The sequence below is a fragment of the Treponema sp. R8-4-B8 genome (assembly GCF_054786175.1).
This window is the reverse complement of sequence record NZ_BDHE01000480.1, coordinates 1-108,019: the sequence shown is the minus strand read 5'-3', so window position 1 is coordinate 108,019 and position 108,019 is coordinate 1. Positions and strand designations below refer to the sequence as shown.

The 108,019-nt window shown below is 41.1% G+C and carries 113 protein-coding genes and 1 pseudogene; 62 read left to right on the top strand and 52 right to left on the bottom strand.

The features are described 5' to 3' along the window. The 6 genes and pseudogenes from ACYVRA_RS10105 to ACYVRA_RS10080 form a co-directional block, all read left to right on the top strand. A pseudogene (locus tag ACYVRA_RS10105) lies at window positions 1-385 on the top strand (hypothetical protein); the annotation flags it as partial. A gap of 244 nt (window positions 386-629) precedes the next feature. Next, window positions 630-1,826, top strand: coding sequence for a serine hydrolase domain-containing protein (locus ACYVRA_RS10100; RefSeq protein WP_461252574.1), 1,197 nt, complete (start codon window positions 630-632; stop codon window positions 1,824-1,826). Window positions 1,827-1,839: 13 nt separating this feature from the next. Then, window positions 1,840-2,658, top strand: coding sequence for an ABC transporter permease (locus ACYVRA_RS10095; RefSeq protein ID WP_461252573.1), 819 nt, complete (start codon window positions 1,840-1,842; stop codon window positions 2,656-2,658). Window positions 2,659-2,707: 49 nt separating this feature from the next. After that, window positions 2,708-3,490 carry an ABC transporter permease gene (locus tag ACYVRA_RS10090; protein WP_461252572.1) on the top strand — a complete coding sequence of 261 codons (783 nt, stop codon included), beginning with the start codon at window positions 2,708-2,710 and terminating at the stop codon, window positions 3,488-3,490. Beyond that, window positions 3,490-4,476 carry an ABC transporter ATP-binding protein gene (locus tag ACYVRA_RS10085; protein ID WP_461252571.1) on the top strand — a complete coding sequence of 329 codons (987 nt, stop codon included), beginning with the start codon at window positions 3,490-3,492 and terminating at the stop codon, window positions 4,474-4,476. Before ACYVRA_RS10090 ends, ACYVRA_RS10085 begins: the two co-directional genes overlap by 1 nt. A gap of 304 nt (window positions 4,477-4,780) precedes the next feature. Further along, a complete protein-coding gene (locus ACYVRA_RS10080) occupies window positions 4,781-5,200 on the top strand; it encodes a response regulator (protein WP_461252570.1) in 420 nt (139 codons plus the stop codon). 9 nt (window positions 5,201-5,209) lie between these two features. Here the strand turns inward: ACYVRA_RS10080 and ACYVRA_RS10075 are convergent, their stop codons facing one another. The 5 genes from ACYVRA_RS10075 to ACYVRA_RS10055 all read right to left on the bottom strand — a co-directional run bounded on the left by ACYVRA_RS10075 (window position 5,210) and on the right by ACYVRA_RS10055 (window position 8,971). Then, window positions 5,210-5,389, bottom strand: coding sequence for a hypothetical protein (locus tag ACYVRA_RS10075; protein ID WP_461252569.1), 180 nt, complete (start codon window positions 5,387-5,389; stop codon window positions 5,210-5,212). Between the two features lie 128 nt (window positions 5,390-5,517). Further along, a complete protein-coding gene (locus ACYVRA_RS10070; RefSeq protein WP_461252568.1) occupies window positions 5,518-6,678 on the bottom strand; it encodes a glycosyltransferase in 1,161 nt (386 codons plus the stop codon). Between the two features lie 42 nt (window positions 6,679-6,720). After that, window positions 6,721-7,497, bottom strand: a complete 777-nt coding sequence (locus ACYVRA_RS10065) for an amino acid ABC transporter ATP-binding protein (RefSeq protein ID WP_461252567.1) — start codon at window positions 7,495-7,497, stop codon at window positions 6,721-6,723. A 7-nt stretch (window positions 7,498-7,504) separates the two neighbouring features. Then, on the bottom strand, window positions 7,505-8,167 hold the full coding sequence (locus tag ACYVRA_RS10060; RefSeq protein WP_461252566.1) for an amino acid ABC transporter permease: 663 nt from the start codon (window positions 8,165-8,167) through the stop codon (window positions 7,505-7,507). 6 nt (window positions 8,168-8,173) lie between these two features. After that, on the bottom strand, window positions 8,174-8,971 hold the full coding sequence (locus ACYVRA_RS10055) for a substrate-binding periplasmic protein (protein ID WP_461252565.1): 798 nt from the start codon (window positions 8,969-8,971) through the stop codon (window positions 8,174-8,176). A 125-nt stretch (window positions 8,972-9,096) separates the two neighbouring features. On the opposite strand from ACYVRA_RS10055, the gene ACYVRA_RS10050 reads away from it, so the two are divergent. Next, window positions 9,097-9,774 carry a flavin reductase gene (locus ACYVRA_RS10050; protein WP_461252564.1) on the top strand — a complete coding sequence of 226 codons (678 nt, stop codon included), beginning with the start codon at window positions 9,097-9,099 and terminating at the stop codon, window positions 9,772-9,774. Window positions 9,775-9,776: 2 nt separating this feature from the next. On the opposite strand, the gene ACYVRA_RS10045 is transcribed toward ACYVRA_RS10050, so the two are convergent. Beyond that, window positions 9,777-10,709 carry a DUF1848 domain-containing protein gene (locus tag ACYVRA_RS10045; protein ID WP_461252563.1) on the bottom strand — a complete coding sequence of 311 codons (933 nt, stop codon included), beginning with the start codon at window positions 10,707-10,709 and terminating at the stop codon, window positions 9,777-9,779. A gap of 170 nt (window positions 10,710-10,879) precedes the next feature. Beyond that, window positions 10,880-11,092 carry a hypothetical protein gene (locus tag ACYVRA_RS10040; protein ID WP_461252562.1) on the bottom strand — a complete coding sequence of 71 codons (213 nt, stop codon included), beginning with the start codon at window positions 11,090-11,092 and terminating at the stop codon, window positions 10,880-10,882. A 394-nt stretch (window positions 11,093-11,486) separates the two neighbouring features. Here ACYVRA_RS10040 and ACYVRA_RS10035 point away from each other — a divergent pair, with 394 nt between their 5' ends. Next, on the top strand, window positions 11,487-12,080 hold the full coding sequence (locus ACYVRA_RS10035; RefSeq protein WP_461252561.1) for a hypothetical protein: 594 nt from the start codon (window positions 11,487-11,489) through the stop codon (window positions 12,078-12,080). A gap of 30 nt (window positions 12,081-12,110) precedes the next feature. Here ACYVRA_RS10035 and ACYVRA_RS10030 read toward each other — a convergent pair whose 3' ends face one another. The 6 genes from ACYVRA_RS10030 to ACYVRA_RS10005 form a co-directional block, all read right to left on the bottom strand. Beyond that, on the bottom strand, window positions 12,111-12,569 hold the full coding sequence (locus ACYVRA_RS10030) for a virulence RhuM family protein (protein WP_461252560.1): 459 nt from the start codon (window positions 12,567-12,569) through the stop codon (window positions 12,111-12,113). Further along, entirely contained in the window at window positions 12,559-13,671 is a 1,113-nt protein-coding gene (locus ACYVRA_RS10025) for a PDDEXK nuclease domain-containing protein (RefSeq protein ID WP_461252559.1), read from the bottom strand. The genes ACYVRA_RS10030 and ACYVRA_RS10025 overlap by 11 nt, the downstream gene beginning before the upstream one ends. Before the next feature lie 180 nt (window positions 13,672-13,851). Continuing rightward, window positions 13,852-14,445, bottom strand: a complete 594-nt coding sequence (locus ACYVRA_RS10020) for a hypothetical protein (protein WP_461252558.1) — start codon at window positions 14,443-14,445, stop codon at window positions 13,852-13,854. Between the two features lies 1 nt (window position 14,446). Beyond that, window positions 14,447-14,602, bottom strand: coding sequence for a hypothetical protein (locus ACYVRA_RS10015; RefSeq protein WP_461252557.1), 156 nt, complete (start codon window positions 14,600-14,602; stop codon window positions 14,447-14,449). Between the two features lie 222 nt (window positions 14,603-14,824). Next, the gene (locus tag ACYVRA_RS10010) at window positions 14,825-15,490 is read right to left on the bottom strand and encodes a lysoplasmalogenase (RefSeq protein ID WP_461252556.1); all 666 of its coding nucleotides are present in this window, start codon (window positions 15,488-15,490) and stop codon (window positions 14,825-14,827) included. 77 nt (window positions 15,491-15,567) lie between these two features. Continuing rightward, on the bottom strand, window positions 15,568-16,287 hold the full coding sequence (locus ACYVRA_RS10005) for a hypothetical protein (RefSeq protein ID WP_461252555.1): 720 nt from the start codon (window positions 16,285-16,287) through the stop codon (window positions 15,568-15,570). Window positions 16,288-16,422: 135 nt separating this feature from the next. Between ACYVRA_RS10005 and ACYVRA_RS10000 the strand changes: the two genes are divergently transcribed. The 6 genes from ACYVRA_RS10000 to ACYVRA_RS09975 are packed head-to-tail and all read left to right on the top strand — an operon-like array spanning window position 16,423 to window position 23,707. Beyond that, on the top strand, window positions 16,423-17,655 hold the full coding sequence (locus tag ACYVRA_RS10000) for a TetR/AcrR family transcriptional regulator (protein WP_461252554.1): 1,233 nt from the start codon (window positions 16,423-16,425) through the stop codon (window positions 17,653-17,655). Continuing rightward, window positions 17,652-17,804, top strand: a complete 153-nt coding sequence (locus ACYVRA_RS09995; protein WP_461252553.1) for a hypothetical protein — start codon at window positions 17,652-17,654, stop codon at window positions 17,802-17,804. The genes ACYVRA_RS10000 and ACYVRA_RS09995 overlap by 4 nt, the downstream gene beginning before the upstream one ends. After that, window positions 17,801-19,255, top strand: a complete 1,455-nt coding sequence (locus tag ACYVRA_RS09990) for a TolC family protein (RefSeq protein ID WP_461252552.1) — start codon at window positions 17,801-17,803, stop codon at window positions 19,253-19,255. The genes ACYVRA_RS09995 and ACYVRA_RS09990 overlap by 4 nt, the downstream gene beginning before the upstream one ends. Then, window positions 19,255-20,208 (top strand): efflux RND transporter periplasmic adaptor subunit, encoded by a 954-nt coding sequence (locus ACYVRA_RS09985; RefSeq protein ID WP_461252551.1) that lies wholly within the window; start codon window positions 19,255-19,257, stop codon window positions 20,206-20,208. Before ACYVRA_RS09990 ends, ACYVRA_RS09985 begins: the two co-directional genes overlap by 1 nt. 2 nt (window positions 20,209-20,210) lie before the next feature. Beyond that, window positions 20,211-23,438: an efflux RND transporter permease subunit gene (locus ACYVRA_RS09980; protein ID WP_461252550.1), complete on the top strand. Its 3,228-nt coding sequence runs from the start codon at window positions 20,211-20,213 to the stop codon at window positions 23,436-23,438. Continuing rightward, window positions 23,435-23,707, top strand: a complete 273-nt coding sequence (locus ACYVRA_RS09975; protein WP_461252549.1) for a PG0541 family transporter-associated protein — start codon at window positions 23,435-23,437, stop codon at window positions 23,705-23,707. The genes ACYVRA_RS09980 and ACYVRA_RS09975 overlap by 4 nt, the downstream gene beginning before the upstream one ends. 173 nt (window positions 23,708-23,880) lie before the next feature. Here ACYVRA_RS09975 and ACYVRA_RS09970 read toward each other — a convergent pair whose 3' ends face one another. Further along, the gene (locus ACYVRA_RS09970) at window positions 23,881-24,117 is read right to left on the bottom strand and encodes a PBECR3 domain-containing polyvalent protein (protein WP_461252548.1); all 237 of its coding nucleotides are present in this window, start codon (window positions 24,115-24,117) and stop codon (window positions 23,881-23,883) included. Window positions 24,118-24,635: 518 nt separating this feature from the next. Between ACYVRA_RS09970 and ACYVRA_RS09965 the strand changes: the two genes are divergently transcribed. After that, window positions 24,636-27,884, top strand: a complete 3,249-nt coding sequence (locus tag ACYVRA_RS09965; RefSeq protein ID WP_461252547.1) for a caspase family protein — start codon at window positions 24,636-24,638, stop codon at window positions 27,882-27,884. A 141-nt stretch (window positions 27,885-28,025) separates the two neighbouring features. On the opposite strand, the gene ACYVRA_RS09960 is transcribed toward ACYVRA_RS09965, so the two are convergent. The 4 genes from ACYVRA_RS09960 to ACYVRA_RS09945 all read right to left on the bottom strand — a co-directional run bounded on the left by ACYVRA_RS09960 (window position 28,026) and on the right by ACYVRA_RS09945 (window position 31,961). Next, window positions 28,026-29,012 (bottom strand): PilZ domain-containing protein, encoded by a 987-nt coding sequence (locus tag ACYVRA_RS09960; RefSeq protein WP_461252546.1) that lies wholly within the window; start codon window positions 29,010-29,012, stop codon window positions 28,026-28,028. A gap of 39 nt (window positions 29,013-29,051) precedes the next feature. Next, window positions 29,052-30,086 carry a peptidylprolyl isomerase gene (locus ACYVRA_RS09955; RefSeq protein ID WP_461252545.1) on the bottom strand — a complete coding sequence of 345 codons (1,035 nt, stop codon included), beginning with the start codon at window positions 30,084-30,086 and terminating at the stop codon, window positions 29,052-29,054. A 44-nt stretch (window positions 30,087-30,130) separates the two neighbouring features. Beyond that, the gene (locus tag ACYVRA_RS09950) at window positions 30,131-31,528 is read right to left on the bottom strand and encodes an MATE family efflux transporter (protein WP_461252544.1); all 1,398 of its coding nucleotides are present in this window, start codon (window positions 31,526-31,528) and stop codon (window positions 30,131-30,133) included. Between the two features lie 124 nt (window positions 31,529-31,652). Next, entirely contained in the window at window positions 31,653-31,961 is a 309-nt protein-coding gene (locus ACYVRA_RS09945; protein ID WP_461252543.1) for an InlB B-repeat-containing protein, read from the bottom strand. Window positions 31,962-32,164: 203 nt separating this feature from the next. Between ACYVRA_RS09945 and ACYVRA_RS09940 the strand changes: the two genes are divergently transcribed. Genes ACYVRA_RS09940 through ACYVRA_RS09925 form a run of 4 tightly spaced genes read left to right on the top strand, consistent with a single transcriptional unit; the run spans window position 32,165 to window position 35,481 of the window. After that, window positions 32,165-32,911: an RsmE family RNA methyltransferase gene (locus ACYVRA_RS09940; RefSeq protein ID WP_461252542.1), complete on the top strand. Its 747-nt coding sequence runs from the start codon at window positions 32,165-32,167 to the stop codon at window positions 32,909-32,911. After that, window positions 32,908-33,708 carry a hypothetical protein gene (locus tag ACYVRA_RS09935; RefSeq protein WP_461252541.1) on the top strand — a complete coding sequence of 267 codons (801 nt, stop codon included), beginning with the start codon at window positions 32,908-32,910 and terminating at the stop codon, window positions 33,706-33,708. Before ACYVRA_RS09940 ends, ACYVRA_RS09935 begins: the two co-directional genes overlap by 4 nt. After that, a complete protein-coding gene (locus ACYVRA_RS09930; protein WP_461252540.1) occupies window positions 33,705-34,874 on the top strand; it encodes a cysteine desulfurase family protein in 1,170 nt (389 codons plus the stop codon). Before ACYVRA_RS09935 ends, ACYVRA_RS09930 begins: the two co-directional genes overlap by 4 nt. A 13-nt stretch (window positions 34,875-34,887) precedes the next feature. Continuing rightward, the gene (locus tag ACYVRA_RS09925; RefSeq protein WP_461252539.1) at window positions 34,888-35,481 is read left to right on the top strand and encodes an iron-sulfur cluster assembly scaffold protein; all 594 of its coding nucleotides are present in this window, start codon (window positions 34,888-34,890) and stop codon (window positions 35,479-35,481) included. A 39-nt stretch (window positions 35,482-35,520) separates the two neighbouring features. Here the strand turns inward: ACYVRA_RS09925 and ACYVRA_RS09920 are convergent, their stop codons facing one another. After that, window positions 35,521-37,056 carry a P83/100 family protein gene (locus tag ACYVRA_RS09920; protein ID WP_461252538.1) on the bottom strand — a complete coding sequence of 512 codons (1,536 nt, stop codon included), beginning with the start codon at window positions 37,054-37,056 and terminating at the stop codon, window positions 35,521-35,523. Between the two features lie 143 nt (window positions 37,057-37,199). Here ACYVRA_RS09920 and ACYVRA_RS09915 point away from each other — a divergent pair, with 143 nt between their 5' ends. Genes ACYVRA_RS09915 through ACYVRA_RS09895 form a run of 5 tightly spaced genes read left to right on the top strand, consistent with a single transcriptional unit; the run spans window position 37,200 to window position 40,946 of the window. Next, complete coding sequence (locus ACYVRA_RS09915; RefSeq protein WP_461252537.1) at window positions 37,200-38,321, top strand: methyltransferase; 1,122 nt, start codon at window positions 37,200-37,202, stop codon at window positions 38,319-38,321. Further along, on the top strand, window positions 38,318-39,061 hold the full coding sequence (locus ACYVRA_RS09910; protein ID WP_461252536.1) for a beta-ketoacyl synthase chain length factor: 744 nt from the start codon (window positions 38,318-38,320) through the stop codon (window positions 39,059-39,061). The genes ACYVRA_RS09915 and ACYVRA_RS09910 overlap by 4 nt, the downstream gene beginning before the upstream one ends. Next, entirely contained in the window at window positions 39,048-39,890 is an 843-nt protein-coding gene (locus ACYVRA_RS09905; RefSeq protein WP_461252535.1) for a lysophospholipid acyltransferase family protein, read from the top strand. Before ACYVRA_RS09910 ends, ACYVRA_RS09905 begins: the two co-directional genes overlap by 14 nt. Beyond that, window positions 39,862-40,647 carry a polysaccharide deacetylase family protein gene (locus tag ACYVRA_RS09900; RefSeq protein ID WP_461252534.1) on the top strand — a complete coding sequence of 262 codons (786 nt, stop codon included), beginning with the start codon at window positions 39,862-39,864 and terminating at the stop codon, window positions 40,645-40,647. The genes ACYVRA_RS09905 and ACYVRA_RS09900 overlap by 29 nt, the downstream gene beginning before the upstream one ends. 50 nt (window positions 40,648-40,697) lie before the next feature. Next, on the top strand, window positions 40,698-40,946 hold the full coding sequence (locus tag ACYVRA_RS09895) for an acyl carrier protein (protein ID WP_461252533.1): 249 nt from the start codon (window positions 40,698-40,700) through the stop codon (window positions 40,944-40,946). A 214-nt stretch (window positions 40,947-41,160) separates the two neighbouring features. On the opposite strand, the gene ACYVRA_RS09890 is transcribed toward ACYVRA_RS09895, so the two are convergent. The 4 genes from ACYVRA_RS09890 to ACYVRA_RS09875 form a co-directional block, all read right to left on the bottom strand. Further along, window positions 41,161-41,517, bottom strand: a complete 357-nt coding sequence (locus ACYVRA_RS09890; protein ID WP_461252532.1) for a hypothetical protein — start codon at window positions 41,515-41,517, stop codon at window positions 41,161-41,163. A gap of 3 nt (window positions 41,518-41,520) precedes the next feature. Continuing rightward, window positions 41,521-42,804, bottom strand: a complete 1,284-nt coding sequence (locus tag ACYVRA_RS09885) for a B12-binding domain-containing radical SAM protein (protein ID WP_461252531.1) — start codon at window positions 42,802-42,804, stop codon at window positions 41,521-41,523. Next, entirely contained in the window at window positions 42,801-44,342 is a 1,542-nt protein-coding gene (locus ACYVRA_RS09880) for an HAL/PAL/TAL family ammonia-lyase (RefSeq protein WP_461252530.1), read from the bottom strand. The genes ACYVRA_RS09885 and ACYVRA_RS09880 overlap by 4 nt, the downstream gene beginning before the upstream one ends. Before the next feature lie 265 nt (window positions 44,343-44,607). Then, window positions 44,608-45,666: a hypothetical protein gene (locus ACYVRA_RS09875; RefSeq protein WP_461252529.1), complete on the bottom strand. Its 1,059-nt coding sequence runs from the start codon at window positions 45,664-45,666 to the stop codon at window positions 44,608-44,610. Between the two features lie 222 nt (window positions 45,667-45,888). Here ACYVRA_RS09875 and ACYVRA_RS09870 point away from each other — a divergent pair, with 222 nt between their 5' ends. After that, complete coding sequence (locus tag ACYVRA_RS09870) at window positions 45,889-46,713, top strand: hypothetical protein (RefSeq protein WP_461252528.1); 825 nt, start codon at window positions 45,889-45,891, stop codon at window positions 46,711-46,713. A gap of 115 nt (window positions 46,714-46,828) precedes the next feature. Here the strand turns inward: ACYVRA_RS09870 and ACYVRA_RS09865 are convergent, their stop codons facing one another. Genes ACYVRA_RS09865 through ACYVRA_RS09845 form a run of 5 tightly spaced genes read right to left on the bottom strand, consistent with a single transcriptional unit; the run spans window position 46,829 to window position 51,010 of the window. Next, window positions 46,829-48,052, bottom strand: coding sequence for a beta-ketoacyl-ACP synthase (locus ACYVRA_RS09865; protein ID WP_461252527.1), 1,224 nt, complete (start codon window positions 48,050-48,052; stop codon window positions 46,829-46,831). Continuing rightward, window positions 48,049-48,777, bottom strand: a complete 729-nt coding sequence (fabG, locus tag ACYVRA_RS09860) for a 3-oxoacyl-ACP reductase FabG (RefSeq protein WP_461252526.1) — start codon at window positions 48,775-48,777, stop codon at window positions 48,049-48,051. Before fabG ends, ACYVRA_RS09865 begins: the two co-directional genes overlap by 4 nt. Further along, on the bottom strand, window positions 48,774-49,238 hold the full coding sequence (locus ACYVRA_RS09855; RefSeq protein ID WP_461252525.1) for a 3-hydroxylacyl-ACP dehydratase: 465 nt from the start codon (window positions 49,236-49,238) through the stop codon (window positions 48,774-48,776). Before ACYVRA_RS09855 ends, fabG begins: the two co-directional genes overlap by 4 nt. 3 nt (window positions 49,239-49,241) lie before the next feature. Then, the gene (locus ACYVRA_RS09850; RefSeq protein WP_461252524.1) at window positions 49,242-50,456 is read right to left on the bottom strand and encodes a beta-ketoacyl synthase N-terminal-like domain-containing protein; all 1,215 of its coding nucleotides are present in this window, start codon (window positions 50,454-50,456) and stop codon (window positions 49,242-49,244) included. Next, window positions 50,453-51,010 (bottom strand): DUF3261 domain-containing protein, encoded by a 558-nt coding sequence (locus ACYVRA_RS09845; RefSeq protein WP_461252523.1) that lies wholly within the window; start codon window positions 51,008-51,010, stop codon window positions 50,453-50,455. The genes ACYVRA_RS09850 and ACYVRA_RS09845 overlap by 4 nt, the downstream gene beginning before the upstream one ends. 23 nt (window positions 51,011-51,033) lie before the next feature. Here ACYVRA_RS09845 and ACYVRA_RS09840 point away from each other — a divergent pair, with 23 nt between their 5' ends. After that, a complete protein-coding gene (locus ACYVRA_RS09840; protein WP_461252522.1) occupies window positions 51,034-51,648 on the top strand; it encodes a 4'-phosphopantetheinyl transferase family protein in 615 nt (204 codons plus the stop codon). A 202-nt stretch (window positions 51,649-51,850) separates the two neighbouring features. Here ACYVRA_RS09840 and ACYVRA_RS09835 read toward each other — a convergent pair whose 3' ends face one another. From ACYVRA_RS09835 to ACYVRA_RS09795, 9 genes are all read right to left on the bottom strand, one after another. Further along, window positions 51,851-54,217, bottom strand: a complete 2,367-nt coding sequence (locus ACYVRA_RS09835; protein ID WP_461252521.1) for an MMPL family transporter — start codon at window positions 54,215-54,217, stop codon at window positions 51,851-51,853. Next, a complete protein-coding gene (locus ACYVRA_RS09830) occupies window positions 54,189-54,842 on the bottom strand; it encodes an outer membrane lipoprotein carrier protein LolA (RefSeq protein WP_461252520.1) in 654 nt (217 codons plus the stop codon). Before ACYVRA_RS09830 ends, ACYVRA_RS09835 begins: the two co-directional genes overlap by 29 nt. After that, window positions 54,842-55,291 (bottom strand): acyl-CoA thioesterase, encoded by a 450-nt coding sequence (locus tag ACYVRA_RS09825; protein WP_461252519.1) that lies wholly within the window; start codon window positions 55,289-55,291, stop codon window positions 54,842-54,844. The genes ACYVRA_RS09830 and ACYVRA_RS09825 overlap by 1 nt, the downstream gene beginning before the upstream one ends. Before the next feature lie 3 nt (window positions 55,292-55,294). Next, window positions 55,295-56,308, bottom strand: coding sequence for a hypothetical protein (locus ACYVRA_RS09820; protein ID WP_461252518.1), 1,014 nt, complete (start codon window positions 56,306-56,308; stop codon window positions 55,295-55,297). 12 nt (window positions 56,309-56,320) lie between these two features. After that, a complete protein-coding gene (locus ACYVRA_RS09815) occupies window positions 56,321-57,067 on the bottom strand; it encodes a glycosyltransferase family 2 protein (RefSeq protein WP_461252517.1) in 747 nt (248 codons plus the stop codon). Beyond that, on the bottom strand, window positions 57,064-59,502 hold the full coding sequence (locus ACYVRA_RS09810) for an AMP-binding protein (RefSeq protein ID WP_461252516.1): 2,439 nt from the start codon (window positions 59,500-59,502) through the stop codon (window positions 57,064-57,066). The genes ACYVRA_RS09815 and ACYVRA_RS09810 overlap by 4 nt, the downstream gene beginning before the upstream one ends. Continuing rightward, entirely contained in the window at window positions 59,502-59,750 is a 249-nt protein-coding gene (locus ACYVRA_RS09805) for an acyl carrier protein (protein ID WP_461252515.1), read from the bottom strand. Before ACYVRA_RS09805 ends, ACYVRA_RS09810 begins: the two co-directional genes overlap by 1 nt. Then, the gene (locus ACYVRA_RS09800; protein ID WP_461252514.1) at window positions 59,747-60,010 is read right to left on the bottom strand and encodes a phosphopantetheine-binding protein; all 264 of its coding nucleotides are present in this window, start codon (window positions 60,008-60,010) and stop codon (window positions 59,747-59,749) included. Before ACYVRA_RS09800 ends, ACYVRA_RS09805 begins: the two co-directional genes overlap by 4 nt. A 102-nt stretch (window positions 60,011-60,112) precedes the next feature. Beyond that, entirely contained in the window at window positions 60,113-62,722 is a 2,610-nt protein-coding gene (locus tag ACYVRA_RS09795; RefSeq protein ID WP_461252513.1) for an ATP-binding protein, read from the bottom strand. Between the two features lie 217 nt (window positions 62,723-62,939). On the opposite strand from ACYVRA_RS09795, the gene ACYVRA_RS09790 reads away from it, so the two are divergent. The 9 genes from ACYVRA_RS09790 (at window position 62,940) to ACYVRA_RS09750 (ending at window position 71,535) form a co-directional block, all read left to right on the top strand. Continuing rightward, window positions 62,940-63,518: an exonuclease domain-containing protein gene (locus ACYVRA_RS09790; RefSeq protein ID WP_461252512.1), complete on the top strand. Its 579-nt coding sequence runs from the start codon at window positions 62,940-62,942 to the stop codon at window positions 63,516-63,518. A gap of 122 nt (window positions 63,519-63,640) precedes the next feature. Next, window positions 63,641-63,850, top strand: a complete 210-nt coding sequence (locus ACYVRA_RS09785) for a hypothetical protein (RefSeq protein WP_461252511.1) — start codon at window positions 63,641-63,643, stop codon at window positions 63,848-63,850. 138 nt (window positions 63,851-63,988) lie between these two features. Continuing rightward, complete coding sequence (locus tag ACYVRA_RS09780) at window positions 63,989-65,692, top strand: ATP-binding protein (RefSeq protein WP_461252510.1); 1,704 nt, start codon at window positions 63,989-63,991, stop codon at window positions 65,690-65,692. Between the two features lie 100 nt (window positions 65,693-65,792). Further along, on the top strand, window positions 65,793-66,317 hold the full coding sequence (locus ACYVRA_RS09775; protein ID WP_461252509.1) for a hypothetical protein: 525 nt from the start codon (window positions 65,793-65,795) through the stop codon (window positions 66,315-66,317). Between the two features lie 370 nt (window positions 66,318-66,687). Then, complete coding sequence (locus ACYVRA_RS09770) at window positions 66,688-67,938, top strand: PDDEXK-like family protein (RefSeq protein WP_461252508.1); 1,251 nt, start codon at window positions 66,688-66,690, stop codon at window positions 67,936-67,938. A 197-nt stretch (window positions 67,939-68,135) separates the two neighbouring features. Next, entirely contained in the window at window positions 68,136-68,630 is a 495-nt protein-coding gene (locus ACYVRA_RS09765) for a hypothetical protein (RefSeq protein WP_461252507.1), read from the top strand. A 146-nt stretch (window positions 68,631-68,776) separates the two neighbouring features. Further along, complete coding sequence (locus ACYVRA_RS09760; RefSeq protein ID WP_461252506.1) at window positions 68,777-69,628, top strand: phosphotransferase; 852 nt, start codon at window positions 68,777-68,779, stop codon at window positions 69,626-69,628. A gap of 206 nt (window positions 69,629-69,834) precedes the next feature. After that, on the top strand, window positions 69,835-70,164 hold the full coding sequence (locus ACYVRA_RS09755) for a hypothetical protein (protein ID WP_461252505.1): 330 nt from the start codon (window positions 69,835-69,837) through the stop codon (window positions 70,162-70,164). A 234-nt stretch (window positions 70,165-70,398) separates the two neighbouring features. After that, window positions 70,399-71,535 (top strand): leucine-rich repeat domain-containing protein, encoded by a 1,137-nt coding sequence (locus ACYVRA_RS09750; protein WP_461252504.1) that lies wholly within the window; start codon window positions 70,399-70,401, stop codon window positions 71,533-71,535. Window positions 71,536-71,668: 133 nt separating this feature from the next. On the opposite strand, the gene ACYVRA_RS09745 is transcribed toward ACYVRA_RS09750, so the two are convergent. After that, window positions 71,669-71,860, bottom strand: coding sequence for a hypothetical protein (locus tag ACYVRA_RS09745; protein ID WP_461252503.1), 192 nt, complete (start codon window positions 71,858-71,860; stop codon window positions 71,669-71,671). Window positions 71,861-72,118: 258 nt separating this feature from the next. On the opposite strand from ACYVRA_RS09745, the gene ACYVRA_RS09740 reads away from it, so the two are divergent. The 10 genes from ACYVRA_RS09740 to ACYVRA_RS09695 all read left to right on the top strand — a co-directional run bounded on the left by ACYVRA_RS09740 (window position 72,119) and on the right by ACYVRA_RS09695 (window position 81,346). Further along, window positions 72,119-72,835, top strand: a complete 717-nt coding sequence (locus ACYVRA_RS09740) for a DUF262 domain-containing protein (RefSeq protein ID WP_461252502.1) — start codon at window positions 72,119-72,121, stop codon at window positions 72,833-72,835. A gap of 463 nt (window positions 72,836-73,298) precedes the next feature. Further along, on the top strand, window positions 73,299-74,219 hold the full coding sequence (locus ACYVRA_RS09735) for a hypothetical protein (protein WP_461252501.1): 921 nt from the start codon (window positions 73,299-73,301) through the stop codon (window positions 74,217-74,219). A 276-nt stretch (window positions 74,220-74,495) separates the two neighbouring features. After that, the gene (locus tag ACYVRA_RS09730) at window positions 74,496-75,005 is read left to right on the top strand and encodes a FliG C-terminal domain-containing protein (protein ID WP_461252500.1); all 510 of its coding nucleotides are present in this window, start codon (window positions 74,496-74,498) and stop codon (window positions 75,003-75,005) included. Continuing rightward, window positions 74,995-75,375 carry a hypothetical protein gene (locus tag ACYVRA_RS09725; protein WP_461252499.1) on the top strand — a complete coding sequence of 127 codons (381 nt, stop codon included), beginning with the start codon at window positions 74,995-74,997 and terminating at the stop codon, window positions 75,373-75,375. The genes ACYVRA_RS09730 and ACYVRA_RS09725 overlap by 11 nt, the downstream gene beginning before the upstream one ends. Window positions 75,376-75,392: 17 nt before the next feature. Further along, window positions 75,393-75,893, top strand: coding sequence for a FliG C-terminal domain-containing protein (locus tag ACYVRA_RS09720; RefSeq protein ID WP_461252498.1), 501 nt, complete (start codon window positions 75,393-75,395; stop codon window positions 75,891-75,893). Then, entirely contained in the window at window positions 75,890-76,279 is a 390-nt protein-coding gene (locus ACYVRA_RS09715; protein ID WP_461252497.1) for a hypothetical protein, read from the top strand. The genes ACYVRA_RS09720 and ACYVRA_RS09715 overlap by 4 nt, the downstream gene beginning before the upstream one ends. Before the next feature lie 79 nt (window positions 76,280-76,358). After that, window positions 76,359-77,348, top strand: a complete 990-nt coding sequence (locus tag ACYVRA_RS09710) for a helix-turn-helix transcriptional regulator (RefSeq protein ID WP_461252496.1) — start codon at window positions 76,359-76,361, stop codon at window positions 77,346-77,348. A gap of 2 nt (window positions 77,349-77,350) precedes the next feature. Further along, complete coding sequence (locus tag ACYVRA_RS09705; protein WP_461252495.1) at window positions 77,351-78,028, top strand: tyrosine-protein phosphatase; 678 nt, start codon at window positions 77,351-77,353, stop codon at window positions 78,026-78,028. A 256-nt stretch (window positions 78,029-78,284) separates the two neighbouring features. After that, a complete protein-coding gene (locus ACYVRA_RS09700; protein WP_461252494.1) occupies window positions 78,285-80,216 on the top strand; it encodes a DUF1538 family protein in 1,932 nt (643 codons plus the stop codon). Between the two features lie 8 nt (window positions 80,217-80,224). Then, a complete protein-coding gene (locus tag ACYVRA_RS09695) occupies window positions 80,225-81,346 on the top strand; it encodes a hypothetical protein (RefSeq protein ID WP_461252493.1) in 1,122 nt (373 codons plus the stop codon). A 103-nt stretch (window positions 81,347-81,449) separates the two neighbouring features. Here the strand turns inward: ACYVRA_RS09695 and ACYVRA_RS09690 are convergent, their stop codons facing one another. From ACYVRA_RS09690 to ACYVRA_RS09665, 6 genes are read right to left on the bottom strand one after another with little or no spacing between them, the layout of a single operon-like run. Next, window positions 81,450-82,364, bottom strand: a complete 915-nt coding sequence (locus ACYVRA_RS09690) for a M48 family metalloprotease (protein ID WP_461252492.1) — start codon at window positions 82,362-82,364, stop codon at window positions 81,450-81,452. A gap of 2 nt (window positions 82,365-82,366) precedes the next feature. Then, window positions 82,367-82,828: a hypothetical protein gene (locus ACYVRA_RS09685; RefSeq protein WP_461252491.1), complete on the bottom strand. Its 462-nt coding sequence runs from the start codon at window positions 82,826-82,828 to the stop codon at window positions 82,367-82,369. An 18-nt stretch (window positions 82,829-82,846) separates the two neighbouring features. Beyond that, entirely contained in the window at window positions 82,847-83,830 is a 984-nt protein-coding gene (locus tag ACYVRA_RS09680; protein ID WP_461252490.1) for a hypothetical protein, read from the bottom strand. 10 nt (window positions 83,831-83,840) lie between these two features. Then, window positions 83,841-84,452, bottom strand: coding sequence for a hypothetical protein (locus ACYVRA_RS09675; protein WP_461252489.1), 612 nt, complete (start codon window positions 84,450-84,452; stop codon window positions 83,841-83,843). Window positions 84,453-84,492: 40 nt separating this feature from the next. After that, window positions 84,493-85,506: a metallophosphoesterase family protein gene (locus tag ACYVRA_RS09670; RefSeq protein WP_461252488.1), complete on the bottom strand. Its 1,014-nt coding sequence runs from the start codon at window positions 85,504-85,506 to the stop codon at window positions 84,493-84,495. Then, window positions 85,500-86,243 carry a hypothetical protein gene (locus ACYVRA_RS09665; RefSeq protein WP_461252487.1) on the bottom strand — a complete coding sequence of 248 codons (744 nt, stop codon included), beginning with the start codon at window positions 86,241-86,243 and terminating at the stop codon, window positions 85,500-85,502. The genes ACYVRA_RS09670 and ACYVRA_RS09665 overlap by 7 nt, the downstream gene beginning before the upstream one ends. Window positions 86,244-86,862: 619 nt before the next feature. On the opposite strand from ACYVRA_RS09665, the gene ACYVRA_RS09660 reads away from it, so the two are divergent. Continuing rightward, on the top strand, window positions 86,863-88,167 hold the full coding sequence (locus ACYVRA_RS09660; protein ID WP_461252486.1) for an ATP-binding protein: 1,305 nt from the start codon (window positions 86,863-86,865) through the stop codon (window positions 88,165-88,167). A 136-nt stretch (window positions 88,168-88,303) separates the two neighbouring features. Here ACYVRA_RS09660 and murA read toward each other — a convergent pair whose 3' ends face one another. Beyond that, the gene (gene murA, locus ACYVRA_RS09655; protein WP_461252485.1) at window positions 88,304-89,581 is read right to left on the bottom strand and encodes a UDP-N-acetylglucosamine 1-carboxyvinyltransferase; all 1,278 of its coding nucleotides are present in this window, start codon (window positions 89,579-89,581) and stop codon (window positions 88,304-88,306) included. A gap of 326 nt (window positions 89,582-89,907) precedes the next feature. On the opposite strand from murA, the gene ACYVRA_RS09650 reads away from it, so the two are divergent. Both ACYVRA_RS09650 and ACYVRA_RS09645 read left to right on the top strand, forming a co-directional pair. Then, window positions 89,908-90,117, top strand: a complete 210-nt coding sequence (locus ACYVRA_RS09650) for a hypothetical protein (RefSeq protein ID WP_461252484.1) — start codon at window positions 89,908-89,910, stop codon at window positions 90,115-90,117. A gap of 125 nt (window positions 90,118-90,242) precedes the next feature. Further along, window positions 90,243-91,037, top strand: coding sequence for a hypothetical protein (locus ACYVRA_RS09645; protein WP_461252483.1), 795 nt, complete (start codon window positions 90,243-90,245; stop codon window positions 91,035-91,037). A gap of 117 nt (window positions 91,038-91,154) precedes the next feature. Here ACYVRA_RS09645 and ACYVRA_RS09640 read toward each other — a convergent pair whose 3' ends face one another. Further along, window positions 91,155-91,442, bottom strand: coding sequence for a helix-turn-helix domain-containing protein (locus ACYVRA_RS09640; RefSeq protein ID WP_461252482.1), 288 nt, complete (start codon window positions 91,440-91,442; stop codon window positions 91,155-91,157). 120 nt (window positions 91,443-91,562) lie between these two features. Here ACYVRA_RS09640 and ACYVRA_RS09635 point away from each other — a divergent pair, with 120 nt between their 5' ends. The 4 genes from ACYVRA_RS09635 (at window position 91,563) to ACYVRA_RS09620 (ending at window position 97,384) form a co-directional block, all read left to right on the top strand. Continuing rightward, window positions 91,563-95,495 (top strand): leucine-rich repeat protein, encoded by a 3,933-nt coding sequence (locus ACYVRA_RS09635; RefSeq protein ID WP_461252481.1) that lies wholly within the window; start codon window positions 91,563-91,565, stop codon window positions 95,493-95,495. Window positions 95,496-95,586: 91 nt separating this feature from the next. Further along, entirely contained in the window at window positions 95,587-96,342 is a 756-nt protein-coding gene (locus tag ACYVRA_RS09630) for a hypothetical protein (protein ID WP_461252480.1), read from the top strand. Between the two features lie 255 nt (window positions 96,343-96,597). Continuing rightward, window positions 96,598-96,858, top strand: a complete 261-nt coding sequence (locus tag ACYVRA_RS09625; RefSeq protein WP_461252479.1) for a hypothetical protein — start codon at window positions 96,598-96,600, stop codon at window positions 96,856-96,858. 4 nt (window positions 96,859-96,862) lie between these two features. Then, on the top strand, window positions 96,863-97,384 hold the full coding sequence (locus ACYVRA_RS09620) for a hypothetical protein (RefSeq protein WP_461252478.1): 522 nt from the start codon (window positions 96,863-96,865) through the stop codon (window positions 97,382-97,384). Between the two features lie 102 nt (window positions 97,385-97,486). Here ACYVRA_RS09620 and ACYVRA_RS09615 read toward each other — a convergent pair whose 3' ends face one another. After that, window positions 97,487-98,020: an O-acetyl-ADP-ribose deacetylase gene (locus tag ACYVRA_RS09615; RefSeq protein WP_461252477.1), complete on the bottom strand. Its 534-nt coding sequence runs from the start codon at window positions 98,018-98,020 to the stop codon at window positions 97,487-97,489. Between the two features lie 229 nt (window positions 98,021-98,249). Here ACYVRA_RS09615 and ACYVRA_RS09610 point away from each other — a divergent pair, with 229 nt between their 5' ends. The 4 genes from ACYVRA_RS09610 (at window position 98,250) to ACYVRA_RS09595 (ending at window position 102,309) form a co-directional block, all read left to right on the top strand. After that, on the top strand, window positions 98,250-99,854 hold the full coding sequence (locus tag ACYVRA_RS09610; RefSeq protein WP_461252476.1) for a mannitol dehydrogenase family protein: 1,605 nt from the start codon (window positions 98,250-98,252) through the stop codon (window positions 99,852-99,854). A gap of 23 nt (window positions 99,855-99,877) precedes the next feature. Next, entirely contained in the window at window positions 99,878-100,342 is a 465-nt protein-coding gene (locus ACYVRA_RS09605) for a hypothetical protein (RefSeq protein ID WP_461252475.1), read from the top strand. Then, a complete protein-coding gene (locus ACYVRA_RS09600) occupies window positions 100,342-101,340 on the top strand; it encodes a DHH family phosphoesterase (RefSeq protein WP_461252474.1) in 999 nt (332 codons plus the stop codon). The genes ACYVRA_RS09605 and ACYVRA_RS09600 overlap by 1 nt, the downstream gene beginning before the upstream one ends. Window positions 101,341-101,442: 102 nt before the next feature. Then, a complete protein-coding gene (locus ACYVRA_RS09595; RefSeq protein WP_461252473.1) occupies window positions 101,443-102,309 on the top strand; it encodes a hypothetical protein in 867 nt (288 codons plus the stop codon). Here the strand turns inward: ACYVRA_RS09595 and ACYVRA_RS09590 are convergent. Beyond that, on the bottom strand, window positions 102,306-103,346 hold the full coding sequence (locus ACYVRA_RS09590) for an aldose epimerase family protein (protein ID WP_461252472.1): 1,041 nt from the start codon (window positions 103,344-103,346) through the stop codon (window positions 102,306-102,308). The genes ACYVRA_RS09595 and ACYVRA_RS09590 overlap by 4 nt on opposite strands. A 67-nt stretch (window positions 103,347-103,413) precedes the next feature. On the opposite strand from ACYVRA_RS09590, the gene ACYVRA_RS09585 reads away from it, so the two are divergent. Beyond that, on the top strand, window positions 103,414-103,920 hold the full coding sequence (locus ACYVRA_RS09585) for a DUF2147 domain-containing protein (RefSeq protein ID WP_461252471.1): 507 nt from the start codon (window positions 103,414-103,416) through the stop codon (window positions 103,918-103,920). 53 nt (window positions 103,921-103,973) lie between these two features. On the opposite strand, the gene ACYVRA_RS09580 is transcribed toward ACYVRA_RS09585, so the two are convergent. The 3 genes from ACYVRA_RS09580 to ACYVRA_RS09570 form a co-directional block, all read right to left on the bottom strand. After that, window positions 103,974-104,624 (bottom strand): ATP-binding protein, encoded by a 651-nt coding sequence (locus ACYVRA_RS09580; protein WP_461252470.1) that lies wholly within the window; start codon window positions 104,622-104,624, stop codon window positions 103,974-103,976. A 212-nt stretch (window positions 104,625-104,836) separates the two neighbouring features. Then, entirely contained in the window at window positions 104,837-104,953 is a 117-nt protein-coding gene (locus ACYVRA_RS09575; protein ID WP_461252469.1) for an AlbA family DNA-binding domain-containing protein, read from the bottom strand. A 180-nt stretch (window positions 104,954-105,133) separates the two neighbouring features. After that, entirely contained in the window at window positions 105,134-105,349 is a 216-nt protein-coding gene (locus tag ACYVRA_RS09570; RefSeq protein WP_461252468.1) for a hypothetical protein, read from the bottom strand. Window positions 105,350-105,857: 508 nt separating this feature from the next. On the opposite strand from ACYVRA_RS09570, the gene ACYVRA_RS09565 reads away from it, so the two are divergent. The 5 genes from ACYVRA_RS09565 to ACYVRA_RS09545 all read left to right on the top strand — a co-directional run bounded on the left by ACYVRA_RS09565 (window position 105,858) and on the right by ACYVRA_RS09545 (window position 107,738). Then, window positions 105,858-106,259, top strand: a complete 402-nt coding sequence (locus ACYVRA_RS09565; protein ID WP_461252467.1) for a hypothetical protein — start codon at window positions 105,858-105,860, stop codon at window positions 106,257-106,259. Beyond that, the gene (locus ACYVRA_RS09560) at window positions 106,228-106,599 is read left to right on the top strand and encodes a DNA methyltransferase (RefSeq protein WP_461252466.1); all 372 of its coding nucleotides are present in this window, start codon (window positions 106,228-106,230) and stop codon (window positions 106,597-106,599) included. The genes ACYVRA_RS09565 and ACYVRA_RS09560 overlap by 32 nt, the downstream gene beginning before the upstream one ends. Beyond that, complete coding sequence (locus ACYVRA_RS09555) at window positions 106,589-106,801, top strand: hypothetical protein (RefSeq protein ID WP_461252465.1); 213 nt, start codon at window positions 106,589-106,591, stop codon at window positions 106,799-106,801. Before ACYVRA_RS09560 ends, ACYVRA_RS09555 begins: the two co-directional genes overlap by 11 nt. Window positions 106,802-107,248: 447 nt before the next feature. Further along, on the top strand, window positions 107,249-107,527 hold the full coding sequence (locus ACYVRA_RS09550; protein ID WP_461252464.1) for a BrnT family toxin: 279 nt from the start codon (window positions 107,249-107,251) through the stop codon (window positions 107,525-107,527). A 1-nt stretch (window position 107,528) separates the two neighbouring features. After that, complete coding sequence (locus ACYVRA_RS09545; protein ID WP_461252463.1) at window positions 107,529-107,738, top strand: CopG family antitoxin; 210 nt, start codon at window positions 107,529-107,531, stop codon at window positions 107,736-107,738. Here the strand turns inward: ACYVRA_RS09545 and ACYVRA_RS09540 are convergent. Beyond that, on the bottom strand, window positions 107,739-108,019 hold a 281-nt coding region (locus ACYVRA_RS09540), incomplete at its 5' end, for a 4Fe-4S dicluster domain-containing protein (protein WP_461252462.1).

Sequence of the window (108,019 nt, the reverse complement as noted above, 5' to 3'; positions counted from 1 at the left end):
AGAAACGATATTTAATAAATATATTCAAACAAAATTGAATATAAAAATTAAAGACACCGGCAATGCAATGACATATTCTGAAATAAAATCATTCAATAAAAGTATAAATATAAAAGAATTAAAAGATTATAGGGTAAAGGTCGGAAAATCTACGCAAAAAATAATTAAAGCTATTAGATTTAGTGATATAAAAAGAAAAGTTGAAAAAGAACAGCTTGAAAGAATAAAACAAAATGGAGGCGTAACAAGCAATCCAAAATCAATCTGGTTATTGGATTTTTGGGGAAAGAAAAGCATACTTGGATTAATAAATATGCCTATAACACGTCATCAAATTGTTCACTTAAATGATTGTTTTATGATAAAACAAAAGTATAATAAATAAAGAGGAAAAAACTGTAGTTGGAAAGAAGGTCCTATTTTTGCAAAACAAATGGAACAAAATAAATTTACCGAATGGGAAAGAGTTTTTGTGGTAATTGATCAAAAATATAACTATCACTATATCGAATGTCAGCTTTGGAAAAAAAATTATCAATTTAGTTAGAAATAAAATAGTTAAAAATGATCAAAAATGTTCATTTAATTATTTTTGAATTTGATAAATTCCTGTTATAAGGAGAATTAAAATGCTATACACGCAAGGAAAAACGGATTGTAAGCCAAGCGAGGTTGGCTATGATGAAAAACGGCTTGACGTGCTGAACAGCCACTTGCAGCGCGTCATTGATGACGGCGAGATACAATGCGCTACCTACTGCATATCACGAATGGGAAAGATTTTCGCTCATGGCGGAGTGGGGAAAAAGTCTTTCCGTAAGGACGATAATACTCCGGTTCAGCCTGATTCTACAAGATATGTAGCCTCTATTACCAAGGTATTTACGGCAGTCGCCATAATGAAACTTGTCGAAGACGGCTATACGCGGCTGGATGTTCCGGTGGGCGAAATTTTGCCGCAATTCAATACGCCGTCTTATAACGGCGTTACGCTGTTTCAACTTTTAACCCATACTTCAGGTTTGCACGCGGACGGCGGTTGTTTTGAAAACAAATACCAAAGCAACTACTGGAAATTGATAGAAGACGCATACAATCTTTGCAAGCCCGCTAAGAAAAAAGATTTTGACTGGCTAACAGCCGCTTTAAGCACAATCGGCAACGGCTTTAGAGTCAAGCCCGATACCGAGTGGGCATATTGCAGTTTTGGTTTTGTCATTCTTGGAGCGGTTATCGAAAAATTAACCGGAATGTCAGCTCACAAATTTATCGAGGACAATATCTGCAAACCGTTGGGTATGAAGGACACGTCTTTTGACGTAACGGTGGAAATGGCAAAGCGGTATATCGTTTCGGATGAAGAGCTTGAAAAATACGTAAACGCCACGATAAACGGAACTTATGAGCCTCAATGGATTGGAGAAATACTAAATATTCCCGGTACCGGGGGCGGTCTTAATTCGACGGTTTACGATTTAAACCGTTTTGGGAACATGACGCTCTTTGGCGGCACGTTAAACGGCGTGCGCATCCTTGGCAGGAAAGCAATGGAAAAAATGACAAACATTGTCAGCGCTCTTCCTAATTTTTGCTGGAACGCAAAAGAAAAAGAACGGTACTACGGCGTCGGTTTTGACATGCGAAACGGTCCCGCCTTTACATTCTCCCAAGGCACTTTCATGCATGAAGGTTCTGGAGCGTGTTCTCTGTACATTGATCCGAAAGAAGAGCTTGTCGCCGCGTGGATTGTCCCGTTCGCGAAAGAAGGCTGGTTCTCACGGGCGCTTTTCAACGTACATAATATTATTTGGTCGGGATTGATATAAAAAGGAACGTTACGTGAACAAGTTTAAACAAAAACTCGACACATGCAAAGCGATAGCGTTTGCTACAATTAAAGAGTATTTAGTTTATCGTTCTCACATGATGATTTCGATCTTTGTTGGTCCCGTTTACTTTATCGTGCAGTACTTTACTTGGACTGCCGTTTACAGCGGTGATGGGGTAATAAGGGGAATCGAGTATTTGCAGATAATCCGTTACTTTGGCATAATGACGCTGATTGGTTACATGACATGGGATTCCGCTGACTGGAATTTGTCCATGTTAATACGCACTGGCAAATTTTTAACATTCGCTCTCCGTCCGATTCATCACCCCTTTTTCGCCCTCTCTCAAAAAATTGGACACCGGGTGCTAGGAACCCTTTTAGAAGCCTTACCCTGCGCCATAATATTTACCCTGCTATTCAAAGTTAATATGATGCCGTCCAGCATACCATGGACCGCGCTTTCGATACTTATCGCCTATTTTATTTTCTTTTATATAAGCTACATCATAGGCATAGCGTCATTTTGGATTGTTGATTCTGAGGGGTTACGCCATTTTTACAATATTCTTTCCGGAGTATTTTCAGGCGCTTTTATTCCCCTTACTTTTTTCCCTAAGCCATTGCAAATTATTCAATTTTTTCTGCCCTTCCAGTACACGTCTTATGTTCCTGCGATGGTATTTATCGGGAAATACACGTTAGGTGATATTGAATTATCAATTCCAGCGGTGGTAGGTCTTCAGGCTTTGGCGCTTTTATGTTTATTCCTTGTATCCGAATTTTTGTACAGTTTGGCTATGAAAAAGTTCACGGCGGTTGGAGCGTGAATAGTGGATAGTGATTAATAGTTAGAAAATTAGTGATTAGGAATTGAAAATGAAAAGATTTTTGGGTATTTATAAAACTTGTATAACAACTGCAATGTCTAGGGCGTTGATCTACAGGCTTAATTTTGCGCTTTCAATGTTAATATCATTGTGTTATAACTTGCTGTTTCCTTTAACGACAATACTAATTTACAATTCGGGAGCAAGTTTTCCCGGGTGGAATTTTTACGAAGTTTTATTAATACAATCTATTTTTACACTTTCGATGGGGCTTGCGTGCGTCGTATTCAATAATGTGTTATGGTCAACAATGCAGTACATACGGGAAGGCAGTTTTGAAGTCGTCCTTTTACGCCCAATGAACCCGCTTTTCTTTTTAATCGCGACCAATTTTGACACTGGAAGTATCGGGCTTATAATCGGCGGCGGCGTAATGTTCGGCATTGCGATAGCGCACGCAGACTTTGTTTCGCTTGCCGCTATCGGTCAATTTTTACTGTTATTCGCGGGAGGATTCGCCGTAATGAGCGGGTTTCAAATGATTATGGCGGCAACATCTTTTAAGTGGGTAGGAAATTCGCGCTTACCTGACATTTTAGACAGCATACTGGGATTTGGGAAATATCCGCTGTCTATTTTTCCACGGACAATAAAAACGCTTGCGTCATTTATTATCCCTGTAGGCATGATTGGCTTTTATCCCGCAAGCGCGTTATTGGGACGGCTTGAGCCGTTTGTATTAATTGCGGTTATCCCGTGCGTACTGTTCATGTGCTTAGGAATATGGCTGTATCAATATATGATCAAAGAATACGAAGGAGTCGGCGGCTGATGAGTATAATAAAAGTTAATAATCTTGTTAAAACTTATACCACTTTCAAACGAGGAAGCGGCGTGAAGGAAACTTTGCGGAGTTTTTTCAAAAGGGAAAAAGTCATTGTCAACGCTGTTGATGATATTACGTTTACAGTTAAAGAAGGCGCTATCTGCGGAATGTTAGGCCCTAACGGGGCGGGCAAATCCACCACGATAAAAATGCTCTGCGGAGCGCTCTACCCTACTTCAGGGGAAATTAACGTTATGGGATACTCGCCCAGCAAAGAACGCAAAAGGTATGTGCGGGAAATCGGAGCGGTATTCGGACAGCGTTCCCAGTTAATCTGGGACATTCCTCCGATTGACAGTTTCAACATGAACCGGGCAATATACGGGATAACTCAAGCGTACTACAAATCGCGACTTGATGAATTAACCGAAATGTTTGAGGTTAAAGAAGTCATGCACAAACCGACAAGGGTTCTGTCTCTCGGCGAGCGAATGAAGTGTGAATTTATTATGGCAATGCTCCACAAGCCGAAAATTGTCTTCTTGGACGAGCCTACAATCGGGCTTGACGTTATAGCAAAGGCAAAGATCCGTGAGTTTATCCTGAACATTAACAAAACAGGCACAACTTTTATTCTTACCACCCACGATTTGGAAGACGTAAAACAACTTGCCGATAATGTGATAGTTATAAACCACGGGAAAAAGGTCTTTGATGACACATTGCAAAAATTACAGTTAAATCTTGGGGAGAAAAAGATTGTCGAGCTTACGCTTGAACAGCCGTTTGACAATGAGGCGGTTCTTCCCGACAACGTAAGGGTACTTGAACAAAAATCACCGCTGGAAATAACTTTAGAAGTTGACGCTTCAAAAATTGCAATCGGCGATTTTATTAAGTTTCTTTCAAGCAGGATTGCGTTATCTGACATTGCAGTAAAAGAACTGCCAATGGAAGAGATAATCACGCAGATTTATAATGAAAATAAGTAAAATACATGACAAATTCAATAACTTTATCAATTTTATCGTAATTATCGCGAAATAGACGATGTTTTATTGTCGCTTACCGCAATAGTATCTGTTGTATTAATGGCACATACTACCATTATATTTATGAATTATGCTTAAAATTTTAATAAAAGTGAGAATTTCAGTATTTTTAACTATACGCATGTATAGCATAAAAGAATAATAATTTTATATTGACAAAACAATAATAATTTTGTAAATTGTATATTATATTAGTGAAATTAATTTTTGTATTAACAAAAAGCATTAATTTAGGAGTTATTAAATGGCTAAAGACATTAATTCGCGTAAAAAAGTTCTCTTGGTTGATGATGATGAGATTCATCTTTCTATCACTGAATTGTCGTTAAAAGATGAATATGATGTATTTATGCTTAAATCAGGTGAAGAAGCATTAGAATTTTTAAATAAAAGCCAGATTATTCCGGATTTAATAATGCTTGATATTTTAATGCCTATAATGGACGGTTGGATAGTATTCGATAGAATTAGTGATATTGCGGCTTTAAAATTCACTCCAATAATGTTTTATACGTCATTGGAAGAAGAGAATGCGAAAGAAAGAGCGTATGAGCTTGGCGCGTTTGATTACATTACTAAGCCTTGCGAGCAGTCAATTTTACTAAACAGAATAAGCGAAACGTTAAAGAAAGCTGAACAGAAAAAACAGCAGTACGGCATATAACGAGGCTTATCAGTCATCGATTGTTTTTATCATATTTTTCTTCCCCATTAAATATGACTTTGTAATAAACATTTCGATAACTTTTTTTGCGTCATCACTGCTTTTATTAAAAACCTTGTTTGATAAAACAGCCAATTCTTCTACAATTTCAGTAGAATCAATTTTTTCTTTAAGTTTTTCCAAATTCATATTTTCCCCATGATTTTATTTAATGGAAGTATACTATAAAATTTTAAAAAATCTGTCAATATGTCGAATTGTCCTGACTGCGGCGATTTTATTAAAGTATTGGCGCAAAACCGCCTTTAAAACGGTTATTACCGTTTCCGGTACTCCTCATAAACGTCAATCATTCTTCTGATAAAATTATCAACTGAATAAGTCCTTGATATTTCTTCGGAGCGTTTTCCCATTTTTACTTTTTTATTCTTATCTGATAAAATATCAATGGCCTTCTCCCACATCATTTTATCATTTTCTACAGCCCAGCCGTTATCGCCGTTTACTACCATTCCTTCAATGCTTGGATCGGCGGCGGCAACAATGGGAAGCCCCGCCGCCATCGCTTCGATAAATGTAATCGGGTGAACTTCACTGTGCGACGCGCTCATAAAAATATCCGCCGCCGTGTAAACCTGGCGTATTTCGTCCGGCCAGCGCAGATACCCGGTAAACACGACTGAATTCGCAAGACCCGTCTCGTAACATTTTTCCTGCAATGATTTTTTATCAGGACCGTCGCCTACAAGCATCAATTTAACATTATTTCTGCGCGAATGAAGCTCCTTAAAATTTTCGATTAGCGTTACAATATTTTTTTCGCTTCCCAACCGTCCTACAAAGACGATCAATTCATCGTCATCTGTAATATTGTGCGTCTTTCGAAAATTAATTGAATCCTTGTTTATATTTTCTGAATGTTCATAAAAAAGCGAAAGATCAATCCCGTTTGGAACTATATGTATCGGCATAGGCAGCTTTATTTCTTCAAGAAAATTTTTTATTTTTCTTGAAGGCGCTATTATGCACTTTTGACTGCGTAAAATCTGACGAAAATACGCGCCCAAATTTTTTCTAAAATAAAGCTCCAAAAGGAACGGCGTATAATTTAAATAGTCCTTATAAAAAGTGTGCATGGTATGAATCGAGGGAATTTTAAGTTTGCGGCTTACAATACGCGAGGCAAGATACAGGCTGAACTCCGTATGCGCGTGAATAATGTCAATGTTAAGGGATCGGACTTTTTTTATCACCTGCTCGGCGATAAAAAAACCTATCCGATGCTGAGGTTCATTTTTAAATTGAATTGACGAGCTTGTGCGAAAAACATTTTTTTCTTCCGCCGCGTCAGGATGATGGACTGTAAACACATAGACATTATGCCCCTGTTTTTCCAATTCAGTCTTGAGCGTCCTAACAACCGTAACAACTCCGTTCACTTGAGGAGTATAACAATCGCTAAAAAGAGCTATATTCACGCCATTATTATAAACTATTTTAATATTTCAAGCAAGAATGAATTACAGAACGCTCTGTAAAAATTGCCTTGTTCTGTCGTTTGAGGGGTTGGTAAATAACTGTTCGGGAGTGCCAATTTCCAAAATGGAGCCTTCAAACATGAACACTACCCTATTTGCCACTTCTCGCGCAAAGCCCATTTCATGGGAAACTACAAGCATCGTCATGCCGCCTGAGGCAAGCTGTTTCATGACTGCCAGTACCTCGCCGACTAGTTCGGGATCAAGGGCGGATGTCGGCTCATCAAAGAGCATTATTCTTGGCTCCATGGCAAGCGCGCGGGCAATCGCTACGCGCTGCTGCTGACCGCCTGAAAGCTGCGAAGGGTACGCGTTAATTTTATCGCTTAAACCAACCCGCTCAAGTATCTGCTCGGATTTTGCCCGCGCCTGAGAAAGGGGCAGTTTGCGGACATTGTGAGGAGCTAGCATCACGTTTTCCAGCGCGGTTCTGTGGGGGAAAAGATTAAAACGCTGAAAAACCATTCCCACTTCCAAAAGAATTTTATTCCGCTCGTCATTGTGCATTTTTACATTATTGACTCCGTTATGGCAGTCAAAAAGCAAATTGTCTTCGATAAATATTTGCCCCTCGTCAATAGTTTCCAGCCTGTTAAGGGTGCGAAGATACGTCGATTTGCCCGCGCCGGACGGCCCGATTATGCACACAACTTCACTTTGTTCAACAGTTAATGAAACTTTTTTTAACACCTCAAGCGGCCCGCGCCCGTTACTGCCATGAAAAGTCTTGTTTATTTCTACGGTTTTTATCATTGACATAACAGGCTCACTCGTACACCGAATATTTATTTTCCGCCTTACGGAAGACATAAGAGAATACCGCCGTGATGATCAAATACAGAATCATGGCGGGAATGTATACAAGAGCCGATCTTGTGGAGCCTTCGATATTCCTTGTAGCCTTCGTAATGTCAACTAACGCAATCATGGAAACCAAAGAAGCGTCTTTCAGCATCATGATAAATTCATTGCCGACAGGGGGAATTAATCTGCGGATGGACTGGGGGATGATTACAAGGCGCATTGTTTGCGCGTAAGATAATCCCAATGCGCGGGAAGCTTCAAACTGCCCTTTATCGATGCTTTGAATCGCCGCCCTGATTATTTCCGCGCAGTAAGCGCCCGCGTTTAGCGAGTAAGCGATAAATGCCGCAAGGAAGCGGCTGTTAATTGTCAGCGCCGGAAGAATCATTGGAAGAGCGTAATAAACAAAATAGAGCTGCATTAAAAGCGGAGTCCCCCTGAAAAAGAACACGTATGCGCTGCAAATTTTATTTATTACTATATTCTTTGACATCTTCCCCAACGCCAAAAAGAGGCTGAGAATAAGCCCGGCGCTGACAGCCGATACCGTCAGCGCGATAGTTACTCTAGCGCCTCTTAAAAGCTGGGGCGTCCATGAAAAAACAATTGTTCTTAAAGTTTCCATTAACCTTTATCGCCGTACCGGTGAAACCAGATCCATTCCATTAAAAATTTCTTTTGATATTTTCAACATGGTTCCTTCCGCGAAAAGTTCATCCAGCGCCTTGTCTATCGCCTGAGTTAAAGCGTCGTTTCCATTCCTCATACAAACGCCGAACTCTTCCTCTCCGCCCTGCCAGACAATTTCATAGAAGTCAGAGCGCGCTACATATTCATAAGCGACCAGAAGATCGGTCATGATGGCATCCACGCGGCCAAGGCGCAGTTCGTCAAAACAGTACATTACTTTGTCATATTCATAAGGCGTAAACAGCAACCCGCTTTCCGCTAGTTCCGTCATGTAACTGTCGGACGTTGTTTCTTCCTGATAAGATACGCCAAGCCCCGCAAGGTCCTCTGGAGAGCGCACTTTATACTTTGAATCCTTAGGCATAACAATGGCTAAGGTATTTTGAATATACGGTTTGCTGAAATTATGCGCCGCAAGCCGCGCGGGATTGATTGTCACCGAGGAGATAATACAGTCAAACTTCTTTGTATTAACCGCGGCAAAAATACCATCCCATGCCGTATCCACAAACTGAACTTCAAGCCCCATTTTTTGAGCGAGAGCCTTACTAAAGCTTACGTCAAAACCAATGGGAGTAACGCCGTCATCCGCCATATATTCCATTGGGGGATAACCAATCTCCATACCGACCATTAAAACGCCTTTTTTAATCGTCATACTGCCCGAATCTTTTGAACAGCCGGCGAATAAAACCGCGACAACCGCTAAAACAGAAAAAACAACCGCAATCTTTTTCATTTATTTACCCCTTAAAATCATTGAATTCCTTATAATTTATAGTAATCTGTTAATAATGTCAAGATAAATTTGACGAAGGTTGCCCTAGAAAAATTTTCAGTTTATAATGAAAAAAGAGGTAATTCATGGATAGATCAACATTATTTAAGCTGTCTTCAGGCTTATATGTCATCGGTACAAAGGACGATGAAAAAAAATCGCAAACAGGATTCGCCGGCTGCGTTGTCAACACTGTGGTACAGGCGACCTCAAAACCTGTAACCTTGACAATCTGCGTCAATAAGGATAATTATACGAATCCTTGCATAAAAAAAACAAACGAATTTTCCGTCTCGATTTTATCTGAAAAAATTAAAGAAAGCACTATAGGACTTTTTGGCTTTTCAAGCAGCAGGGAAAAAGACAAGTTCTCCGAGATTCCTTTTGGCCTAACGCCTTCCGGCATGCCATACATAAAAGAAGGCGCGACGGGATACATTCAATGTAAAGTACTCGGCTTTACAGATAACTATACCCACACGATTTTTATCGCGGAAGTTCAGGAAGCCGAAAATCTATCAAATGACCCGCCTATGACTTATGATTATTATCATAAAGTGATAAAAGGAAAATCTCCTAAAAACGCGCCTACATATGTGGAAGAGAAAACCAATTCCGCGGACGCCGTTTCCGATTATTCATACAAATGCAGCGTCTGCGGATACGAGTACAAAGGCAGCAAGGAAGAGTTTGAAAAGCTTCCCGATGATTACAAGTGTCCTATGTGCGGGGTGGATAAGAAGATGTTTGTCGCCAGGAAATAATCTCAATTGTAATTAAACTCTTGAAATGTTTTTTCACGCGTTTTACGTTCTTTTACAATGTCATCAGGACAAATATCGCCGATTAATAACGGTGATGACGAAATATGTTTTTTAATATTATTTTTAACAATAGTATTGTTATGATTCGCGTAACAATAAACGCAGCCGTTATAGCATGAATTATATTCGCCTATATCAACGCTTTTTACGCAACCGCATTCCAAACGCTGATTCTTGTCTTTTTCAACAAGTAAATTATTTCCTGTTATTTTTGAAATTAACCCGTCGTCTATGCAGCGCGCGTGACTAATGCCATATCCAAAAAGATCAATATCTTCCGCGCACGTATCAATTAAAAAATTGTTATTTCTCGCTATTTCTGAAAAATTTTGGGCAATAATATTCTTTTCTTCCGTTGATATTTCAGTAATCTCTAACAATTTAATATTTTCAGTTATCTTTTTATAAAAATCAATAAAACTAATTGTTACTTTTTCCGTATATCCTTTAAGAGCATTTGATAATTTTTCAAATTTATCAATATGATATGTAATACTATATTTGCCGCTAATTAAAATCGGATCATAGCGCCAAATAACTTTCTGCGGACCAATTATGTCGGATAATTTTTTAAAAGTTTCAATTATTTCAATTTTGGACGGCAGTCTTGTTTCAATATCCGCTTCATACGGGGTAAGGGTAAATTGAAAATAAAATTTATAATCATTTAATAAATCAAGATTATCAATCATCGGCTTTGGATTCTTGCTCCAAAAAACAATACAATCAACAATTTCAGGATCAAGATTTATCGCTTTGATCTGGCGCGTATTAAAAGGATTTCTTACATAAACGATTTTTTCTTTTATTCGGTTAAAAAACCATCCCGAATAATATGAGGGAATATCAGTTCTTCTGCTCGCGCTTAGTATCATGATTGGGTTATTTTATACTATACATACGTAAAGATATTGTCAAGGGGTTTTTAAATATTCATCTCATCATAAAGTCAAAGTTCATATCATGCCTGAATAAACGCGCGTTTCGCAGACTGTAAGGCGAGAAACTTCAAGTGAACCGATAAAAACAACCAGTTTTTAGGGTACTAACCTTTTGAACTTGTTTTACCAAGAGCTCCTACTCTATCTTGATCATCTAATATTTCATCTTCAACTTTATTTATCTTAGCATTATATTTTTCTTCTTCTTTTATACAATTTTCCTCCACTCCATTTAAATCTTTTTCACGTTTAGCTTCTTCATCTCTTTCCATCTGAATTAAGTCATTCATCTCTTTTACTCTTTCTTTCTCTTTCATAACAATCCTTCCTTGCAATTTGATTATATAATAGGGAAACTCCCTTATAAAATTTATGCATATTTAGTATGTATTAAAATATTTTACATGTCAATAGATTTTAGATAATATTTTATTATACCTAGTGAAATAGTATGTTTAGGCGATTGGCATGGTTTTTATACAAAATTTTTGGTACGGATATTATTATGTCATGCCCACGCTGAACTTGCGCTTTTTTAGGCAAGCATATAAGGTGTGCCATAGACCGCGACATGACATAGGTATTTGAAAAACAGAGGAAATTGGAATTTTTTGTTTGTTTTTATTGACAAAACGCTTTTAAATTGAATATAATTTTTTATATTATGGAGCTTTTATATGAATAGAGGTTTATTTACTAAGAATTTTTTTTTTGATTGTTTTTTTTACCATACCAATATCATCTATTAGTTCTGAAGAAAGAAACGCTTTTGTTCCTTCAGTAAAAATTTCTCTTGGCGGAGTTGTTAGTTTTATTGCGGCTGAAACTGAAGCATATAAGTTTTCAGATAATAATTATATATATAATTATGGCGGATCTTCATATTTTTTTAATTGGTTAAGTCCTACAATTAATGCTATGGTTTTGTTTACGCCAGAGAATAAATTTTGTTTTGGATTTGGCGGAAATTTTACTATAGCGTTATATGGATTATTTTTTACGAAAACTACTCTTAACCATACGCATCCTGTAACAGGGGGTTCAATAGCTCCTTATGGAATCATAGGATATGATAATTTTATTCTTCATATTGGTTATGACTTTGGAACAGGCTCTCTTTATCTCGCTCCTCAATATATAATAAATAAGCATTTTATGATTGGAATTCAGATGTCACCTTTTGCGAACAACCATCAAGGGCTTTATTCTATTCTTTTACCCCCTAAAGAGAGAGTAAATCCACCAAACCCTTATTGGGAGGATAATTTTTTCCAGATTGGTTTATCGTTTCAATATATTTTTTAGTTATAGATGAAAAAATAACGATATTTTCATTTACACAAAAAATTCCTTTGTTATGGGGGCGAGACATGTCCTGTCTATGACATAACCCCTTAACGCATAATCCATAAGAACCGCCGTAGCCCATTGACGGAAAGCGGTAGCCCGCTTGGTGTTAATTCGGTATCCTACGGCGATTATGGCGTCGAGGTTGTAATGCTTAACTATTCTTTGAACTTCCCGATTACCCTCTTGTTGAACTACCGAGAAATCCTCGGTAGTTGCAGACTCTGAAATTTCACCTTCCGCATAGATGCTTTTTAAGTGCAAAGATATGTTGTCTGTGGAGCAGTCAAACAAAGTGGCTATGAGTTTTTGGCTTAGCCAGATTGTTCCATCCTGTACACGGACTTCTATCCAGCTTTCGCTGGATTTGCCGTTTTCACCTGCTTGCTTGGTGAAAATGAGAAATTCGGCGGTGCTGTTACGGATTTGTAGGGTTTTAGGGGGCATGGCGATCTGTATTCCTTTTTTTATAGTTTAATTTATTGTTTTTTTTATTTAACAATTTTTTTCTTTCTTCGATTTTATTACTGTTCAATTCAGTTAACTGGTTATTCAATAACTGCCTCAGTTCTTCTTTATTGGGCAAATATAACTGATATTTTGAAACAAACAATTGGCTGTTCATCCCATAAGTGGCATATTCGACAAGAAGTTCGTCTTTTTCTTTTGAAAGTATTATTCCTATTGGCGGATTATCGTCTTCGGCGTTCTCTTCATTGTCAAAATAACCCATGTACATATTCATCTGCCCTATATCGCCATGTTTTACTTCATTGATTTTGAGGTCTATAAGAACGAAACAACGCAGTATCCGATGATAAAAAACTAAATCAACCTTGTATACGTTATTGTCAATGATTATCCGATATTGCCGCCCGACAAAGGTAAATCCTTTGCCAAGTTCAAGAAGAAAGTTTTGAAGGTTATCAATTAACCGTGTTTCAAGTCCCTTCTCGGAGATAATATAAGGTTCGGGTATTTTGAGAAATTCAAAGACATACACATCTTTTATTAAATCTTCGGGAGATTCAATTATTTGCCCCTTTTTTGACAAGGTCAGCATCTTGTTCTTGTCTTTGGCAGACGCAAGACGTAGAAATAAAGCAGAATCCTTTTGTCGTCTTAACTCTCTAACGCCCCAATTTTCCAATATATTTTGTTGGTAATAAAACGACCTTTCTATTTCATCGTCAATTTTTACCAATTCGCAATAATGAGACCATGACAATTTGTGAGACAGTGTCTCACAAATTGGAAAGAGCAGATAAAAAAGACGCATATAGTTCAGATTTGACCGGCTGAATCCCCTGCCATGCCGTAAAGTCAGGTCTTTTGCCAGATTTTCCAAGAGTTTTACACCATATTGCGCCTTTTGCTTTCCACCTTGTTCATACTCAACAATATATTTGCCAATATTCCAGTTTGTATTGATGATGCTTTCATTTACAGATAATACAGCATGTGTCTGCCCTTCAATATAACGTTGGGATATTTTATTGAGTAAGGTTTGGTAAGGGGATTTGGTCAATGTTTTTTTATCGGGTTTCATATATTGCTCCTTATACTACACAAACGTAAAGATGTTGTCAATGGGCACTCATGGTAAAAAAAGCAGAACAAATTCAATGCAAATATGGTTCATTGAGCTCACGAAGTTTGTTTTTCTATGATAATTCTCTCAGCAGTGCTGAGAGAATTTGACCGTCTTTATAGGTTTGTATTAGATTGATTAATGGTCATTTATATCTTCATTCTTGTCCATTTCAACAAGATGTAATTCCTTCTGTAAAACAAAATAATGTTTTCTGTTTTTACTGCGGCTATTATAAATCATTTCTTCAATTTGATTCGAGTAGCGCAGTTCTTTTTCAATTAATTCTTTTAGTACCCTTTTTTCGTCTTTGTCAATTTCCTCTTTTTTGAAACTCATCATAAAGTCAAAGTTCATGCCATGCCTGAATAACCGACCCGGCAGAGGGTGATGTTTCCTATCACCAATAATAATTCCATATCTGATAAATGGAGTTATCGTTTTATGATTTTGAGCTTTATAACTGTATACAATGGCGTCATGGGTTGTAACATGAGATAATTTCACTTCAATAATAATTCGAGGCTTTATAAAATCAGTAGTTTGTTCATAAATAAGTAAATCGGTTTCAAATGACGTATTCAATCCTGGCTTTGGGTCAAAATCTAATTTGTATTTAACAATTTCACAGGCATACGGGATATTTATTAATGTATCAACCTTGATATTATCAGAAAATTTTATTGAGGATAAATATTCTTTTACGCTCTCTGCCCATTGATTTTCATTCATTTTACGACTCCACTACCTTAATCTCATCTTCCGTTAAATTATACAACTCATAAACCGCAGTATCAATCGCCTTATCAACTGCGTTAATTTGCCGAGATATTACCGTCTTTAAATGATCGCTCAATTTGGCGGCTTCTTTTTGTTTAAGATCAAGCATTTTGTCTACAAGCGAGACAAGATTGTCGTGAATTTTTAATTCTTGCTTATTATTTTTATCAATAATTTTAACAGGAAACGGATTTATATATTCTGGTGTTAATCAATAAGCATTTCCTCTTAACGCTCATTAATAGAAATGCGCTTATATCTCAAAACATCCAAATCAACTAAAAACAAGAAAACTCAATCCTGTTTTTTGACCTAGCGCCTTCCCCCACATCTACCCCAACAAACAAAACCCCAAAGTAATAAGCAATTGAGCCGCGATATAAGTTATCATCACGTAAACAAAAAGCGGCTTCTTGCGGAAAGTTACAAGCGCCAACATTGTATCGGAAGCGAGGAAACAGAGGCTGCCGGCGAATATAAGAATACCAAACCATGAGCCATGCGCTAGGAAAAGTTGTAACGCTGAAATAACCATTATTAGGATTATTGTCTCGTAGGCGATAACGGGAATTTTCATTTCGGGTGACGGTTTAACCATTTTAAACGCGATGATCCCATAACAGACGGCGGCGGCAACGCTGATAATCAGAATAGGAAAATGATCAAGCGGCATGGCGTAAGAAAACATCGTTATTATATAAAAAATATGTCCTATTAAAAAACTGGCGAGTCCAAACTTGAAAAAAAACGGGTTATTGATTTTTATCAGTAAAACGTCGCCAAGCCACGCGAAAACAAGAGCCAGAATAATTGTTAGAAGATGTTTATTAGGGCCGGAAATATACACGGCCAGAATAAAGGGGACAAGACAGCTTTTCAATATAAATTGAAAAACACTTTCTTTAAAAAATAGAGTGATAATATAAACAAGCGACACAACTCCAAGCGCAATCAAGAAAAAAAATTTTGGTTCAGAAAGAAAAATAATCGGTTCCATAAAAACGCTCCTTTAAAAATAATAGATATAACAACATTATTATTATATCACTAATAAATATTTTTGTTAAGCGGTTTTTACCGTATCTTTGCCTTTATCGCCTTTCCTTTTTTTGTCAGAAATGAATCGTTCTGTAACACGATATTGATAATTCCGTCAGAGTAGGGCGTTATGGTATAAACATTCCAGACAAGTTCCACGCTGTCATGATTTATATTAATTGTGTCAGGAGGCCATATATTGTCTCTTAATAATTGATCAACTCTGTAATCTTCCTTAATCATCTCATATAAAAAATCATCGGGAAGCGGAGTCGCTATATCATTTATGCCTAGAAGACGCTCCTGCGCTATATCAATAATAAAATATTCAGTCCAAATATTTGAATGGGCGGCGGAAGAAAAAACATAGTACTTGTTATATTCAATTATTATATATGAATCGTTATAATGCAGGATATTATAACTTTCATTAAAATAGGATTGATTATAATATTCATTCCCGTCTTTTCCGATTATTGGCAGGAAATCATTAACATTTATTGTTTTAATAAATTCTTCTTGCGCGAGAGTAAAATACTCGTCAAAATTTTTACCTTGATAAACAAGCCTTTCCACCAGTCTAGCGGTCTTTTTTGAATAACCGACATTTTCAAGACGAATATCAAACTCGGCTTTGAATGTTCCTTTAATCATCATCTCGTTTTGATAGTGTTTGCTGATAATATCATCAGTATTCTTACAGCCGTAAATAACTACAAAACTGACAAATAAAATTAAAAAATATCTCAATTTCATGCCCTCGTTCCCCCTTATTTTATCAATATAAAAAAGAAAAAATAAAAAAGCAAGAAATTTTTCAAAAACCTTGTTGCTTTTTTAATTTCTGTCGGTTATAGTTATGTTAACGAACGGTCGGTAACTGAGGTTAAATTGACAAAGACGGAAATTGAGGATGCGGCGTTCCGCGTTTGGGGCCGCAACTTTTACAGGAAAACCAGTCTCTCACAGCTTGCAAAAGAATTAGGAGTAAGCAAGCCCGCCCTGTACCGCCATTTCGCGAGCAAACAGGAACTTACATCTGCCATGACGGAGCGATTCATGGATGATTTTGCGAATTTTGTCCGCCCGGATTTTGATAGGGCTTTACAAACAGACGACGCTGATGACGGCATTTCTATAATTGTCCAATGCGTTACGGATTATTTTGCGCGTAACGTTTACGCGCTCATTTTTTCCATAACGAACATTTACGAACGCAATCTTGAAGTTTATTCAATAGCCGACAGGCTTAAATCACGGGGTGTTGACATGGGCACGCTTGAGCGCGTAATAGAAAAAAAATATAAATGCGATCAAAAAGTAGTAAGGCTTGTTTTTGCCGCCCTCACGTTTTTAATGTCTTATTTTCATAAATTAAAAAATACAATAGAAAATCCGCCTTCTGACGAAGATATTAAAAATATAACTACATTGATAAATATGACGATTAAAAACGGCTTTAATCTTCCCCCTCAAAAGGCATCGCCGGATTTTGAAGATTTGGAAAACAAGATTGACAAGATGGCGCTTAACGCTGAGATTGAGCCATTTTTTAAGGCTGTTGCCGAAGCCGTGGCTGAAGCTGGCCCGTGGGACGTTTCAATGGAGATGGTCGCTAGAAAATTAGGGCTTTCTAAGAGCAGTTTATACGGACATTTTAAAAATAAAAAAGATATGCTGCGCCGCCTCTTTATTACCGAATTCAAGCGCATTATAGAATACGCCCGGCAGGGAATTAATTTGTCAGTAAAAGCGGAAGAACAGTTATATCTTGGGATTTTCTCAATCGCGGTTTATCTTAGGGCAAGGCCGGAAATACTTATCGCGATGAATTGGTTTCGCACGCGCAAACTGGATCTTGGCAGGCCGGATAAAAATCTTGAAATTTTCAGGCTTTTTGAGGACGTTGATATTGAATCAATCAGCGGCTCGGCGGAAGATGACAAACAGCGCATATCCCACATGATTTGCTTTTTATTGATAAATATTTTAGTGCATCCTACTCAGATATTTTCCGTTAAGCGGGAAGATATGATCAAAATTGATAATTTAAAAGCGCAAAATAATGATATTAGGATGTTATATAAATTTATAACTCAGGGGCTTGGGGGCTTTACACAATGAGAAAAAAACATTACATTGCGATTAATCGCAATATCAGGCGGAGCGAATGTATGTGCCGCCTTGGAATACAAGGCAAACTTTTACTTTGTATTCCGTGGATTAATAAAGGCCGCGCGTTAAGCGGACCAAAGGAAGGAGTCAATGTATGAACCTTAAAAAACGGAATGCAGGCGGGTTAAAATATCCGTTCTGTCTTGCAATCATCCTGTCGTTATGTGCAAACTTGCAGGCGCAGGAGTCGGGAGCTTCTCCCATGAAGTTATCCCCCGACGAGGCTGTTGAGCTTGCGCTAAAAAACAATTTGAGTCTTGAGTCTTCGCGAACAAGCATGGCGACAAAAAAACGCGCTTCGGATCTGTCATGGAATCAGTTTATTCCCAATGTAACGGTTGCTGGAATTCTATCCATGGATAATGAAGCAAGTACCGTTACTGGAATGGTTCCGGTGGATATGGCAAATGTATTTGGCGGCCCGCCATTTAATCTGCCGCCTGACACTTTATACGCGGTACGCCCCTACTCTGTTGACGCTCCCCAATGGCACATTGCGGCTAACATTCAAATGTCTCTTACAATCAGCGCGGCGATGTTTGAGAACATGAAACGGCTTCGCCTTGACTATGAGGGCGGGCTTTTAAGTTATGAAAAAGCCAAGGCGCAGTTGGAACGCGACGTTCGCAAAGCGTATCATAATATTCTTCTGTTGCAGGAAAATATCGCACTTATGCGCGGCAGTTACGCAAACGCCGAGCGTCAGGTGCAAATGGCGCAGGCGAATTACGACGCGGGTCTCGCTCCCGAACTGACATTGCTTCAGGCGCGGGTGGCAAGGGAAAATATGCGGCCTGTTATCGATCAGGTGGAAAACGGGATGAAACTTGCCATGGCTCAGTTTGCCATGTTTCTGGGCATGGATTACAACGTTAATTTTGAACTGATACCAATGCCGGAAATCACAAATTTTGTGCCGCTTGACGTTTCTGAAATGATTTCTAAAGCGTCAAAAGAAAAACCTGACATTCAGGAATTAAGGCATACAATACTGATGATGCAAAGCGCGCGCAGGGCGCAAGTGTACGCCCTCACCCCAAGTTTAACTTTAGGCTGGAACACTACTTCGGCGTTTATAAAAGATCCGTGGAAAGACGCTTGGTTCGATTCAAGCGACGACTGGCGAAAATCAGGCTCTTTTTCCCTAACTTTTGGCTTGCGCCTGCACAGTTTAATCCCCTACAGCGCCGATTTTCAGGGCATAAAAAATCTTGACGATCAAATTAAAACCGCCACTATCGGACTGGCGCAGATGATCAATGGAACAGAAATTGAAATTTACAACACCGTGTTATCGCTTGAAAGAACGCGGGTAAACACGCAGGCGCAGGCGGAGACTGTCAGGCTTGCCGAACAGTCGTACCGCCTAACTGAAGAGGCGTACAGGGCCGGCTTGCAGGATTATTTTCAAGTTCAAAACGCGGAACAATCCATGCGGCAGGCGCGGGTTCAACTGCTTGAACAGCAATTTAATTATCTTAACGGTCTTATCGATCTTGAATATTCAATTGGAGTCCCGTTTGGAACTCTTTCAGGAAGGAGCGAATAATGAAAACAAATATTTCACGTAACAAAAAATTATACGGAATCTGCGGAGTAATTCTGTTATTAACGCTGGCGTTAGCCTTTTCCGGCTGCAAAAAAGATAAAAAAGCGGCTGAAAGGGCAAGAGAAGTGCCGGTATTCGCAGTCAATACAACTCTCGCGGTTAAAGGGCAAATACAGGATTATCTGACATTTTCAGGCGACATTGTAGCCGGTTCGACGATAGACGTTTATCCAGAAGCGGCGGGAAAAGTAACGGAGGTTTTTGTCTCCGTAGGCGACAGGGTAAGCAGGGGCGGCAGAATCGCTTCCGTCGATCCTTCGCGGCCCGGAATGACATTCCGTCAAAATATAGCGACTTCTCCGATTAGCGGAACCGTCGTCATGATCCCAGCCCAGGTGGGAATGACAGTAAGTCAGGCGGTGCCTCTGGCGCGAATATCAGGCGGAGGAGCGCTTGAAATAAAGCTAAATATAGCGGAACGGTTTATTTCAAGAATAGCGATGAACCAGTCATGCGAAATTACGCTTGACGCGTGGCCCGGCGATGTGTTCCGCGGAAACATAAGCGAAGTATCGCCCACGGTCGATTTGGCGTCGCGTACAATGGAAGCGCGGGTAAACGTAAGGGACTCAAGTTCCAAATTAAAACCGGGAATGTTCGCTAAGGTTCGCGTTGTTACTGAACGGAAAAACAATGTTGTAAAAATTCCGGCTCAAGCCGTAATTAACAGATTCGGGGAACAGTTTGTTTATGTAATAGCGAAAGACGAAGAAAACCCGGATATTAGCATCGTAAAAAAAACAATAGTAACCCCAGGCATTTTAATTGACGATGTAATGGAAATTCAAAAAGGACTTGAGCCTGATGATGAAATAGTCATAAAAGGGCAGACATTGTTAGACGACGGTTCAAGAGTCAATATTATCGAGCGGATGACGCCGCTGGGAGAATAATTATGAGTATGGTAAAAACTGTCGTATCACGACCGACAACATTTTTAATAATTTTTGCCCTGCTTATCGGGCTTGGTTTTTTCGCAATGGCCAATCTTCCAATCGATCTGTACCCGGAAATAAATCCGCCCATCTTAGCGGTGTTTACCACTTATACCGGCGCGGGGCCTGAAGAAGTCGAACGCTCCGTTACGCGCATTCTGGAAGCGGCCCTATCCAGCGCGTCCGGACTAGAAAAACTGACTACCATATCCAGCAAAGGTTCCAGCGTCGCGATTATGGAGTTTACCTACGGGACGGACATGTCGGACGCTTCCAACTCCATCCGCGACCTGCTTGAGCGCGTCAGAAACTATATGCCGACGGACGCGGATACGCCGATGATCTTTAAATTTGATCCGTCCATGATCCCTATTATGGGGCTTATGGTCACCTCGGACAAACGCACTCCGGAAGAGTTACGTGAAATTGCCGAAGACACGATCATCCCGCGCATTGAACAGACTCAGGGAGTGGCGACAGCTTCCGTAAACGGCGGAAGGGAAAGAATTGTCCGCGTGGAAATTCCGCAAAGCCGCCTTGAAGCCTACGCGCTGACAATAACGCAAATCCAGCAGATACTCATGGTACAGAATATGCAGACGGCCGCCGGAACCATCACGGAAGGCGGGCTTTCATACATTCTTACGACAATGGGCGAATATAAATCGTTAGAAGAAATCAGAAACACCGTTATCTCCTACAAGGGCGGCGGCTATTCCGGCGGACAGGTTGAAATGCCAAAGCAAATATACCTGCGCGACATTGCCAATGTATTTGACGGTTACCGCGATGAGACAAGCCTTGTCTATGTAAACGGCAGGGCGGCGGTAATGCTGTCGGTACAGAAACAAAGCGGAAAAAACTCCGTTCAAACCGCGAAGAACCTTCGCGCAAGACTGGATAGAATGGTTAAAGAGCTTCCGCCTGACATAAAAATAACTGAAATTTTTAACACTACGGATACGGTGGAGAATTCTCTTAATCAGGTAACGTCAAGCGCGTTCAGCGGGGCATTGCTCGCGGTATTGATACTTTTTATTTTCCTGCGCTCGATAAAACCGACATTAATCATCGGAATAAGCATACCCGTATCCGTTATTATCACGATGATGTTAATGTACTTTTTTCACCTAACACTCAACCTGATGACGATGGCGGGTCTTGTTCTAGGAATAGGAATGTTAGTTGACAACTCAATCGTTATTCTGGAAAATATTTACCATTACAGGGAAAAAGGCGCAAAGTTAAAAACAGCCGCGGTAATCGGCTCTTCGGAAATGATTGTCGCAATCACCGCTTCTACAATTACCACTATCTGCGTTTTCGCCCCGCTTGTCATGTTTAAGGGGCTTTTGGAAATGGCCGGCGAACTTTTTGCGGGCCTCGCTTTTACAGTCGTCATATCGCTGGGCATATCCCTCTTTACCGCGATTTTCCTTGTTCCCATACTGTCAAGCCATTACCTGCCCCTTGTTACGCGCAAACAAAAACCGCTGACGGGTTTTCTCGCAAAAATAGACTCAAAGTTTGAGCGTTTCTTTATATGGTTGGAAAATAAATATAGGGGCGCCGTAAAAAAAGTGCTTAACCACAAACTGATTGTTATAATTTTCCTGCTGGTGTTATTCGCGGTAAGCATGATTTTAATTCCCCAAATCGGCTGGGAATTTATGCCCCAGCAGGAAGAGGACAATGTAAGCATATCGGCGACTCTGCCGATGGGAACGCCCTTGGCGGAAACAGAAGCGGTTTTACAACAACTCCAAATAATTGTAGAAAAAGAAGTCAAAAGTTATGAAAGAATAATTCTTCGCGCCGGCGGCAGTTCTATGATGGGTATGGGCGGAACCAACACCAATACCGGTTCACTGCGTATCAATTTAAAAAAATACTCTGAAAGAATAGAGACCGCCAATGAAATAAAAGATATAATGCGGCCTTACTTTAACCAGTTCCCCGGCGTATTTTTCTCGTTTAGCACCAGCGGCATGGGCGGCGGAATGTTGGGTGGCGGCAACGTGGTAGACATAACTTTACGGACGGACAATTTGGAAAAAGGCAAGGTAATCGGAGAGAAAATTTCCGCGTTGCTAAAAGAAAGGCTTTCCGATTATGTTAAGGAACCGCAAGTCGATTTAAAAGACGGTCTGCCGCAGTATGAAATTGTTCTTGACCGCGAAAAAATGTACGCGCTTGGGCTTAACACCTACACGGTAGGCAATGAAATTAAAGCGGCGGTTGACGGCATTACCGCGACCAGATTCAAGTCGGGCGGCAAGGATTATGACGTAGTTTTAATTCTTGCGGAAGCCGATCGCAACGCGCTGCCGGCTCTTGATAAAATTTTTATCAGCAGCCAGATGGCGGGCAGGGTTCCCCTTTCAAGTTTTGTCCATTACAAGCAGGGAACTGGCCCTTTAACAATCAACCGCGAGAACCAAAGCCGCGTTATTCACATAACGGCTGGAGGCAAACCCGGAGTAAAAACAAATCTTATACAAGAGCTTGTAGAAGATTTGGTCAGAAGTGAAATTCCCATTGAAGACGACGTAATTATAGAGTATGGCGGCGCAAACGCCGAAATGATAAAATTATTCGGGCGGTTTATATTGATCTGCATTGTAGCCGTTTTCCTTGTTTTCGGCGTTATGGCGAGCCTTTTTGAATCATTCAGGGACCCGTTCATCATAATCCTGACTATCCCGCTTTCCATGATAGGAATTGTCGCTATTTACCTTATAACTAATACAATCTTTAACGTACTGACCGCGGTAGGGCTTCTCGTTCTGTTAGGTGTAATTGTCAACAACGGCATCGTACTGGTTGACTACACAAACCTTCTGCGAAAGAGGGGTTATTCGCTTAACGACGCGTGTATCGAAGCCGCCGGAAACAGACTTCGCCCGATATTGATGACGACGCTCACAACGGTACTGGGACTTTTACCAATGGCGTTCTTCCCCGGCGAAGGCACGGAACTTGTCGCGCCAATCGGCAAGACCGTTCTTGGCGGCCTTTCTTTCGGCACGTTAATGACATTATTCCTGATGCCCGTTGTTTACGCCATAATAAACAAACATTCAGACAGACGCGCCGCGCTTGCACAGGAAAAACGCGATAAAATCGCCGCGGGCGAAGGGCGCGCAAAAACAAAAATATCCGCAAATGCCGATAAGGAGGGATTATGATCAGGGTAGAGATAGTAGCAAATCGTTCCGTCGAGGAAAATATTCTTGAAGCCCTTGCCAAAGAAGGGGTCGCTAAATTTTACACAAAGATTCCCAACGTCTTGGGAACCGGCGCCTGCGGCCCCCGCATGGGGGACGCCGTTTGGCCGGAAGAAAATTTCGCGCTTATCGTTTGGTGCGAGGAAGAGGAAGCGCAGGGCATAAAGCGCGCGATTGTAAAGGTTAAGGAAAAATTTCCGGGGGAAGGGATAAAATTGTTTGGGGTTTAAGCCGCGAACTAATACGGATAAGGGTAATTGTATACATACATATATTTCCCCTTGACAGACAATGGTTCTAGCTTTATATTGTATATTAGCTGGTTGGGGTCGTTTCGGACGTTTGGTCTAGGGGGACGGGTACGTTGCGGTATCTTGTCAAACATTAGACACCCAATCGGGTTTTATTTTTTCTTTTTCCATAGAGTAATTACTCCTATCTGGTTATTTCCTTTTTCAATACTTGCAATGTAAAATGTACCTTCTATTTTCTTGGTAAACATAAGTTTCTTATTGCCTATTTTGTCTTCTCCTGTTTGTTCCACGGTATCATATTCATTCATAATAACAGGAATAAACGCGAAATCCATCGGAGTTATGTCTATTTGTCCCCTTCGTTTTTCATTTTGCCCGAATGTCACTGAGATTGTTGAAAGTGTCCTGTTCGTACTGAGCAGGATTTTGATTGATTGTTTCCATAAACAACTCCTTGAAATTATTTATGTATATATGGCGTGAGGATGCGTGGCGCTTGACTGTTTTTGAAAATTTTTCGAGAAATTTTCACACTAAGAGCACAAAGGTACAAAGATCACAAAGGAAGATCAGGGATTTTTGTTCGAGAGCTTAGCGTGAAGCTTCACGATAAGCTCTCGAACAAGAACCCTCCCAAATTTTCTCTCGCAGAGGCGCGAAGGCGCAAAGTTGTTGTTCGTAGGATCATCGTTTTTCCTTCAAGATTTGTAGTCAAAATTATATATCTTGATCAACGATGAGCTATCGGACAGGAACTTTGCGCCTTTGCGCCTTTGCGAGAGTTTTTTTGTAAAAATTTCAAAATTCTGTGTAACCTCACGCCTACTTAGTGGTTTATTACTATAAATACTTCTCAAAATGCGCTTAAGGGAATAAAATTGTCTGGGTAAGGAGATTACGGCGAATGAAAAAGTTTGTTTGCGTTCTTGCGGTTTTGGCGTCTTTGCTTGCGGATATTGCGGCTCAAGATGTGGCGGTGTTTCCGCAGTTGGGGCATTCAGATATTGTTATCTCCGTAGCGTTCAGCCCTGACGGCAGTCAGATTATTTCAGGCTCGCAGGATAATACAATCAAACTGTGGGACGCGGCAACGGGCAGGGAAATCAGAACTTTTTCAAGGCATACAGGGAGTGTTACCTCAGTAACGTTCAGCCCTGACGGCAGTCAGGTTCTTTCAGTCGCTCAGGATAACACAATCAAACTGTGGGACGCGGTAACGGGCAGGGAGATCAGGACAATTTATTCATATGGTGTTAGATCCGCAGTGTTCAGCCCTGACGGCAGGCAGATTCTTTCAGGTTCCGCCGATCAAACACTGTGGGACACTGCAACGGGCATGGAAATCAGAACTTTTTCAGGGCATACACATCGTGTTAACTCTGTAGCGTTCAGCCCCGATGGCAGGCAGATTCTTTCAGGTTCTTATGATAAAACAATCAAACTGTGGGACGCTGCAACGGGCATGGAAATCAGAACATTTTCAGGGCATACAGATTATGTTGAATCCGTAACGTTCAGCCCTGACGGCAGGCAGGTTCTTTCAGGCTCATGGGATAACACAATCAAATTATGGGACGTTGCAACGGGCAGGGAAATAAGAACATTTTCAGGGCATTCAAGTCATGTTCACTCCATAGCGTTCAGTTCTGACGGCAGGCAGGTTCTTTCAGGTTCTTATGATAAAACAATCAAACTGTGGGAAGTTGCTACGGGCAAGGAAAATAGAACATTTTCAGGGCATACAGCGTGTGTTAGTTCCATATTGTTCAGCCCCGATGGCAGGAAGTTTCTTTCAGGTTCTTATGATAAAACAATCAAACTGTGGGACGCTGCCACGGGCATGGAAATCAGAACATTTTCAGGGCATACAGATTGGGTTAGATCCGTAGCGTTCAGCCCCGACGGCAGACAGATTCTTTCAGGTTCCGATGATAACAAAATCAAACTGTGGGACGCGGTAACGGGCAGGAAAATAAGAACATTTTCAGGGCATTCAGGTTGGATTTTCTCCGTAGCGTTCAGCCCCAACGGCAGGCAGGTTCTTTCAGGCTCAAGGGATAACACAATCAAACTTTGGGACACGGCAACGGGCAGGGAAATAAGAACATTTTCATCAGTTGTTTACTCTGTAGCGTTTAGCCCCGACGGCAGACAGGTTCTTTCAGCAGGATTAGGTCTTAATGAAGATTATAAAGTTATAGAAACAATCAAACTGTGGGACGTTGCGACGGGCAAGGAAATAAGAACATTTTCAGGGCATTCAGATCAAATTAACTCCGTAGCGTTCAGTTCTGACGGCAGGCAGATTCTTTCAGGTTCCAATGATAACACAATCAAACTATGGGACGCGGCAACGGGCAGGGAAATTAAAACATTTTCAGGACATACATCCTATGTTAGATCCGTAGCATTTAGCCCCGACAGAAGTAAGGTTCTTTCAAGCTCATGGGATTACACAATCAAACTGTGGGACGTGGCAACAGGCAGGGAAATAAGAACATTTTCAGGAGATGCATGGTTTGTTAACTCCGTAGCGTTCAACCCTGACGGTAAAACCTTTGTTTCAGGTTCAGATGATAGGACAATAAAACTCTGGGACGTAAATACAGGCCGTGAGATCCGCACTTTGTTGGGTCATTCAAATCGTGTGAGTTCCGTAGCATTCAGCCCTGACGGTAAAACCGTTGTTTCAGGCTCATGGGATAACACCACCCGCATCTGGGACGTTGCCACAGGCAAAGAAATCGCCGCCTTTATCTCCTTCTCCGGCAGCGATGATCAACTTGTCTCCGCTTCCCGAGGCATTGTCGTTGCCGCAAAAGAAGCGGCAAGCTCTATCGACGGCGAATGGGTCGTGATTACCCCCGATGGCTACTATGCCGCTTCCCCGCGAGGCGACCGCTATCTTAATGTCCGTATCGACAATACTGTAACAGGAATAGACAGCTTCCGTTCTATTTTTTACAATCCAGACGTTGTACGCGCACGCCTCAACGGAGAGCCTGATCCGCCCTCTAAGAAAACTGTCACCATACAGCAGGCAGCCGCTTTTATGCCGCCCGCTGTCTCCGTGCAAACACAAACGCGTACAGAGTCTTCTTCCACCGCTAACATCTCCGTCTCCGTTACGGATAAAAATCTTCCCATTAAAAACATTATCGTCATGGTCAACGGGAGGCGGCTGGGCAAAGACGAACTCTCCTTAGCTTCGGGCGCTGTTGGATTGCAGGCGGAAAAGGCAAACATAGCGGTTACGGGCGATCAGAAGACATTGAACTTTTCTCTGCCCGTAAATCTTGACCCAGGCGACAACCGCATTGAAGTGGTAGCGTTTAACGGCTATTCAGAAAACCGACGCTATGTTGACGTTATATGGGACGCGCCCGCGGGTAACAAGCCAAAGCTTCCCGATTTGTGGATACTCGCGATAGGCGTAAACAAGTACGATAACGTGGGGAAGCAGTTGGGTAATCTGCTAAACCTTGACTTTTGCGTGGCTGACGCTCAAGAACTGATTAATTCACTGAAAACGCAGGAAGGAATACGCTACGGTAAGGTGCATAGCCTGTTAATCGCGGATAACGCGGAAATACTGCCTACGGCGGATAATATCCGCAAAAACTTAAAATTTCTTGAAGGAGCGGGGCCAAAGGACGTGGCTCTGCTGTTTTTAGCGGGGCATGGAATGAGCGCGGAAGAAGGGAAGTTTTACTTTCTGCCCTGTGACGCTGTTGTTTCAAGCGGAGGTAATGTTACGCCTGACCGGGCTATTTCTGGGGATGAGATAGTGGCGGTGTTGGACGCGCCGGGGAACAGGCTTGTGTTTATAGACGCTTGCAAGTCGGGAGGAGTTGACAATGACAGAATGGTGCGCCTTTTCATGGACACAAACGCGTATGTGTTTACCGCCTGCCGAGGCAACGAATCATCACTTGAACTGTCATCTCTTGGACACGGGGTATTCACATACAGCGTAATTGAAGCGTTAAAAGGCGCGGCAGGCGCAAGAGCGGCAGACAGCGTAAGCGTAAAAAGCATGAGCGGCTTCGTGTCGATTGACGTGCCACAGAGGACGCAAAACCGTCAGCACCCCAGCGCGTACTCGCTTGGGTTTTATGACTTCCCAATAACGGTCATTGAAGTGGGGCGTTAAGTCTTCATTGCTAACTGCTAATTGCTCATTGCTAATTGCTCATTGCTAATTTCCCTCTTCGTGTCCTTTGTCTCCTTTGTGTTCTTTCTTCGTGTTCTTTGTCTCTTTGTGCTCTTTGTGAGAAATATTTTCAGTTTAATGTTACTTCAGCTCAGAATCCATCCTATGCTGCAGATTCTGCTGAATATATTTTCTGATTTTTACGCGGACATCGGGAGATATTTTTTGGGTAAACAGCAGCACATAAGTCGTATTGCCTAATTCAGTACGGGAACCAAAAACAACCGCTTCTGCTTTTATGAGCATGCTTTGCAGCCTAAGCTGAATATCTTTATAAAGAGTTTTAGCTTTTAAATTCGGATTATTGTCAAAGACGCATGAAATGCCGACAGCGCTGACATCCTTGATTGTGCCTTTAATAAAATTTCCGTCATGCGGTAAATTAATTGTTGCGGTAGTTTCATGTTCGGTTGAAGCTCGAAGATATTTTCTTCTGCCTTTCACTTTCATGCCTTCAAGAGTCTCGCTGATTTTTTGGGCTGCCCTGTTCATGTCCAATTTTAAATTAATAAAGCCGCATGTAACGCTGAATTTTTTAATAAATTTATTTTTATATTCTTCATCGGTATTGGAACAAAAAACTCCCAGTTTGACATCCGGCACGGCGGTACGTATTGTTTCAATCCATTTTTCCAATTCGCTTTTGTAAGTGCTATCATCAAGATTCACATAAACAATTGAATCGCTATATTTCTTTAAAACGCGCGTCAGACGGGCGGACTCCTTTACGGCATACATTTCAAATTCCTGCTGGGTTAATTCATCCATTATTTGGTTTTGCATTTGTACGGACGGACAGAGAAAAAATACCTTTTTACCGACAATTTCAGTATTAACTATTTCATCTTTCTTTTCCGGTTTGGATTCACCCTTAGCCTCGTCAGCCTTCTGTTCCGCTTGAGGTTCAGGTTGGGCAGTTTTATCTTTACCGGCATCCGTTGGTTTTACATCATCTTTCTTTTCCGGCACAGATTCAGATTTAACATTTTTGTCTTTACCGGCGTCCGTGGGTTTTACTTCATCCTTTTTTTCCGGCTTAGAGCCGGATTGAACATTTTTATCGCTCATAAGATAAGAATAAATTAAAATAAAGAATTATACAAGCCGTCAGCGAATGCCAATCAGTTCCATTTCAAAAACCAAAAAGCTGTTTGCCGGAATTACGCCGCCCACTTCCCTGTTTCCGTAAGCGAGTTCTGGAGGAATAATTACAAGCCGCTTCTCGCCAACCTTCATATCAAGAACAGTTTCGTCCCAGCCGGGAATAACTCTGCCCGCTCCAACTGGAAATTCCAAAGGCTGGCCCCTTAAAGTGGAATCGTCAAAAACAGTCCCGCTAAGCAATTTGCCCGTATAATGGACTCTTACCGTTTTGCCGCGGACAGGTTTATCGCCCGTCCCCTGTTTTAGAATAACGTAATAAATGCCTGATTTTGTCTGTTGGGCGTTTGGATAGTCTTTTTTTATTTTAGCGATATCGCTTTGACGTTGATTCTGCAATCTGCTCTCTTCCGCGGATTTTTTTTGCGCCAGCAATCTGTCAAAATTTTCCTGATCGGCCTTAAACGCGATAGCGTCCGCCCCGTTGCGTATTATGGTAATTTTTTGAATTTTATCGCCCTGCTTAGTCGTGTTTACAATATTCTGCCCCTGAACGACATAGCCAAAAACCGTATGTTTTCCGTCCAAATGAGGAGTTGGAACAATAGTGATAAAAAACTGACTGCCGTTTGTTCCCGGTCCAGCGTTTGCCATGCTTAAAACGCCGGGTCTGTCATGCTTTAAAGCCGGAACGATTTCATCGGGGAATTCATAACCTGGCCCTCCCCTGCCGTTACCTTGCGGACATCCGCCCTGTATCATAAAATCCTGCGGGTCTCCGTTTGCTTTTGAAATAACGCGGTGAAAAGTCAAACCGTCATAAAAACGCTTGCCCCCCAGGTTATCCATTTTACCTTCCGCCAAAGCGACAAAATTACAAACCGTAAGAGGCGCGCGTTGATATTCAAGCTTAACAATGATGTCCCCTCTGTTGGTTGTAATTTGCGCGAAAAGCCCGTCGCCCAGATTCTGGGCGTTAATTGTTTCCATTGCGCTCAAAATAAATATAACTCCAATAATTAAAAATTTTATTTTCTTCATAATACTTATATAACACATTTTTCATTTCTGTTCAATATCCGCCGTCATTCATTTGTAATTGTCAGATTACGCACCCATTTTTCTTTGCGTAAAAGATGCCGCGCGATAAAAACCTTTACAATGTCGGTGAGTTTAAGAATCGCGAACATAGGCACGGGGGCAAGATTTGTAAATAACGAAAGAAGAACGGAACCCGGCGCGAAAAGCAATGTATTGACCGATATGTCGGTATACATTCCCATTGCGGTGTCTCCTCCGGCGCGGGAAACGGCGAATTGTACGTTTAAATAACACCATAGCGGCAAATAAATAAGAATGACAAAAACAAGCCCAAGGCAATTCGCCCTCGCCTCTACGCTCAGGTTGTGAAACACCAGCGGAACTAACGCGGAAGTTATGAAAAATCCCGGTATCGCGAAAATAAGCCCCGCCGCCGCTCCGCCCCACTTGAGCCACCCCGCGCGGTTTCGCGCCTCGTCAAGCTTGCCGCCGCCAAGCGCTCCTCCGACCAAAACATACGACACTGTCCACAAACCGCCGAACAGCAAAAAGAAAATATTCGCGATAGTCCATCCCGCCGACATTCCCGCGACAACTTCCGCCCCGCCTCTCCTGTTGTACATCGCGATCATCAGCGTTTCAGAAACAATCCATGAAATTTCAGAGGCGAATATCATGGCGGATTTGCCGAAAATTTCGGCTATCAATTTTTTCTTTATGATAAACAGTCTTTTAAGATTCGCGAAAAAAGGCGCGTTTGAAACTGACGCGTAAATTATAAAAGCCGCGACCTCGACAAACCGCGCGATGATTGTAGCGTAAGCAGCGCCTTTAACTTCAAGGCGAGGAGAGCCAAGATTGCCATAAATTAAAATCCAGTTTCCAACGGTATTAATCACGGTAGTGGACGCGGAAATAATCAGCGGTATTTTTGGCTTCGCGATTTCGCGGAAACTCGTGGCGATAGCGATTGATATCGCCATTGGAATAAACGACCACGACACAATACGCAGGTAATCGGAGCCGACGGTGACAATTTCCGCCTGCGCTGCATTGTTAGTTGTAAGAATGCCAAGCAGAAGATGCGGAATAACGCGGCAAACGGCAAAATAAAGGATAGCAACGCAAACGCCAAACAGCAGTTTAAAACTGTAGGCGTTCTTCATGCCTTCGCGGTCGTTCGCGCCGTTAAATTGCGCTATGTAAATGCCTCCCGCCTGACATATCGTATTTACAATTACAAAAAAAACAAAAACAAGATGATTGGTAACATTGACGGAAGCCATGCTGACATCTCCCAACCCGGCAACCATAAAATTGTCGATTAGCGAGACCATGCTCATAATTAACTGCTGAAGCATAACGGGCAGAGCGATTGCCAACGCTTCTTTGTAAAACGACCAGGGGCCTAAACGTGATTTTAAACTGTGAAGGCCGAACATGGCCGTACTCCTTTTTATCCTAAAGACTTTTCCCAAAGATCTCACACAAAGATCACGAAGAGACAAAGATCACAAAGAGGGGAAAGGGGTTGTTGTCCGTTATCTTATCGTGATGTCAGGTATCTTAATTCCAAACGGCATGAAGAAAAATATTAAAATTTTTTATCTCTATTTGGTCATTTTCTTTATAGTATGTTCCCGAATAATCCTGTTTGGTATTCCAACCGGCAAATTCATATCCATCTTTTCTCAGCGTATTTTTACCAAGAACAGTCGCTTTTGATCCTGACGTGTACTCGTTTCTGTCAGTAGGCGGGTATCCTGCACCTCCATTGCCGTAATAATTTACGTGATATTTTCCAGCCAGTTCACCGCAGGCAAATAATAATAACAATAATAAAGCGACGCTAAAAATAATTAATAGTTTTTTCATTTTCCTACCCCCTATGATTTGATTTTATGACTTTTTTTATGGGCGTGTCAAGTATTCATTTTAGAGTTACATGGGGAAGATAAGATTTTCGCGCCCAAAAAACTGCGTGTCAGCCATTAAAGTTAATTATCTTATATGTGATTCATATAAAAAATTAATTCTTCCATCTTATTTAAAACGTTAAAATTTGATATACTAATACCGTGAACATCATACTATTTGAAGAACATGAATTGGGGCGCAGCCTTCCTCGGCGGGATGAGAGGACAATTCATCTTTTAAAAGTCTTACATAAAAAAGCCGGCGATGAATTTGAAGCCGGTATCCTCGGCGGAAAAAGGGGGACGGGCAGAATCGAGAAAATCAATCTGGACGGCTCGATTTTTGTCACCTTATATGTTACTGAACCGCCTCCGCCGCGCCTAAAGTTAAGGATGGCGGTCTCTTTCGCGCGACCGATACAGCTTCGCAGAATTTTTCGGGATCTTTCAAATATCGGAGTGTCCGCGATTGATCTTGTGGCGACTGATATGGGGGAAAAAAGTTACCGCGACACTAAATTATTGTTAAACGGCGGGGCGCAGGCAGCGCTTGTGGAAGGGGCGGTACAGGCCCGCGATACTAGGATTCCTGAATTTAAAATATATGATAATATTGAAGCATGGCTGAAAGACTATCCGTGGGATAAGACGGATAATAACCGTATACCCCAACTTATAGCGGCGGATAATGTGAGAGCGGAAGGTTCTTTTTTTAACCTTTCGGTGACAAGCCGGCCTATTGTGGTTGCCGTAGGACCGGAGAGAGGCTGGTCAGACAGGGAGCGGGATTTGTTTGAGAAGGCGGGATTTTTACGGCTGTCCATTGGAGAGCGGGCATTGCGGACGGAGACCGCTTGCACGGCGGCTGCGGCGCTTGCCATGGAAAAAATTGAGGAGGGTGGTTTGTGAATCAGGACAAAGTAAAACAAAAATTACTGGCAATCGAAGACGCGCCACTAGAGTTTTCCCTGATTTTTTCCGGAAAGAAAAGCAGTAAGGTAAACGGGCTTTATAAACCCGCGTCAAGAGAAATAATAATTCATAATCGAAATTTTCAGCCGGACGACACGGGGCAGAATTTAATGCTCTATACGGCAATACACGAATACGCCCATCATCTGCACGCCTGTTCCCACGGGGGGAAACTTTCGCCGAGAGCGCATAACAGCGAATTTTGGGCGATTTTTCACGATCTGCTTGAAAAGGCGGAAAAGAAAAAAATCTACAGCGACGTATTTTCAGTATCGCCTGAACTTTTAAAATTGACGGATATGATCCGCGAAAAGTATTTAAAAAACAACGGCGAGCTTGTAAAAGAAATGGGAAAACATTTATTAAAAGCGCATAATCTTTGCACAAGTATCGGCGTGCGTTTTGAAGACTATGTTGACAGAATGTTGCGTATCCCAAGAACAGCCGCAAACATGGCGATAAAAATGTTCGAGTACGACATTGCTCCGGAAGTCGGCGCGGATAACATGCGCTTCCTTGCCGGTATCCGAGACGACGACAAGCGGCAAGCGGCGGAGAGCGCGCTTATCAAGGGCAAAAGCCCCGACAGCGTTAAAGTGCAAGTACGCAATAAAAGCAAAGAAGAAGATCCTGTTGTATTATTGGAAAAAGAAAAAATGAGGTTAGAGCGGACAATCGCCACTCTTAACAAACGTCTTGACGAAGTGATAAAGGAATTAAAAGGAAAAAAATGAGAAAGGTATACATTGATTACAACGCGACAACTCCACTAAGGCCGGAGGTAAAGGCCGCGGTTACGGAAGATTTGGAAATATTCGGAAACGCTTCCAGTATGCACGCGTCGGGAAGATTGGCTCACGCGAGAGTGGAACAGGCTAGGATCGCGGTGAAAACTCTTATTGGCGCTAAGGACGGAACGGTCATTTTCACGTCCGGCGGTTCGGAATCAAACAATACGGTTTTTCAAACAATGCGCCGGTTAATTGACACATCCGCTTCAAAAGGCAGAAATGAATTTATTACCACCGCTATCGAGCATCCGTGCGTGATGAATTCGGCGCTGGACTTAAAAAATTCAGGGTTTAAGGTAACAATCCTGCCCGTTGACGAATACGGAAAAGTTAAACTTGACGAACTTGAAAAGGCGCTTAATAAAAAAACTCTGTTTGTATCAGTAATGGCGGCAAATAATGAAATCGGCACAGTGCAGGATATTAAAGAAATTACCGCTCTCGTTCAAAGGATGGGCGCTTTTATGCACATAGACGCCGTGCAGGCCGTAGGAAAAATTCCCATTAATGTGGAAGAGTTGGGAGTGGATTATCTTACAGTATCGGCGCATAAAATTTACGGCCCAAAAGGAGTGGGCGCGTTATATATAAAAAAAGGCACTCCGCTTTTCCCGCTGATACACGGCGGCCATCAGGAAGACGGTTTAAGGGCGGGAACTTACAACAATATTGGAATCCTCGGTTTTGGAAAAGCGGCGGAACTTGCCGTGGGCGAAGTTGAGGAGTACGGCAAGAAAATCTCAGTTTTGCGCGACAAACTGCGCGGGGGGCTTACGGAAAAAATCCCGCACATAAAAATAAACGGCCACCCAAAGGATATTCTTCCAAACACGCTGAATATTTCCTTCCCCGGCGCGGAGGGGGAGTCGATACTCCTATCCATGGACATGCAGGGAATTGAAGCGTCCACCGGCTCCGCCTGCGCGTCTGGCAGCCTTGAACCTTCACACGTTCTTCTCGCCACGGGGGTTGGGGCGGAACTCGCGCACGGTTCGATTCGTTTCAGCCTTGGGTGGGGTATTACAGAAGAGGATATTGATTATATAATAGAAGTGGTTCCGCCAATTATCGCGCGGCTGCGGGCAATGTCAACTTTGGCGGAAGCTTAAAAGGAAGGGAAATATGTCAGACTGGTTATACTCAGATACGGTTAAAGATCATTTTACTAATCCGCGCAACGTACTTTTGGAAGACGAGGCTGTTTTCGCGCCGGACGCGAAAGGGCAAACGGGAAACATAAAATGCGGCGATCAAATGTTGATGCTGCTAAAAATTAAAGACGACGTTATTACCGACGTGCGCTGGAAAACTTACGGCTGCGCCAGCGCCATCGCTTCTACCAGTATGCTATCGGAGACCATTAAGGGAATGAAACTGGAAGAGGCTTATAAAATTCGCCCCGAAGACCTTGTAGCCAAACTTGGTGGGCTTCCCAGTTTTAAAATACACTGTTCGGTATTGGGCGATAAAGCCCTTCGCGCCGCGATAGACGATTATCTTTCAAAGACGGGAAGGCCGGGGCTTTATGTGGAGGAGACAGTTATTATCTGCCATTGTTTGGGCATTACGGATAAGGATATAGAAGACGCTTTTCATAACGGGGCTAGAAACTGGGAACAGCTTCAACAGGCGACTAAGATCGGCACGGTCTGCGGAAGCTGTAAAGAAAAAGCCGTGGATCTTCTCCACGGCTTTGAACACATTTACGGTAATTGAGATAACCTCCAAAAACTGAAGTTTTTAGAGGTTATCTTTTTATTTAGGCGCTGCCGCAGGAGCCGCCGCTGCCGGAGCTGTCGCCGTCGCTGGCGCCGCCGCGTCTTTAGGTTTAGTTTCTGTTAAATCCGTCGGATTCAGCAATAAAGCCGAACCGTTTTCACGCTCAGTTAAAAGTTGTCCCTGCTGTATTGTTACGGTGCTTTCAGGATGCACTGCTACGCTTGATACCGCCTGTACTTCAAGGTTTGTATTAAAGCGCCCGATGTAGCATTTATTTTTTTCAAGATCAATTACTATCGCGTAAAGATCGCTTCCGTTTACCCACAAAAGGCTTCCCGCCTTAATATCGTCATTGCCCTGTCTTGCCATTTCAAGGCTTGAGGGGTTTATTTCGACAAGACGTACCGCGCCCTGGCCTTTATTCTCACCGGCGATGGCGAGGACTCTTCCGCCTATAAACGTAACCGTTCTTACATGGACTAAATCAAGCGGAGATCTTTTAATTTCTTTTAAGTCAGTCGGATTAATGCGGACAATGCGCCCCATCACGACTGGGGATGTTCTTTCTATTGTTATGCCGTAAACGCCGCTTGTATCCTGAGCAATTGCAGCCTGCTGATCTTTCGCGATTTCCTGCCTCTGCTGTTGGGCTTCTTCAGTTTTCTGCGCGGCTACGTCTTCAGTTTTTTTAGCTTCTTCCTTGCGCTGATCAATTTCTTCCGCTCTCTTATCCAGTTGCTCTTCCGTTCTCTTTGCCTCTTCCGGAGTTATTTTCCCCTGCGCTTGCTCTTCCTGCACTTTCTGCCTATCCTGCGCTAATTGTTTTTCATCTTCTTTAATTGATTCGCGTTGGGTCTTCGCCTGCTGTTCGGCTTTTGACGCTTCACGTTCCATCAGGTTGACCATTTCTTTACGCTGAGGAATGCTCTGATCGTCTTCTTTTCTCATTTCTTCAATGACTTTTGGCTCAGTAAGGGTGCTTGTATCAACAGAACTTAAACCGCCGATTCCAAGAGGGATAACAATTAAAGTTCTGCCCGGCCACTCGTCATAACGGATAGAAAGGCCTACCTTGTCTTTTGTAAGATTGCTCATTACAAGAGCTTTATACCGGTTTGTAAAATAATCCCAGTTTCCGCGGTATACGGCGTTGTAAATGGTTATATATTCAGCTAACAATGCGGCGTCTTTTTCTGAATAATCATACGCCGTTTGCAAATAGCCCTGAATAATAACGCGCAAGTTTCTGATATGATCCACGCCCGTATCCACGCCAAGACCGAATACGTCAGCGTCAATCTTGTTTCCTTCCGCGCCAGATACGCAGTGAATTACAAAATATCTGTTTGACGTTCCGGCGTCGGTCTTTCCGGAAATTTGCCGTCCCAAACCCACGCCAATCTGACGTATCTCTTCCCTTGTATCCACGCGGGCATGAGGTCCTTCATAATTGATAAAAACTACAGGCGGAAGATCCTGTAATTCATCCCTGTTAACCTGGGCGTAACCCATAACCGCAATTACTGTAAGAATGATTGCGGCAATTAATAACCTACCTTTTAGCATTTTCATAAAATCGATCACTCCTAATACTTAATTATAATATATATTTCTAATTTTGGGAATAGTACAAAAAATCATACAATAGCGGAAAATAACGAATTTTATGGTATTTGACAGATTTTTTTATTATTGATATATTTAGTAAATATAGAATGAAAGTACCGGAATATACGACAAAAAATTACACAAAAGACACTATTAAAGCGATAGACGCGAAATTCGAGGCGCAAAAAATCGCCTTTGCCCCCCTTACTTTTCAGGCTGTAAAGGCTCTTTTGGAAACCGGGCTGCTTAAAACTGTTTCCGATTCCGGCGAATGGGGAATCAGCCTTGAAAAAGCGGCTCAAAAGACCGGAATTTCCCTTTATGGCGCAAAGGTGCTTTTGGAGATTGCTTTGGGCATGAATCTGGTCAAAATACTCCCGGAAAATTCGCCGGATAAGGGCGGAGAAACCCTCTTTGTTTTAGGAAAGACAGGCTGGTTCCTGCTGGAAGATGAAATGACAAAAGTCAATCTCAACTTTGTAAATGACGTATGTTATAAAGGGGCGTTTGAACTTAACCGCTCGATAAAAGAGGGAAAACCTCTGGGGCTTGAAGTCTTCGGGCATGAGGGAAAAACCATTTATGAGGTTCTTTCGGTTTTACCGGAAAATGTAAAGGAAAGCTGGTTTGCCTTTGACCATTTTTATTCCGATATAGGTTTTGAAGAAGCTATCCCCGTTGTTTTTTCCCATAAACCGAAAAAAATCATCGACATAGGCGGGAATACCGCCAAATGGGCAATTTGTTGTTGCCGCTATGATCCAAATGTTGAGGTTACCATTGTTGACCTTCCCGGGCAAATTCAGGCGGCGGAGAGTAAAATAGCGCAAGCCGGTTTTTCGGACAGAATAAAGACTCAAGCCTGTAATGTTCTAGATAAAAAAACCGCCATTCCTTCGGGCGCGGACATAATTTGGATGAGCCAGTTTCTGGATTGTTTTTCCCTTGATCAAGTTACAATGATTATGGAGAAAGTTCGACCTGCGGCGGGGTCGGCACATGTATATATACTTGAACCGTTTTGGGACAAACAGCGTTTTGAAGCAGCCTCTTTTTCGCTTCAGGCGACATCCCTTTATTTTACATGTATGGCTAACGGAAACAGTAAAATGTACCGTTGCGGTGAACTCGCGCAGGCCGTAGAAAGGGCGGGCTTTGACATTGTTAGAGAGATTCATAATTTAGGCTCCAATGACTATTCGCTTTTATGCTGCCGGAGCAAACCATGAGCGGCTGCGCTTACATTTCCCGCCTTTGCGCTTGGGCTCCCGGAATAGAAAATTCCAGCGCATGGGACGAATGGGCGCAGGGTAAACGCAAATTTTCTGTCAGCGCGAAAGGACCGGAAATAACTTTTACCGATTCCCTGTTCCGCCGCCGGTTGAGCCAAATCTCCAGAATGACCGTACAGGTTGTTCACGATATATTGCCTGTTAAAGAAGATACAAAAATGTTCTTTGTCTCATTTAGGGGCGAGCTTACAAGGCAGTATCAAATAAACAAAATGTTGATAGAAGATAAGGCGCTCATGCCGGCGGCTTTTTCGCTTTCAGTTTTTAACGCTCCGGCGGCATTGGCTTCCATTGCGCTAGGACTCAAAGGGGGATACTCGGCGCTCTACCCGGGAAATAATTCTTTTACCGCAAGCCTATTGGCGGCGCAAGCGGAGTTTTTATCCGGCGCTCAGGAGGAACTAATTTTTATATATGCCGACGAGCAAGCGCCGCCTGAATATATAAGCCTGCTAAAAAATTGTGATGTAAGCGAAACCAATCAAACTGACGATAAAACCCAATGCCCTCCTCCTGTGGCATTCGCTTTTCTTTTGACGCGGGAACCTCAATCCCTCTCCGTTCCATTCCAGTCACTTATAGCGGAAGAGGCTAGCCCGCAGGGCAACCTTTCGGACAGCCCCTTTGATTTTCTAAAACGTCTCCTTCTTTACGGAAAAATACATGTTTCCCCCTGATTTGCCTCCGGTAAAAAATTGGCCGCTCTATGCCTACCGCGTGATTGGAAAGTGGTTTTCGTTTTTCATCTTTGGCCTAGGCTCTCTGGTTCTGGTTTCAATAGCTTTTCCTGTTATGCGTCTTGCGCTTCATCCCAAGGATCTGTTTAAAAAACACGGAAGGCGTCTTGTTTCATCCGCCTTTAGATTTTTTATTTTCCTTATGAATTTTATTGGGATAGTAACATTGGAAACCGACGACAGAAAAAAATACAAGCGTCTTTCGTCAAAGATTGTAGTCGCCAATCATCCGTCCCTTCTTGACGTGGTTATGCTTATCTCACTTATCCCTAACGCCGACTGCATTGTAAACACTTATTTGGATAAAAATTTTATTGTTAAAGGAATAATACGCCAGCTCTATATACTCAATTCCCTTGATCTTGATATTGTTCTGCGCTCTTGCGCCGAAACATTAAAACAGGGAAACTGCTTAATCATTTTTCCTGAAGGAACAAGAACTCGCAGATCAGGAAAAACAATTCTCAAGAAAGGATCCGCCAGAGTCGCCCTATTTTCAGGTTGCAATATTGTTCCCGTGCATATAGGCGGCACTGATAAATTCGGCCTGGGTAAAAGAGATCCGTGGTATGGCTTTAATACGCGTAAGCGCTATATATACAGCCTCAGTATGGGGCAAGAAATCAGCCCCGAAAAATACCGCGATCTTCCCTGTCCAAAAGCGGTACGGGCGATAACAAGGGAAATAGCGGCTTTTCTGTTTCCGGCAAAAGACGCTTCGGCAATAGAAGAATCAATAAATGAAGATGAAAAAAATGATGAGAAATAAACTTGCTCCGCTAATTGCACCGCTATTTGCGCTAATTCTTCCGTTTGTACTTATTTTTTCCTGCAAGACAATAAATCGCGGCATAAATGAACTCCACATTCCCCAATCAATAGTTTATTTCAGTTTTGACGACGGGCCTAATGCCCAGGGCGATTCAACCGCGCGGCTTTTGGACGTGCTTAAAAAATATCAAATTAAAGCCATGTTCTGTCTGTTAGGTGAAAATGCAGAGCGGTATCCCGATCTTGTAAAGCGCATTTATGCCGAGGGGCATTATATCGCCAATCACGGGTATTCGGAAAAATGGGCAAGCAAAATGAATGATGAGCAATTTAGGGATAACCTTGTAAGGGGGGATGCGGCTATTTCCGCGGCATTGGGTTTTGACGTTTTTCCCAAACTGTACCGGCCACACGGAGGTTTTTTCACTTCAGCGCAGGAAAAGATCATTCACGATGCAGGATACGCGATTGTAACAAGCACCATAAGGGTATATGACGCTGTTACTGACGGAACAAAACGCGGTAAAGTTGTAAAACAAGTTGTCAAAAAAGTTGAAAAACAGGGCGGCGGATTTGTTTTGCTTCATGACGCAAGGGACTCTTACGCTCAGACTGAAGAGCGGCTCGCAAAGGATCCCCACGGCGTTTTTGACCGCTCATGGATACCTGATGCGGTGGAAGAAATAATTATTATCCTTTTAAAGAAGGGGTATATTTTAAATAACCCTGACATTTTAACCGCGATTAATGATTGACAAATATCCGTTATTGTGATAATATATTATTAACAACAGGCGTATTATTAATGGACAAAACTGTTATTTATGAAAAACTAAAAGAATTAATGATCTCCGAGTTTGAGCTTGACGCCGGTTCAATCGCCATTGAAAAACGCCTTGATGACGATCTCCAGCTAGATTCCCTTGATATGGTAGACCTGACGCTAAGCCTAAGCGACTATTTAGAAACAAAACTTGATCCCTCCCTTTTCAAAGAAGCCCGTACTGTACAAGATTTGGTAGATTTAATTGCTCCCCTATGGAAGACAGAGTAATTAGTAGTCAGTAAAATCTAAAACTTTATAAAAAATTATTCCCAAATTTTATCTCGCAAAGGACGCAAAGGCGCAAAGAACGCAAAGTTGTTGTTCGCAAGATCATCGTTTTTCCTTCAATATTTGTAGTTAAACTAATATATTTAGTTAATAATGGGCTATCGGACAAGTACTTTGCGCCTTTGCGCCTCTGCGCGAGATCTTTTTTAAAAATTTATTTATTATGTAATAGATTCATTACTTCAGAGGTGGGGAGTTGTCTATAGGAGGAAATACTTGAAAAGGTTACTTCAAAAAATTCTTCGTCATAGAAGGAGAGTTTTGAGCCGGTGTCGGGGGTGCATTCTAGGTACATGATTTCATTTAGGGTTAGTCCTTTGCTGCGGCAGATCTGCTCCGCCAGGCTTTTTCCGGCGGCGGTTATTGAGGTTCCGGGGTTGTCCTGGTACAGTTCTGTGACAATTACAATGGGTTTTTCTTTTTTAATAATTTTTAGGCCGCAGCGGGAAGGCATATCCCATTGGCCTTTAAAATCAAAAACCTCATCGTAGTATTTTTCCGGTACGCGCATTTTTTAACTGCCCGCTCCAACGCTCCGTACAACGTCTTTCCCAAATGATTTGTGTATCAGCCGCCGGTTGCGGGGGCGGTAAGTTCCATCGTCCATTTCACGGCTGACAACCGTTGAAAGCAAGTGGAACATTTTTTCTTCCTGCGATTCATCCTGATAAAATGTTTTCCACGCGTCATCGTACAATTCCTGAAGACGCTCCGCGCTCATGTTTTTGGGGGTAAAGACAACCTGACCAGCGTTAAAATGATCCCAGTCGTGATCAAAAATGCGCCCCTGACGCGCAAGGTCATCCCAGGCTTTGGTGTGGGGGAAGGGGGTGAGGACTGTAAACTCAGCCAAGTCAAGTTGGATCTGCAAGAGGAAATCAATCAGGCGCTTGATGTCGTCTTCTGTTTGATTGTCCAGTCCTAAAAGAATCGTGCCTTCTACGCCGATGCCGTGGTCGTGGTAGCGTTTCACTCTTTCTTTTATATAATCCGACGTGTCATAAATAGCCTGATACACATACCACGCGCCGGCGCGAGCCGCAAGTTCCAGCACTTTTGGGTCGTCTTCGATGGTGTGGCTGATCCATTTCTTTTTAAGAGGTATCATTTCGCTAAACAATTCCATTTCCCATTTTTTGTCCTGCGCGAGTGAATTGTCTACAATAAAGAGGCGGTTGTTTTCTATGCCGGAGAGTTCCTCAATTACTTTGTCAAAGGGACGGGGGCGGAATGAGCGGCCTCCCATGTAGGGGACGGCGCATGGGTAACAGCTAAAACGGCAGCCTCGGGAGGCGTGGAACAGGTCTACCATCTGAACGCCTTTGTGGTTGTACAATTCGCGTTGGTACAGATCCCGGCGGGCGGGGTTTATTGATTCTACCGGCGGCTGTTGGGGCATAAAGTTGTACACCTGTCGCAGACTACCCTCTTTCCAGTCCGCGAAAACCTGTTCCATGCGGGTTTCCGCTTCGCCCAAAAACACTGAGTCGGCGTGGGGGAGAGTTTCCTCCGCGTGCAGCATGACGGCGATGCCGCCAAAGATAACCTGCTTGCCCCTTTTACGGTATTCGTCCGCGATAGCCCAGCCTCGCTTTACCTGCGTGCTGAGCATCATTGAGATAGCGACAAGATCGCAGTCTTCATCAAAGTTAATGTCTTGAACATTCTCATCGGTAAATTTTACTTCCACATAATCTGGAAGGGCCGCGGCAAACACAACAGGCCCGTGGGGAGGCAGATTAAAAGTGGTTTGTCCTGGAAGTTTGTTCCACTTGGGATAAATGAGTTTTAATTTCATGGGCGCAGGCAAAAATGCCTATCCTCTATTAATTTTAAAGTCTTTCGCAGATCGTCTTCTAACGGGCGGTCGTCTTCGAGCGGTTTAAAATAAGCCGCTATTTCGTTGTACGTTTTTTCAGTCTGCCCCAAGTCGCTTAATTTAAGCTCGCCTTTTTTCAACCGCAGATCGAGTGCTTGAAAAGCGGCTAATAGCATTGCGGCTGTAACTTGAGAAGTCAGTTTGTTTATTCGAGCGCAGTCGCGTGCCGCGATAGTACCCATGCTTACCTTGTCCTGGTTATGACATTCTGTAGAACGGGAGAATACGCTCATGGGCATTGTGTTTTTTAAAGCTTCGGCTGTCCATGAGGAAACCGCGATTTGCACGGCTTTGAATCCGTGGTTGCACGCGACTGCCCCGCCCGTTCCCGTCAGGTTTGGCGGAAGCCCGCGGTTGTATTTTGTGTCTACGATTAGGGCAAGCTGCCTGTCCAAAAGGTCGGCAATATTCGCTATTATGTTTTTAAGCGAGTCCATCGCAAAGCAGATGTGCCCGCCGTAGAAATGCCCGCCGTGGTATACGGATTGGGTTTCGGGATCAATGAGCGGATTATCGTTGGCGCTGTTCATCTCGGTCTCAATAAAATTACGCAACGTATCGCGCATATCGTAAAACAAGCCGATCACATGGGGAGCGCAGCGAATTGAATACATGTCCTGAATCCGTGACGGGCCGGCAAGCGCGCCCTGGTTTTCCTTGGGCAGACTTACGCGTATTTTTTCCGCGGACAAAGCCTGTCCCGAATGCGGCTTTAGCTCGAAAAGCCGCTTGTTAAAATGATAAGCGTTGCCTTTAAGGGCGATGGAATTCATCGCTGTTACGCGGCAGGAAAGATCGGCAAGATATTCCGCGTCGGAAAAAGCGAGAGCGGCGACGGCGTTCATTACCGCAGTTCCGTTCATTATGGCGATGGCTTCTTTGGGACGGAATTGATAGGGAGCCTTTCCAAGCTCCGAAAGCGCTTCGGCGGAGGAGCGGACTTTGCCCTGATAGCGAACTTGCCGCTCGCCGATTAACGCGCCCGCGAGGTATGAAAGCGGAGTGAGATCGCCCGATGCGCCAACGGAGCCTTCCTGCGGAACAAGGGGCAGAATGTCATGCTCTATAAAAAATTCAATGTAACGCAGAAGTTCAATACTGACGCCGGAATAGCCCATTGCCAGCGTATTGAGTCTTACGATCATCAACGCCCTGACTGTAACATCATCAAAATACTCCCCCATGCCGCAGCCGTGGAAGCGCGTTAAATTAACCGGCAGTTGCCGGTATTGTTCCGGATTTACCGTCTCGGTACAAGAATCGCCGTAACCTGTGGTAACGCCGTAGATTCCGCCATGCCGCGTTAAAGCCTCATCAAGAAAATCAGCGCCATTCTTTATCTTTGTTTCAAAATCGGCGTCATTGCACAAACGCACTTTAATTTGTTTTTTCGCCGCCGCAGTAAGAGTTTCAATAGTAAGCCGATGTTTGCCAATCTCAAGTATTTCTTTACTCATAAGATGTTCCTATTAATTATAAAATATACAAAAACGGTTAATATAGCAATGGGTAAATATGTTTTTTAGCTAAAAAGACGCTAGGAGAAGAGGTTCACGCAAAGACGCGAAGGCGCAAAGGGCGCAAAGTTTTCGTCCTATAACTCATTATTGATCTAGATATATTAGTTTAACTACAAATATTGAAGGAAAACGATGATCTCACAAACAGCAACCTTTGCGTCTGCGAACCAAGGGTTCGATGCGCCTTTGCGAGAGGTCTTCTTTAGAATTGCATTCCTCCGAAGATGCCTATTTTGTGAGTTTGATTGTCAAATGATTTGCCGGGTACCGCGCCGGCAAAGTCTCCCGGAGACGGATCCGTATTTTTACTCTGATTCAGGTAATCGTAAGAAATACCGGCGAATACTCCTAAACGCTCGAATAATTTGAACCCGCCAATAAGACGCAGCTGATAGAGGGTGGTATTGGTACCGAAGAAAAATTGCCAAAAGTCCGTAACCTCGTCCACCTTAAATATATTACCGGTTGATATGTCAATATCAATGAAGAATTTGCGTAAAGGAATTTCAAAACCAAAGCCGCCGCGGTTAATTATCAGTTTATCGCCTTCCCTGCCCGGAATCAGTCCGCCGCCAAAACCGATGCCTGAATGAGTATAGAATATTTTTGTACCGCTGCGGAAACCGGCGTTCATGAACAACATATCGTCAGTATAAACCAAAAAATGCTCCATGCCGTCTTTTACTTTATTAACTACTCCAATGGGGATTACGTTTCCCGATTCGGAAATATTTATCAAACCAACCTGAACTCCTACCCCGCCTCCTTCCCCGCGTATGTTAATCGCCCCTAATTGAATCCCCCACATATCTCCTTTAAAGTTATTTATTAGGCCCGCCGCCTGAATGCCAAAAAATGTTCCAGACGCGTTATTGTTTATTCCGGCAATCTGGATGCCCCTGACAGTGCCTTTCGCCACATTGAAAATGCTCGCAGTCTGGAGTCCGTCAAGACCGGCGTTGGCGAAATTAAAAACGCCTGATAACTGAACGCCCTGAACGCGGCCTGTATTTATCAAACCCACCGAAGCGGTACCAAGCCCTCTAAGATTGTATCCAATGCCCACTGTAGGCGCGATTAAGAAAATATCGGTTGTTCTTCTAAATGGAATGCCAAACAGGTTCATGCCGGGAAGAAGCTGAAAATTAATAAAGTATATCGGAGCGTCGGTTTGTTCTTGGGCAACGATATTCCCCGTAATGGCTGTCAAAAAGATCAAAGTTAAAAAAATCGTCGCGTTTCTAAAATTAATTAATTTCATTTTTGCCTATTTTCCTTGTAATAACGGTAAACTTTCTTATGCTTTTTTTGTTTAATATTGCGGCAATTATATTCATGCAATATTATTTACCATAACTAAACTTTTGTCTATATAAATGGAGAATAAAAGTTTCTTTGCTTTTTTTAGCCTTCTATTGACAAAAATGTAAAATTATGGTCTGATTTAGCAAACATAATAATTTTATAATTAGGAGAAAATTTTATGAAAAAAACAAATTTGGTTCTTTTGGTTCTCTTTCTCGTATCTGCTGTAGGGGTTTGGGCGCAGGCCAACGCTAACACGGCTCCGGCATTCGATCAGCAGCCTTCTGTTGTTTTGGACTTATGGAGTAATGGAAGCAAAGGCAAGTATTCAGACAATATTATTTTTAGAAACGCCACATTAACCAGGGATATTACGTTTAATGTATATGGCTATGAAGAGAAAAAGAAAGAATGGACGCTAATCGGGACATCGACATTAAAGGAGTATTCAGATAATGACAAGATTAGTCCGCCTAAAAACGTGAAAATAAAGAATTTCAGATGGTTTGCGGTTTATTCACCGGCTAATATAAAGTTTATGGCGCAGGCGAAAGCCAACGACAGTAATGACATTGTTATAACAATCGTTGAAAATATTCCCATAGCGGATAAACCGCAGGGAAATAACGCCCCTGCATTTGATATGGCGTCTTCAAAGATAATAGATTTATGGGAAAAAGTTAAAGGCAAATATAAAGACAACATTAACCTTAAAAACGGGATAGGAAACAAGAATATTTCGTTTAATATATGGGGATATGATCAAAAAAACAATCAATGGAGTATAATTGGGCCTAAAAAACTCAGCCCTGATCCGGCTCCTCCTGCGGTGTTTACGGGATGGGGATGGTATGATCCTTCTAATGATAATTCAGTAGATTCGACATGGAAAGACAATTTAAAAGAATTCAGATGGATTGCCATTCAATCATTGGATGGCCTTTCATTTAATGTTGATGTTGCGGCCAGCAGCAATGATCTTATGCTTACGATCATTAAATAAATAATTCATGTAAGCTGTTAAAAAGAAATATCGCAATGGCGTTAATCATACCTTATTCGCAAGAGGATCTAAAAATAAGGTGTGATTGACGCCTTCACCGTGAATAAAAATAGCATTATATTTTCCTGAATATAAGCGAAGTGTTAACTCCCCCAAACGCGAAGTTATTGGACATGATATACTCCCCGTCAATCTCCCTTCCGTTTCCCGTGATGTAATCAAGCGGCCCGCAGCGCGGGTCGAGTTCTTCTAGGTTAAGGTTGGGGCAGAACCATTTTTCCCTCATCATGTTAATGGCAACCCACGCTTCAATAACTCCGCAGGCTCCCAAAGTGTGGCCTATGTAACTCTTTAACGTGCTTGCAGGAATAGGTCTTTGGAAAACATCCGCAGTAGCCCAGCTTTCCGCAACGTCTCCCGAATCGGTGGCGGTTCCGTGGGTATTCACATAAGCTATTGAAGCCGGGTCAAGACCAGCGTCTTCCAGCGCGAGCTTCATGGCGATGCCCATAGTGGGACGGTTCGGCTGGGTAACATGAGTGCCGTCGGTATTGGTTCCGAATCCGGCAATTTCCGCGATTATCTTCGCTCCCCGTTTAACCGCGTGTTCGTATTCTTCCAGAATAAGCGTTCCCGCCCCTTCGCCGATAACAAGCCCGTCTCGGTTTTTGTCATAAGCGGCGGGAGTTTTTTCAGGGGTGTCATTTTTAGAGCTTGCCGCAAAAAGGGTGTCAAAGACCGCCGCGTCCGCCGCGCTTAATTCTTCCGCGCCGCCCGCAAGCATAATGTCCTGAATACCCTGCTTTATTGTCTCATAAGCAAAACCAATCGCCTGACTGCTAGACGTGCAGGCGGTGTTTGTCGTTATGATTCTTCCCGTCAGTCCGAAAAATACGCCGATGTTCGCGGCGCAGGTTTGGGGCATCGCCTTGATGTAAGTTGTGGCGCTCATGTTGGTCAGATCATTTAAGACAAGCATGCTGTAGAAATCCATGAGGGAATCTATGCTGCCCATAGAGGAACCGTAGGCGACGCCGCATCGTCCGTTTTTCAATTCGGGATCATCGGCGTTTATTCCCGAATGAGCCAACGCCCTGTCCGCGGAAACTAGCGCAAGCTGGGCTACCCTGCCTAGGCCTCTGATTTTTTTGCGCGGATAATCGGGCATGGTAAAGTCAACGGGAGCGGCAAGCCTTGTGTTCATGCGCGTATATTTGTCCCAATCATCCATTCTGCGAACGCAGTTCTTTCCCGCTTTCAGCTTCGCCAATATATCCGCCCATTCGCTTCCCAACGCGCTGACAATCGAACCGCCTGTAATAACTACACGTTTTTTCACACCATGCCCCCGTTTACTGAAATTACCTGCCGCGTTATATACGAAGCCGACTCTGAAAGAAGAAACACAGCCAATGCCGCGACTTCTCCCGGTTTCCCGATACGCCCCATTGGGATTGACGGGAGTACTATGTCCATTGGCACATTACGGATCATTTCAGTTTCGATGATGCCCGGCGCGATACAGTTTACCGTTATGGAACGGCTTGCCAGTTCTACCGCAAGGGCTTTTGTCGCGCCGATAATGCCGGCTTTTGCAGCGCTGTAATTTACCTGCCCACGGTTGCCAATAATCCCCGATACCGAAGAAATTGTAATGATACGCCCGCGCTTTTTTCTGCAAAGAGGCATTGTAAGGGGATGAAGCACGTTGTAAAAACTGTCAAGATCGGTGCGAAGAACGGCGTCCCAGTTTTCCCCGCTCATGCCGGGGAATGAATCGTCGGCTGAGATTCCCGCGTTGCAGATAATTCCCCAGAACGCGCCGTTTGTTTCCGTCCATTTATCGAGTTTTTCTTGACACTCTTCCCTATCGCTCACGTCAAATTGAATCAGCTCGATACTTCCGCCTTTTTGGAGAATTTCATTTTGCAAAGATTCAGCCGCTTCTTTTCCTTTGTTATAATGCGCTGTTACCTGATAGCCGGCTTCTGATACGGCAAGAGCGATAGCCCTGCCGATGCCTTTGCTTGCCCCGGTTACTAAAACTTTTTTTTCAGTATTCAATTTATTTCCCCTGTCAGCGTTTTTAGCCGCTCATCGCTGATTTCCATAACCATCATTTTTCCTTCCATAACTTTTTTATCTTTAAGGAAAACTTCTCCTTCATAAGTATAAATCAAATCGGTACGATCACTTTCCTTTACGCGAACATCCGCCAAACTGCCGTTTTTAAAGAATGGAATTTCCATCCGCATATGCGGGATGCTCAGAATAAACCCGATTTTAGGTTTTTCTCCCTTTGCCCGTTTTCTAATTCCCGTAAGGGCTGAAATTGCCTGGGCTATAAATTCAAACCCCGCCCATGCAGGCACGCCGTCCAAAACAGGATCGTAAAAAATACAACTCTCCGTGATATTATATTCCGCCCTGATGCTATATTCAATATTATAATCAATTATCCTGTCAAGGAGCAGCATTTTTCCCGTGTGCGGAATTAAAGTTCGCAATTCTTCCTGTTCGATCAACTGTTATCTCCTTCCCAAAATTAAACTGACATTGCATCCGCCAAAAGCAAAACTGTTGCTCATACATATTGAAGGAGTTTTTTGACAGTTCGCCTCATCGGGGGAAACGAGGCTTTCCAAGCCGGTAATTTCCTCGTCTTTAACGCCGTCCCAGCAATGAACCGGAAGCCCTCTTTTTTCAGTCAGTACCATCCAGCAGATTGCCGCTTCCAAAGCCCCCGCCGCGCCAAGGGTATGCCCCGTGATTGGCTTGGTTGAACTCATCGGAGGCACTTCGTCAAACACCGTCTTCATGGCGATAGCTTCGGTTTTATCGTTAAGCTCCGTGCCTGTGCCGTGAAGGTTGATGTAGCCGATTTGCCGCGTATTTAATTCAGCGTCAGCAAGCGCGGCTTTCATCGCCTTTGCCGGCCCCGCTCCGTCAGTTCCAGGCCCTGTCATGTGATAAGCGTCGGCGCTTTCCCCCGAACCCAACAATTCAACGGCGGAGTTTTCCGCGGCTTCAAGCAAGAAGAACGCCGCCCCTTCGCCCAGGTTGATTCCTTTTCTATTTTTACTGAACGGGTTTGTAAGGCTGTCGGAAACCGCTTCAAGGGAATGAAATCCGGCAAGGACGGTATCAGAGACAATATCCGCGCCCCCGGCGATTACGGCATCGCACAAACCGGCTCTTATTAATTCCGCCCCGCGAATAATCGCGCTTGCTCCAGAAGCGCAGGCGGTGGCGATGGTGAACGCCGCGCCGGAAAGACCGAATTTTAGGGAAACAAATTCCGCCGGAAAAGACGCGCTCTGAAAACGAAGATTGTAATCTTGCGGAAAAGCGCCTTGCGAAAGAAAAGCCTGATGGGCTAAAAGAGAGCCTTGCGAACCATTGTCGCAGGAACCGAGGCAGACCCCTATTTTTTCAGGACCGTATTTGGCAATGGCCTTTTCTATATTGGGACGGATCTGTTCCAAAGCCGCGTCAATAATGCGGATGATTCTGGTTCCCGTCGCATAGACAGCCGGTTCTTTAGTCAAAGATTCAGGCAGGGAAGTAACTTTTGGCAGTTCTCCTGGAATCAGTCCCACGGGTAATTTTCCGTTTGCGGACGGTAATTCTTTCATTACAATTCCGCCCTGATAACCGCGCAGGCAAGAGTCGTACAATTCATTTCTGTTTTTTCCGGCGCAGCAGATAAGCCCAGGCGTTGACAGCCAAATCTTTTTTCTCACTTAAAATCACCTTCCAGAGTATACGCGTATCCCCTCAAATGATTAACCAATTTGACGGCATTCTGATTTTTTTCAATTTCAATAATAATGGTTTTCCCCTTAAAAATACGGCGGGTATTTCCCGTGTTTTCAAGTATAAGCCCGCAGTTTTTCAGGGCAGAACTGAGCGCTGTAATATTGTAGAAACAGAGTTGAAAATCGGCTACAATATATTCAGGTTTAAAAGACTTGGGAAAAATTGAGGAAGAGAAAGACACAAGCCCGTTCTGATAGGAAAGCTCCCCCACGCTTACGCCGAGTTCGTTCAAAAGGGTCATTTCCATCACCGCTTCATCAGCTTTTACCCACGCGTTAAAAGAATAATCATTGCCCTGCCAGGAGGCGGAAATACGCTGCGCCGAGTCTATGGGATTTTCAATGTCCCCGCAGGGCATTAAAAAGAATTTTGAGCTGTTTGTAATGTAGACAAAGAGCCTGTTTTCCCTGATTGGAGCTTTTGCGACGCAGGAACAACAGCAGAGGACTAAAACTATGGCAGTTTTTGTTTTATTCAAAAAATTACCCAAAATTTAAAGCTATGACATACTATCTAAATCTGTCGCTTTTGTCAAACAATTATAATAACCAACAAAAAAGGTTAGAACGCCGTAAACTTTTAAGCGCCGAAGCAAGACGCATTTTATCCCTTTGCGAAGGCCGTCCCATTACGGAGGATGATATAGCAAGGGAAGCCTCTGGTCGCCCCTTTTTTCAGGGTAGTGACGCTGATTTTAGCATCTCCCATTCCGGCGCATTAACCGCAGTTTCATTGGTCAGGGGCAAAAACCTTCGCACCGGCTGTGATGTTGAACTAGTCCGCCCCCGCGCAAGAGCAAGAGAAATAGCGCAGGAGTTTTTCACCACCCAAGAAAGAAAATATATTGATGCTGACAGCTCCCCAAACGGAACGCGCTTTTATCAAATTTGGACACTAAAAGAATGTTACCTAAAACTCAAGGGGCTTTCAGTCTTTGATATGGCCAGCGTTCCATCCTTTGCCAATAGCGAAGGTTCCCTCCTTAATACCCATCTTGAACAAATCTCATTCAACCTTTACGAATTTATCGCCGCTTCTGGTGAACGCTATATAGCAACAACAGCGCTTGAAGGCGGAGAATTCCACCCCAAAATACGCTGGTTCTCTAAAGACTGATTCTAAAGAATTTCACACAAAGAACACAAAGGACGTTAAATAAACGCACGGCGTAGCCATGTGGATCAATAATGCCGCTGGTTAAAATAAAAGCAAGGCTGACTTTAGGCAGCCGACAGTGCGTGAAGAACACCAAGAAGATACCCCCTATTCCCCTTTGTGATCTTTGTACCTTTGTGATCTTAGTGTGAACTCTTCCGATTTAATTTTTACTCTGAAGAATCATAGCGAAAATAAAAGCCGCGCCGAGTCCTACTGAGACGGTTAGGCCGAAAAGATGAGTCGGGGTAAAACTGCTTAATACTAAGGCGCCAAAAGACAGCAAGGTAGTTAAGAACGATAAAACTACTGCGAGGGATGTAAGAGGTTTCTCATCTCCTTGTTTTTTTCCGATCATATAAAAAATGTAGTCCAGCCCTAACCCGAAGACAAGAACAAGCGCCGCTACAGAGAAAAAGCCAAGAGAAATTTTACTGACTGCCAGAACTGCAAGAACGGACAGAACCAGCAGCGGCGGAATCGCGCATATTTTAACGCTGTCCGCTTTTGGGTATACAATACAAACTACAATAGAAATAACAATATAGGCGGCAAGGAAGAACAACAGCATAGATATTGTAAGAGTATCCATATCGCGTCCTATATCTTTTGCCTTGTTTATAAAATAAACAGAATCGAATTCTTCGGCGATTGCCCTAAAGACCGCCTCGTCAGTCGGCTTTAGCGGCAGAACGCAGGAATAAAAGTTCCCATCTTTTTCTCCAATCCAAAGATTTGAAATGCCGGCAAGGGAAGGCGCGTCTTCAGGAAGGCAATATCGCGGGGTGGCGGCAAATTCATTTTCAAAGTTACGCGCGTACTCAGGCGGGAACCCTAAGTATTCAAATTGTGAGGCGGCAAGGGGGAGAAGGGCTTTCATCGCGTCGTATGTTTCTTTTTGCTTTTTTATTGACGGGACAAAAACTGAAGTTCCCAAAAAAGAGCCCAAGTTGCCGCGGAGAATTTCTTCTTCCAAACGCGATACAAGAGCTTCTTCGTTTTCCAGAGTTTCTTCAGCGTTTGATCCGGTAACAATAAAGTACCAGCCTGAAGAACCGTAATCTAAAACTTGCGCCGCCCGTTTTTCCGACTCCAACAAAGAAGCGGACATGGTATAAAGGGATGAAAGGTTGTTTTCTATTTTTACGGATGAAAAATTAAAAATAAGAAACAGCACGGCGGTAAGGATCAGGGCGGCGGCAAAAGCTAGTTTTGCGAAACGCGGCAAAGACAGGTTTTTTAGGCGGAGAAAAATCTTTCCTTCAAAAAGGGCGAACCGTCTTTTATTCTCCTCAGGTATTTTAAGACGCGGATAGATACAGAAGCAAGTTAGGAAAGAACTGAGCAATCCCGCCATTGAAAAAACCGCGAACTGTTTCAGAATCGGGAACGGCGCGAACAGGAAAACGCAAAAACAAATTTCCGTAGAAATAAAACTCATGATGACGCTTTTTGAAATGGAGCGGCGAATTTCAGCGCCGTTTTTTAAAGAGGGATTCCCCTTCCAGTGGACAAAAAAGTGCGCCGAGTAATCCACGCAGGTTCCTATTAACGTGGTGCCAAAAACAAAGGTGATGATGTGAATTTCCCTAAAAACCAAAAGCGCGGCTGCGGTAGCAACGCATAATGAAACTCCCGCCGCCAAAATGGAAGAAAAGACCGGTAAGAATGAACGGAAGGCATACAGGAACATAATTAGAATTATGATAATCGTAACGGTACTGATAAATGAGATTTCCCTCTGCGCGCCCGAAGCGCTTTCGTAACTGTGGAAGGGTATCCCTAAAAAATAAAATTCCAGCCCAGTAACTGATTTTTTTATTTCAGGCGCGAGCGCGTAAATTTTTCCAACAGCGTTCTGTCCCGAACTCAGGGAAGTCGCATGCGGCGCGAGCGTTAGGCGGAGCAATACGTACCATGTCTCCTCTTTTTGTATCGCCAAAACGTCCTCTTTGACGTTAAAGCCTTTCCCGGCAAGCATGGAAGACGATAAAAATTCCCTCATCCGCCTTTCCGCAAGAAGAAAAGGATCGCTTTCTATATTATCAAGCGGAATAAAATTAATGGCGCTAAAAGCGGACGCAAGCGCGTCATAGGCTATTTCTTCCGCTCCGCCGTTTTTCAGAAGGGCAAGCGTTTCTTTTTCCGCGATGACAAAACGGTAATCGTACAGATAACGGCTAAACTCCGCCATGACTTCTGAATCAAAGTAAAGGGTAATGCTTTCAAAATCAGGCGAATTACCTAATTCATCGTACAACAGGACGGCTCCTTTCTTCGCGTTTTCAAAATCCGGCGCGGCTGAAAAAATAATAATATCGCGTCCGGTTCTTTCCCCAAAGAGCATATCCGCTTCCATTACCGCTCTGGATTGGCTGGAACGGGGGAGCATGTCAAATAACATAGTGTTGATTCGTACCGGCCCTTTTACAAAGACAGAAAGAAAGAGAAGCAGGAGAATGGTCAGGTGAACAAAAAGCCACAGCCCCAGAGGGGGGATGTTACGGCAAAGCGAAAAGAGCTTTTTCATTAACATTCAATTCCGCCGGGTAACGATGGTTTGATAAATTATACTGCACGGTGTCGCCGTTCTGCTCGTATATCAGTATCGATCTGATGGCAATATCGCCTTTCATAATAATTTTTTCCGCAAAAACGCCAATAGAGTTATTCTTAGGGATAAGGCCCAATTCCCATGCGGAGGCGCCGCCTGAAAAATAAACATTAAAATTATCCATCAGCCCCTGGCTGTTGCCGGAAAAAACCGCGCTTATAACTTCCGCCATGCGGAGAAATGTTTCATTCCCCTGCGCGCTTAAAACGGTTCTCTGGCCGCCAGGCCGGGACTGTATAAGATAATCTTTTCCCAATGTCAGTGTAGAAGGAAATGGTTTGACGGTGTCCCATACCATGCCTAAGCCGGCGGCGATAATAAAATTACCCGATGAATTTAAAACGCGTTTTAGGCGGCTTAAAGTTTTTTCCTGTTCAAAGTTTCCCTGCACTATAGGGTGTTCCGCAAGGCGCGAACAGGTTGTCTTAAAAGCTTCCATTGTTTTGGCATCAAGAGGATGGCGGAAAATTTCTTCCGCTTCGGTCTGCGCCCATAATCCTACTGTACAAAAAAACAACACAATGACGGCGGTGTTTTTCATTACATTCCTCCCGTTATAAAAGCTTCAACTTTTTGAGTTAAAATTGACGGACACACAAAACAGGAATCGTTGTTTTTAATATCGAATGCCATTTGCGTGCTGGAGCCTTTGGTGGTAAGCTGTCCTGTTTTGGCGTTGCGGATTTCATACCGTATCATCAGGCGGTTTTCGTATTCCATAAGAATAGCCTTTACCCGCGCCCTGTCTTTGAACTTCAGCCAGCCTAAGTATTTTGCGGAAACTTCGATTACCGGAAAGGCATAGCCTGATTTTTCCATTTCTTCATAACTGTAACCTATTTTTTCCAGAAGGGCGCGCCGTCCTACTTCAAAATAGTTAATATAATTCCCGTGCCATACAACCTTTAAAGGATCGAGATCATAAAATTCAACGGTAACTTCCGCTTCCGCGTAAATATTATAGGGGCCGTTGTTTTCTTTAGTAACCATTTATCATGCCTCTTTAAACCAAAAGTCATAGAAATTATACCACTGAAAAGGGTTTTGGTTACAGTAGTTTTCCAACAACTCTACAAAAGAGCGGGCAAGGAGGGTACTTTGAGCAAACCTCTCTTTTCTGGATAATTCAAAGGAAAGTTGGCTTTTATGAACATGCATATCGTATTCCGGCTTTATTGACAGATCCCCCCGGCGCATTGCAAAAATAAAATAAACAGGCGCTTTCATTAAAACCGCCATATAAAAAATCCCCGGCGAAAAAGGCGCTTCTTCCCCTAAAAATGAGATCATTAGTTTTTCCACATGATCTTTGGCGTTACCGCCCGTGGGATTGCTTGCCGCCGTCCTGTCTCCCGCAATCGTCACCATCTCTCCGTTTGCGAGTTTTTCTTCCAGTATGACCGCCGTATGCGGGCCAATTTCAGCGGCGCTGATAATGTCAAAGACCGATTGGGGATTCAGTTCCTTAAGCATACGGGTAAAGTTTTTGCTGACCTTTGTGTCAATAACGGCGGTAATCGGCGTTTTGCGGGACACTCCCGTCCTGTTAAAACTCGCGAGCCCCCTTAAAAGTTCGATATTCCCAAGATGGGATGTAATTAAAAAAACTCCCTTCTTGTTTTCCAGATCATTGATTAACTCTTCTATGTCGTCATTCTGAAAATGAATTTTCTTAAATTGAAACTTCCCTCCCCAAGACTCAAGTTTTTCCACAAGGGTAAGGGAGAAGGAAATAATATGCCTTAAAGGACCGAAGGGAGAGAGGCATTTTTTAGCGATTCCATGTTGTTTAACAAAGGGAGCGGCTTTTTGCAAGAAACGTTTTGACTCATCTCTTGCTTTTTTTGAAAAAAGAAAATAAAAAAAACCTACTGGAAACGCTATGACGCGCAGTATCACAACAGGAAACAGCCTGAATAAAATCAGCATGAGTTTTATATGCCAATACCCGGCTGCTTTTTCCTTATGCTGGGACCAGTGCAAGGGGGCATCTTCCGCTTTCTTCATAGCAGCCCTTTCCTAATATTTTTTCCCGCGTTTAATTTTTATGGCAATCAACAGCGGCAGGCGCAGGATCATACCGATACACAACCGGCTGAACATCAGGCTTATGCTGATATTATCCCTGACCATACGGAAATTGGAAACTCCATCGGCGGGGTAACTTACTTTTATTGGGTGAAATACCGGAAACACTTTTTTCCAGTAAAGGCGAACCAGAATTTCCGGGTCAAAACCCATACGTTTGTCCATAAAAGGATTCCGCGCTATTCGCAATGCAGCGTCCACCGGGTACACTCTAAAACCGCACAGCACGTCCTTCAACTCGTTTGAGAGCGTAACCACAGAAGCCCAAAAATTAGAAATTTTCCGCCCGTTTACCCTGCTTTTTGGAGCGGTCTTGTCAAATTCAGGGTACCCGCAGATGATCATGTCGGGATGATTAGCCGATTCTTCAAAAAAGAAAGCGGCCTTCCCAGCGTCATGCTGTCCGTCCGCGTCTATCTGAAGCGCGTGGGTCAGCCCCAATTCCGCCGCTTTTTTAAGGCCGCCTGTAACCGCCCCTCCCTTGCCGCTGTTTTTTCCAAGCCTTACCAGAACGACACCCGGCGTGTTTGCGGCGCATTCGGAAAGCAGCGCCTGAGTTTCCGCGCCGTTGCCGTCGTCCACTACAATTACCGGCAACCCTGTAGCCGCGAGTTGTTTGGCAAGGGAGCAGGCTGTAACGCCGTGTTTGTAAACGGGGATAATAAAACCTTGTTTCATTTATCCCCCATAATTACCGTTCCCAATGAATAAACAGTTTCACCTTTTGGCGAACTTAAGTTAAAAGAAAGTGTTTTTTCTTTTTTTGAAAGTTTAAGAAGCAGCGGCGCGTCGGGCCGGATAAAATTGGTAAATTTTACGCGCTTAATTTCCGAAGGAGTCACGGAAGTTCCAAGGTGACGCGCCGCGAAACGCAGTACTAATTCCGTCTGGGCTACCGCGGGAAGGATGGGGAATCCTGTAAAATGACCGTCAAAATACGGGCTTGTATTGGGGATGGAAAATTCCAAGGTGACGGAGTTTTCGGTTTTTTCAATAATTTTTTCATTGTCAATTTTGAAGCCTGCACTAGCAGAAGAGGCGCTTTTAAAATTGCCTCTTTCTGCCGCCGTCTCCGCGCCGGAAAAGAGAAGCAGAATATCTTCCTTCTTTTTTTTACCCTGCGCGTCCATGGGCAGCATATCAAGGTAACGCCATTTTTTTGGAATCACTATGTTTTCAAAATATTTAAGAAGGTACTCCCTCCAAAAATTATTTATCTCAATTTTTTCAAGCCCGTCAAAGCGTTCCTTCCCTTTGCCGTTAAAAACCATCACGGCGGCAAGGTACTGGCGCTTGTCTTCAAGTGAGATTACGCATACGTCGGATACTAGGCCTGATTGTAAAATGCGGTTTTCTATTTCAGGAAAAGAAATTCGCTTCTCTTCAATTTTAACCACTGAATCAATCCGCCCTTTGAGCAGAAAACGCCCGTCTTCAAGTATCTCTACCATGTCGGCGGTTTCAAAACCTGCCGGGTCTTTGATGTAAGGTGAGCGGATAATCAGACAGCCTTCCTGATTCTGACTGATCTTCGCATTGTCAAAGACAGTCCATTCCTGACCGTTGACAGACTGCCTCCACGCTATGCCGGAAGTTTCCGTGCTTCCGTAAACTTCCACGGGCCAGAAGCCGAAAACTTCGTTGGTTTTTTTTGCGGTGTCAAATTTTAAGGCGCCGCCGGAAGTGAAAATCCACGGCGATTTTAAGTTAAGGGCCGACGGACTCTCCATTTCCACCGCCCGTTTAAGGAAGGCCGGCACCGTGATGATCATATACTCCGTATCGGAGAATTTTTCCATCTCCTCGGGAAATTCTATCCGTCTTCTTCTAAAAGGCGCTCCTAAAGTAAAAGGTAAAAATATAGAAAATAAAATTCCGTAAATGTGATGCTGGCTTACCGTTGATAATAATTTGCGTTTAAGAAATTCATCGCCCCATTTGGAAATTATAAAACGGTTGTCAGCCTCAAATTCCGTAAGCCGCTGACGCACGGCTTTAGGTTTTCCGGTACTCCCTGACGTATACATAATGATAGAGGTTTCGTCGGCGTTAATTGCGGGCGCTTCTTCCGCCTGCGTGTCCGCTGCTAGACTTTCAGTTTTTCGCGGGGAATTGAGAAGCGAAGGAATGTGGAAAGTGTTTCGCGGAGTTTCTCCTTCGGGAAAAATTTGATCGGTAAAGAAAGGAGCCGAGCTTTGCGCCGCATTTTGCTCCGAGCCGCCAGCCGCGCCGCCGCGAATTTCTTCTATATAAGCGGGACTTACATTGGCGCTAAGAAGTATCTCTTTTTTACACTGGAGCAGGGCGGTAAGAGCCAGAAGAAAGTACCAGCAGTCTTCGCAGTGAAGCAGCCATTTTTCGTCATTTCGCGAATTTATTACGCGGCGCAACTCGCTTGTACCTTCAAGAAAATCACCCCATGTCTTGTAAACGGCGTCGCTCCATCTGCCTTCGTAACACAGAACCGTAGAGCGAGGCCGGGAATTATTTTTAAACGCCGAAAGCGGGACGCTTTGGGGCATATTTTTCTGTACTATTTTTCGTACCATAAATTCCCCCGCAAAGAGGACTCCAATCAGTATATATGAAATTAAGCCGTTATAAACAGACCACAATATGTCGGAACCGTAAAAAATTGTAAAGGCGGCGACGCTTCCGTTAAAGATAAAAAATCCGCACCAAACATACGTTACTTTACGGCAGTAGCCGGCGACTCTTTTTTCATTCAGGGAGCCTTTAATGGATCTGTCCTGCATTGTCGCAAAACGGAAGATCATGCTGGGTGGGGAAAACAAGGTGCCGCCAAAGGTTATCAGGAACAGAATATTCATTATTACCGGATAGAGTTTTAGGATAACGGCTGAATTGAGAATAAGGCATAAACTTCCCAACACTAAAAGCATTACGGAATTCCACAAGAAGGAAATTCCTTTTGTCCCTTTTTTTCCCGATGTTAAGGTAATAAAAATAATAAGGGCGAATGCTATAACAAAAATAGAGAACATCCGTAATGGAATTTTACGGATTACCAGAAAATAAAAAATCAACGCCGGATAAAGCGCGGCGGCAATAAAAAACAGGACTTTGGGAATATTTCGAAGTTTAGAGGCCATCAGGTCTGTTGAATCAGCGGGTAAAGCAAATCTACCACATCCTGAACAGTAACGGCTTTTTTGAACGATTCAGGGTCGATTTTTCCCGGAATAAACGCCTTCATTTTTACAAGAAGGTCTACCGCGTCAATGGAGTCCAATTCAAGGTCATGATAGAGTTTTGCCTCTGGAACAACGGCGTCTTTCTCTATCTCAAATTCTTCAGAAAGTATGTCCTGTAATTTATGTAAAATATCTTCCCGGGTCATGCCGCTCCTCCCGCTGATTCAATGTACGCCGCCAGGGCGTCTACAGAGGCAAAATGCTTCTTATTGTCCGCGTTTTCCGCGGAAAATTTTACGCCGAATTTCTTTTTCAGCGCCACGCCCAGTTCCAGAGCGTCTATGGAATCAAGTCCAAGACCTGTCCCAAAAAGAGGTTCCGAGTCAACTATATTTTCCGGCTTGACATCCTCAAGTTCCAGAGCGCTGATTATCAATTCTTTAATTTGTTGTTTCAAATTGTCCATAAATAACCCATATTAAAAGAAATATATTTGTCCAAAATAGACAAAATAAATTATAAATAAATTGATGAAAAAATGCAAGTATTTGCATTAATTTACAGCCTGTTATTGACCGCCGCCAAATTCTTGTAAAAGGGCGTCTATCATTGATACGGTTTCATCGTAATCTCCAACCAGTATAGTTTTCAGTATAGCCTTAATTGAACGGCCAATATCCGCATCCTGAGCGTAATCCTGTAACTTTGTAACTTCGTCTTCTATCTTAAAATAATCAAAATCATTAATCGCTGTTTTTAGCCCGGAAAGCTCAGACTTTACCATATTTTTGTCTATATGGTTTTTCTTGCTTTTCTTTGCTTTTTCTATCAGCGCGGTATTGATGTTATTAAGAATAGTCTCCAAATTCGTTACAAAAACGTCATTATTGTCATGAATGAAGGATAAATCCCCCTTTTTCCCAGCAATTTCCAGCGCGGCGGCGGCCTCTGACAACTCGCTCGAACCAATGTTCGCGCAGGCGCTCTTTAACGCGTGGACATGGATTGTATATAACGGTATATTGCCGGTCTGAATGCATGTTTTTATTTCATTTAATTTTGAAGTCCCGTCCATGTGAAACGTGGAAAGCAGGTTTAAATAACTTTTTGCATTTCCGCCAGTCGAGGCCATGCCTTTTTCCGTGTTCAGCCCGTCAATTTCAATTTTAATGTTTATTTCATTTTCTTGCGCGGCGGCGTTTTTTATGTCATCAGGAGACAGTTCTTTCCGTTTTTCTTTTGGAATCCATTTTTTAAGAATATCATCAAGCTTGTTTATATCAATAGGTTTTGACAAGAAATCATTAAAGCCTTTACTTAAAAGCGTTTCTTTTGCGCCGACAACGGCGTCGGCAGTAAGCGCTATAATAGGCACGTCTTTATAATAAGAATCTATGCTTTCCAAAGCCCTGATGTTTGCTACGGTTTCAATACCGCCCATTACAGGCATCATTTGATCCATAAATACCAAATCGTAGCGCGTTAATTTTATTTCCTCGATTGCTTTCATGCCGCTATTGCGCGTTTCAACCTGCGTTTTATAAGGCTCCAACAATCCTCTGGCTACTACCAAATTGGTTTCAATGTCATCTACAACTAAAATTTTTACTTCCGGCGCGGTAAAATTTTGTATAAATCCTTTTTTTAAATAACCGAAATAATTGTCACCTGCGCCGTTTAAAAAATTGGCTATTGGTATGGAATAAATCGGCATAATAAGGGAGGAGATATTCGCGTCTGTAATTACTTCGCCAAATTCACAAATCACCGCAAATTTAACATTGGGCAGGAAGTTTGATAATTCCCCTTTAATTTCATTATATAAAGCGGATGTTAAAAGAACAAAAGAATATTCATTGCTTGACAGGCAGTTAAAAAAATCTGACGTGTTTGACGCGACCTTGCAGTTTACGCCAAGATTATCCATTGTTTTAACGGCGGAGGCGGCGCATATTTTACTTTGATCAAAAATCAATACCTTCTTTTTTTCAGGCTCCTTTACGACTGCCAATTTTTCGTTATTGCGGGCTTTTTGCGGCAATGATACCGTAAAGACGCTGCCCTTGCCATATTCAGACGTTACGTTTATTTGCCCGCCCATAGCTATAGTAAGACTTTGACTAATAGCAAGCCCCAACCCAGTTCCCTCAACATATTTTTTAGTCTCCGTGTCATACCTTGTAAATTCAGTGAATATATTATTTATCTCTTCCTGTTCTATTCCCTTCCCGCTGTCGGCAACTTCTATAATAATGTTTACCGCATCGTTCTCTATTGTCTTGCATTTTACGGTTAGTGAGATAAATCCTTTTTCAGTGAATTTAACGGCATTGCTTAAAAGATTTAACATTATCTGCCGGATTCTGATTGGGTCGCCGAACAACGCATCAGGAATATTACCGTCTAAATATACTGTAAACTGTAAACGCGATTCAAAAACTTTTGTATTAATTATATTGATAACGTCATTTGCCAAAGAGGAAAATGAATAGTCAACAGGAACGATATCCAGTATTCCCGCTTCAATTTTAGAAAAATCAAGAATATCATTTATTATTGACAACAGCGTCATTCCTGCGTGTTTAATGGTAAGTATATGATTCTCTACGGGGCGTGATAAATCTTCACGCAATGCAAGCTCCGTCATGCCCATGATCGCGTTCATCGGCGTCCGAATCTCATGGCTCATCTTCGCGAGAAAAACGGATTTAGAACGCGAAGATTTTTCCGCAAGTTCGCGGGCGTATTCCGCATTAAGGCGCGCCTTAACATTTTCTGTCATATTAAATAAAAACACTATTATGCCTTTAAAAGTTCCCGAATCAAGCATAGGCGTTATTTGTATCTCATAATGTCCTGAATATTGCGGATCGCCAAAATCAATTTCCTGTACGGTTTTATACATTTGTTTTTCAAGAACGGCTTTTGCGTATATGCCGCAAATCTCATTAAGGGATTGCCCGCTGACTATCGGAGCAAAAAGGTCATGTATCTCTTTTCCTAAAATTTTATCTTTCTCGCATTTTTTATTATGACGAAAGTAAGAATCGCTTGCATAAGCCAATTCACCGCCGCTGTTAAACAGCAATATAGGATTTGGACTGTTCGCCAGTATTAAAGTATCTTCGTTTTTTTTATTATTTTCAGACGATTCGCCCATTATTTGGTTTTTCCTCATGCCCTATTGATATTTTAAGCAAGTTAATATTAGTATATCAGTTTTTTTAGATATGTCAACAAATAGCGTTATTATGTTAAAAACCAAATAATTCGCGGCATTCGGCAATATTAGCATTTTTCATGTATTTAATTTTTTTTGTTTTCTCCCCGGTCTAGCAATCCATGACAGACCAGCCAGTTATGTTATTGAATATAAACATGATCAGGAGTGAAAAATGAATTTTATAACAATCGACTTTGAAACAGGAGCGTATTCGCCCGAAAGCGCAATTTCCGTAGGCCTTGTAAAGTACCAAAACTACCAGCCTATCGGCTCTTATTATTCGCTAATCCGTCCGCCTAAATTGTACATACGGCCCGATTTTACTGAAATTCACGGCCTTACAGTTGACGACGTAAGGGACGCGCCGGACTTCAATTATCTTTGGAAAAAGGAAATAAAGGGGTTTATTGGAAAAACCATGCTTGCGGCGCATAATGCGTCCTTTGACATGAAGGTTCTTCAGTCGGTTCTTGGATGGTATGAGCTTCGCGTGCCGAAAATATCGTATTTTTGCACCCTTAGTTTGGCGCGTTATGCCTGGCCAAAACTCAAGTCTCACGCGCTTACGGCTCTTGCCAAAAATTTTGGAATTGTTTACAACGCGCACAACGCCCTTGACGACGCTCTCACCTGCGGAAAACTTGTGCAGATGGCGGCAGAGGAGTTTGATCCCGAAAAGAACATTGAAGATTTTTTAGAATACATGGGTGTTGAGATAAAGCATTTAAACTTAACGGGTGAAAGAAAATGAAAGGTAAAATTATTTTCCCTCTAGCAATTCCTGACAGACTAAAAATATATAATTATTGGAAACTCTAAAAACCTCGGTTAGGTTTTTAGATGTTAATTTATATCTGTTAATAAGGAGTAAATATGCTAATTACCCGAATAGAACGAATACCTTCTATTGAGCCTATTCAGAGAATAACGTGGATGAAGCGCGTTAAACGGATAAATAATAGAATAAAAAGCGCGGATATAAAAAGAGTAGCGGAAATCCGTGATACCCGGCTAGGCAAATATATTGATGTTACTGTTGAAGGCCCAATACATGAAAAAAACAGTTATTGCTATTGGGCATAATAAAGATTATAAGAAAGATGATGAGATAATATTTTAAGTTTAATTAGTTATTGGTCTATCACTGGATGCTAGATCAAAAATAATAAAAAATTATTTGCTCCATCATCTCCTGACAGACCAGTATGTTATAAATAAGGCATGAAAATAAATTTTTCTTTCCAAAAAGACAAGTTGCTTCCCGGTGAGGGAAAAGACGGAAATGATTTATCTTTTAAAGATAAAAGCATTTTGGATCAAATCGATAAAATCGTTGAAATTTCCTCAAAAAAAGGCATTGAAAAGTGTCTTTGTGAGGGAAAAAAGTATCTTAATTTTGTTTCAAAAAAACTCGGCATAACCCCCATACAGGCGGTGTTATTTTCTCATTTTATGGAAAAAAGCAATGACTGTAATATCAGGTTAAGTGAAATTGCCGAGACAATAAAATGCAGTAATATAAAAATTATTAAATATATGAATGAATGTGAGGAACTGGAAAAGAAAAAACTAATACGCTGCAGCAGGGACAGAGACGGCATTACATACAGGATACCCCGCGGCGTATGGGATTCTTTAAGAAAAAACAATGAGTTTATTCCGGAAAAAATTGATAATTTGCCAATTTCAAAATTCTTTGTTATCCTTGAACGAATTTTTCAGGAAAAGAGCAATAATGAATTAACCGAGGATGCCATGAAGATGGAGATTTTAGACTTAATCAATCAAAATATGCAACTTTTATTTTGTAAAAAAATTATGAGCTACAATCTTTACAAAGACGATCTTATTCTTCTTATCTGTTTTTGCTTTTTATTCGCCAATAACGACGATGATAATATCGGGGCGCATGATATTGAATTTTTATATGACGAGAAGTTTATTTTTAGCGATATTAAATCAAGTTTAATTCACGGTAAGCATAACCTTATTGAATCAAAATTTATTGTGTATACCAATAATGACGGTTTTGTCAATTCGGATTCCTGGAAATTGTCGGATATGGCAAAAAAAGACTTGTTATCTGAATTTATAGAAAAGCATAATTACCAAAAAAACCTTATTCTGTTTGATAAAATTAAACATAAAAAAATGTTTTATAACGCGAAAGAGACGGAGGCGATTGGAAAACTTAATACGCTTTTACAGGATGATAATTATCATAAAATACAGGACAGGCTTGACGGTAAGGGCATGAGAAAAGGTTTTGCCTGCCTGTTCTCAGGCGGACCGGGAACGGGAAAAACTGAAACAGCGTGGCAAATCGCCCGTGAAACAAAACGGAATGTAATGATGGTTGACATAGCCGACACAAAGAGCATGTGGTATGGGGAGAGCGAAAAGAAAATAAAAGATATCTTTGAAACCTACCGGACGGCGGTAGATAATTCCGAAATTGCGCCTATCCTGTTGTTTAACGAAGCCGACGCCGTTATAGGTAAAAGGAAAGAGTTTAATTCATCCAGCCGCGCGGTTGATCAAACTGAAAATACAATCCAAAACATTATATTGCAGGAAATGGAAAACCTTTCCGGCATTTTAATTGCGACAACCAATTTAACCCAGAACATGGACAGCGCCTTTGAACGCCGTTTTTTATATAAAATAACTTTTGACAAACCAAGCGCGGAGAGCAGAAAAGGCATTTGGAATTCGTTAATGCCAGACCTGCCTGACGATAAGGCGGCGGAATTATCGAAAAAATTTGAATTGTCAGGCGGGCAGATAGAAAACATCGCGCGCAAAGTTGAAGTTGACGCGATAATAAACGGCAGCGAACTGTGTATGGATACGCTTGAGCAGTACTGCAAAGACGAGATTCAAAACGGGCTTACTGCCAGCAAGAGGATTGGATTTGGTGAATGAAGGATATTGGTTACAAAATAAATTGACGGCATATTGAGAAATAGATTATAATAAAACCAGAAAATAGTCATGTGGACTTTAAGCATACAAGGAGATAATTATGGCAGGTTTAGAAATTACTTTAAGTAATGTATCAAATCTGGAAAAAGAAGATAGATTGTTTATTATTAAAGAAATCCGCAAAGAGTGCAGTTTATCATTAGATGATATTAAAAATAATATCACAAATGAATTGCCTATATCCGTAATTTATGTATCTGAAAAACTAATAAATTTCTTACAGGAAAAAAATGCAGGCATAAAAATAAAGTTAGATAATGAATCTTTGTCAATAGATGAATATTTGGACTTATTTGAGGAATATGACGAATACGACGATGACGAAGAAGGGAAATATAAAGACTTTTTACCTGTTTTTATTGGGTTAATTATTGGATATATTAACTATAATATTAAAAATGATAATTTATTATCTGAGAAAAAGAATGATTATATAAATGGACAATTGACTGCATATTCTAAATTATTAGAATTCTTAAAAGAACATGCGATTAGTTATGGAATTGACGGTGAAGTATTAAAATTAATGGAAATAGACATTCTTAATGAGAATAATATAAAATAAACTAAATCCTTAGCAATGATGCTAAACTACTATTTCATGGCAGTTTATATACCGGGATTAGGCGCAAAAAAAATAAATAATTTTTACTGGTCTATCACTCTATGACAGAGCAACACGCTATTATTTAACTGAAAAATAAAATTACAGGATGATTATATGCGCGATGTTAAATTGGGTTTCCAACAAGAAATAAAAAACATTTTTAGAATTCCAAAAGAAGAAATAAAGGAATTTAAAAAATAAAAACAAAAAATTGACATGTAGCAGATGCGGCCTTCAAAGAAATGATGATTATTTGATTTAAATTTCCTTGAAAATTTTTATTGACTTTGAATATTTTATTAGATAAAGTATTATTTCAGGAGAAAAAATGACGAAAGAAACCAAAGAATTATTTAAAAAAATTACGGAAATCGTCAAAAAATTTGAAGACTTAGAAAGAAAAAACCATAAAACCGGCATGGCATACAATGTCTTCGAGCTTATAAATATTAGAGGAAATGAAGTTATATTGTGCCGTGTTATTGCAGATTTGCTTAACCCAGAGGGACATCACTACTGTAAAAGCATATATCTAGAACTATTTATGGATATTGTGTTAAAACCAGTCATTAAAAAAACGGAGAAACTTGATCTTTCAAAGTCTAAAATAGAAACAAATTATATTACAAATAAAGGCAGATACATTGATATTGTTATCAATGACGGAGTTGTCTATATTCCAATTGAAATAAAAATAGATGCCAAGAAGCAGCCAAACCAGATTGCTGATTACGCCATTTTCTCAAGAGAAATGAATGAAAAGAACAACGGCGTTGGTTTTATTCCAGTATTGTTTTTAACTCCAAGCTGGTATCCAATAAGCGAAGAGGCAAAGGATGATTATGTCCACATCACTTATGAGGAGTATATAATTCCATGGTTGGAAAAATGCCTTAGCCTTGAAGAAACAGACAAAGTACCGCCTGTTAAGGAAGTACTTAGGCAATTTATCAATGCGATAAAATCATTTTGCGAATGTGAAGAAACTATAGAAAAAAATATTAGCGATCTAATTACCGAAAAAAGGGAAAACTATGATGAGGCTAAACTGATGCAAGAATCAATAAATGAACTTGATTCAAATACCAAAGAGATTGCTAAACTTGTAATAGAATCAGTAAATATAATTAATTTTAATGTCAAAGCTTGGGAAGTTTTTAGGGATAAAATCTACAATCTGGTTAAAAAAAGCATACTTGAAGTGAAATGTATTGATGAAGGTAATAATAACCCAAAAGGCTGGAATGGAATTGATATTCCATTAAGGCATGATTATAAGCTTCGCTTGAATTATGATCTGAGATCAATCGCAGTAATGTCTGTTAAATCAAAAGAGGTTGACAAAGGAATAGTAAATAAAATTAATAAAACAATGGAAGACTTACTTAAAGTTAGCAATGAGTTTAATAACCATGATTGGGAAAAAGATTTTATATGGGTTTCTGAGAGTTATAAATATCTTAACATTAATGAAAATAGTTATTTTTTTGAATTATACTGGATTTATAAAGAAAAGCCTGAATCAGTTGTCAAGTGGATTTTGAATATTGCAGACGCGGTTAAAGAAACTTTAAAATAAAATATTCAAGAAACCATATAAATAATCAGTTAGAAGCGTAACAACTAAAATTGAATACTCAGAAAAAGTATCAACAAACTATCTTTTACGATCCTCTCTAGCATCTCCTGACAGACCAACCTGTTATAAATAAGGTAAATCCAATCCTCCGCAATGAGGCAAAACTACGAAAGAGATTATTAAGGACGGATAATAAATTGTATTTACTAGAATTAAATAAAAACCCGAATATATTATCATTTTATAATGAAATAAATTCTCATGAATTTGTTGAAATAATTGGCGACATGGATTTAAGCTTTTCTATAGATTATAAAAAAAGAGATTTGTACCTAAAAGAATTAGGACAAATAAATTCAAATAGATTTAAACTAAGAAAAATAAAAAATAGTAAAATACGAATAAAAATTAATCATGATATAGTATATTTATCAGAAAAAGCAAGAGAGAATAAAGTAAAATTATTTTTTAAGAAATTATTTAAATTGAATATAGTTATTAATATTAACATTATAAAATTTGAAAATTATTTTAACAGTATTGAATATTATAATGAATTTTATAAAAAAACAGAAGTTCTTTCACAAGAAGAAATAGATATGCTATTAACAGCAATAACACCAAAAAGTGATGATAAGGATAAAATAAACCACGAACTCCGCAACGAGGCTAAACTATACGGAAAACAATAATCGGGCATGAGGCTTTTGAGGGGTTTAAAGGGCAGTTTATATACAGGGATTAAAAGCTGAAAGATAAAATATTTTTACTGGTCTATCATTTTATGACAGACCAGTATGTTATTAATAAGATAGGTTTTAATTGTAAGGAGGTTAAAATGCGAAATATTGAATCGGATTTAAAAAATGAGATTATGCGAGTTTTTAAAATTAATGAAAAAGAAATTAAAAAAATCAAGAAATTAATTGCTTCAAATATTGTATATTCATTTATTGTTAAAAATCAAAAATATATCATAAAAAAATTAAACGATACTTCTATAATAAACTGGGAGCGGGAAAAAGCGGCATATAATTCATTAAAGCCATTAAATATAACGGATGAAATAGTCAGTTTTAATAATGGCGTTAAAATTGCCAAATTCATTAATGATACCAAAAAATTAAGTTGCAGCGAATCCGACACGATAGAAACGCTGGATTTAATCCGCAAAATCCATGAAAGCGGAATATCAATAAAGTTTGATTACAATTTTATTAAGATTATTGATAAATTTATTTCACGCTGTAATAAGGAAACAAAAGAATTAATCGAATTAAAGAAGAACTTTGTTGTAATTAGTAGAATTCAATTGCTAGTTGACAAATTGAATATCCCAAAAGTTCTTTGTCATGGCGACGCATGCGCTGTTTCAAATATTTTACGGTTATCAGATGGCAGTATAAAAATAATTGATTGGGAACAATCGGGTATGGCGGATCCATTTCTTGATATAGCCATTATGGCATTACATCAAGGTTTTGATAATATTGATCCTGTGTGGTGTCTTCATCAATATTTAAAACGGATACCGGAAAAACAGGAATATTTAAGATTATTTTCTTATTTGGCATTAGACAGTTATGTGAAAATGGCATGGTGCGTATATGAAAATCCAGGGGATTACGAGTACTTTTTAAACTCAGCCGTGAAGTATGGCGGATTGGTTTTAAATTTTTATAAGGTTTGATAAAAGAGCCGAATTATTAGTATTGTTTAATGTATGCAAATGGAATATAATATAAAAGATTTTATGATTTTACATAAAATTTTGAGAAAATTTGTATTGATCTGGCGCTGTATGATGGGATAAAATTACCCTAAAAGCCGGATTTTATCAATGTCCGTTGGACAAAAAAACAGCCTTGAGGCTGCAAAAAGTAAAGGAGGCCAATTATGGCAGATAAGTATTATTGTAGGAAATGCGGGTATGACTCAAGCAGTATTCAGTCTTTGACAAGCCACACTTGCAGGAATGGCGGCAAATGTGAACCTTATGAAGGTCCAATCCAATCAAAATATTATTGCAAGAAATGCGGGTATGACTCAAGCAGTATTCAATCTTTGACAAGTCACACTTGCAGGAATGGCGGCAAATGTGAGCCTTATGAAGGTTCGGCAAAGTCCAAATATGTTTGCAAGAAATGCGGATATGACTCAAGCAGTATTCAATCTTTGACAAGCCACTCTTGCAGAAATGGCGGTAAGTGCGAACCTGCACGGTGATTTTTGCAAACATTGCGGGAGTTCTTACCAATCTATTGTGAAAAAAATGAAATCACAAATTTTCGGGAAATATGTTTTGGAAACATGAAACATGGCATAATTTATAGGGGCAGTTATCCTATTTTTAAAATTGATAAAAAAAATCTCCTATGTCATTATATGACAGACCAATCTGTTATATATAAAGTAAATCCAATCCTCCGCAAAGAGGCTAAACTATAGAAGGAGAACTTTATGGAAAATGACGATTTATTTAACTATGAATTAAACAAGACCGAAGACTATTGGATCGTTACGGATTACAACGGCGAAGACGGGGAAGTGGTTTTACCGCAGTATTATAAAGGCAAACCTGTAAAAGCAATAGGAGAGGATTTTCCCCGTGATATAAAGAGCGTCATTATCCCGGAAGGTTATATTTCCATTGGAGAATGGGCGTTTAGCTTTTGTAAAAAGCTTACGAAGATCAAATTTCCTAAAAGCCTTACTTCCATTGGGGACCATGCATTTAACGACTGTACAAGTATTGAAGAGATAATATTTTCTGAAGGGCTTATTTCCATTGGGAGTTCTGCATTCGACGGCTGTAAGAGGCTTAGAAAGATAATATTTCCAGAAAGCCTCACTTTCATCGAATTTTGGGCGTTTAAAGAATGTAAAAAAATAACAAGCGTTAAAATTCCAAAAAACCTTACAAATATTGACTATTTTACATTCGTAGACTGCACAGGGCTTACGGAGATAAACGTGGATAAAAACAATCCTATCTATTGTTCCCTTGACGGCGTGTTATTCGACAAAGCCATGACCACCCTATTATTTTTTCCTCCGGGTAAGAATGGAAGTTATTCCGTCCCCGAAGGAATTATCAGTATTAGTTCTAGCGCTTTTCATAATTACAAGCTGACCGGAATAACTTTTCCGCAAAGCGTTTTATCTATAAATAGCAGGGGGCTTAATGGTAAAAAACTTACCAGTATAACTGTAAACAAGTTAAATCCGCGATTTTGCAGTATTGACGGAGTTCTGTTTGATAAAAAAATTAATAGTCTTCTGTTATATCCAAGAAACAAAAACAAAACAGATTATATCGTTCCGAATGGAATAGAATATATTGATAAGTCATCATTTTATAAATGTAAACACCTTGTCAATATAACTTTTCCGGATAGCCTTGAACTTATTGATGAGAACGCGTTTGCGGAATGTGAAGAGCTAAAGACCGTAACTCTCCCCATGAACTTAAAGTACATCGGGGAAGAGGCATTTGCAGACTGCCAAAAACTTGAAACTATTACGCTTTCAAGAAAAACAAAAATAGGGTATAGGGCTTTTGAAGGGTTTACAGGGCAGTTTGTCTATTTGGATTAGCAAATATATTTGAAATTTACTACGAACCACACGAACCAACACGAACAACAACAAGTTATGTGCAAAAAGTTCGTGTGGTTTGTGGTAGAAATTTTTCTTTTTGGACAGCCCCGTCAATTAAAACAAAATAATATTAATTAAGAATCCAAGAACGGTAACGTCCTTTACAAAAGACCGCCTGAAGTTCTCGAATCATTTCTCTTTCTTTGTCTTTTTGATCGGGTTTTTGTTTTAATTGCGGATGTTGTTGATTTTTTGCTTGATTTGAAACTGGCAGGCAATGCCATTCAACATAATTAAGGCCAACTGTTTTCTTTGTTTCCATAACGGACTCCTTGAACCAAAAGATTTGGGCAGATTAATCCTATCCCACAAGTTTTGGCTAAATTATCCGCTATGTTTTCGCATAGCCTGAATAATAATTATATATAGACTTTATAACGTTTTTATTATTTTGTCAAGTGAAAAATAAATTAAAATAATATTTTTGGTCTAGCACTTTATGACAGACCAATGTGTTATAAATATTGTAAAGATTAATAAGTATGAAATAATTATTTAATGAAAGAATCAGGAGGATTTTATGTTATCTTTATCTAAAAGAAGTATTGCGGTGATTTTTAATGATATTAAAAATCATAAATTCACAATTCCAGATTATAAACGTCCTTATAATTGGGAAATAAAAGAATGTGAAACAATGTGGAATGATATTGTGGAAAACATTAATTTACCAAACGAATATTTTTTGGGTACAATAGTATTATTTAAAGGCTATAATTATAATTTTGAAATAATTGATGGTCAACAAAGAATAATATCATTCTTTCTTTTGCTTAGAGCATTATACAAAAAACTTGAAAATTCAGATCAGCGGCAAAAATCTATAATTAGATTAAAAAAACAAATTGCTCCATGTATCTGGCACATTGATAAAATTACACATGAAATAAAGAAAGTTTCTTTAATTCATATTGAATCAAAAGTTAAAACTGAAGAGAAAATCTTACACAAAATACTTAAAACCGGAAATTATGATGAATATGCTAAAGATAACTATTCTATAAATTATGGATATTTTGTTAGTCAAATCGATGAATATACTAAAAATTATCCAATGGAATTGGAAAAACTTTGTTTGTTTATTTTACGGAAATGCTTTCTTATACCAATTGAATGTGAATGTTTAGATACGGCATTAACTATTTTTTTAAACAATAATGAAAAAGGTTTACCTCTATCAGATTCAGACATTCTAAAAGTAAAAAATTATCGAAATAAGAAGATAAGGAAGAAATGAGGAAACACCTGTTCAGAACCGACAACAGCATTAAAAAGGCATAAATTAACATTTCCTCCTATTTTTCATCTTTTCTGAGACATCTAAAGAGTTGAACAGAAGCTAAAAAATGGTACAATGATGTTCATCGGTGTTCCTAGGTTGATACAGAAAAACCCGTTGGTCTGGAGATTTGGTAATGGAGTATCTGCCAAAGCAAGGTGACATTTATTAATGTATACATAAAGGAACCTTAAAAAACTCATTTTCATAAAGTAAATTATTGAGAAATAGGTAATTTTTGATAGTTTTATGTTGACAAAAAGGTAAAAACAAAAAATAATTTAGTAGTAGATTGAGGGATTTTTAGAGGTTTCCATAATAAATAAGGGGATAGGGAAATAAATATAAATTCAAATATGAATGGTAGTTGGATGTTTATATAATGGAATCTTGGTTTTGAAAAAACAATGGAGTAAAGAAAATGACAGAAGATGAATATTCTTTTGTAAACATAAAAAAATATCAAGATACTGTTAAAAAGACACAATTAGAAAATTATACAACAGAATTATTTATATTTATGTTAAGATATTTAAAAACCAAAAAGAATAAAATCTTATCTAAAATATTAAAAGAATTTGGTTTTTATGGAAACTTAAAATATAATAAGATAATAATAAGCTCACAATGCAAGATGGAAGTAAATAAAATTCCTGATATTTTAATAGAATATAATAAGAAAAAAATTGTTATTGAAGTAAAAATTGATTCAAATTTAAATACTTATCAAATAAAAAATAAAGTTATTGATCAAATAGAATATTATAAAAAAATAAAAGGTATTGATAAAGTATATCTTCTTACAAAAAGATTACTTACAATAAAAAATATTGAAAATAGGATACTCTGGTCAAAAATATATACAATTATTAATTGTGAAAATGATTTTATACTAAAAAACTTTGCAAGACATTTGGAGGAAAATGGAATGGCGACTTATAGACTTACAAATGATATTTTTAATGCGCTTTCATCAATTGTAAATTTATCATCTTTATTAATTGATTCATGGATTTATGATAAATATGAAAAATTTTCGGTTTCACCGATTGAAGTATCAAAAAAAAGAGGTTGGTTAGCTTGTTACATTAAAAATACAAAAAAAGAAAATCTATTTTGGCTTGGCCTGACGGATGAAAAAATATTGTATGCAGAACTATTAAATAAAAAATATTTAAAAATATTAGAAGATAAAAAATACAAATATATAGAAGGATGGGCTTTTGATAAATTGAATCTATCTGATATAGTTAATATGAAAACTTATGAAGAACAAGCGAATACTATTAATAAATGGTATTTAAAGATAATGACAAAATTGGAAAAAAATATTTCATCATGAAGAAGAGTCCTACTTATCTATTTACTGTTACCGCTATTTCCTTGCGGATAAGGTCGCCGATAATTTCTTCCGGCGATTTATGGGTTTCCATTGACTTGATTAAAAGGTAATTTACTGATACTTATCCTAACTGATAATAATTAAATCCCCCTCTAGCATCTCCTGACAGACCAATCTGTTATAAATAAACCAAATCCTCCGCAACGAGGCTAAACTACAAAAGGAGAATTGACATACAGAGATTAAAATTCTATAATGATTATAAGGAGGAGCGTAATGGGCAATGAAGAATACATAGTAATCACCGCTTGCGGACATGACAAAACAATTGACAGTATTAGGATAAACACATTTAAAAACGAAGACGCGGCGGATAAATATTGTAATGCCATAAATACCCTTGAATTAAAAAGCGATTCCTGGGTTACGGCAAAAGTTGTTTCTGAAGACAAACAATATCCATTGGAAGCGTTTCTCCCATTTGAATTCGACATGATTTTGTTATTGGACGACAGATCTATTCTAAAATTTCTTAGGGAAATAGACGTAAAGGATCTTGCAGAATTATTAAAAGGCGCAAACGATACAATCAAAGAAAAAATCTTTAGAAATATGTCAGAAAGAGCAGTCAAAATGCTAAAAGACGAAATAGAATATTTAGGACTGATGCCTTTAATCAAGGTTAAAGAAGCTCAGAGAAAAATGATGTCGATTATTCGGCATCTGGAAGATACAGGGGAGATTGTTATTAACTACAAAAAAGGAGAAATGAAAGATGAACAGTGATGAATTTGTAAAACAGTATTATGCCATTGCAAACCGCGCTTTGGAATTTTCTGAAAAAGCCAGAAGGGAAGGACTGTTGGCAATAGAGGATGATATTGACGGAGAAAAGGTTGACCGTAGGGATGTATTAGAATACGGAATGCGCTTTGTTGTTGACGGGGTAGACGCTGAAATTATCCGTGATATTCTTTCGAATATTACAGCGCAGGAAAAGGATGAAAAAACGCGCGTTTTAAAAAACATTCAATTAGAAGCCGTAATGAGTATACAGGCGGGTGACAGTACGCGAATATTGTTGTCCATGTTAAATTCCTGTACGGATTTGCCGGTTAATGAAGATGAAATATTGAAAAAGCATCTGGAAGCTTGAGAAGAAGGGGGAATTTTATGAGTTTCACAGACGACGCGGTAATTACCGCTTACGGACATGGTAAAACTATAGACAGCATCAAGATAAATAAATTTGATAATTACAGCGCGAGAAGGGATTATTATAATTCTATAAACGACTTTAATATTAAAGAAGAGTCATGGTCTGCGGCAAAGTTTGTTTCTGAAAATGAACAATATCCATTGGAAGCGTTTCTCCCATTTGATTTCGACATTATTTTGTTGTTAGACGACTTATCCATTCAAAAGTTGATGAGAGAAATAGACTCAGAGCAGCTTGTAAAAGCGTTGCTAGGCGCAAGCGACGAAATCAAAGAAAAAATTTTTAGAAATATGACAAAAAGAGCGGCAAGAATGTTAAAAGACGATATGGAATATCAATCGGAGTTTTTAGCCAAGGTTAAAGAAGCACAGGGGAAAATAATATCGGTTATTCGCCATCTGGAAGATGCAGGGGAAATTGTTATTAATTACAAAAAAGGAGAAATGGCAGGATGAACAGGGATGAATTTGTAAAACAGTATTATGTCATTGCAAACCGCGCTTTGGAATTTAAAAAAAAATCCAGAAGGGAAGGAATATTGGCAACAGAGGATGACATTGACGGAAAAAAGGCCGACGGCAGGGATATATTTGAATACGGCATGCGCTTTGTTGTTAACGGGGTAGACGCTTATGTTATTCGTGATATTCTTTCAAATATCGCGGATCAGGAAAAAGATGAAAACATTAAGCTCTTAAAAACCATTCAAAAAGAAGCTGTCATTGGGATTCAATATGGCATAAACCCATTCATATTTATGTCATGGTTAAATTCCTATACGGATTTGTCATTAAAAGAAGATGAAGTATTTAGTAAGTTTATAGCGGAATACTTCGCCTGAGATGGATTAAGGCTAAAAAAAAAGAAATATTTTCACTGCTCTATCACTCTATGACAGACCAATGTGATATAATAAAAACATGAAAACAGAAAAGAAACCGGCAAGAAAATCCATGCCAAAAACGGGGCTGCCCAGGATTTACAAGATCGAGAAGGAAATCGCTTCGGGGAAGTTTCCCAATTCGGACGGTTTGGCGCGTATGCTGGAAACCAGCATTTCAACAATCAGCCGTGACATTGAATTTATGCGAGATCAGCTTGGCGCTCCAATTGAATACGACGCCTTAAACCGGGGATATTATTTTACCGAAAAAACTTTCCGCCTGCCCGCAAGTTTTACAAACGCCGAAGATTTGCTCGCGCTTTGCATGGCAAGAAGCATTTTTTCGCTCTACAAGGATACCCCTCTTTATGACGCTTCCCGCCAATTTTTGGAAAGCATTACCACCCCCATCGCAACTGACGGCAACAACGACTGGCTGGAAAATCGCATAACGGTTCCGCCAATAGCCTCAGCGAAAGTTAAGCCTGAAATTTGGGATGTTATTGTGGCGGGATTAAAAGGAAACCATGTTATTACTTTTGATTATAAAGGCACATGGGATAACGAATATAAAAAGAGGAAAGTTCATCCATATCAGCTTTTATTTGATTCCGGCGTGTGGTATTTGTACGGGTTCGCCGAAGAACGCAAGGATACGCGTATTTTTTCACTTTCAAAAATTAAAAACGCCCAAATTACAAAAGACGTTTTTACCCTGCCAAAGAATTTTAAATACGCCGATTTTTCAGGCGACAGTTATTTTGGCGTTTTTATCGGGCAGGAAAAACAACGTTTTGTAATAGACCTCTATGAAGATTCAATTTCCTTCGCGGGGGAGCGTCAATGGGCGGCGGATCAAAAAATTACTGAAAAAGACGATCATATAACCATAGAATTCACCAGTACGCAATATCATAAGGTTTTACACTGGGTATTGTCCTGCGGTTGCAATGCCGTTCCAAAATTTCCCCAAAAACTGGTCAGCGGCTGGAAAAAGCATATTAACGAATTGAAAAAGATGGTGTAACAATGAAAAAAAACGGACAAATATCTGACGGCGCTGAAAATGTTAATTTTCGTGAAATCCGCATGGGAAATATCGCGCCTAACACGCTGTACCGCTCCAGTCATCCAATTAAAGACAACGAGCAGGAAGAAATTATTTCGCTGTTGGCGGCGCAAAACAAAATACAAACGATAATAAATTTAAGCGATACCGGCAGTGAAATTAAATTAAAGTCGTTTTTTGCCCCTTGGTACGATAAACTTCTAAAAAACGAAAGGGTAATAGCGCTTGGCATGGACTTTAGCAATAACAGCGAGCGTTTTAATAAAAAACTGAAAAAAGGCTTACAATTTATTATTAATACGCCAGGCCCCTGGCTGATTCATTGCCATGCAGGAGTTGACCGAACAGGTTTCGTTTCCATTGTGCTTGAAACCCTTATGGGAGCGAAGTTAGACGACATTATCGACGATTACCTTGAATCATTTAACAGCGGTTTTAATTCAAGTATTTTCGGCGAAACGGACAAAGAAGATTCCACGGTTGCGCTTCAACTTATATCCGCTATGGGCGATTATATGCCTGTAAACGATAAAAATTTGCAGTCTATCGCGGAACACTATCTGCTAAAAAACATTAAACTGTCCGCCGCGGAGATTGAGCTTCTTAAAAACAAACTGGCAGGGAATAAGAAATTATGAAAAAAGTGTTATATACCTCGCTATGACCGTCTGACCACTAAAACATAATGTAACATTTATTGTAAAAACAAGAATAATTGTAATGTTTTAGTGGTCAGAGAGCGTTTGGATTTTGTTCATCTACACGGCTATGCCGTGCAGCTGTTTGCCCCCTACTTGTAAAAAATAACAAAAAACTCCACTATGTATATATAACGTGAATATTCTTACGAAATTTCGAGACAGTCTTTTTCCCCGCCGAAAAGATAAGGTAATCTTGTCATTTAAAGAAACATTTTCACTGATAAAGATTTACGCGTTTAATAAGATAAAGCCGCAGTTCAAGGCGATGCTGATGGTAAGCGTCTTCCTTGCGGCTGTTCAATATTTTCTGCTGGATACGCCGCTTAAAAACGTGCTTTCTATAGCTATCTGCGTAGGCTCGGCAATTTTGGGGCTGTCATTTTTCCTTGAGGGGCTTTTTTTAGGGATTATGCCCCTTGGAGAACAATGCGGGATGAGATTGCCGTCAAAAATCGGCGTAGTGGGAGTTACCGTTTTCTCAATTATTGTAGGAATCACCGCTACGCTGGCTGAACCTGCCGTCGCGGTGTTACAACAGCAGGGCAGCGTTATCCCAGCGTGGAACGCGCCACTTTTGTACCTTCTTTTAAACCGAGGCACATCGTGGTTAGTTGCCGCCATCGCAGTCGGGGTGGGGCTTTCCGTAGTGCTGGGCGTTTACCGCTTCATGTTCGGCTGGGCTTTTAAGCCGCCGGTATTTATCATTATTCCGTCTATTCTTGTCGTTAGCTGCATATTCGATGAAAATCCAATTTTACGCCCGCTTGTAAATCTTGCTTGGGATACTGGAGGCGCGGCGACGGGCGCGGTTACAGTGCCAATTATTCTGGCTCTTGGTTTGGGCGTTGTGAAAATAGGCGGCAAAAATTCCAACGCTTCCGGGTTAGGCCTTGTTACGCTCGCGTCCGCCCTGCCTGTGGCAAGCGTCCTTTTTCTGGCCGCCATGCTCGGCCCAAAAGTTCCGGCTCCAAGTGACGCGCCGTCTTTCTTTTCCGCCGAACCGGAACAGAGGGCAAAGGCGGTCTATGTGGCGGGAAGCGGCGGAGAGCTATATAAAATCGCGTTAGAGGCGGTTTATTCAGGCGATCTTACAGCCGAAGAATTCACAATTTGTTTTCCCATACAACAGTTAGGTGAAAACAGAGAAGATGAGGCGATTTCGTTATTCGCTCCAAAAGCGTTCTTTGGATACGCCAAATCCGCTCTTCTTTCGGTTCTGCCCCTGGCATTGGTATTAATCATCGCTATTGGTTTAATTGCCCGCGACAGGATCTTTAACGCCGATATTGTCGCGCTTGGAATATTATTCGCCGCTTTGGGAATGTTCGCGCTTAACCTGGGAATGACGGGCGGCATTACGGTCCTAAGTTCACAGGCGGGAAATTCTCTTAAACAGACTTATACGGAAACGCTCTATGAAAACAAAACCGTAACAGTGCGCGGCGTCGATGCAAATTCGCTCATTACGGTTCCCGGAGAAAACGGGGCGGAAACATATATCTGGGTACAGGGGAGGAATGGTCCAACCCTTGAAAAATTTGTTCCGCAACGGCTTTCAGGCGACAGTTATACGCATATTCCGATTAAAGACGCGATGTCCTCAAGATTTGGGATAATTGGGGCGTACATCATAATACTTGTCATTGTTTTCTTTCTGGGATTCTTCGCGATCTTCGCGGAACCAGGGCTTGCGGTTACGGCCGTTACCGTAGAAGAGATGACCACGGGTACTTTTAGGCGTTCAAAATTGATAAAGATCGCGGCTATTGGCGTAGGCGGCGGCATGGTGATTGGTTTCGCGCGGGTTCTGTTCAGTAATATGCTGCCGACGGGAGGCATACATCTTTCGTGGATTCTGACTCCTTGTTATGTTCTTGCCCTGATCCTGACAATATTCGCGCCGGAAGATTTTTCATCGATAGCGTGGGATGTCGCCGGTATTGCCACAGGCCCCATCTCCGTTCCCATCATTATAACTACTGGGCTTGGACTCGGACGCGACGCGTTGCGCGCGGACGGCGCTTTTGGCATTGTGGCGACGGCGAGCGTTTTTCCGATTATCGTAATTCTTATTTCGGGAATTATTGATAACGCGAAATCGAAACGTATGTTAAAAAATATGTAGGGAGAATTATGGAAACTTCTATTTCATGTATCATCTGTATTGCCGACATGAATATAGTCCCCATCATTGATCAGCTGCTTACCGAGCTTGCGCTTCCCGAAATTTTTATCCAGCGCGCCAAACAAACATTTCTTCAGGACAAACGCGGTTTTCTAGGCCTTCGTCCGGTTACTAAACTTGATGAGAGCCGCGCGCTGATTTACAGGATGTATGTTCCGGCGATGTATGAAGAAAGCGTTATGCGCCGTATTATTGAGGCGGCTGACCTTGGAATGGGAGGCCGCGGCAGTATTTTTTCCCAGCATATCGACATTCTAAGGGGGACGCCTCTTTCTTTTGACATGGAAAAACTTGATAAGTTCTGTAATAAAACGAACGATCTTTCCCACGAGGAACACGCTCTTATCACTTGTACGGTTTCAAGGGGGTCAGGCGACGCGTTGGCTCAGGCTATATTAGAGCTTGGTATCGGCGTACCGGTTGTTTTTTTCGGTACCGGCGCGGGGTTGAGGGACAGATTAGGGCTTATGAGGATAACCATTCCCGTGGAAAAAGAAATAATCTGGTTTCTTGTTTCCCGTTCCGACGCTGACTTAGTGGAAAAAAGCATAATTCCGCGCGCCAGTCTTGACGTTCCCGGCAACGGTTTTTTGTACCGGTGCTTCGTTCACGCGCCTGTGGTAAACCTGCGTATCAGGCACAGGGAGCGTCTTCACGCCGCGACAATGGAACAGGTTATCGCCGCGCTGGACGAGGTTCGCGGTTCAAACGATTGGCGCCGTTTTGGAGCGCGTAAGCATGAACACAAGGGCGGCGAAAGAAAATCCGTCAATACAAGAGGGCTTTTTTTTATCGGTAATGAGGAAGAAATTGAATTATTCCGTAAAGAGGCGATAGAAAACGGCGCACGCGGCGCGACATTTAATCCTGTTGAGATGCGCTCATACACGGCCGCTCATGAAAATGCCATGAAATCAAATTCCCGCCATCTTTGCGACATTATCGCCACTCCGGAAACTGAAGAAAAAATCCGCGATTCCGCCATTAAAAACGGTCTTTTTAACAAAGGTAAAACCTGCGTACTTAAAACTTTCAATGTTGAAATGCCGACTATTATCCATAAAAAATAGATTTTATTTGAAAGACTTCACACAAAGATCACAGAGGAAGAGAAGGACACAAAGATGAAGAAAGGGAAGAAGAAGGGATTTTTGCTTACTGTGAAGTTTTTTTTTACTGCGTCAATAAATTTACTTTTAATATCTCGTTGAAACGTTCTTGTCTGCTGACTCTGGTATCCGCCACTTTAAATCTATTAAGCGCTTTTTCAGCGTAATAAATGCGCTGTATGGGGGCGGGGTGAGTTTTACTGAGCCCTAAACCGACTTTATGTACGGCTTTCAATTCATTGAGCATATCGATAAGACCAGACGGCTCATAACCGGCGGCGGCCATAAAGCACATCGCTGCAATGTCGGCTTCATATTCCTGTTCTTTTGAATAGCCGCTGTTTACCATCGTCTGCATTATTTCACCGACAGATTCATTTAACGCTTCGGCAAATTCCTCGGCATCCATGCCAGTCATTACCCCGACTCCGGCGGTTGCGGTCAGCAAAAACGCCTGCGTAACGCGGCTTGTTTTAATCGCTTTAAGGCTGTGCTTCAATTGATTGTGAGCCACTTCATGGGCGATGACGGCGGCAAGGGCGTCTTCTGTTTTGGCTATGTTAATTAGGCCGCGCGTCAGGAAGATATGCCCGCCTGAAGTGGTAAACGCGTTAATGTCATTGCTGTCAAGAATGGCGACATGGTAGCCGTTGAAAATATTTGGCTCGGGAGAATTAATAACAATGGCGCCGCAAATATAGTTAAGATACGCGGTAAGCTCCGGGCTTTTATTCCAAATTTTATAATTGGAGAGGATATTAGCGGCTACCGCGCGCCCGATAAAATATTCCTGTTCGGGAGTCGCGTTTTCAGCGGCGGAGCCAAAAGCTCTGGCGGAAAGGCTGATCATGTTTGCCGTATCATGATCGATAATATCGGCGTTTGCCGCCGCCTGCGCGAGCGAGTCTATATGCTTGCACGTAATTATTGTTATGAAAAAAATCATAACCATTAATGCAAGCATAATTTTTTTATTCATGACTATCTTCCCGAAGACAGGCGGCCCTCTTCAATAAAGCGCATTAAGGCGGTTTCATCCATCGTTATAGCCTCTACTTTGTCCACATCGGCGAAACTAACCTCTCCTTGCGAACTGTAGGAGTTTTCAATATCCTGATTAAAACCTTTTCCGGCTAGAGCGACTTCTTTTGCCGACGTTGTGGACGCGCTTCCGACAATAATTTTCTTTGTGGAAAAATTTACCGACGGCGCCCAACCGATTATTGAGGAATCCGCGTCGCTTTTAACTTCCACATTTTTGCCGTCTACCTTTGTCACCGTAACCTTGTCACCGTAACTTAAGGTTGCCACTTTTTTCCCCGCCGATGATTTTAGGTCCATAGTTTTAACCGCCACATACAATGTAGCGTTAGGACCGACCTGAGCCGCCGCGAAACCCGCGACAAAAAACACTAAACAAACAACGAATAAATACTTCTTCATTTTAATACCTCCATAATATTAAAATTTTCTTATTGGTCGCACTCTAATAGTAAAACCATCAGGAACTACATCAACTTTTTCAACTCCACCATTTGCTTTACTCGCAAAACTTTTATGAAGAATAACCACTTCCCACTTGTCTATATTGTCTTCATCTAAAACCGGATAACCATTAGCGTCTAAAACAGGATACTCTTCAGTGTGTAAAACCGGTTTACCGTTAGAATCCAAAACCGGATCGTCTTTAGCGTGTAAAACCGGTTCACCTGGAGCGCGTAAAACCGGCTCACCTTGAGTATGGTAAGTTGGATTACCGCTACCATCAAGAACTAGCTTACCATCACCGTCTAAAACTGCCTCTTTACCGGTATATAAAACCGGCTCACCTTTAGCACGAAAAACTGGCTTGCCTTCAGCATTTGTAATTTGATTGCCGTCAGCGTCTAAAGCCGGTTCGCCGCCGGCATATAAAACCGCTTCGCCGCCGGCATATAAAACCGGATCACCCTTCTTATGTAATTTCGGCGTACCGTCACCATTTAAATCCGGCGTACCATCAGGTTTTAAAACAGGCTCGCCGCCGACATATAAAACCGGTTCGCCGCCAGCATATAAAACCGGCCCACCTTGAGGAATTGTTTTTATATACTTGCCATTTATTGCCAAATAATAATAGTCTTCTGAAAACCTCGTTAATCCGTATGAAAAACACTCAAGCATTTTTTTCATATTAGCTTCGTCCGGTATTTCCCAGGCGTAAGCGTACCAATCGTCAGACTGGTCTACGCATAAACGCACCGCACTTGTCAGACTTTCAGGGCTGGTATCTTTTAATTCGCCAATATCAAACGGGGAACATTCTTTATACCGCCATCCGTCTTTATAATTTCCTTTGTCATAGTATACGTATCCGCCGCCAGGCCCAATCACATTGGCTATTTCCAACGCGCAGGTAGTGAACAGAAAAATTACCGGAAGAATTAATAAAGCTGTTTTTTTCATTTCTTTCCTCCTAATAAATGCGGTAATTAATGCCCAATAACAGGCGGTGATTAACGCCTATTAAATTTTTCATGTCCATTGTAGAACGTCCGGCGTACCCCGCTTTTAATAACACATGGCCGCGTCCGATATAAAAACCGCTCGCCACGTCAAGCGTGGGAGTTTGTACGGTAGCGACGCTGCGTTCCGAGGAATTCCTGACAAAATCATATTCGGCGTTCATAACTCCCAATCCAAATCCCAAATACCATCCTCCCGCTTCGCGCGGTTTGCCGTAAGAATCAAACGTCCTTTTACCAATAGGTAAAAATAAGTTAATACGGGCATAAAGATAATTTGACGAGTATTCCACGCCGCCAATATCCACATTCTCGCCCGCCATTCCGTTAACAGACCCAAATTCGCAGCCTAAATCAATAAAAGAATACGGCAGTGGCGCAATTGTGGCGTTAATACTAACAATCAAAAGGGGCGTAGCGAATGATGTGCCTAAATTAAGCCCCACACTCCATAATTTTTTTCCCTCCATAGAGAAAAATTCTTCGCGTTCCGACCCTGACGCGGGAACGGAAACCATGAGGATCATTACCGTTACTAACAATACTGTTGCTTTTTTAATCAAAATATAAACCCCCTAAATATAATTACTGAAACGAATACCGTTACAGTTTATTAGCATCTTTAAATTCGTATCTAACTCCGTCTTTTCCAACTGTGATAATCATGTAGGCCTGCGTACTCTTATAATCTTCTATGCTGATATATTTTACGTCTCCAAATTCCTTTTCTACCCGCTCGTGCGAATGTCCCGTTAACAACATTTTACATTTATCGTTATTATCATGCAACAGGGCCATAATCCGCGCCCTTTCGGCAGGGTCGTATATCTGTTGAATCTTTATCTTGTCCTGAACAAAGAAATCTGAGTGTGTTAAAACAAAAACCGTTCCCTTCGCGGTCTTTAGTTCTCTTTCAAGCCAATCAATCTGGACTTTCCCAATAAACGCGTTGGCTGAATCCAAAACAAAAAGGGTAAAGTATTCTGTGTGAACAATGTTTTCTTCATCACCACTTCCATTATTGACTAGCCGGTAGGTATCAATTTCCCCGTTAACCCGGTAGCGGGTTGAGCCAATATTATCTTTCCACACCGGCCAGTTCCAGTTGAAAAGCCCGTTATGGGAATAAATATCGTGGTTGCCGATTACAGGGTAACAAGGAACATCCAAGGTATCATAAAATTCCATTACATCTTTAATATCATCTTCCGCGCCGTACTGGCTAATATCTCCAAGGTTGGCTAAAAATTTGACATCGCCTTTTATCGCAGGTTTAATCTTTTTCAAATCTTCAATACTGCCTTCGACATGGGTATCCGCTATTATAATGAATGAGTATTTGTAAGGATCTGTCTGAGCCAGAGCGGAAGGATCGTTTGGATCCGGATTCTCAGGAGGACGATCTGACGTATTCCAATTTGGATCTGACGGATCCCTAACTTTAATTATTACATTTCTTTTTTCAGCAGTCAGGTAATTGAAGGTGTTCTTTTCCAATAAGCGTTCATCAAGATAGTTAGATACAATAAGACCCGGCATATCAATATTACATTCGATTGTAAGGCCTATGATGACAAGAGAAAGAATCAATAATATTTTTGATGCTGATTTTACCATGATAACTTTGCTCCTCCTTTCCAGACAATTCCGTGGAAACCGGCGGTAAGCCCGTCTACGCCGCTTTGCCTGAATTCCAATTCATTGATGAGTGTCAAATGGTTGTCTATCTTGAGGGAAACTTTTGCCGCGAGCGCAAACGCGATAAAGCTGTCTATCTGAAAATCAGTGTAATTCGCGAGACTCATTCCTACGCAGAGTTTATCGTTATTTATAAAATTGACATATAATCCCATGGGCACCATATATTCAAGCTGTGGTCCTTCACTAAAGAAAGAAGTAAACCGCGCCCCAAAGCCGACGCTTATTCCGTAATACTTCGCGTTCCAAGAAATAATCGGCACTATAGCGTGGGAATGTGTTTCATAATCGGGCAGGCCGTTGTAAGCCCATGCCAGTTTTACATCAAGCGGCCAATTAGCCAGCACGCGGTATGTAGCGTTAGTAAACAATTTTATAATGGTTACGTCTTCAGGCATGTAGTTAATATAAATTCCTTCCTTAACAGCGACCCGATTATTAAATTCGATTTTACCTGTAGCGGAAAAGCCGCCGACAAAATTAAAAGTCCTGTTAAAATCGGCGTTAAAAAAATATTCGACCTCCATATTCGTAATTTCGATGACATGGGCATTTGAGGTCGCAATCTCCCTAGTATCAGCAGTTTCAATATCCTGAGCATAAATACTCCCGATACAGATGAGGAAGATTAATAACATCTTTATCTTTATATTCATAATGTACTAATAAATATATCTCATAATATAGAAAATAGCAACATATACTAAGTTTATGTCTCAAATTTGATAATTTCGCGCCTCTTTCGCTTTATTAATTTATTTTGTACGAAAAAAGTTGATAAATCACTGTTTTTGCGTGTTTTTTCTAAAGAGAAGCTTTAAACAGAAAAATGTGTAAATTACACACCAAATACTATGGAAATATGTGTGAGTTTAACACTAAATTCATTTGAATTACGTGTAAGTAACACACCAAATTCTATGGAATTACGTGTGTATTCAACACTAAATTCCTATGAATTGTGTGCAAGTCACACACCAAATTCTATGAAATTATGTGTGAATTTGACACTAAATTCCTGTGAATTACGTGTAAGTAACACACCAAATTCTTTGGAATTATGTATGAATTTAACACTAAATTCATTTGAATTACGTGTAAGTAACACACCAAATTCTTTGGAATTACGTGTGAACTTAACACTAAATTCATTTGAATTACGTGTAAATAACGCACCAAATTCTTTGGAATTCAGTACAAATTTAACACCAAATTCTTGACAATAATAATCACTACATTATAATTTAAATAAACACCATAAATAAAGAGGAAAAAGTGTACCGCGCTAATCTAGAAAAGCTTGAAAAATGGAAAAACTCCAAAAACCGTAAGCCATTGATTGTTTATGGGGCGCGGCAGGTTGGCAAGACTTGGCTTATGAAGGAATTTGGGGCTAGGAATTTCGATTCCACCGCTTATATCACTTTTGATTTGGAGGCCGTTTTTAAAGGCATTTTTGAAAAAGATTTTAGTATTCCGCGCATTATTCATGAGCTTTCTGTCGCGACAGGCGTAAAAATTACGCCCGATACTCTTATCATTTTTGACGAAGTTCAAGAATGTCCGCGAGCTCTTACATCGTTAAGACATTTTAGCGATAACGCGCCCGAGTACCATATTATCGCCGCAGGCAGCCTGCTCGGGGTGATGACGCTTGAGGGAACTGGTTTTCCAGTAGGTAAAGTTGACATAATAACGATTTATCCCATGTCGTTTTACGAATTTTTAGAAGCCATTGAACCGCGTTATGTGCAAATTTTAAAAAAGCCTGATTTTTCCGCAATTTCCACGTTCCATGACGCGATTACGGGGCTGTTAAAACAATATTTCTATACCGGCGGAATGCCCGCTGCCGTGAAAAAATACATCGAAACCCGCGATTTTAGCGAAGTGCGCGATGTGCAAAATATGATTCTAGATTCTTATTACGCCGATTTTGCGAAGCATATTCCGTCGTCCTATATCGCTCGCCTGCGTGATATTTGGAATTCAGTTCCCCTCCAGCTTGGCAGGGAAAACAAACGCTTTCTGTATTCCGGCATGAAAGAAGGTTCCCGTGGGCGCGATTATGAGTTGGCTCTTAACTGGCTTACAGATACCAAATTGATTTATAAACTGTACCGTGTAAGTTTACCGAATATGCCATTGATTGGGTATAAAGAGCCTGCGATTTTTAAGCTTTACATGAACGACGTAGGGCTTCTTTCAGCGCGAGCAGGGCTTGATATTAAGCTCTATGTTGACGATGATGACAGGACTTTTTCGCATTATAAGGGCGGAATTTCCGAACAATTTGTTTTACAGGAACTTATTTCAGCTAATGATAAACTGCCGATTTACTATTGGGCGGCTGAAAAAAATACCGCCGAGATTGAATTTGTCATACAGTACAATAATAAAATTATCCCGATTGAAGTAAAGGCAGGCAAAAATGTCAAATCCGAAAGCCTAAACGCGTACAGAAAAGAATACGCTCCCCCCTGCGCTGTCCGCGCCTCACTAAAAAAATACGGCGTTGCGGACGATTTATATTCCCTGCCCCTTTATTTAATTGGCAGCTTACCCATTATCTTATCATGAAATTTCAAGATTAGTTTTGAAACAACAACCCCTAATTCCCCTTTGTGAACCTCAACCGAGACCGAAGGTCGAAGGTTCCCCTTTTGATCTTTGTACCTTCGTGTTCTTAGTGAGAATCTTTGGGTAATCTCTGTCCTCACTCAGTCCTAGTAATGTCAGCGCCGAGGGCAGAAAGCCTTTCCGCCAAATGCTCATAGCCGCGTTCAATCTGGTAGACATTGCGTATAACGCTTTTTCCTTCGGCGCACATGGCGGCAATCAGCATGGACATTCCGGCGCGCACGTCAGTACTTATCAGTTCTGAGCCGTGAAGTTTTGTCGGCCCCGAAATGACGGCGCGGTGCGGATCGCATAACACAATCCTCGCGCCCATGCCGATAAGTTTGTCCACGAAGAACATCCGAGACTCGTACATTTTTTCGTGAACCAGCACCGTGCCTTTTATCTGGGTGGCGACAACGATTATTATGCTGATAAGATCGGGGGGGAATCCCGGCCAAGGTGCGTCGTCTATTTTTGGAATCATGCCGCCGAGGTCGTGGTTTACTTCCATACTTTGGTTTTTTGGCACATGGATAATATTTCCCTCATGCGCCCATACGATGCCCAATTTTCCGAACGCTATTTTCGCGGGGCGCATTTCCCCAGGACGCGCTCCCTCTATATGCAGGTCGCCTCCCGTTACGGCGGCAAGACCGATAAAGGAGCCGACTTCCATAAAGTCAGAGCCGATTTCAAAATCACAGCCTGAAAGTTTATCCACTCCGGTAATTGTAAGTATGTTAGAGCCGATACCCTGTATTTGAGCGCCCATTTTAACTAACATTCCGCATAAATCCTGCACATGAGGTTCGCTTGCCGCGTTAGTCAAAATTGTTTTTCCCTTTGCAAGAACTGCCGCCATAATAGCGTTTTCCGTAGCGGTAACAGACGCTTCGTCAAGAAAAATATCCGCGCCAGTTAAATGTTTCGCCGTAAATGTAAAATTATCGCCCACCTTTACCTTCGCTCCCAATTCCGTAAGCGCCAAAAAGTGCGTATCAAGCCTTCTTCTTCCGATAACGTCGCCACCCGGCGGCGGAAGAATTACTTTTCCAGTCCGCGCGAGAAGCGGCCCCGCGAATAGAATCGACGCTCTGATTTTTTTTGCCTCTTCTTGCGGTATTTCCGGTTGCTTTATATCGCGCAGTGAAAGCGTAATCATATTCGGCTGGTATTTTTGAACTTCGCCGCCCAGAGCGGTAAACACGTCAAGCATTACCCGCACGTCTTCAATGTCAGGAATATTGCGAAGGGTGACAGGCTCATCGGTTAAAAGCGCAGCCGCAATACATGGCAGGGCTGCGTTCTTGTTGCCGCTGACCTTGATTGTCCCATTCAGCGGAACTCCGCCGTTGATTATATATTCGCTCATATATTGAATGTAACGGTTAAATTGGTTTTTGTAAATTGAGGGAAATTTTCATATTTTGAACGCTTATTATTATAGAATTATAAATTTATTAACAAAAAACAAAATGGAAGCAACATTAAAAAAGTAATGGAAATTGACGGAACAATAGAACTAAAAAAAATTCCTATTGACTTTTTTTTGAGTATTGTATTATTTGATAATAATGTACTAAATATTGGGAGGGGTATATCGCTATCTTGTTCTTCTATAAGTGACAGAAGACAAAATCTCGTTATACTTAAAGTAGAGCGCTTATGTTTTAAGCATTAGCGATCAGGGGGATTACTATGGCTGGAGAAGCAATAAAGCCCGTAGAGGCTTGCACACTCAGAAAACCAAATGTCAATAGGCGGAATGTTAACCTTAACGGCGGCAAAGAAATTATCCTTGATGACCGCACACATAACCCGTCTGCTGATTCAATTCTCTTGGTCGGTTTTGAACGTAGTATTCAGGAATACAGTGAGATTGGGACTAGTTTTTTGAAAAAGGAATAAAGGTAGTATCACCTATCATTTATGTGATGGGTTGTTATTGTTGACAGACTAATCCGGTAGGAATGTATTTTCATGTTTATCCCCCTGATAACAGGGGGTATTTTGTACAGAAAGGAGACGTTATAATGGATTTGAGCAAATTGATACTGACTGATATTTTTTACAAAAACAACGCAGGCGAATATGAACTGAGACCAAATAACGAATTGATTGAAAATGACCTTAATAAGATTATTGATGATTTGTATCCTCACTTTGATCATCTTATGTTGATTCTTTCTCAAAAAAGACCATTCCTTGCCCAATATGATATGCAGATTAATTATTATGAGCTGGTGCAAGTTTTTCATAAATTTACAAGGGATGTTTTTGGACCACGGCGGCTTAAGGCTGTATTGAAAAAACTCCCTAACAATAGTGACATAAGCGACAACATGAAAAAATTCGGTCTTAAAATGAATTCCGATGATCCCAACATACACCGTCGTGTAGCTTATTTTTTTTATTGGTTTGGAGTATACAAACCATTCAGTTTAGTAAAAGGCACTGATGCTCAGGACATAGAAATTCCTGAAAAACATAAGTTCATAATCAAATTCTTTAATGAAATAATTACTTACAGTTTAATACAAATGGTTTTGGCTTCCTGTGTTTTTCAAATTGAAAATTGCCCCCAAAAAAACAAATGTAAAAATAAAAAAGCAGGTTTGGTACATGGCGACTGTTTCCTGACAATCAACATAGACCAAAACGAGAATATATTCGAAATATTTTTATCCCGCCTTCACAATAATAAACTGAACAGATCATCATTGGAATTACTGCTTTCCAATTCCTATATATTCAGCAAGTGTAGAAAGAACGAAGAACCTTGTCTTCTTAAAAAATATGGCTTTTATAAATGGCGTACATTTGATTAAAAGGAATTGTGGCATTATAAATTTAAAAGACAATTAATTCTCCTTCTCATCCCTATTTTTTTTTAACACTTTTACAAAGTCGAGCGTTAGTTTTTGGTCTTCGGGCATGGTTCGTGTTTACATAAATCTTGATACAAGTTGAATAATTGTTTCTCGCGCTTCTTTTCGCTCTTCGTTTTCCGGTTCAAAAAGCACTGCTGGGCTAATGCTAAGGGCGTTGCAAATGCTTAAAACCGTGTATAGATTTGGGATTCTTTTTCCTGTTTCTATGTAATTAACTTGATTTTGAGATAGTCCTGCCTCAAATGATAATTCCATCTGTGAAATTCTAAATTTTTCCCGTTCTTCTCTTATTCGTACCGCTAAATGTTTTATTTGGGCAGCTATCTTCGCCTTATCTTTCATTTTTTCTCTATCAACCTTATTTTGTGATTATTTACACCTTTTTATATAGACAAAATATAAATATAGGTGTATTATTACACCTATATAGGTATATTTAACCTATAAAAAAGGGGTGTTTTTATGAAAATTACGATTAAAGGTTTGTGTATTGCTGTATTTATAGCAATGTTTGGTTTTGCGCTAACAACTTGTGATGAGCCAGTGCAGGAAACGCCGAAGCCTAAAGACAGTATTGTCAATATAGCCACCATACAGGGCGTTACTATTCCGGTAACCGGAGCAACACCGGTTAGAACAATTACTGAAAACGCGCAGTACAGCGGGGTGGTTACTTGGAACACTCCGTCAGCCTTTGCCGCAGAAACGCAATATACGGCAACTATTATGCTAACCGCGAAAACAGGCTACACCTTGCAAGGGGTAGCCGCTAACTTTTTCAGGGTAACGGGAGCAACATCTGTAAGCAATGCCGCCAACTCAGGCGTTATTACAGCCGTATTTCCGGCAACAGGCGGGACCGCAAGTAATCCTGATGTTATAACCATAGCGGCCATTGACGGCGTTACTATTCCAGTAACCGGAGAAGTTCCGGTTAGAACCATTACTGAAAACTCACAGTACAGCGGGGCGGTGACATGGAACGGCAGCCCGTCCGCCTTTGCCGCCAATACGCAATATACAGCGACAATTACTCTGACCGCAAAAACAGGCTTCACCTTGCAAGGGGTAAGAGCTAACTTTTTTACGGTTGCGGGGACAACATCGATAAGCAATAACGCCAACTCAGGCGTTGTTACCGCGGCATTTCCGGCAACAGGCGCTCAACTTGTTACCGCGCTCACAGGCACGGTAATCATAACCGGCTATGCCGAAGCGGGGCAAATCTTAACGGCAAATACCGACTCACTTAAAGGCAGTGGAACAATTTCCTACCAATGGAAGCGCGGCAGTACAAACATCGGCACAAACAGCAATTCTTATGAAGTGCAAACAGCCGATATAGGTTCAACTATTACAGTAACCGTAACCCGCTCTGGCTATTCGGGCAGCGTTACAAGCCCTCCTACGATTACCGTTATCGCTGAAGTTCCGCCAACGCCGGGATTGGCCTTCACATTGAATGACAATTCCTATTCGGTTTCACGAGGCACGGCAACCGCAGCCAATGTGGTAATACCGGCATTGCATGAAGGAAAGCCAGTAACCACAATAGAGAATAATGCTTTTTCTTCCTATACAAATATGACGAGCGTCAGAATACCGGACAGAATAACGAGTATCGGCTCATACGCGTTTTCCAACTGCACCGGTTTAACAAGCGTTACCATACCAAGCAGCGTAACGAGTATCGGCACTAACGCTTTTACCGGCTGTACCAGTTTAACGAGTATTTCCATACCGTTTTTTGGTTCAACATTAAACGGCACTTATCCTCTTGGTTATCTTTTCGGCACAGCAAGCGCGAGCGGTCAAAATTCGTTTATTCCGGCATCGCTGAAAACCGTCATTATAACAGGCGGAAACAGCGTCCCCGCAAGCGCGTTCTCCGGTTGTACAAACCTGACGAGCGTCACCATACCCAGCAGCGTATTGAGTATTGGACAAAGCGCGTTCTCCGGCTGTACCGGCTTGCCGAGTATAACTATACCTAGCAGCGTGACGAGTATCGGTAATAGCGCGTTTTCTGGATGTACCAGTCTGCCGAGTATCAGCATACCGGATAGCGTGTTGAGTATCGGTAATAGCGCGTTTTCCGGCTGTACCGCCCTGACGAACGTAACAATAGAGAACGGTGTGACGAGTATCGGCCAGAGTGCATTCTCTGGCTGTACCAGCCTGCCGAGCGTAATCATACCCGACAGTGTGACGAGTATCGGGGATTCTGCGTTCCGTAATTGCACGAGTTTGGAAAGCATTACATTACCGTTTATCGGAAAAAGTATAAATGCGACGACATACGAAACGGTATTCGGATATATATTCGGGTATACTAGTACTTCGTCGCCAACCGGAGCGACATATCAATATAGCGCTAGCAGTAATAGTCACTATTATTATTACATTCCTACGTCGCTTAAAACGGTAGTTATAACAAACATAACAAACAATATCTCTGCTAGAGCGTTCATTAATTGCAGCGGCCTGACGAGCGTAACGATACCTAACAGCGTGACGAGCATCGGCGGTGCTGCGTTCTACGGTTGCACTGGCCTGACTGGCGTAACGATACCTAACAACGTGACGAGCATCGGCGATTCTGCGTTCTACGGTTGCACTGGCCTGACTGGCGTAACGATACCTAACAACGTGACGAGCATCGGCGATTATGCGTTCAGCGGCTGCACCGGCCTAACGAGCGTAACAATAGGGAACGGCGTGACGAGCATCGGCAGGGAAGCGTTCTACAATTGCAGCGGCCTGACGGGTGTAACGATACCTAACAACGTGACGAGCATCGACGGTTATGCGTTCTCCGGTTGCAGCGGCATGACGAGCGTAACGATAGGAAACGGCGTGACGAGCATCGGCTATAATGCGTTCTCCGAATGTACCGGCCTGACGAGCATAAATTTTAACGCGACAGTCATGGCTGATATAAACAATTACATAATATTTAAAAATGCCGGACAAAATGCTGGTGGTATAACGGTAAATATCGGAGCTAATGTAACAAGAATACCGGTGTATCTGTTCATTAGTAGTAACACAAAAATAACCGTTATCAATTTCGTGGCTGGAAGCGTATGCCAAAGCATCGGTGATTCTGCATTCTCCGGTTGCACCGCCCTGACGAGCGTAACGATACCTAACAGCATGATGAGTATCGGCAATTATGCGTTCTATGGCTGCACTGGCTTGACGAGTACAATAATAGGGAACGGTGTGACGAGCATCGGCTATTATGCGTTCTCAGGCTGCACCAGCATGACGAGCGTAACGATAGGAAACGGCGTGACGAGCATCGGCGATTCTGCGTTCTCCGATTGTACCGGCTTGACGAGCGTAAATTTTAACGCAATAGTCATGGACGATTTAAATCAATATTCTGGCGTATTTGGAGGCGCAGGACAAAATGCTGGTGGTATAACGGTAAATATCGGAGCCAACGTAACAAAAATACCTGCATATCTGTTCTATCCTTATTACGATAGTAGCAGCCCGAAAATAACCGCCGTCAATTTCGCGGCGGGAAGCGTATGCCAAAGCATCGGCTATTATGCGTTCTACAATTGTACCGGCCTAACGAGCGTAACGATACCCAACAGCGTGACGAGCATCGGCAATTATGCGTTCTCCGGCTGCAGCGGCCTGACGAGCGTAACAATAGGGAACGGCGTGACGAGCATCGGCGGTTCTGCGTTCTCCGGCTGCACCGGCCTGACTGGTGCGCTCACGATACCCAATGGCGTGACGAGCATCGACGGTTATGCGTTCTACGGTTGCAGCGGCCTGACGAGCGTAATGATAGGAAACGGCGTGACGAGCATCGGCGGTTCTGCGTTCCAAGGTTGCAGCGGACTGTCTGGTGCGCTCACGATACCCAATGGCGTGACAAGCATCGGCGGTTCTGCGTTCCAAGGTTGCAGCGGACTGTCTGGTGCGCTCACGATACCCAATGGCGTGACAAGCATCGGCGATTCTGCGTTCTCTGGTTGCAGCGGCTTAACTGGTTCGCTCACGATACCTAACGGCGTGACGAGCATCAGCGATGCTGCGTTCAGAGGTTGCAGCGGCCTGACGAGCGTAACGATAGGAAACGGTGTGACGCGCATCGGCGGTTCTGCGTTCCAAGGTTGCAGCGGACTGACGAGCGTAACGATACCCAACGGCGTGACGAGCATCGGCGGTTATGCGTTTTACGGTTGTAGCGGCCTGACGAGCGTTACATTTCAAGGAACGATTGCTTCGTCGAATTTTGGTGATCATGTTAATTGGGATTTTACAGGACCATTTTCCGGCGACTTGGGAGATAAGTACTATGCAACGAATACCAACGGAACGCCGGGGACGTATACGAGGGCGAGTGATAGTTATACATGGACGAAGATTTAGGTGAGAGGGAAGCGCAGTGTCGCAGAAGAGCGGCATTGCGCTTTTTATGCCTTGAGGCATTTAGAAAATAAATTAAATATGGAGAATTATTATGATTTATAAAAAAATAAATAATTGGTCAATTTTTCTGACAGCTCTTGTTTCTTATGGGATATGGTATTTAATAAATCCAGTAACAATCTTTAATAATAATATTTTTCAATTACCTTTAAAGATTATTATTAGTACTGTTTTTTCATTTGGTTTTTTCTCAATAATAGTTCCAGTATTAAATTGGCTTATTAATAAACACAAATTTATTAAAAGAATATTTTTTGGTACTAATTATATAGAAGGCGTATGGATTGGTTTTTTTATTAATAAAAAAGGAGTAGCGCTTACGATACAACAAATAGAGCAAACATCAGATGAAGTTTCTGTATACGGACAAACATTTAAATATAATAACGGCAATCCAATATACCGCAGTCTTTTTAATTCAACTGGCACATCATTTGATTTTAATAAACATATACTATATTGTACATATATATCTGATAAACTTGATGGAGTAAACGCCGGGTTTTTAAATTACCACTTTATTAACCAAGAAAAAAAGGCGCCTAATATGTTTTGGGGTTATCTTTCAAATTATATTTATGATGGTAAAATGTTTTTCTTGTGTGAAAAACATTGTGATATAGAAAAAATGCCAGATTTACAATCATGGATTAAAACAGCAAAAGATTTCTATGAAAGCCGTAAAGAATATTTCAAGCATATAATAAGCGATGAAAATGCGAAAAAAACGATAGAAACCGCTGTTGCAGATGAAGCTGGCACCAGTGGCGATCTGCATGCTCGTTAGTATTAAAAACAGACGGACTTGAATCGAAATATAGCATTGCATAGCCTTCGGACAAAAACCCCCTCTCCCCCTTTGTGATCTTTGTACCTTCGTGTTCTTAGTGTGAAATCTTTGGGATAGTTCAATAGCAGAAATTCTCATAATAGCAATAGCATTTTTATTACATAATATTGGCGTATATTTTACTTAAAAAAGAGGGTTGAAAATTGAAGAAAAATAGGTTATATTTATCTATAATAATTGAAGGAGTTAAATATGGGTGACTTTTGGACAGAAAAGCAGAAACAAGATATAGACTTTTTCAATGAAAACCTTGAAAAATGGGCTAACGACTCATTTTACAGGCTAAAATTTATCATAATTTCAGGGAAAGAAATAAAAGGCTTTTATGACACATTTGAAGCTGCCTTAAGCATTGCGGCAAGAGACTTCAAAGCCGGAGAATATATTATTCAGCAGATCTTACCGGAAAATGAAACGGTTAATTTTCTTTCACCTGCTCTAGCTTTAGCATAAAAATATGGCAATATATAACGAACATACATTTGACTTAAAGGTTAATCCTCAACCGCCAGCAGATATGCGTTTTGCAGTGGAATTTTCTCCATTTTCATTGCTCCAATCAGGATTTAATATAGTGGTTGAAATTTCTACAGCAAGCATATTCAAATCCCCGCCTTTGAATATGCCTCTTTCTTCAATCGTGGTAATGGCCCATTTTGATACAGGTGCGAGTTCCACATCAATAGATATAGAACTTGCAAAACACTTAAATCTTCTTAGTGTAGGAAAATCGGAAAACCGTACTGCTTCAGGTCCGCAAGTTATGCCAAACTTCGCCATTGACATTAGTTTCCCCGCTACAAAGTTATCGCCGTTTTATAATCTGCGTGTAGGTTCATGCAGACTTGGTTTTGATATTGCTAATAACATGAAACTTCCTAAATCAAAAAATATGGGCGTTCTTATTGGAAGGGATATAATGTCACGTTGGAATATTATATGGAACGGACCTACCTCTACTGTTATTATTGGTGATTGAAAACGTATATTATCGTACCCCCTCTCCCTTCTTCTTTGTGATCTTCTCTTCCTTCGCGCTCTTCGTGTGAAATCTTTGGGATAAATTCAACAGCAGAAATTCTCATCCATTCAAACCAATCTTCTTATAAATCTCAAAATTCTCCCGATCAAAACAAACAAAAATAACACTCTCAACAGATGTTTTGTTATTGTTAAAAAAATCCGCAACAGTGGAAAAAGCGATTTTAGCAGCTTGTTCTTTTGGGAACCCGAATATTCCCGTGCTAATATTCGGGAAGGCGACAGTCTTAATCCCATTCTCGGCTGCCAACCGCAAAGAACTCAAATACGCGCTAGATAACAATTCAGCCTCGTGTTGTTTTCCGCCATGCCAAACAGGGCCAACCGTATGAATAACAAACTTTGCTGGTAAATTACCACCGGTTGTAATCACAGCGTCGCCTGTTTTACATCCGCCTTTTTCCTCATGTATTTTTCGGCAAGCCAATTCCAATTCTCTGCCTGCCGCAAAATGGATCGCGCCGTCCACGCCCCCTCCGCCAAGTAATGATTCATTAGCGGCATTGACAATAGCGTCAACCGCTTGCCGGGTAATGTCTCCAAAAATAACTTGTATTTGATTGTTTTTTTCCATAATTACATTTTACCATAAATTTCACACAAAGATCACGAAGGGGGAATAAAAGGTTTTTGTTCGTTATCTTATCTTTAAGCTCACGCATAGCTTTCAGACAACAACCCCCTTTTCCCTCTTCTTTGTGATCTTCTCTTCCTTAGTGCTCTTTGTGTGAACTCTTCGGTATTAACTTCGGGATTAACCCCTACTGGATAAAAATTAAAAAAGAGATTACCATATCCATACTATGAAATTAAATAACGAATCATTAAATAACAGCGACTTTTGGGAAAAGGCGGGCATCGCCCTGCCGCGTTTTAACCGGGAAAAAATGATCGCCACTACAAAAGCGGCGCCGAAGTGGGTGCATTTCGGGGCGGGAAATATTTTTCGCGCTTTTCCGGCGGCTATGATGCAACAGCTGCTTGATAAAGGAGTTGAGACTACAGGCATTGTTGTCGCCGAAGGATACGACGGGGAAATAATCGATAAAAGTTTTACCGCGTTTGATAACTTGACAATAGTTGTAACGCTTAAATCGGACGGAAGTACCGATAAACAGGTAATCGCCTCCGTAGCGTCTTCTCTGCGGATGGACAATGAACTTGATACGCTTAAAAAAATTTTTGCCTCTCCCTCGTTGCAAATGGCGAGCTTTACAATCACGGAAAAGGGCTACAGCTTAAAAGGCCGGGATGGAACGCTCTTTCCGGACGCGGCGGATGATTTAAAAAAAGGGCCTTCTTCTCCTAAGAGCTACTTAGGGCGCATCGCCTGCCTATTACATGAACGTTTTAAAAACGGAGCGCTGCCGCTGGCGATGGTCAGCATGGATAACTGTTCGCATAACGGAGACATTCTCTTTGCCGCGATGGAAACAATCGCGAAAGGCTGGGTGGAAAACGGCGTGTGCGGCGCGGATTTTTTAGGCTATATCAGCGATAAAAGCAAAGTCTCCTTCCCCTGGTCGATGATCGATAAAATTACCCCGCGTCCCGATGACAGCGTGCGCGATATGCTTATCTCCTGCGGTCTTGAAAACATGCAGGGGGTTGTAACGTCAAAGAACACCTATGTCGCTCCTTTTGTGAACGCCGAAGAAACCCAATACCTCGTCATAGAAAACGCCTTCCCCAACGGCAGGCCGGCTCTTGAAAAAGCGGGCGTGCTGTTTACGGACAGGGAAACAGTTGACAGGGTGGAAAAAATGAAAGTCTGCACCTGCCTTAACCCTCTGCATACAGGCCTTGCTATTTTCGGCTGCCTTTTGGGATACACGCGAATCAGCGAAGAAATGAAGGACGCGAGTTTAGTCAAGTTAATCGAAGGCATAGGCTACCGTGAAGGGCTGCCCGTCGTAACAGATCCGGGAATCATCAAACCCAAAGACTTTATCGATCAGGTAATAAAAGTGCGCCTTCCAAATCCATTTATGCCGGACGCGCCCCAGCGTATTGCGATGGACACGTCCTTAAAAATGCCAATCCGCTTTGGTGAAACGCTAAAGGAATACATTAAAAGCGGTAAAAATCTTGACAGCCTAAAACTTATCCCGCTTGTATTCGCGGGGTGGCTGCGTTACCTCCTCGGCATTGACGATCAGGGCAAACCGTTTGAAGTAAGCCCCGATCCCAATTACAAAACCCTTGCGGTAAATCTTTCCGGCGTCAACTTGGGGCAGACGGGGCCGTTTCACGGTAAATTAGAGCCAATTTTATCAAATTCAGCGTATTTTGGAGTAAATCTTTATGAAGCTGGCTTAGGCGCACGGGTGGAGGAGCTTTTTACCCAAATGCTTACATGTCCCGGCGCGGTACGGAAAACACTTGATTTTAATGTAAATTTATGTTAGAATTTTAATTCTGGAGGTCAAAAATGAAAAATATCATTATTGTATTAATTTTCCTGGCATTAATATCACCAGCTTTTGCCCAACAAGAGGAAGATAAAGCTGATAGGCGCGCGGCAGACCCTTTTTATGCCATCAATAACACAAGAAACAGAGAGGAAAATTTTTATTACTTCAATGTTTCAGTTGAAAAAATATACCCGACAAAAGACGGCTATGTAGTTCAATACATGTGTACTTCTTCCTCAGTAGCCGTAATAGGCATTCCCAATGAATGGCTTTCAAACGCGGCGGGCAGAGCGGAAATAGTAACTTTATCGGTAGCGTCAGATTGGCCAACAATGACCGTATTCTACGTTGATGGAAAATTCAGCCATGTAAGATTGTATGTCCATCCTGCGAAGAGTCATCTGACATGGGGAAGTATTCCGCAAGGCGCCGATGTAAGCAAATTTTTTGCGGACAAAGATACGTTTAATCTTCAATTTTGATGGATTCAAATTTAGAGATTCTTGAAGTACCGGAAGAGCTTGTTAATTTTATAAAAACCTGCTCTAAGTTTATCATTGTCGGTCATAAAGAGCCGGACGGAGACTGCGTAGGGAGCCAGCTTGCCCTGCGCAGCGCTCTGTCGCGAATGGGAAAAGAAGCGATAGTTTGTTCGGCAGGTCCTTTTAAACGCGCGGAAATAAAAGAATATACTGATCAATTTGTCGCTATCCCGCCTGAAGCGAATAAAACAAATACAAAAGTGATAATCATCGACTGTACGGGAAGAGAAAGAACAGGGGACTTTAGCGAGCTTTTAAGCAAATTCTTCTGCGCGGTAATAGATCATCATGCCGCAGTAACCCATCCGCCGTCAACAATAGAGGAGCCTGTATATGTCGATCCAAACGCGCCTTCATGCACATTATTAATATATAAATTGATAAACGCGCTTGGGCTTGAATTGACGGAAGAAGAAGCGTCCTTGCTTCTTTTTGGAATGTGCACAGATACGGGTTTTTTTAGGCATTTAACGGAAAAGAACGCGCAGGTTTTTGAATGCGCGGCAAAATTGGTCTCCTGTGGCGCAAACCCTAAAAAAATATATTATAAATTGAACGGCGGAAAAACTCTTCCTTCCAGAAAATTATTAGGCAATATTTTATCAAGGGCGGAATCCTACTTTAACGGAAAACTTTTGCTTAGTTATGAAACTTTGAACGAGTTTCAAACTTTTGGGTTTGAGGCAAGGGATTCTGACAATTTAAATCAATTGCTTTTAGCGGTAGAAGGAATGGAAGCGCTTGTAATTATTCGCCAGGAGTGTGCCGACAATTGTACTGTGAGTTTAAGATCATTGGATAAAATTGACGTGTCACAGATTGCGGCGTCTCTTGGCGGAGGCGGTCACAAGAACGCCTCAGGTCTCACAATGAAAGGAGACATTCCATATGTAAAACAAATAATGTTAGATTCATTTAAAAAAACTTTCGCTGAGTAACTAAAAAAACTTCGATATGACAAACATCAACAAAAATTAACTCATTTCGTTGAATAATACGTCTGTCTTCCTGCCGCGCCGATATCTGGAATGAGGTAAACAATGCAAATAGAATCATTAAATAAAATTTATTCCGAATATCTTTCAGGAGAAATTGAACTCGGAGAATTTGAAGGTATTATTTATAAGTATCTTATAAACAATCAGGAAAAAACCTGCGTCAAGCACTGGAAACAGGATGAATATGAAGATTTTATTTCCTGGTTTTATCCCCGATATAAAAATATAATAGGCTCTTATCAGGAAATAGGAGCCTCATTTGAAGCGTTTTTTTACAGGTATATGCTTATTTCCGCAAAAGAATATCACGTACGCACGACAACTAAAGCGGTTGTAGAGTATTCAGCGTGGAGCGCGCGCGTTCCGGATATGTACGCGCGGGAAGAACCTCCCGTTTATACCATTCATCATACTGAAGAGGTAATAACAAAAATGATTATAGGAATAAAAGGCAGAAAAAGCACAAGACGGCTTTTAGCGCTTATTCTAAAATGTTATTATTATATTTCAGATGATTTTGCGGAAAAAATAGCCACATTGATTGGCATTGACTCTAAAGAATTAATAGAGATGTTAAACAAAATAAGAAGAATTAGGCAGGATAAAGACGATAATATTTATTTTTTAAAAGAAAGAATTTTTTGCCAGTTCTACAGGTGCATAATTTACGAAAAAAGGCTTTCTCTGATGCGGGAAAATACATTGGCGTATGAAAGACTTCTTCGCCAGCTTGAATCAGCAAGAGACAGACTGGATAGAATGCGCGAGCGTTTAAGCAGAATCCGCAAAGAAGCCACCCACAAACAAATTGCGGAAGTAATCGGCACGACAAAAGGCACTGTGGACGCGAGCCTTCACAGGCTTAAAGTAAGATGGGAAAAAATGTCCAAGAAATCCGATTTGAATTAGTTACATGAAAATGCAAATACCGCTTTTTCATGATAATCTTTTCCCGGTCCGGCGATGCAGGAAGGGAAGTTGCTTTGATTCGGAGAGTCGGGGTAATGCTGCGTTTCCAGACAAAATCCCGAATGTTTCACATAAATAGAGCCTTGTTTGCCTTCAACTTTTTTAAGGTGGTTCCCAGTATAAAATTGAACGCCAGGCTGGGTAGTAAAAACTTTCATTGTACGGCCTGAAACCGGCTCATAAACTTCGGCGCAAGGACGCAGTTTGCCCGGCTCTCCATCTACTGTAAAACAATGATCATACCCTTTAAATGGTTTAAAAAAGGAAACATCAGAGCAAATTTTTCGCCGCGTTTTAAAATCAAAATTAGTTTCATCAACAGGAAGAAGCTTGCCCGTAGGGATGCAATTTTTGTCAACTTGAACATAAGAAGATGAATATAGAAGCACATTATGAGAAAGTATACTGCCCTTCCCTTCTCCGGCTAAATTAAAATACGCATGATTAGTGAGATTAACCGGGGACGGTTTATCCGTCTTCGCGTAATAATCGCAAATTATTTCATTAGACTCAGTAAGCCCGTAAGTGACTACGGCTTTTAAGTTTCCCGGAAAACCGCAATCGCCATCGGGACTCTCAACCTCAAAACGGACATAGACGCCTCTATTTTCTTCATAGGCCCCAGAGTCCCAAAGAAGCCTGTCAAAACCACGCGGCCCCGAATGAAGGGAATTTTTGCCGTCATTTGCCGGAAGATCGTAAGTTTTTCCGTTTAAAGAAAAAGCGGCTTTGCCAATACGGTTGGCAAAACGCCCGACAGTAACTCCGATATATGGTTCATTGTGCAAATAACCGTCAAGGTTTGAATATCCCAACAATACGTCGTCTTTTACGCCTTCGCGCGAAGGAACAAGCAGGCTTGTCCATGCCGCGCCAAAATTGGTCAGCGATAATTTTAAATCGCCAGCGCTAAGAGTCCATAATTTAACCTTTTTCCCGTTAGAAAGAACGCCAAAAGTCTTTTTATCTATTTTCATATGCTAATTATACACTTGCCAGCGTATTACGTACAGGGTATAATAGGGCTATTAAGGAGAATGATCTATGAAAAAATTTATCGCCTTTGTTATAGGTTTATCAATCGCAGCTGTATGCTTTGCCCAAAGTGATCCTGTCGAAGGATACTGGATAAGCGTTGATGAAAAAACCAATAAAGTAACCGCCGGCTGGCAAATTTACCAGCAGAACGGCGTTCTTTACGGAAGAATTCTATCGTTATCAGAGGACCCAAAAGGTACAATTGCGAGCAAAGTCAAGGAAAGTTATAAAGACTTCCCCCTTCCCGGAAAAGTAAACCAAATGGAAGTTGCCGGCCCCCCGTGGATTTTCGGTCTTACCAAAAAAGATACAGGCGACTGGAGAGGCGGCAAAATAATTGACCCCGCTGACGGAAATATTTACAACTGTAGGATCACATTCCATAAAGCCGACGGCAAGAAGTATCAGAACGACACCCTTGAAATGCGCGGCGAAATAGGACTTGGCATAGGACGCAGCCAATTCTGGCGTAAATCCGACGCGGCAACCGCTGGAAATTTGTGGCCTAGGTGATAGGGAGTTAGACTGCTCAATTTAAAAATTTGATTAGTTTTAAAAATGACAGTCTATTTGACTTTCTCGTATCGTGTATTTTTCCCTCCGTTTATAGCTCTAATAACTCCCTTATCTATTAATCCCCGCAGAAGCCGCACCGCCATTGCCTGAGAAATAGATAAAGTACTCTCCACATTTTTCCTGACAATTTTACCCCGCTTGTTCAACAAGGCGATAATTTTTTCTTCTTTTTCGTTAAATGAAACCGGTAAAGTTTTTACTTCTTTTATCTTGTGATTATTTACATTTTTGTTAGGAAGAGTAATTTTAAACGCATTGGCGGTAGATTGTATTTCAGGTTTTCTTATATAGCCTGCGTAACTATGCATAATTTTTTGAATACCGATGCCATAACTTTCTATCAGGCGCAGCCGGTAAAAAACATTGGCAAGCTTCTCATTCCTGAGCATGGAAACACCCAGCATTATATCTTCAAGTGAAACGCCCTTCGGCAAACCGCCAATGGAAACAAACTCAATGCGGTCGTCAAATATGCTAATAAGAGTACTGCTCGAAAAAGCATAATCACGGTGAACCAACGCGTTAAGCAGAGCTTCCCTTAAAGCATCCTCAGGATAATCCCGTTCTTCTGAAGTTCCCTGACGGACATAGACATCTTCAGGACGAATACCCTTACCTTCATATAGAGTAGTCTGTAACAATTAAACCTTACAAAACATTATTCTCAAATTTTCTCTCGCAAAGGCGCGAAGGCGCAAAGTTCCTGTCCGATAGCTCATTATTGATCAATATATATTATTTTAACTACAAATCTTAATGGAAAAACGATGATCCTGCGAACAACAACTTTGCGCCTCTGCGCCTTTGCGAGAGGTCTTTTTGTAAATATTGAGTTGTTACAGAGTAAGAGCGTTCACCCAACAGTGTTGGCAAAAGCGATAATTGTTTTTTTAATTTCTTCAGTATATCCCCGTTTGAACTCCGTATTAAGGTTTTCACCGGCTTCGATTAGCTCCATGTCTAATGTCATATATTTCTCCTGCTTGCTGATACATTCTAATCATACTGATACTTACTTATACTTATTTACACATTCTAATACACTCTAATACATTCTAATCTTACTAATACTTACTGATACATTATAATACATTCTAATCATTTTTGTCAATATTACAAATTGCCATTGCCGGATTTAATTTTTTCCCAGTTATTTTGTCTTTTTTTCAAAATCTTCCATATCTTTCAGGGATTTTATCAAATTAAGCACGATTTTTGAGTCTCGTTTGTTTAACGCTTCCAGATTTTTAAGCACAACCCGCGAATCGGGAAGCGGCGGAGAAGAACCGCGCTTTTGCTGTTCATTCCCGGTAATGAGATATTCCACAGTTACCCCTGAAGCGACAGCAATTTCCTTGACCATCATACCGGAATAAGCTAGTAGTCTGTAACAGCTAAATATTTACAAAGAAGACCTCACGCAAAGGCGCGAAGGCGCAAAGGTTGTTGTTTGTGAGATTATCATTTTTCCTCCACGATTTGTAGTTAAACTAATATATTTAGATCAATAATGGGTCATCGGACAGGAACTTTGCGTCCTTTGCGTCTTTGCGAGAGAAAATTTGGGAATAATGCTTTGTTGTAAAGTTTTAGATGTTACTGACTACTAGTTCTGAATTTAAATTTTCCTTAAAACCCATAAATAACAAGTTACTTAAAAAACCATATTTTCTTATTGGCAATATGTAAAAATAAGTAGTACTATTATTTCAATATGTAAGTTTGCGTAATATTACGCAGAAAAGAGTGTTGAATGCCATGTATTAAAATTTTGTTATGTGTCATACTAGCCAAAAGTGTTTTGAATATTTTATTAATATGTTATTGAAAAAAATAAAATATCAAAAACATAATGATATTAAGGAGTATTTGAAATGAAAGATTCTACACGTTTTGTTTTTATTATTTTCTTCAGTATAATTGTTAATCTTGCCTCCTGTGATATTGGAGATCAGAATAAAATTAAAATCACAGAGGGTAAATATGTATTTAATATGGATTGTAATGTTTATATAGAAATATTGAATCAAAGAGAATTATATTTTCATAATATTGATTTTTCATCAACGCAGGCATACTTAGATGGAATGGGTGTAATTATTGATGTTAAAACACAACTTGATATGAAAAAACACAATTTTGACATAACAGCTTATGCGTTATATGTTTTTGTAACTAATGTTGAAAACTTTGGAGATTTATATTTAACAATTCCTTATTCAAATGAAGAACAAACATTAACTTATGGCCATAAAACGTTTTTATTGGATAGATAATATTATACAAAAGTATACAGATGAAGGAGATATTATTTTAGACCCGTTTTTAGGGTCTGGCTTCATCTGTAATGAAAGCATGAAATTGGATAGAAGATTTATAGGAATAGATATAAATCCTTTTTCAATAGAACATACTACATTTTTATTAAATTTACCAAATTCAAATGAATATATGGAAGCAATAAAAAATATAAAAAATAAAGTTTCATCAATAATTAACGACTCTTATCGTTTGAGTGATAATAATATCGCTTCTCATTATTTATGGGAAAACAATAAATTAATTAAAATTTGGCGGAAACTAAAAATGGAAGAAATATCTGGGGGTGGCTTGTAACTTGACCGCTTACGGCTGTAAATTGTCCAATGAATACGGTTTTGACGGGGTTGTTGTTTTCGAGCCGAAAACCGCCCTTATTCCCCATTACGAAAAAACGCTTGGAGCGGTACGCATCGGCGAAAAAAGAATGGCTATTCTTGAAGATAGAGCAATGCTCTTGCTTAAAAAATATTTTCCCGAAACACAGGAGGAATTATAATCGTTATAGACACACAGGATAAATTTGACTGTATTAAGAACGCTCTCGAAGACGGAGAAATCATTTTAGACAATAGAGAACGAACTAAAGAAGAGTGGAAAGAAATCAGCAGAGAACTTGCAGAGCTTAAAGCGACGCGGCAGAAAAATAAAACCTCTGCTAAAGAAGCAGTTTTGGCGTAGCTGGTAAATTTATATTTTTTGCAAACAAGCATTTATCCCACAATGAGGCTGTTCAAAATGAAGAATTTTTTCAAGTTGGTTAGTATTATAGCTCTTATGCCGGTAATAAGTTTCGGAATGATGGAGGTAATAACGGCTCAATAACTGGCGGTAGCAGCGGTGGGATTTACTAAAGGCAAGCGGTACTAATAAATATCGTACTTATATATCAATTTGTCAAAAAATCCTATTGACAGTATAATTATATTATAATTATAATATAATTATGAGGATAATCTGGGACGAGAAAAAAAACCGCAATAATATAATGAAACATAAAGTTTCATTTGAAGAAGCAGAAACTGTATTTTATGACCCTAATGGTAAATTGATAAATGATCCAGATCATTCCAAAGATGAAGATAGGTTTATTTTTTTAGGTTTGAGTAAAATGTTACGTTTGTTGGTTGTATGTCATTGTTATAGAGAAAATGATGAAACAATAAGAATAATAACCGCAAGAAAGGCAACCAAGAAAGAAGTAAAATATTATGGAGTAAAGTAAAATGAGAAAGGAATACGATTTTACAAATGCAAAGCCAAATCCGTACTTTAAAAAATTACGGAAACAAATTTCAATACGACTCGATATTGACACAATAGGGTATTTCAAAAAGAAAGCTGAAGAAACAGGTATAGCGTATCAAAATTTGATAAATCTGTATTTGTCGGATTGCGCGGCACATTCAAGAAACATAAACATAGTTTGGAAATAACTATTTCTCCGCCACCAATTTAAAAAACTCCGCCTGTTGAGCTTTAAGCAGCGCAGGCACGTCAAGCCCGTAAGGACAATTCTGCTTGCAATGGCCGCAGCCGGTACAATCGTCAATAAGACGCATATATTTTTGCCATTCTTCTGAGAGCCAATATTCTTTGACTGCCCTTTTAGCCAAGAATGTTATACGCGCCGCGTTGTTAATGGGAATGCCGACGGGACACGGCAAACAGTAACCGCAACAACGGCAGAAACTGCCGGAAAGTTCCGCCTTATCGG

Bases quoted from the DNA above. Each gene is read 5' to 3' on its own strand.
- ACYVRA_RS09875 (WP_461252529.1), bottom strand. From the start codon at position 45,666: ATGAAATTAATTAATTTTAGAAACGCGACGATTTTTTTAACTTTGATC.
- ACYVRA_RS10025 (WP_461252559.1), bottom strand. From the start codon at position 13,671: ATGAAACCCGATAAAAAAACATTGACCAAATCCCCTTACCAAACCTTA.
- ACYVRA_RS09820 (WP_461252518.1), bottom strand. From the start codon at position 56,308: ATGAAGAAAGCGGAAGATGCCCCCTTGCACTGGTCCCAGCATAAGGAA.
- ACYVRA_RS10085 (WP_461252571.1), top strand. From the start codon at position 3,490: ATGAGTATAATAAAAGTTAATAATCTTGTTAAAACTTATACCACTTTC.
- ACYVRA_RS09635 (WP_461252481.1), top strand. From the start codon at position 91,563: ATGAAAATTACGATTAAAGGTTTGTGTATTGCTGTATTTATAGCAATG.
- ACYVRA_RS09615 (WP_461252477.1), bottom strand. From the start codon at position 98,020: ATGGAAAAAAACAATCAAATACAAGTTATTTTTGGAGACATTACCCGG.
- ACYVRA_RS09825 (WP_461252519.1), bottom strand. From the start codon at position 55,291: ATGGTTACTAAAGAAAACAACGGCCCCTATAATATTTACGCGGAAGCG.
- ACYVRA_RS09565 (WP_461252467.1), top strand. From the start codon at position 105,858: ATGAAAGATTCTACACGTTTTGTTTTTATTATTTTCTTCAGTATAATT.
- ACYVRA_RS09585 (WP_461252471.1), top strand. From the start codon at position 103,414: ATGAAAAAATTTATCGCCTTTGTTATAGGTTTATCAATCGCAGCTGTA.
- ACYVRA_RS09805 (WP_461252515.1), bottom strand. From the start codon at position 59,750: ATGACCCGGGAAGATATTTTACATAAATTACAGGACATACTTTCTGAA.
- ACYVRA_RS09835 (WP_461252521.1), bottom strand. From the start codon at position 54,217: ATGAAAAAGCTCTTTTCGCTTTGCCGTAACATCCCCCCTCTGGGGCTG.
- ACYVRA_RS09905 (WP_461252535.1), top strand. From the start codon at position 39,048: ATGTTTCCCCCTGATTTGCCTCCGGTAAAAAATTGGCCGCTCTATGCC.
- ACYVRA_RS09755 (WP_461252505.1), top strand. From the start codon at position 69,835: ATGGCAGATAAGTATTATTGTAGGAAATGCGGGTATGACTCAAGCAGT.
- ACYVRA_RS09990 (WP_461252552.1), top strand. From the start codon at position 17,801: ATGAACCTTAAAAAACGGAATGCAGGCGGGTTAAAATATCCGTTCTGT.
- ACYVRA_RS09645 (WP_461252483.1), top strand. From the start codon at position 90,243: ATGGATTTGAGCAAATTGATACTGACTGATATTTTTTACAAAAACAAC.
- ACYVRA_RS10080 (WP_461252570.1), top strand. From the start codon at position 4,781: ATGGCTAAAGACATTAATTCGCGTAAAAAAGTTCTCTTGGTTGATGAT.
- ACYVRA_RS09625 (WP_461252479.1), top strand. From the start codon at position 96,598: ATGGGTGACTTTTGGACAGAAAAGCAGAAACAAGATATAGACTTTTTC.
- ACYVRA_RS09815 (WP_461252517.1), bottom strand. From the start codon at position 57,067: ATGAAACAAGGTTTTATTATCCCCGTTTACAAACACGGCGTTACAGCC.
- ACYVRA_RS09545 (WP_461252463.1), top strand. From the start codon at position 107,529: ATGAGAAAGGAATACGATTTTACAAATGCAAAGCCAAATCCGTACTTT.
- ACYVRA_RS10100 (WP_461252574.1), top strand. From the start codon at position 630: ATGCTATACACGCAAGGAAAAACGGATTGTAAGCCAAGCGAGGTTGGC.
- ACYVRA_RS10040 (WP_461252562.1), bottom strand. From the start codon at position 11,092: ATGAAAGAGAAAGAAAGAGTAAAAGAGATGAATGACTTAATTCAGATG.
- ACYVRA_RS09600 (WP_461252474.1), top strand. From the start codon at position 100,342: ATGGATTCAAATTTAGAGATTCTTGAAGTACCGGAAGAGCTTGTTAAT.
- ACYVRA_RS09690 (WP_461252492.1), bottom strand. From the start codon at position 82,364: ATGAATAAAAAAATTATGCTTGCATTAATGGTTATGATTTTTTTCATA.
- ACYVRA_RS09980 (WP_461252550.1), top strand. From the start codon at position 20,211: ATGAGTATGGTAAAAACTGTCGTATCACGACCGACAACATTTTTAATA.
- ACYVRA_RS09610 (WP_461252476.1), top strand. From the start codon at position 98,250: ATGAAATTAAATAACGAATCATTAAATAACAGCGACTTTTGGGAAAAG.
- ACYVRA_RS09925 (WP_461252539.1), top strand. From the start codon at position 34,888: ATGTCAGACTGGTTATACTCAGATACGGTTAAAGATCATTTTACTAAT.
- ACYVRA_RS09895 (WP_461252533.1), top strand. From the start codon at position 40,698: ATGGACAAAACTGTTATTTATGAAAAACTAAAAGAATTAATGATCTCC.
- ACYVRA_RS09570 (WP_461252468.1), bottom strand. From the start codon at position 105,349: ATGATGGTCAAGGAAATTGCTGTCGCTTCAGGGGTAACTGTGGAATAT.
- ACYVRA_RS09550 (WP_461252464.1), top strand. From the start codon at position 107,249: ATGAGGATAATCTGGGACGAGAAAAAAAACCGCAATAATATAATGAAA.
- ACYVRA_RS09915 (WP_461252537.1), top strand. From the start codon at position 37,200: ATGAAAGTACCGGAATATACGACAAAAAATTACACAAAAGACACTATT.
- ACYVRA_RS09685 (WP_461252491.1), bottom strand. From the start codon at position 82,828: ATGAAGAAGTATTTATTCGTTGTTTGTTTAGTGTTTTTTGTCGCGGGT.
- ACYVRA_RS09955 (WP_461252545.1), bottom strand. From the start codon at position 30,086: ATGAAGAAAATAAAATTTTTAATTATTGGAGTTATATTTATTTTGAGC.
- ACYVRA_RS09900 (WP_461252534.1), top strand. From the start codon at position 39,862: ATGAAGATGAAAAAAATGATGAGAAATAAACTTGCTCCGCTAATTGCA.
- ACYVRA_RS09995 (WP_461252553.1), top strand. From the start codon at position 17,652: ATGAGAAAAAAACATTACATTGCGATTAATCGCAATATCAGGCGGAGC.
- ACYVRA_RS09740 (WP_461252502.1), top strand. From the start codon at position 72,119: ATGTTATCTTTATCTAAAAGAAGTATTGCGGTGATTTTTAATGATATT.
- ACYVRA_RS09880 (WP_461252530.1), bottom strand. From the start codon at position 44,342: ATGAGTAAAGAAATACTTGAGATTGGCAAACATCGGCTTACTATTGAA.
- ACYVRA_RS09910 (WP_461252536.1), top strand. From the start codon at position 38,318: ATGAGCGGCTGCGCTTACATTTCCCGCCTTTGCGCTTGGGCTCCCGGA.
- ACYVRA_RS10005 (WP_461252555.1), bottom strand. From the start codon at position 16,287: ATGAAATTGAGATATTTTTTAATTTTATTTGTCAGTTTTGTAGTTATT.
- ACYVRA_RS09605 (WP_461252475.1), top strand. From the start codon at position 99,878: ATGAAAAATATCATTATTGTATTAATTTTCCTGGCATTAATATCACCA.
- ACYVRA_RS09920 (WP_461252538.1), bottom strand. From the start codon at position 37,056: ATGAAAATGCTAAAAGGTAGGTTATTAATTGCCGCAATCATTCTTACA.
- ACYVRA_RS09620 (WP_461252478.1), top strand. From the start codon at position 96,863: ATGGCAATATATAACGAACATACATTTGACTTAAAGGTTAATCCTCAA.
- ACYVRA_RS10090 (WP_461252572.1), top strand. From the start codon at position 2,708: ATGAAAAGATTTTTGGGTATTTATAAAACTTGTATAACAACTGCAATG.
- ACYVRA_RS10015 (WP_461252557.1), bottom strand. From the start codon at position 14,602: ATGCTTGATCTTAAACAAAAAGAAGCCGCCAAATTGAGCGATCATTTA.
- ACYVRA_RS09710 (WP_461252496.1), top strand. From the start codon at position 76,359: ATGAAAACAGAAAAGAAACCGGCAAGAAAATCCATGCCAAAAACGGGG.
- ACYVRA_RS09885 (WP_461252531.1), bottom strand. From the start codon at position 42,804: ATGAAATTAAAACTCATTTATCCCAAGTGGAACAAACTTCCAGGACAA.
- ACYVRA_RS09640 (WP_461252482.1), bottom strand. From the start codon at position 91,442: ATGAAAGATAAGGCGAAGATAGCTGCCCAAATAAAACATTTAGCGGTA.
- ACYVRA_RS09830 (WP_461252520.1), bottom strand. From the start codon at position 54,842: ATGAAAAACACCGCCGTCATTGTGTTGTTTTTTTGTACAGTAGGATTA.
- ACYVRA_RS09735 (WP_461252501.1), top strand. From the start codon at position 73,299: ATGACAGAAGATGAATATTCTTTTGTAAACATAAAAAAATATCAAGAT.
- ACYVRA_RS09680 (WP_461252490.1), bottom strand. From the start codon at position 83,830: ATGAAAAAAACAGCTTTATTAATTCTTCCGGTAATTTTTCTGTTCACT.
- ACYVRA_RS10010 (WP_461252556.1), bottom strand. From the start codon at position 15,490: ATGGAACCGATTATTTTTCTTTCTGAACCAAAATTTTTTTTCTTGATT.
- ACYVRA_RS09790 (WP_461252512.1), top strand. From the start codon at position 62,940: ATGAATTTTATAACAATCGACTTTGAAACAGGAGCGTATTCGCCCGAA.
- ACYVRA_RS09665 (WP_461252487.1), bottom strand. From the start codon at position 86,243: ATGAATATAAAGATAAAGATGTTATTAATCTTCCTCATCTGTATCGGG.
- ACYVRA_RS09775 (WP_461252509.1), top strand. From the start codon at position 65,793: ATGGCAGGTTTAGAAATTACTTTAAGTAATGTATCAAATCTGGAAAAA.
- ACYVRA_RS09780 (WP_461252510.1), top strand. From the start codon at position 63,989: ATGAAAATAAATTTTTCTTTCCAAAAAGACAAGTTGCTTCCCGGTGAG.
- ACYVRA_RS10055 (WP_461252565.1), bottom strand. From the start codon at position 8,971: ATGAAAAAGATTGCGGTTGTTTTTTCTGTTTTAGCGGTTGTCGCGGTT.
- ACYVRA_RS09725 (WP_461252499.1), top strand. From the start codon at position 74,995: ATGAACAGTGATGAATTTGTAAAACAGTATTATGCCATTGCAAACCGC.
- murA (WP_461252485.1), bottom strand. From the start codon at position 89,581: ATGAGCGAATATATAATCAACGGCGGAGTTCCGCTGAATGGGACAATC.
- ACYVRA_RS10060 (WP_461252566.1), bottom strand. From the start codon at position 8,167: ATGGAAACTTTAAGAACAATTGTTTTTTCATGGACGCCCCAGCTTTTA.
- ACYVRA_RS09695 (WP_461252493.1), top strand. From the start codon at position 80,225: ATGGAAACTTCTATTTCATGTATCATCTGTATTGCCGACATGAATATA.
- ACYVRA_RS09950 (WP_461252544.1), bottom strand. From the start codon at position 31,528: ATGTTCGGCCTTCACAGTTTAAAATCACGTTTAGGCCCCTGGTCGTTT.
- ACYVRA_RS09750 (WP_461252504.1), top strand. From the start codon at position 70,399: ATGGAAAATGACGATTTATTTAACTATGAATTAAACAAGACCGAAGAC.
- ACYVRA_RS09730 (WP_461252500.1), top strand. From the start codon at position 74,496: ATGGGCAATGAAGAATACATAGTAATCACCGCTTGCGGACATGACAAA.
- ACYVRA_RS09960 (WP_461252546.1), bottom strand. From the start codon at position 29,012: ATGAGCGATAAAAATGTTCAATCCGGCTCTAAGCCGGAAAAAAAGGAT.
- ACYVRA_RS09705 (WP_461252495.1), top strand. From the start codon at position 77,351: ATGAAAAAAAACGGACAAATATCTGACGGCGCTGAAAATGTTAATTTT.
- ACYVRA_RS09985 (WP_461252551.1), top strand. From the start codon at position 19,255: ATGAAAACAAATATTTCACGTAACAAAAAATTATACGGAATCTGCGGA.
- ACYVRA_RS10075 (WP_461252569.1), bottom strand. From the start codon at position 5,389: ATGAATTTGGAAAAACTTAAAGAAAAAATTGATTCTACTGAAATTGTA.
- ACYVRA_RS10045 (WP_461252563.1), bottom strand. From the start codon at position 10,709: ATGATACTAAGCGCGAGCAGAAGAACTGATATTCCCTCATATTATTCG.
- ACYVRA_RS09870 (WP_461252528.1), top strand. From the start codon at position 45,889: ATGAAAAAAACAAATTTGGTTCTTTTGGTTCTCTTTCTCGTATCTGCT.
- ACYVRA_RS09715 (WP_461252497.1), top strand. From the start codon at position 75,890: ATGAACAGGGATGAATTTGTAAAACAGTATTATGTCATTGCAAACCGC.
- ACYVRA_RS09760 (WP_461252506.1), top strand. From the start codon at position 68,777: ATGCGAAATATTGAATCGGATTTAAAAAATGAGATTATGCGAGTTTTT.
- ACYVRA_RS10020 (WP_461252558.1), bottom strand. From the start codon at position 14,445: ATGAATGAAAATCAATGGGCAGAGAGCGTAAAAGAATATTTATCCTCA.
- ACYVRA_RS09965 (WP_461252547.1), top strand. From the start codon at position 24,636: ATGAAAAAGTTTGTTTGCGTTCTTGCGGTTTTGGCGTCTTTGCTTGCG.
- ACYVRA_RS09670 (WP_461252488.1), bottom strand. From the start codon at position 85,506: ATGGTAAAATCAGCATCAAAAATATTATTGATTCTTTCTCTTGTCATC.
- ACYVRA_RS09595 (WP_461252473.1), top strand. From the start codon at position 101,443: ATGCAAATAGAATCATTAAATAAAATTTATTCCGAATATCTTTCAGGA.
- ACYVRA_RS09810 (WP_461252516.1), bottom strand. From the start codon at position 59,502: ATGGCCTCTAAACTTCGAAATATTCCCAAAGTCCTGTTTTTTATTGCC.
- ACYVRA_RS09560 (WP_461252466.1), top strand. From the start codon at position 106,228: ATGGCCATAAAACGTTTTTATTGGATAGATAATATTATACAAAAGTAT.
- ACYVRA_RS09630 (WP_461252480.1), top strand. From the start codon at position 95,587: ATGATTTATAAAAAAATAAATAATTGGTCAATTTTTCTGACAGCTCTT.
- ACYVRA_RS09575 (WP_461252469.1), bottom strand. From the start codon at position 104,953: ATGACATTAGACATGGAGCTAATCGAAGCCGGTGAAAACCTTAATACG.
- ACYVRA_RS09975 (WP_461252549.1), top strand. From the start codon at position 23,435: ATGATCAGGGTAGAGATAGTAGCAAATCGTTCCGTCGAGGAAAATATT.
- ACYVRA_RS10050 (WP_461252564.1), top strand. From the start codon at position 9,097: ATGGATAGATCAACATTATTTAAGCTGTCTTCAGGCTTATATGTCATC.
- ACYVRA_RS09650 (WP_461252484.1), top strand. From the start codon at position 89,908: ATGGCTGGAGAAGCAATAAAGCCCGTAGAGGCTTGCACACTCAGAAAA.
- ACYVRA_RS10065 (WP_461252567.1), bottom strand. From the start codon at position 7,497: ATGTCAATGATAAAAACCGTAGAAATAAACAAGACTTTTCATGGCAGT.
- ACYVRA_RS09770 (WP_461252508.1), top strand. From the start codon at position 66,688: ATGACGAAAGAAACCAAAGAATTATTTAAAAAAATTACGGAAATCGTC.
- ACYVRA_RS09795 (WP_461252513.1), bottom strand. From the start codon at position 62,722: ATGAGGAAAAACCAAATAATGGGCGAATCGTCTGAAAATAATAAAAAA.
- ACYVRA_RS09590 (WP_461252472.1), bottom strand. From the start codon at position 103,346: ATGAAAATAGATAAAAAGACTTTTGGCGTTCTTTCTAACGGGAAAAAG.
- ACYVRA_RS09720 (WP_461252498.1), top strand. From the start codon at position 75,393: ATGAGTTTCACAGACGACGCGGTAATTACCGCTTACGGACATGGTAAA.
- ACYVRA_RS09745 (WP_461252503.1), bottom strand. From the start codon at position 71,860: ATGGAAACAAAGAAAACAGTTGGCCTTAATTATGTTGAATGGCATTGC.
- ACYVRA_RS09930 (WP_461252540.1), top strand. From the start codon at position 33,705: ATGAGAAAGGTATACATTGATTACAACGCGACAACTCCACTAAGGCCG.
- ACYVRA_RS09890 (WP_461252532.1), bottom strand. From the start codon at position 41,517: ATGCGCGTACCGGAAAAATACTACGATGAGGTTTTTGATTTTAAAGGC.
- ACYVRA_RS09785 (WP_461252511.1), top strand. From the start codon at position 63,641: ATGCTAATTACCCGAATAGAACGAATACCTTCTATTGAGCCTATTCAG.
- ACYVRA_RS10030 (WP_461252560.1), bottom strand. From the start codon at position 12,569: ATGCCCCCTAAAACCCTACAAATCCGTAACAGCACCGCCGAATTTCTC.
- ACYVRA_RS09945 (WP_461252543.1), bottom strand. From the start codon at position 31,961: ATGAAAAAACTATTAATTATTTTTAGCGTCGCTTTATTATTGTTATTA.
- ACYVRA_RS09800 (WP_461252514.1), bottom strand. From the start codon at position 60,010: ATGGACAATTTGAAACAACAAATTAAAGAATTGATAATCAGCGCTCTG.
- ACYVRA_RS09840 (WP_461252522.1), top strand. From the start codon at position 51,034: ATGACATACTATCTAAATCTGTCGCTTTTGTCAAACAATTATAATAAC.